Annotated in this window: 88 protein-coding genes and 2 tRNA genes; 13 read left to right on the top strand and 77 right to left on the bottom strand. The window is 61.0% G+C overall.

Annotated features, from left to right (window positions below):
- Window positions 1-419 precede the first annotated feature (419 nt).
- The 27 genes from I2F59_RS02370 to pyrR all read right to left on the bottom strand — a co-directional run bounded on the left by I2F59_RS02370 (window position 420) and on the right by pyrR (window position 27,464).
- On the bottom strand, window positions 420-2,666 hold the full coding sequence (locus tag I2F59_RS02370; RefSeq protein ID WP_195503121.1) for a polyribonucleotide nucleotidyltransferase: 2,247 nt from the start codon (window positions 2,664-2,666) through the stop codon (window positions 420-422).
- A gap of 149 nt (window positions 2,667-2,815) precedes the next feature.
- On the bottom strand, window positions 2,816-3,094 hold the full coding sequence (rpsO, locus tag I2F59_RS02365) for a 30S ribosomal protein S15 (RefSeq protein ID WP_035138510.1): 279 nt from the start codon (window positions 3,092-3,094) through the stop codon (window positions 2,816-2,818).
- A gap of 138 nt (window positions 3,095-3,232) precedes the next feature.
- Window positions 3,233-3,982 carry a DNA repair protein RecO gene (recO, locus tag I2F59_RS02360; RefSeq protein WP_138112644.1) on the bottom strand — a complete coding sequence of 250 codons (750 nt, stop codon included), beginning with the start codon at window positions 3,980-3,982 and terminating at the stop codon, window positions 3,233-3,235.
- 15 nt (window positions 3,983-3,997) lie between these two features.
- Window positions 3,998-5,065, bottom strand: coding sequence for a GTPase Era (gene era / locus I2F59_RS02355; protein ID WP_175406045.1), 1,068 nt, complete (start codon window positions 5,063-5,065; stop codon window positions 3,998-4,000).
- A gap of 12 nt (window positions 5,066-5,077) precedes the next feature.
- Window positions 5,078-5,455, bottom strand: a complete 378-nt coding sequence (locus tag I2F59_RS02350; protein ID WP_099431794.1) for a diacylglycerol kinase family protein — start codon at window positions 5,453-5,455, stop codon at window positions 5,078-5,080.
- A 9-nt stretch (window positions 5,456-5,464) separates the two neighbouring features.
- Window positions 5,465-5,974, bottom strand: a complete 510-nt coding sequence (gene ybeY / locus I2F59_RS02345) for an rRNA maturation RNase YbeY (protein WP_117654802.1) — start codon at window positions 5,972-5,974, stop codon at window positions 5,465-5,467.
- Window positions 5,971-6,957 carry a PhoH family protein gene (locus I2F59_RS02340; RefSeq protein WP_138112646.1) on the bottom strand — a complete coding sequence of 329 codons (987 nt, stop codon included), beginning with the start codon at window positions 6,955-6,957 and terminating at the stop codon, window positions 5,971-5,973. The genes ybeY and I2F59_RS02340 overlap by 4 nt, the downstream gene beginning before the upstream one ends.
- Window positions 6,938-8,230 (bottom strand): MiaB/RimO family radical SAM methylthiotransferase, encoded by a 1,293-nt coding sequence (locus I2F59_RS02335; protein WP_138112648.1) that lies wholly within the window; start codon window positions 8,228-8,230, stop codon window positions 6,938-6,940. Before I2F59_RS02335 ends, I2F59_RS02340 begins: the two co-directional genes overlap by 20 nt.
- Window positions 8,231-8,239: 9 nt before the next feature.
- On the bottom strand, window positions 8,240-9,388 hold the full coding sequence (gene dnaJ, locus I2F59_RS02330) for a molecular chaperone DnaJ (protein WP_195503120.1): 1,149 nt from the start codon (window positions 9,386-9,388) through the stop codon (window positions 8,240-8,242).
- An 81-nt stretch (window positions 9,389-9,469) separates the two neighbouring features.
- Window positions 9,470-10,573, bottom strand: coding sequence for a DnaJ domain-containing protein (locus I2F59_RS02325; protein ID WP_192923879.1), 1,104 nt, complete (start codon window positions 10,571-10,573; stop codon window positions 9,470-9,472).
- Window positions 10,574-10,631: 58 nt separating this feature from the next.
- Window positions 10,632-11,864, bottom strand: coding sequence for a radical SAM family heme chaperone HemW (gene hemW / locus I2F59_RS02320; protein WP_161144702.1), 1,233 nt, complete (start codon window positions 11,862-11,864; stop codon window positions 10,632-10,634).
- Between the two features lie 2 nt (window positions 11,865-11,866).
- A complete protein-coding gene (gene dusB, locus I2F59_RS02315; protein WP_161144701.1) occupies window positions 11,867-12,910 on the bottom strand; it encodes a tRNA dihydrouridine synthase DusB in 1,044 nt (347 codons plus the stop codon).
- A gap of 4 nt (window positions 12,911-12,914) precedes the next feature.
- The gene (gene lepA, locus I2F59_RS02310) at window positions 12,915-14,726 is read right to left on the bottom strand and encodes a translation elongation factor 4 (RefSeq protein ID WP_055285150.1); all 1,812 of its coding nucleotides are present in this window, start codon (window positions 14,724-14,726) and stop codon (window positions 12,915-12,917) included.
- A gap of 96 nt (window positions 14,727-14,822) precedes the next feature.
- The gene (gene rpsT / locus I2F59_RS02305; RefSeq protein ID WP_022094714.1) at window positions 14,823-15,089 is read right to left on the bottom strand and encodes a 30S ribosomal protein S20; all 267 of its coding nucleotides are present in this window, start codon (window positions 15,087-15,089) and stop codon (window positions 14,823-14,825) included.
- A 133-nt stretch (window positions 15,090-15,222) separates the two neighbouring features.
- Entirely contained in the window at window positions 15,223-16,185 is a 963-nt protein-coding gene (holA, locus tag I2F59_RS02300; protein ID WP_161144700.1) for a DNA polymerase III subunit delta, read from the bottom strand.
- 78 nt (window positions 16,186-16,263) lie between these two features.
- A complete protein-coding gene (locus I2F59_RS02295) occupies window positions 16,264-18,567 on the bottom strand; it encodes a DNA internalization-related competence protein ComEC/Rec2 (RefSeq protein WP_195503119.1) in 2,304 nt (767 codons plus the stop codon).
- On the bottom strand, window positions 18,564-19,355 hold the full coding sequence (locus I2F59_RS02290; protein WP_229065283.1) for a helix-hairpin-helix domain-containing protein: 792 nt from the start codon (window positions 19,353-19,355) through the stop codon (window positions 18,564-18,566). Before I2F59_RS02290 ends, I2F59_RS02295 begins: the two co-directional genes overlap by 4 nt.
- A 135-nt stretch (window positions 19,356-19,490) precedes the next feature.
- Window positions 19,491-20,735: a tRNA uracil 4-sulfurtransferase ThiI gene (thiI, locus tag I2F59_RS02285; protein WP_118289040.1), complete on the bottom strand. Its 1,245-nt coding sequence runs from the start codon at window positions 20,733-20,735 to the stop codon at window positions 19,491-19,493.
- Window positions 20,736-21,017 (bottom strand): DNA-directed RNA polymerase subunit omega, encoded by a 282-nt coding sequence (locus I2F59_RS02280; protein ID WP_035138532.1) that lies wholly within the window; start codon window positions 21,015-21,017, stop codon window positions 20,736-20,738. It lies immediately after the preceding gene.
- 5 nt (window positions 21,018-21,022) lie between these two features.
- Complete coding sequence (gene gmk, locus I2F59_RS02275) at window positions 21,023-21,592, bottom strand: guanylate kinase (RefSeq protein WP_006236131.1); 570 nt, start codon at window positions 21,590-21,592, stop codon at window positions 21,023-21,025.
- The gene (gene mihF, locus I2F59_RS02270; RefSeq protein ID WP_006236130.1) at window positions 21,593-21,901 is read right to left on the bottom strand and encodes an integration host factor, actinobacterial type; all 309 of its coding nucleotides are present in this window, start codon (window positions 21,899-21,901) and stop codon (window positions 21,593-21,595) included.
- Between the two features lie 239 nt (window positions 21,902-22,140).
- Window positions 22,141-22,857, bottom strand: coding sequence for an orotidine-5'-phosphate decarboxylase (gene pyrF / locus I2F59_RS02265; RefSeq protein WP_035138533.1), 717 nt, complete (start codon window positions 22,855-22,857; stop codon window positions 22,141-22,143).
- Window positions 22,851-23,759, bottom strand: a complete 909-nt coding sequence (locus I2F59_RS02260; protein WP_006236128.1) for a dihydroorotate dehydrogenase — start codon at window positions 23,757-23,759, stop codon at window positions 22,851-22,853. The genes pyrF and I2F59_RS02260 overlap by 7 nt, the downstream gene beginning before the upstream one ends.
- Before the next feature lie 14 nt (window positions 23,760-23,773).
- On the bottom strand, window positions 23,774-24,541 hold the full coding sequence (locus I2F59_RS02255) for a dihydroorotate dehydrogenase electron transfer subunit (protein ID WP_161144713.1): 768 nt from the start codon (window positions 24,539-24,541) through the stop codon (window positions 23,774-23,776).
- 116 nt (window positions 24,542-24,657) lie between these two features.
- Complete coding sequence (locus I2F59_RS02250; protein ID WP_161144698.1) at window positions 24,658-25,947, bottom strand: dihydroorotase; 1,290 nt, start codon at window positions 25,945-25,947, stop codon at window positions 24,658-24,660.
- Window positions 25,931-26,875, bottom strand: a complete 945-nt coding sequence (locus I2F59_RS02245) for an aspartate carbamoyltransferase catalytic subunit (RefSeq protein ID WP_195503118.1) — start codon at window positions 26,873-26,875, stop codon at window positions 25,931-25,933. Before I2F59_RS02245 ends, I2F59_RS02250 begins: the two co-directional genes overlap by 17 nt.
- Before the next feature lie 4 nt (window positions 26,876-26,879).
- On the bottom strand, window positions 26,880-27,464 hold the full coding sequence (gene pyrR / locus I2F59_RS02240; RefSeq protein ID WP_161144696.1) for a bifunctional pyr operon transcriptional regulator/uracil phosphoribosyltransferase PyrR: 585 nt from the start codon (window positions 27,462-27,464) through the stop codon (window positions 26,880-26,882).
- A 451-nt stretch (window positions 27,465-27,915) separates the two neighbouring features.
- Here pyrR and rpmB point away from each other — a divergent pair, with 451 nt between their 5' ends.
- Window positions 27,916-28,104, top strand: a complete 189-nt coding sequence (rpmB, locus tag I2F59_RS02235) for a 50S ribosomal protein L28 (protein WP_022094725.1) — start codon at window positions 27,916-27,918, stop codon at window positions 28,102-28,104.
- 186 nt (window positions 28,105-28,290) lie between these two features.
- Here the strand turns inward: rpmB and I2F59_RS02230 are convergent, their stop codons facing one another.
- Window positions 28,291-29,067: a transposase gene (locus tag I2F59_RS02230; RefSeq protein ID WP_161144695.1), complete on the bottom strand. Its 777-nt coding sequence runs from the start codon at window positions 29,065-29,067 to the stop codon at window positions 28,291-28,293.
- 331 nt (window positions 29,068-29,398) lie between these two features.
- On the opposite strand from I2F59_RS02230, the gene adhE reads away from it, so the two are divergent.
- On the top strand, window positions 29,399-32,047 hold the full coding sequence (gene adhE / locus I2F59_RS02225) for a bifunctional acetaldehyde-CoA/alcohol dehydrogenase (RefSeq protein WP_117716641.1): 2,649 nt from the start codon (window positions 29,399-29,401) through the stop codon (window positions 32,045-32,047).
- Window positions 32,048-32,136: 89 nt separating this feature from the next.
- Window positions 32,137-32,901 carry an aminoglycoside phosphotransferase family protein gene (locus I2F59_RS02220; protein ID WP_006236119.1) on the top strand — a complete coding sequence of 255 codons (765 nt, stop codon included), beginning with the start codon at window positions 32,137-32,139 and terminating at the stop codon, window positions 32,899-32,901.
- A gap of 178 nt (window positions 32,902-33,079) precedes the next feature.
- Here I2F59_RS02220 and I2F59_RS02215 read toward each other — a convergent pair whose 3' ends face one another.
- The 26 genes from I2F59_RS02215 to rpsP form a co-directional block, all read right to left on the bottom strand.
- The gene (locus I2F59_RS02215) at window positions 33,080-34,801 is read right to left on the bottom strand and encodes a proline--tRNA ligase (RefSeq protein ID WP_229065282.1); all 1,722 of its coding nucleotides are present in this window, start codon (window positions 34,799-34,801) and stop codon (window positions 33,080-33,082) included.
- Window positions 34,802-35,884, bottom strand: coding sequence for a flavodoxin-dependent (E)-4-hydroxy-3-methylbut-2-enyl-diphosphate synthase (gene ispG / locus I2F59_RS02210; RefSeq protein WP_161144694.1), 1,083 nt, complete (start codon window positions 35,882-35,884; stop codon window positions 34,802-34,804).
- Between the two features lie 13 nt (window positions 35,885-35,897).
- Window positions 35,898-37,259, bottom strand: a complete 1,362-nt coding sequence (locus I2F59_RS02205) for a M50 family metallopeptidase (RefSeq protein ID WP_161144693.1) — start codon at window positions 37,257-37,259, stop codon at window positions 35,898-35,900.
- A 25-nt stretch (window positions 37,260-37,284) separates the two neighbouring features.
- The gene (gene dxr, locus I2F59_RS02200) at window positions 37,285-38,472 is read right to left on the bottom strand and encodes a 1-deoxy-D-xylulose-5-phosphate reductoisomerase (protein WP_161144692.1); all 1,188 of its coding nucleotides are present in this window, start codon (window positions 38,470-38,472) and stop codon (window positions 37,285-37,287) included.
- On the bottom strand, window positions 38,472-39,371 hold the full coding sequence (locus I2F59_RS02195) for a phosphatidate cytidylyltransferase (protein WP_271755755.1): 900 nt from the start codon (window positions 39,369-39,371) through the stop codon (window positions 38,472-38,474). The genes dxr and I2F59_RS02195 overlap by 1 nt, the downstream gene beginning before the upstream one ends.
- A 2-nt stretch (window positions 39,372-39,373) precedes the next feature.
- On the bottom strand, window positions 39,374-40,168 hold the full coding sequence (locus I2F59_RS02190; RefSeq protein ID WP_195503117.1) for an isoprenyl transferase: 795 nt from the start codon (window positions 40,166-40,168) through the stop codon (window positions 39,374-39,376).
- Window position 40,169: 1 nt separating this feature from the next.
- Complete coding sequence (frr, locus tag I2F59_RS02185; protein ID WP_006236112.1) at window positions 40,170-40,706, bottom strand: ribosome recycling factor; 537 nt, start codon at window positions 40,704-40,706, stop codon at window positions 40,170-40,172.
- A gap of 2 nt (window positions 40,707-40,708) precedes the next feature.
- Complete coding sequence (gene pyrH / locus I2F59_RS02180; protein ID WP_035138557.1) at window positions 40,709-41,431, bottom strand: UMP kinase; 723 nt, start codon at window positions 41,429-41,431, stop codon at window positions 40,709-40,711.
- Between the two features lie 118 nt (window positions 41,432-41,549).
- Complete coding sequence (tsf, locus tag I2F59_RS02175) at window positions 41,550-42,419, bottom strand: translation elongation factor Ts (RefSeq protein WP_022094736.1); 870 nt, start codon at window positions 42,417-42,419, stop codon at window positions 41,550-41,552.
- Window positions 42,420-42,464: 45 nt separating this feature from the next.
- Entirely contained in the window at window positions 42,465-43,193 is a 729-nt protein-coding gene (gene rpsB / locus I2F59_RS02170; protein ID WP_006236109.1) for a 30S ribosomal protein S2, read from the bottom strand.
- Window positions 43,194-43,412: 219 nt separating this feature from the next.
- Window positions 43,413-44,321, bottom strand: coding sequence for a tyrosine recombinase XerC (locus I2F59_RS02165; RefSeq protein WP_229065285.1), 909 nt, complete (start codon window positions 44,319-44,321; stop codon window positions 43,413-43,415).
- Window positions 44,322-44,329: 8 nt separating this feature from the next.
- Window positions 44,330-45,667, bottom strand: a complete 1,338-nt coding sequence (gene trmFO, locus I2F59_RS02160) for a methylenetetrahydrofolate--tRNA-(uracil(54)-C(5))-methyltransferase (FADH(2)-oxidizing) TrmFO (RefSeq protein ID WP_152068232.1) — start codon at window positions 45,665-45,667, stop codon at window positions 44,330-44,332.
- Window positions 45,668-45,681: 14 nt separating this feature from the next.
- A complete protein-coding gene (locus tag I2F59_RS02155; RefSeq protein ID WP_195503116.1) occupies window positions 45,682-46,617 on the bottom strand; it encodes a DNA-processing protein DprA in 936 nt (311 codons plus the stop codon).
- Window positions 46,614-48,137, bottom strand: coding sequence for a YifB family Mg chelatase-like AAA ATPase (locus I2F59_RS02150; protein WP_006236101.1), 1,524 nt, complete (start codon window positions 48,135-48,137; stop codon window positions 46,614-46,616). The genes I2F59_RS02155 and I2F59_RS02150 overlap by 4 nt, the downstream gene beginning before the upstream one ends.
- Window positions 48,137-48,622 (bottom strand): YraN family protein, encoded by a 486-nt coding sequence (locus tag I2F59_RS02145; protein ID WP_195503115.1) that lies wholly within the window; start codon window positions 48,620-48,622, stop codon window positions 48,137-48,139. The genes I2F59_RS02150 and I2F59_RS02145 overlap by 1 nt, the downstream gene beginning before the upstream one ends.
- A 189-nt stretch (window positions 48,623-48,811) precedes the next feature.
- Window positions 48,812-49,600: a ribonuclease HII gene (locus I2F59_RS02140; RefSeq protein ID WP_195503114.1), complete on the bottom strand. Its 789-nt coding sequence runs from the start codon at window positions 49,598-49,600 to the stop codon at window positions 48,812-48,814.
- A 93-nt stretch (window positions 49,601-49,693) separates the two neighbouring features.
- Window positions 49,694-50,035: a 50S ribosomal protein L19 gene (rplS, locus tag I2F59_RS02135; protein WP_006236098.1), complete on the bottom strand. Its 342-nt coding sequence runs from the start codon at window positions 50,033-50,035 to the stop codon at window positions 49,694-49,696.
- A 209-nt stretch (window positions 50,036-50,244) separates the two neighbouring features.
- Window positions 50,245-52,995 (bottom strand): pyruvate, phosphate dikinase, encoded by a 2,751-nt coding sequence (ppdK, locus tag I2F59_RS02130; protein ID WP_271755754.1) that lies wholly within the window; start codon window positions 52,993-52,995, stop codon window positions 50,245-50,247.
- A gap of 340 nt (window positions 52,996-53,335) precedes the next feature.
- Entirely contained in the window at window positions 53,336-54,211 is an 876-nt protein-coding gene (locus I2F59_RS02125; RefSeq protein WP_195503113.1) for a pyruvate, water dikinase regulatory protein, read from the bottom strand.
- A gap of 34 nt (window positions 54,212-54,245) precedes the next feature.
- Window positions 54,246-56,342, bottom strand: a complete 2,097-nt coding sequence (gene glyS, locus I2F59_RS02120; protein ID WP_195503112.1) for a glycine--tRNA ligase subunit beta — start codon at window positions 56,340-56,342, stop codon at window positions 54,246-54,248.
- A gap of 3 nt (window positions 56,343-56,345) precedes the next feature.
- Window positions 56,346-57,257, bottom strand: coding sequence for a glycine--tRNA ligase subunit alpha (locus I2F59_RS02115; RefSeq protein WP_006236091.1), 912 nt, complete (start codon window positions 57,255-57,257; stop codon window positions 56,346-56,348).
- 59 nt (window positions 57,258-57,316) lie between these two features.
- Window positions 57,317-57,832, bottom strand: a complete 516-nt coding sequence (gene lepB, locus I2F59_RS02110) for a signal peptidase I (protein ID WP_229065281.1) — start codon at window positions 57,830-57,832, stop codon at window positions 57,317-57,319.
- Between the two features lie 94 nt (window positions 57,833-57,926).
- Window positions 57,927-58,673 carry a tRNA (guanosine(37)-N1)-methyltransferase TrmD gene (gene trmD, locus I2F59_RS02105; RefSeq protein ID WP_148346244.1) on the bottom strand — a complete coding sequence of 249 codons (747 nt, stop codon included), beginning with the start codon at window positions 58,671-58,673 and terminating at the stop codon, window positions 57,927-57,929.
- Window positions 58,674-58,683: 10 nt separating this feature from the next.
- Window positions 58,684-59,205: a ribosome maturation factor RimM gene (rimM, locus tag I2F59_RS02100; protein ID WP_195503111.1), complete on the bottom strand. Its 522-nt coding sequence runs from the start codon at window positions 59,203-59,205 to the stop codon at window positions 58,684-58,686.
- 4 nt (window positions 59,206-59,209) lie between these two features.
- The gene (locus tag I2F59_RS02095) at window positions 59,210-59,455 is read right to left on the bottom strand and encodes a KH domain-containing protein (RefSeq protein ID WP_171021534.1); all 246 of its coding nucleotides are present in this window, start codon (window positions 59,453-59,455) and stop codon (window positions 59,210-59,212) included.
- Between the two features lie 42 nt (window positions 59,456-59,497).
- The gene (gene rpsP / locus I2F59_RS02090) at window positions 59,498-59,839 is read right to left on the bottom strand and encodes a 30S ribosomal protein S16 (RefSeq protein ID WP_022094749.1); all 342 of its coding nucleotides are present in this window, start codon (window positions 59,837-59,839) and stop codon (window positions 59,498-59,500) included.
- A gap of 201 nt (window positions 59,840-60,040) precedes the next feature.
- On the opposite strand from rpsP, the gene dinB reads away from it, so the two are divergent.
- Window positions 60,041-61,294, top strand: a complete 1,254-nt coding sequence (dinB, locus tag I2F59_RS02085) for a DNA polymerase IV (RefSeq protein ID WP_195503110.1) — start codon at window positions 60,041-60,043, stop codon at window positions 61,292-61,294.
- Between the two features lie 217 nt (window positions 61,295-61,511).
- Here dinB and I2F59_RS02080 read toward each other — a convergent pair whose 3' ends face one another.
- The 20 genes from I2F59_RS02080 to I2F59_RS01985 form a co-directional block, all read right to left on the bottom strand.
- A complete protein-coding gene (locus I2F59_RS02080; RefSeq protein ID WP_195503108.1) occupies window positions 61,512-62,261 on the bottom strand; it encodes a transposase in 750 nt (249 codons plus the stop codon).
- Between the two features lie 225 nt (window positions 62,262-62,486).
- A complete protein-coding gene (gene rsfS, locus I2F59_RS02075) occupies window positions 62,487-62,942 on the bottom strand; it encodes a ribosome silencing factor (protein WP_022094751.1) in 456 nt (151 codons plus the stop codon).
- 27 nt (window positions 62,943-62,969) lie between these two features.
- Entirely contained in the window at window positions 62,970-63,503 is a 534-nt protein-coding gene (gene yqeK, locus I2F59_RS02070) for a bis(5'-nucleosyl)-tetraphosphatase (symmetrical) YqeK (protein ID WP_172677985.1), read from the bottom strand.
- Between the two features lie 87 nt (window positions 63,504-63,590).
- A complete protein-coding gene (gene nadD / locus I2F59_RS02065; protein ID WP_022094753.1) occupies window positions 63,591-64,268 on the bottom strand; it encodes a nicotinate-nucleotide adenylyltransferase in 678 nt (225 codons plus the stop codon).
- A 3-nt stretch (window positions 64,269-64,271) separates the two neighbouring features.
- Entirely contained in the window at window positions 64,272-65,738 is a 1,467-nt protein-coding gene (gene obgE, locus I2F59_RS02060; protein ID WP_195503107.1) for a GTPase ObgE, read from the bottom strand.
- Window positions 65,739-65,823: 85 nt separating this feature from the next.
- Window positions 65,824-66,081, bottom strand: a complete 258-nt coding sequence (gene rpmA / locus I2F59_RS02055; protein ID WP_006236075.1) for a 50S ribosomal protein L27 — start codon at window positions 66,079-66,081, stop codon at window positions 65,824-65,826.
- Window positions 66,082-66,114: 33 nt separating this feature from the next.
- On the bottom strand, window positions 66,115-66,489 hold the full coding sequence (rplU, locus tag I2F59_RS02050; RefSeq protein ID WP_035138585.1) for a 50S ribosomal protein L21: 375 nt from the start codon (window positions 66,487-66,489) through the stop codon (window positions 66,115-66,117).
- A 67-nt stretch (window positions 66,490-66,556) separates the two neighbouring features.
- Window positions 66,557-67,369, bottom strand: coding sequence for a TIGR03936 family radical SAM-associated protein (locus I2F59_RS02045; protein ID WP_055285117.1), 813 nt, complete (start codon window positions 67,367-67,369; stop codon window positions 66,557-66,559).
- On the bottom strand, window positions 67,366-69,243 hold the full coding sequence (locus tag I2F59_RS02040; protein ID WP_118094270.1) for a TIGR03960 family B12-binding radical SAM protein: 1,878 nt from the start codon (window positions 69,241-69,243) through the stop codon (window positions 67,366-67,368). Before I2F59_RS02040 ends, I2F59_RS02045 begins: the two co-directional genes overlap by 4 nt.
- A gap of 10 nt (window positions 69,244-69,253) precedes the next feature.
- A complete protein-coding gene (locus tag I2F59_RS02035) occupies window positions 69,254-70,183 on the bottom strand; it encodes a YcjF family protein (protein ID WP_195503105.1) in 930 nt (309 codons plus the stop codon).
- Between the two features lie 18 nt (window positions 70,184-70,201).
- Complete coding sequence (locus tag I2F59_RS02030) at window positions 70,202-71,428, bottom strand: FtsW/RodA/SpoVE family cell cycle protein (RefSeq protein ID WP_022094759.1); 1,227 nt, start codon at window positions 71,426-71,428, stop codon at window positions 70,202-70,204.
- A 9-nt stretch (window positions 71,429-71,437) separates the two neighbouring features.
- Window positions 71,438-73,507, bottom strand: coding sequence for a penicillin-binding protein 2 (gene mrdA / locus I2F59_RS02025; protein ID WP_195503103.1), 2,070 nt, complete (start codon window positions 73,505-73,507; stop codon window positions 71,438-71,440).
- Between the two features lie 13 nt (window positions 73,508-73,520).
- Complete coding sequence (locus tag I2F59_RS02020; protein WP_138112715.1) at window positions 73,521-74,087, bottom strand: rod shape-determining protein MreD; 567 nt, start codon at window positions 74,085-74,087, stop codon at window positions 73,521-73,523.
- 11 nt (window positions 74,088-74,098) lie between these two features.
- Window positions 74,099-75,040, bottom strand: a complete 942-nt coding sequence (gene mreC, locus I2F59_RS02015) for a rod shape-determining protein MreC (protein ID WP_082421788.1) — start codon at window positions 75,038-75,040, stop codon at window positions 74,099-74,101.
- A 78-nt stretch (window positions 75,041-75,118) separates the two neighbouring features.
- Window positions 75,119-76,150, bottom strand: coding sequence for a rod shape-determining protein (gene mreB / locus I2F59_RS02010; RefSeq protein ID WP_006236061.1), 1,032 nt, complete (start codon window positions 76,148-76,150; stop codon window positions 75,119-75,121).
- Window positions 76,151-76,277: 127 nt separating this feature from the next.
- Window positions 76,278-77,582: a tetratricopeptide repeat protein gene (locus I2F59_RS02005; protein WP_229065279.1), complete on the bottom strand. Its 1,305-nt coding sequence runs from the start codon at window positions 77,580-77,582 to the stop codon at window positions 76,278-76,280.
- An 11-nt stretch (window positions 77,583-77,593) separates the two neighbouring features.
- Window positions 77,594-78,136 carry a peptidylprolyl isomerase gene (locus tag I2F59_RS02000; protein ID WP_006236059.1) on the bottom strand — a complete coding sequence of 181 codons (543 nt, stop codon included), beginning with the start codon at window positions 78,134-78,136 and terminating at the stop codon, window positions 77,594-77,596.
- 107 nt (window positions 78,137-78,243) lie between these two features.
- Window positions 78,244-79,386 (bottom strand): zinc ribbon domain-containing protein, encoded by a 1,143-nt coding sequence (locus I2F59_RS01995; protein WP_195444175.1) that lies wholly within the window; start codon window positions 79,384-79,386, stop codon window positions 78,244-78,246.
- 103 nt (window positions 79,387-79,489) lie between these two features.
- Complete coding sequence (locus I2F59_RS01990; RefSeq protein WP_195503101.1) at window positions 79,490-82,213, bottom strand: HAD-IC family P-type ATPase; 2,724 nt, start codon at window positions 82,211-82,213, stop codon at window positions 79,490-79,492.
- A gap of 76 nt (window positions 82,214-82,289) precedes the next feature.
- Window positions 82,290-82,366, bottom strand: a tRNA-Arg gene (locus tag I2F59_RS01985).
- A gap of 204 nt (window positions 82,367-82,570) precedes the next feature.
- Between I2F59_RS01985 and aroF the strand changes: the two genes are divergently transcribed.
- The 8 genes from aroF (at window position 82,571) to aroQ (ending at window position 91,018) form a co-directional block, all read left to right on the top strand.
- Window positions 82,571-83,593: a 3-deoxy-7-phosphoheptulonate synthase gene (gene aroF, locus I2F59_RS01980; RefSeq protein WP_195503099.1), complete on the top strand. Its 1,023-nt coding sequence runs from the start codon at window positions 82,571-82,573 to the stop codon at window positions 83,591-83,593.
- Window positions 83,594-83,596: 3 nt separating this feature from the next.
- Entirely contained in the window at window positions 83,597-84,511 is a 915-nt protein-coding gene (locus I2F59_RS01975; RefSeq protein ID WP_195503097.1) for a prephenate dehydrogenase, read from the top strand.
- 36 nt (window positions 84,512-84,547) lie between these two features.
- Window positions 84,548-85,654 (top strand): 3-dehydroquinate synthase, encoded by a 1,107-nt coding sequence (gene aroB / locus I2F59_RS01970; protein WP_195503095.1) that lies wholly within the window; start codon window positions 84,548-84,550, stop codon window positions 85,652-85,654.
- Window positions 85,648-86,967, top strand: coding sequence for a 3-phosphoshikimate 1-carboxyvinyltransferase (gene aroA, locus I2F59_RS01965; RefSeq protein WP_195503093.1), 1,320 nt, complete (start codon window positions 85,648-85,650; stop codon window positions 86,965-86,967). The genes aroB and aroA overlap by 7 nt, the downstream gene beginning before the upstream one ends.
- A gap of 1 nt (window position 86,968) precedes the next feature.
- Window positions 86,969-88,066 carry a chorismate synthase gene (gene aroC / locus I2F59_RS01960; protein WP_195503091.1) on the top strand — a complete coding sequence of 366 codons (1,098 nt, stop codon included), beginning with the start codon at window positions 86,969-86,971 and terminating at the stop codon, window positions 88,064-88,066.
- Window positions 88,067-88,119: 53 nt separating this feature from the next.
- Window positions 88,120-89,265: a prephenate dehydratase gene (gene pheA / locus I2F59_RS01955; RefSeq protein WP_195503089.1), complete on the top strand. Its 1,146-nt coding sequence runs from the start codon at window positions 88,120-88,122 to the stop codon at window positions 89,263-89,265.
- On the top strand, window positions 89,266-90,516 hold the full coding sequence (locus I2F59_RS01950) for a shikimate kinase (RefSeq protein ID WP_195503087.1): 1,251 nt from the start codon (window positions 89,266-89,268) through the stop codon (window positions 90,514-90,516). It begins immediately after the preceding gene.
- Between the two features lie 64 nt (window positions 90,517-90,580).
- Window positions 90,581-91,018 carry a type II 3-dehydroquinate dehydratase gene (gene aroQ, locus I2F59_RS01945; protein WP_195503086.1) on the top strand — a complete coding sequence of 146 codons (438 nt, stop codon included), beginning with the start codon at window positions 90,581-90,583 and terminating at the stop codon, window positions 91,016-91,018.
- Between the two features lie 104 nt (window positions 91,019-91,122).
- Here the strand turns inward: aroQ and I2F59_RS01940 are convergent.
- From I2F59_RS01940 to I2F59_RS01930, 3 genes are all read right to left on the bottom strand, one after another.
- A tRNA-Arg gene (locus I2F59_RS01940) sits at window positions 91,123-91,199 on the bottom strand.
- Window positions 91,200-91,253: 54 nt separating this feature from the next.
- Window positions 91,254-92,021, bottom strand: coding sequence for an ABC transporter ATP-binding protein (locus tag I2F59_RS01935; RefSeq protein WP_006236046.1), 768 nt, complete (start codon window positions 92,019-92,021; stop codon window positions 91,254-91,256).
- 11 nt (window positions 92,022-92,032) lie between these two features.
- A complete protein-coding gene (locus tag I2F59_RS01930) occupies window positions 92,033-92,878 on the bottom strand; it encodes an ABC transporter permease (protein WP_022094778.1) in 846 nt (281 codons plus the stop codon).
- A 160-nt stretch (window positions 92,879-93,038) separates the two neighbouring features.
- Here I2F59_RS01930 and I2F59_RS01925 point away from each other — a divergent pair, with 160 nt between their 5' ends.
- Window positions 93,039-94,007 carry a glycosyltransferase family 2 protein gene (locus tag I2F59_RS01925; RefSeq protein WP_195503085.1) on the top strand — a complete coding sequence of 323 codons (969 nt, stop codon included), beginning with the start codon at window positions 93,039-93,041 and terminating at the stop codon, window positions 94,005-94,007.
- The last annotated feature ends 137 nt before the right edge of the window (window positions 94,008-94,144 follow it).

The raw sequence follows: 94,144 nt of genomic DNA, 5'->3' as shown, positions 1-94,144 counted from the left end.
TCTACAGTCCTGCTCACGACGGAGGCCACATTAAGTGGCCTCCTGTTCGTGCGGAACTCGCGATAAACTTAGCCCGTGCCGGGGCCGCTGAGCCCTGACCTGCCAATATAAGATAGGTTTATTTTGGTAGGTTTTATCAGGGGAAATACTGCTGTGTCTATCTACTGATCTGAAATCTGACTACTGAATAGACTGTCTAACTAAATAGCGAGCGGCACTAACCAGCCCTTTTGCTTGCGCCCGGGAGGGCCGCATATGAAGTTTATCGCGAGTTCCGCACGCAAAGGAAAGCACTTAATGTGCTTTCCGTCTTGCGCAGGACTGTAGAGCAGGAAACTTCATATGCGGCCCTCCCGGGCGCAAGCAAAAGGGCGGCCCCTGTCCGGAGTCGCCCTTGTTGAGCTGCTTATGTGCGGCTGTTACTCGGCGTCGTGGTGACGGCGAGGCTTTCGGCCTCCGTTGTCGCCGGGACGGCGCGGACGGTCGCTGCGCTCGGAGCGCTCGCGACGCGGACGCTCACGGCGCTGGAAGTGCTCGCCGTCGCCCTCAGAGGCACCCTCGGCACGAGCCGGGGCCTCGGGCTTGTCCAGACGATCGAGCGAGATCTTGCCGCGATCGTCGACCTCGATGACGACGACCTTGACCTCGTCGCCCACGTTGAGGACATCCTCGACCTTCTCCACGCGGCCCTTGGCGACGCGGGAGATATGCAGCAGGCCGTCCTTGCCGGGCAGCAGGTTGACGAAGGCGCCGAAGGGCTGGATGGAGACCACGCGACCGGTGTACTCCTCGCCCGGCTCGGGAACCTTGATGATGAGCTTGATGCGCTCGACAGCTTGGTCCACGGACTCGCCGGTGCCGCCGACAAAGACGGTGCCGTCCTCCTGGATGTCAACCGAAGCGCCGGTCTCGTCCTGGATGCCGCGAATGACCTTACCGCCGGAACCGATGACGTCGCGGATCTTGTCGGTCGGAACCTGGATGGAGACGATACGCGGAGCGGTGCTGCGCGTGGTGTGACGCGGCTCGGGGATCACATCGAGCATCTTCTGCAGAATGAAGGCGCGACCCTCCTTGGCCTGCTGCAGGGCGCGGGCCAGGATGTCGAAGGTGAGGCCGGTGGCCTTGTTGTCCATCTGCAGGGCGGTGATGCCCTCGGTGGTGCCGGTGACCTTAAAGTCCATGTCGCCCAGGAAGTCCTCGAGACCCTGGATGTCGGACAGAACCACGGTCTTGCCCTCCTCCTGGATCAGGCCCATGGCGATACCGGAGACCGGGCGCTTAATGGGCACGCCGCCGTCCATAAGGGCGAGCGTGGAGCCGCAAGTCGAAGCCATCGAAGAGGAGCCGTTGGACTCCATGACCTCGGAGACGACGCGGATGGCGTAGGGGAACTCGTTCTCGTCGGGAAGCACCGGAAGCAGAGCGCGCTCGGCCAGGTTGCCGTGACCGATCTCGCGGCGCTTGGGGCTGCCCATGCGGCCGGTCTCGCCGGTGCAGAACGGCGGGAAGTTGTAGTGGTGCATGTAGCGCTTGCCCTCGGTGGGCTCGATGGTATCCAGACGCTGGCCCTCGTTGAGCATGCCGAGCGACAGGACGGAAAGCACCTGGGTCTGGCCGCGCTGGAACAGGCCGGAGCCGTGAACGAGCGGCAGGTAGTTGTCCTTCACCATGATGGGACGGATCTCGTCGGCGGCACGGCCGTCGACGCGCTCGCCGGTCTCGACGACCATGGTGCGCATGGCCTTCTTCTCGAGCTTCTTGAGCGCCACGGGGATCTCGCGCTCCCAAGCGGCCTGCTCCTCCTCGGTGAACTCGGCGCGGATGGACTCCTTCAGAGCCTCGACCTTACCGATACGGGAGAGCTTGTCGGCGTCGCGAAGGGCGGCTGCCATCTCGTCGTAGTGGGCGAAGATGCGCTCCTGGACCTCCTCGACGGGCTGGTCGAGCGGGTACTCCTTCTTGACGATGGGGCCGTTGACCTGCTCCCACTCGGCGACGAACTCGTCCTGAGCCTGGCAGAAAGCAGCAAGGGCCGCCTGGCCAAACTTCATGGCAGCGAGCATGTCGTCCTCGGAGATCTCCTCGGCGCCGGCCTCAACCATCGAAATGAAGTCGGCAGAGCCGCCCAGCTCCAGGTCCAGATCGGAGTTCTCGCGCTCCTCGTAGGTGGGGTTGACGATAAACTCGCCGGTCTCCACGTTACGGCCGATGCGCACGCAGGCAAGCGGGCCCTCGAAGGGCACGCCGCCGAGCGTCATGGCCAGGGAAGCACCCATGATGTTGATGACGTCGAAGGGATTGACCTGGTCGGCGACGAGCGAGGTGGCGACGATGTGCACCTCGTTGCGGAAACCATCCGGGAAGCTCGGGCGAATCGGACGGTCGATCATACGCGCGGTGAGCGTGGCCTTCTCGCTGGGACGGCCCTCACGCTTGAGGTAACCACCCGGGATGCGGCCGGCGGCGTACATCTTCTCGTTGAAGTCGACGGTCAGCGGGAAGAAGTCGTAGTTCTTGCGCTCCTTGGAGACGACCACGGTGTCGAGCATCGTGGTGTCGCCCTGCTTGACCAGGCAGGCGCCGGTGGCCTGCTTGGCAAGCTCGCCCGACTCAAAGGTGTAGGTCTTGCCGTACAGCTCAAAGGTCTTGGATACGAGTGTCATTGTTCTCCTTAACCCCGCAGACCCCTTGTCTGCGGGCTTCTCATGTGACGCGGGCCCCCTGCCCCCGCCACGCTTCAGAGCGTGATTGTTCGCGCCCTTACACAAAAAGAGCGCCCCGCTGCGCAGGACGCTCTTAGCATGTACAAATCCTACTGGATGTTGTCGCGGATGCCCAGAGCCTTGATGAGCTCACGGTACTCGACGATGTCGTTCTTCTTGATGTAGGAGAGAAGACGACGACGACGGCCGACGAGCATGAGCAGGCCACGACGGGTGTGGAAGTCCTTCTGGTGGGACTTCATGTGCTCGGTCAGCTCCTTGATGCGCTCGGACAGGATGGCGACCTGAACCTTGGGGTTGCCGGTGTCGACCGGGGTGTTACCGAACTGGGCAGTCAGCTCCGCCTTGCGCTCTTTGGAAACAGTCATTGTTTCACCTTTCGTTTTGCGTCGCCCACGGGCGACTCGATTCGCCTCGGACTGGGAAGCCGCCGGTGGAGCGAACAACCAAGGTCGAGGTACCAACAGGTCGGTATGTTACCACAAGCAGCCCGCGCCTGCGCATCATCACCGACCCAACATGAATTCCATCGCGCGGAGGCGCTGATCGGTGTGCGTCGCAGCCCAAACATGCGAAAGCCCGAGCAGGAATGCCGCCGTATGCGGGTCGATTCGCTCGGCCATGAGCGCATCGAAGGTCATGGACATGAGGGCGCGCAGCCATGCGGTCTCACCGGTCGACACCAGTTCGGCACCTGGAACGCTCGACGCGCACGACCCGCACATGAGACCGCCCGCCTGGGCTGAAAAATACGACAGCATGGGGTCTCCGCACAGCACACAGGCCGAAAAATCGGGACGATAGCCAACGTGCGATAGCAGCTTAAAGACATATGCCGCCACAAGTAGGTCCATATGCGCCGTGTCAAGCCCGCTGCCCACCAGGGCAAGCGCTCGCTGCGTGATGGCAAAGGTAAACGGGTCCTCGGCGTCCTCGAACGAGCACACGCGCGCAACCTCGGCGATCGCGCTTGCGGCGCAGGTCGTCTCGTAATCGGGCGCAGCGCCGAGCGGCGCCTCCATAAGCTCGGCCTGGGAAACCACGTCGAGTGACCGTCCATGTGCGAGCAGCATATCGACCGTACAGAACAGCTCGCAGCGCGCAGCCAGGCGTCCGCCGGGTTTGCGGGCGCCCTTTGCCACGGCACGAACCTGCCGCCCCCGCTCGTCAAGCATCGTCAAGATCAGGTCGGTCTCTTTGAGCTTAGTCTTATCGAGCACGACCACTTTCGTGCGATATGTCCGGGAGCCTGCCATGCGCGCCGCGCGTCCTTAGTCCTCGGCGTTATAGCCAAAGCGGCGAATCTGGGCCTCGTCGTCACGCCAGCCGGCCTTGACCTTCACGTCCAGCTCCAAAAAGACCTGCGTGCCAAAGATGCGCTCAAGATCGCGACGGGCGTCGATACCGATATGCTTGATCATCTCGCCGCCCTTGCCGATGATGATGCCCTTTTGGCCCTCGCGCTCGACGTAAATGGTGGCGTGCACGCGCAGCACCTTCTTGGTCTGCTCAAGCGCATCGCAGATCACGCCAACGGAGTGCGGAATCTCATCACGGGTGCGGCGCAAGACCTTCTCGCGCACAAACTCGGCAACGAGCGTCTCATCGGAAGCGTCGGTACCCATGTCCTCGGGGAACCAACGCGGACCCTCGGGCAAAAAGTGCGCAACGGTCTCGATAAAGGCATCGACGTTGAAGTTCTTGACCGACGACGTCACGATCTCATCGTCATATTCCATGAGCTCGTGGGCAGCCTTAAGCTGCTCCATGACCTGTGCGGGGTCGGCCTCATCGGCCTTAGTGAGCACCAGAACCTTCTTGGAACGGGCGCATCTGACGCGCTCGGCAACCCAAGCGTCTCCCCTGCCGATAGGTTTGGTGGCATCAATCAAAAACGCGACGACGTCAACATCGTTCAGCTCGAACAACGCACTCTTGTTGAGCTCGGAACCCAGACCGTCCTTGGGCTTGTGGATACCCGGGGTATCGACAAAGACCAGCTGGTAGCCGGGACGGTTAACGACGGCGCGCATGCGGCGGCGGGTCGTCTGGGCCACCGGCGAGGTGATGGCGACCTTTTTGCCATAGCAGGCATTAAGCAGCGTGGACTTGCCAGCGTTGGGACGACCGACCAGGGCCACAAAGCCGCTGCGGAAACCGGGCTCCACGTCGCCAAAGCCCGCGAGGTTGTCGTCCTCGTCGCACAGGGCGTCGAGTTCCTCGTCGCTCATACCCTCAAACGGGTCGAACTCCTCGACATCCTCGAGCTCCTCGGTATCCACCGCGTCCAGGGACTCGTCGTCCAAAATCTCATCGGTAGGCTGCATATTGTCGGACATGGGAATCCCTTTCTAAATAAAGCCGAGCGCGTGGGCAAATACCAGCAAGCCCACAATCGCGGCGGTGATGGAAAGAACGTATACGGAGGCGGCGGCGATGTCCTTCGCACGCTTGGCCAGCGGATGGAGCTCCTGGGTCGCCAGGTCGACGATGGCCTCCATGGCGGTATTGCAAAGCTCGCCGTGGATCACCAGGCCGCAACAGATGATAATCGTGGCCCACTCGGCAATGTCGAGCCCCACGATGCAGCCTGCAATGACGGTGCACACGCCCGCCACGAGCATGACCTTAATGTTGCGCTCGGTCTTGACGGCGGTGACGAAGCCCTCCATAGCGTAAGAAAACGACTTTAAGAAGGACGGATGGTCCTTGTTCGATCCGGGAATCATAGACGGCTCCTAGTCGTGGGCGTGGTTGGTGATGGGGCCGACGTGGACTAGCTTGGGGTCCTCGCCGCGCTCGAGCGCCAAATCGCGCAGGATGGCGTCCTCGCGGGCCTCCATGACCTCGGCCTCGTCGTCCTCGATGTGGTCATAGCCCAGCAGGTGCAGCATGCCGTGAACGAGCATCAGACGGCACTCGTCAGCGGGGCTATTGCCAAAACCGGGGGCCTGACGGGCAATAACCTGCGGGGCCAAGATAATATCGCCGAGCTCGAGCGTCTCATCGGCGGGAATGTCATCGTCAAAGGCCGAATCGCACTCAAACGAGAGTACATCGGTGGTGCGATCGATACCGCGCCACTCGTGGTTGAGCTCGTGCATCTCGTCCTCGTCGACATACGAAAGGGAAATCTCGACTTCACGCTCAACGCCCTCGGCGGCAAGCACGACCTCGCAGATGTGCTCCACCTCCTGCGCATCGAGCAGCGTATCGAGCTCGGCATCGTTGCTGATCAATACACTCAACGGGACTCCTTTCGGTCGCGCGGGCGCTGCTCGCGCACGTCATCATAAGTGTCGTATGCCTCGACGATACGTCCCACCAAGGCATGGCGCACCACGTCGGCGCGCTCGAGGTGCGAAAATGCGACATCGTCGACACGGCCCAAAATCTGCTCAACGTCGGCAAGACCGCCACGACGACCCACCAGGTCGCGCTGGCTCAGGTCGCCGGTAATCACAAACTTGGAGTTAAAGCCCAAGCGCGTCAGGAACATCTTCATCTGCTCAGGCGTGGTATTTTGCGCCTCGTCGAGCACCACGAAGGCATCGCTCAGCGTGCGGCCGCGCATGTAGGCAAGCGGGGCGATCTCGATCACGCCACGCTCCATAAGCTCATCGGTGCGCTCGCGATCCATCATGTCAAAAAGGGCGTCGTAGAGCGGACGCATGTAGGGATCGATCTTTTCCTCGAGGGTGCCGGGCAAAAAGCCCAAGTTCTCCCCCGCCTCGACAACCGGACGCGTCAAGATCAGCCGGCCCACCTCGTGGCGCTTGAGCGCGGCAACGGCGAGCGCCATGGCCAGATAGGTCTTACCGGTGCCGGCAGGACCCAGGCCAAACGTGATGGTATGCGTGCGGATGGCATCCACATAGCGCTTTTGGCCCAGCGTCTTGGGGCGAATGGCACGGCCGCGATACGAAAGCAGCACGTCATCGCGAAGCGACGTAGCCTCGTGCTCACCGTCGCGCAAGACGGCCAGGCAGCGAGAGACATCGTCGGCAGACAGTGTGCGCCCGGCGGCCGCCTCGCGAAAAGCATGCTCGAAAAAGCGCGCCACGAGCTCAACCTCATCCGGGTCACCGCCCACGGCGATGCTGTCACCACGGGCAACCACGTGGGCGCGAACCAGGCCCTCGAGCGTGCGCAGAACGCCGTCACCAGCGCCCAGCACACGAGAGGGGTCAATTCCCTCGGGAACGGTAAGTCTAATCTTCGAGGCTTCCATGAACCTCCCTGCGTGCATGGACCAAGCCGGAATCATCGACTCCGATGATAGCAACATCGAGCAGGCACGGGGCCGTGAGTCCACGGGTATCGTCAAGGCGGGCATGATGGAAGGAGCCGAGCGTCAGGTTGTCGCCATACTCGAGCACGGCACGCTCGACGGAGCCCACGCGGCGACGGGCGTCGGCAACGGCGAGCTCCTGGGCCGCCGCGCGCATGCGACGGCTGCGCTCAGCCATGACCTCGGGCGCCACCTGGTCGGGCATATCGGCCGCCAAGGTGCCGGGGCGCTTGCTGTAGCGGAACACGTGCATACGCGAGAAGCCCACGCGACGGCAGAGCGCCAGCGACTCCTCAAACTCCTCGTCCGTCTCGCCGGGAAAACCGACGATGACATCGCACGAAAGCGAAGCCTGCGGCAAAATCTCGCGAATCATACGCACCGTGCCCTCGAAGGACTCAGCGCTATAGGGACGGCCCATACGATGCAGGGTCGCCGTGCAACCGGACTGCACGGGCAGGTGCAAAAACGGGGCGATACGCTGCGGATAGCGAGCCATGACCTTCAGCAGGCGCTCGGAGATATCCATGGGTTCCACCGAAGAAATGCGCACATGGGGAATCGAGGTGCGCTCCATGATGGTCTCGAGCAGCTCGTCGATCTCCACGTGTTCGTCGGTCGCGCTCTTGCCGTCGTAGGCACCGAGGTTCACGCCCGTCAGCACGACCTCGGGCACGCCGGCCTCCTGGGCCTCGAGCACCTGCTCGAGCACAGACTCGACAGGCACGGAGCGCTCGGGGCCGCGCGCCTTCCACACGATGCAGTAGGTGCAGCGGTGATTGCAGCCGTCTTGGATCTTTACGCCCAAGCGGGAGCGCCCAAGCGCATCGACCACATCGCTATCGCTGCAAGCGGCGACGCTGTCGGATTCAACGCCTAGCACTTCGCAAACGCGGTCGGCAACATCGATCTTGGACGGCTCGGCAATCACGCGGTCCGAAAGCTCCAGCAGCTCCTCGGGATGCAAATTGACAACGCATCCGGTCACGATCACATAGGGTTCGTTTGGATGGGCCAGAGCATGGCGAACGGCCTTACGGGTCTTGGCCTCGGCCTCGCCCGTAACGGCACAGGTGTTAATGACGATCAGCTCTGCATCCTGGGGCTCCACCATCGCAAAGCCCAGGCGCATAAGATCGGCAGTGATACGGTCGGATTCAACCCGGTTGACACGGCAACCGAGGTTGACGACGGAAATATGGGGTGCGAGCACGCGGGCTCCTTAATCGAGGATGTCATCGAGAGCACTCTTGATACGGTCGGTCACCGACTTCTTACCAGAAGCAACGTCATCGCCCATCTCATCGGCAAAAGCACGGAGCAGCTCGCGCTGCTTATTGGAAAGATTGGTGGGAACGACCACGCGCAGTTGCACGATCAGGCGGCCACGCGAACCGCCACCGCCAATGCGCGGCATGCCGTAATTATTGACGCTCACGGTATCACCGTACTGGGCGCCGGCGGGAACCGTCACCTTAACGACCTCGTCGGGCATAATGCCCTCGACCTCGATCTCGCAGCCAAGCGCAGCCTGCGCAATCGAGATATCACTCAGCAGGTACAGGTCGTCACCGTTGCGCTTAAAGCGCTCATGGTCGGCAACGCGCACGTTGACAATCAGGTCGCCCGAAGGCTCGCCGCGAAGGCCGGCCTCGCCAAAGCCGCTCACACGCAGCTGGCGACCGGTCGAAACGCCGGCGGGAATATCGATGTCAATCTTTTCATGCGAAGGCGTGCGGCCCTGACCGTCGCAGGTCTCGCAGGGATGGTCGATAACCGTGCCCTCGCCATGGCAGTCAGGGCAAGGCGAGGAAGACTGAACCTGGCCCAGGAACGAACGCTGAACCGTCGTGACGTAGCCCGTACCGTGGCAGCGGCCGCACTGCTTTTCCTGTGCGCCCTCTGCCCTACCGGTGCCATTGCAGTCCTCGCAAGGAGCAAGGCGGTCATAGCTGATCGTCTTTTTGCAGCCGAGTGCCGCCTCCTCGAGCGTCACCGAAAGGGAGATGGCCATATCGCGACCCCGGCGGCGCTCGCGACGGCTGCGGGCGCCACCGCCGGCACCGCCGCCAAAGAACGACGAGAACAAGTCGTCCATGCCCATGCCACCAAAGATATCGTTGATATCGACGTAGCCTGAACCACCAGGGCCGTCGGCAGTGCCGTAACGGTCGTAGTTAGCACGCTTCTGCTCATCGGAAAGAACGGAATATGCCTCGTTAAGCTCTTTAAACTTGGCCTCGGCCTCGGGGTCGTCCGAAACGTCCGGGTGTACGGTACGGGCCTTCTTTAGAAACGCGCGCTTAATCGTCCGCGCGTCGGCATCCCTGTCGACGCCAAGTACCTCGTAGTAATCCCTATTTTCCGACACGACCGAATCCTTCCGACTTTCATTATTGTCACAGTGCGTCCTATACCCAAGCAAGGCCGGCCGCAAACAGAGGGTTTGATGTTATTGCATTTGGTACGGCGAAAGCATGGCCCGTTGCGAGCAGCTCGCGAACCAAACCGACACGAGCGCGAACATGAAGCCGTTGGCAAAACCGTTGGCAAACTGCATCGCACCGCGCTTCCACCACAGCAAGCTGCGATGAAGCACGCCGTCCGAAAGCACCATGAACAGGCCCATGGTAAACGGAATAAAGCACATCACGGCAAAGGCAGAGAACACGCCCGAGATGGCCGAGAGTACCAAAAACGGCGCCACGATGCCCATCAGGTAAAAACCGGTACGAGCTTTGCCTTCCAAGCGCTCGGCCTCAACATGGGCGCGGCCCACCAGGTCGCCGCCCGCGGCACCGTTGGTGCCAGCATGACCCATGCCGCTAATGCGGACCTCGTCGCCATCGTGCGTGCCGGCAGGAAACTCAATCGTCTGCTCGGAGGTTACGCGAGTACGACCGCTGCCACCGCAATCAGGGCAGGGGTCTGCCACGACCTTACCGGAACCGCCGCACTCGGGGCAGACCGACTGGAACGTGCCCGCACCAAACAGGAAGGACAGGTCGACGTCGATGTGGCCGCGGCCGCCACAGCTTGGGCAGGTATGGGCATGCTCGGAGGAGACAGAACCCGAGCCGCCGCAGTGACCACAGGTATCGAAGCGCGTATAGCGGACGGTCTTGCGGGCACCGCCCTTGGCCTCCTTGGCGTCCAGTTTGATATCGACGACCACGTTGGCGCCGTTCTCGGGATTGTAGGCAGCCTGGCCGCGACGCTGCTGGCCCCAGGCGCCACCAAAGGGAAAGCCGCCCTCAAAGGGATTGCCATAGCCCGTGTTGCCGGCGTAGCCGCCACCATAGGGCGAAGCTGTAGGAGCACCGGCAAAGGGATTGCTAGAACGCATGGCGTCGTAGCGCGCACGTTTTTGCTCATCCGAAAGCACGGCGTAGGCCTCGGAAACCTCTTTAAACTTTTCCTCGGCATCCGGCTCTTTGTTGACGTCCGGATGGAGCTTGCGGGCCTTTTGCTGGAAGGCCTTCTGTATATCACGCGAGGTAGCGTCCTTGGAGACACCCAGAATCTCGTAATAATCTTTTTCGTTCATCGTCGCCATGCGCGGCAACCTCCTGCTCACAGCAGCGTATATATTCCGGTAATTCTACCCGAGCGGCCTAAGCTAGATCCCAAAACAGCTCGAACAGAACATTTCCATCGAGCCAGCCCAGGTGTGTCGGTGCTAAACGAGCTCGAACATGGCCCGCGACGACATCTGCCGAAGTGAAGGGTCCCTCATGGACCCCGAGCGTCTCGGGCACCCAAGTGGCAAGACCTAATTCGAGCGCGCGATCGCAAGCGGCTGTCAGCCCATCGGCCGGGATGACACGAGCCGCGCGAACCAACAGGTCGGACGCGACACCGCGCGTCATGCGACAAGCAAGCATCAGGTCTTCGGCCGCAGCCTCGCGCTGCGAGAGATATTCGGCCTCGAACGCCGTCGCGTCATCGTCACGTTGCACCAGACGCACGCGGTACGCATCGCCTCGAGAAGATACACCGGGGAACAAACCTGCAAGACGGTCGAAATCCTCGGCGTCGAGCATGCCCGCGGCAGAACGACCCAGGCCCAGGTAGCCCCGTCCGGTCCAGTAGGCAATGTTATGGGCGCACTCATGGCCGTCGAGCGCGTAACTCGCCACCTCATACGGGTGATAGCCGGCGGCACCCAGGAGCTCGCGTGCCACGTCCATGCATGCGGCCTGAAAATCCTCATCAGGCTCGAGCGACTCGTCACGGCACGCCATGCGATAAAGGGGCGTCCCCTCCTCGAGCGTGAGCGGGTAGACCGACACATGATGCGGAGCCGCCGCCAGCACGCCAACGAGCGTGCGATTCCAACTCGTTGCGGTTTGCCCGGGAAGTCCGCACATAAGGTCGCACGACACATCAAGCCCAGCGTTCTTGACCGTCGCGATGGCGGCGAGCGCCCGATCGGCATCGTGAATACGGCCGATGGCAGTAAGTTCGATGTTATCGAGCGTTTGCACGCCCAGAGAGACGCGTGTGACACCAACCTTGACAAGTGCAGTAGCAAGCTCGGCGGTCAGCGACTCGGGATTGGCCTCGCAGGTAAACTCAACGGGGGCGCACCACGCACGAATACGCCGCGCCAGCTCCACCAGGCGCTCCCCCGCCAGCGACGGCGTACCGCCGCCAACATAGACGGTGCGGGTCTGGTCAAGGGCACCAGCCTTGCCAAAAGCATCGAGGCGCGCGAACAACTGCTCAAAATAGGCATCGAGCGCAGCGCTCAGGTCGCACGGAGCAAAACTGCGCGAGTCGAAGTCGCAGTAGCGGCACTTTTGGGCACAGAACGGCACGTGCACGTACAGCGCGGTAACGGCCACCCTTAAGCCTCCAGCGGATGAGCAGGCACCGACTTGCCAGCGGCAAGGGCGGCCTCGCAGGCCACCGCATCATGCTCGATCTCATCGACCAGCACCATAAACTCCTCATACGTGGAGCAGCGCACCACATGGGCACGCCAAGCGGCGGCATGGGGCATGCCTTTTAAGTACCAGCTTGCGTACGTACGGGCACGCGACATAAGCGGCAGGAGCTCATGTGTCAGCGTTAGGTGCTCACGCAGGGCGTCCAGGCGCTCGACGGAGCTGCGAACCGGCACCGGTATGCCATCGAGCGCAAGGGCGCGAGCATCGCCAAACACCCACGGGTTCCCGTAGATACCGCGCGCGATAAACACCGCGCTGGCGCCCGAGTTGCGCAGATGCTCCGCGGCATCCTCGGCGGTAAACACGTCGCCCGAACCGATCACGGGAATCTCAACGGCGTCGGCAACCTCATCGACGACCGACCAATCGGCCTGGCCCGTATAGAGCTGCGTGGCGCAGCGGCCATGCACCGCCACCGCGGCGGCACCGGCGCCTTCGAGCATCTGGGCAAACGTCGCGGCATTACGGTCCTCGGCATAAAAGCCTTTGCGAATCTTGACGGTCACGGGTACATGCGCCGCGCCCACCGCCGCCTCGACGATCTTCTCGGCCAAATCGGGCGTGCGCATGAGCGCCGAGCCCTCGCCCTTGGTAACGACCTTGCGGGCGGGGCATGCCATATTGATATCGATGAGCGACAGGCGATCGCCAACGCGCTCCTCGACGGCGGCGACGGCACTCGCAAACTGATCGGGCTTGGAGCCAAAGAGCTGCACACAAATCTGCTGCTCCTCGTCGGCCGGCAGCACCAGGCGCCACGTTTTGTTGCTGGCATAGGCAAGGCCTGCCACGCTCACCATCTCGCTGTAGGCAAGGTTGGCACCGCGGCGGCGGCACATGATGCGGTAGGCAGGGTCGGTCACGCCCGCCATGGGAGCCATAAGGAACGGTTGCTCGGCATAGGCGCCCAGCAACCGCTCGCTGTATTCGGAAAGCGCCATAGGCCTACTCGTCCACCTTGAGAATCGCCATAAAGGCCTCCTGCGGGACCTCGACCGAGCCGATGGCTTTCATGCGCTTCTTGCCCTCTTTCTGCTTCTCGAGCAGTTTGCGCTTACGCGAAATATCGCCGCCGTAGCACTTGGCAAGCACGTCCTTGCGACGCGCCTTGACGGTGGAGCGGGCAATGATCTTGTTGCCGATAGCACCCTGGATGGGCACCTCAAACAGCTGACGCGGGATGATCTCCTTGAGCTTGTCGCACAGACCGCGGGCCAGGCCATAGGCCTTGTCCTTGTGCACGATAAACGACAGCGCGTCCACCTCATCGCCCGAAAGCAAGATATCGAGCTTCACAAGCTCGGAAGGACGATACTCGTTGAACTCGTAGTCGAGCGAGGCATAGCCCTTAGTGCGGCTCTTGAGCTGATCAAAGAAGTCCAAGATGAGCTCGGCAAGCGGCATATCAAAGCGCATCTCGACCGATTTGCTCGTCAGGTGGATCATGTCGGTCGTAACGCCGCGGTGCTCGATGGCGAGCTGCATGACGGCGCCCGTGTACTCAGGCGGGCAGATGATCTTTGCCTTGAGGTAGGGTTCCTCGATACGCTCGATGCGCGTGGCCTCGGGAAGGTCCTGCGGGCTGCGGACATCGATCATCTCGCCGTCGGTCTTGTAGACGTGATAGTCGACCGAGGGACTCGTGGCAATGAGGTCCAAGTTGAACTCGCGCTCCAGGCGTTCCTTAACGACTTCCATGTGCAGCAGGCCCAGGAAGCCCACGCGGAAGCCAAAGCCGAGCGCCACCGAGGTCTCGGGCTCCCATACCAACGACGGGTCGTTGACGTGCAGCTTATCGAGCGCGTCACGCAGGTTCTCGTAGTCCTTGTTATCGATCGGGAACAGGCCCGTATAGACCATGGGCTTGGCCTCGCGGTAGCCGGGAAGCGGCTCGGGGCAGGGATTCGACGCCCACGTGAGGGTATCGCCCACGCGCACGGCCTCGGGGTCCTTCAGGCCCGTGACCACGTAGCCCACCTCGCCGACCGTCAGCGCATCGACCGGAGTCTCGGCGGGACGCTTGACGCCCACGCCATCGACCAAAAAGTCACCCTTTGCCTGCATCATGCGCAGGGTATCGCCCTTTTTGATGGAACCGTCAAAGATGCGCACCGTGGCGACGACACCACGATACTCGTCGAAGTACGAATCCAGGATGAGTGCCTTGAGCGGCGCGTTCGCATCGCCCTTGGGCGGAGAGATCAAAAAGACAATGGACTCCAGCAGATCGTGGATGCCCTCTCCGGTCTTGCCCGAGACACACACGGCATCATCGGCAGGGATCGCCAAGTCATCCTCGATCTCGGTCTTGACCTCATCGGGATGGGCCGAGGGCAGGTCGATCTTGTTGATGGCCGGCACAATGTCCAGATTGGCGTTCATGGCGAGCGTCGCATTGGAGACGGTCTGCGCCTCGACACCCTGGGTGGCATCGACGACGAGCACCGCGCCCTCGCAGGCGGCCAGCGAACGCGAGACCTCATAGGTAAAGTCCACGTGGCCCGGCGTATCGATGAGGTTGAACTGATACGTCTCGCCGTCGTCGGCGTCATAGGACACGCGGACGGCGTTGGACTTGATCGTGATGCCGCGCTCGCGCTCGATATCCATGGTGTCGAGCAGCTGCGACTCCATGTCGCGCTCGTCGACGGTATGGGTGAGCTCGAGGATACGGTCACTGATCGTGGACTTGCCATGGTCGATGTGCGCAACAATTGAGAAGTTGCGGATGTGGGAAATGTCAATTGAAGTATTCATGCGGACTATCTTACCCGAGCGATACAAAAAATGGAGCCTGTTCCATAAAACAGGCTCCATTTATGCGCGTAATCTGTGTGGTGTGAAATTTACAACTTAGGCGTTGATGCTGTTCACGAGCTTGGCAAGACCGGACTTGCGGTTGGAAGCCTGGTTCTTGTGGATAACATGCTTGGCGGCAGCCATGTCGAGACGCTTGGTGACGGTCTTGAGGGCAGCCTGGGCCTTCTCGGCGTCGCCCTCGGCGACGGCGGACTGGACGTGCTTGGTCAGCGTCTTGAGCTCGGACTTGACAGCCTTGTTACGCATGCGAGCTGCCTCATTGGTGCGGATACGCTTCTTCTGAGACTTGATGTTTGCCACTTCTGGAGTTCCTTTCGAGTTCCTTGCAAAAAATGTATGACACCTCTGAGACACGGTGAGGTCATGCAAGCGCCTACTATAGCACGCTCTCCCTCAAAGGGATAGAACGAATTTGTCAAATAGGCAGGTATCATCACGATTTTCTCAAGATGTTCGTAATCCAGAGCAAAAGCGCGGTCTGAGAATCGGCCGAACCCTTCAGTGCGAGCTCCACATCGACCGCGCCCTCGAGCGCGGCAACGAGCTCTGCCATCGAAAAGCGACGTGCCCAGGTCAGGTGATTCTTGACCTGCCAGGACTGGAGCTTAAGTGTTGCGGCCAGCTCACGACCCTGTCCGCGCGCATCGAGCGCCTTGGCAACGATAAGCTCGCGGATGCGGCCGCACAGCAATGTGTAAGTCCACACGTAGCTCTTGGCGGGCAGTAGATTGAAGAGCTCGAGCGAGCGTCGCATGTCACGGGCCGAGACCGCATTGAGAAAGTCCCAGGGTTGAACCTCGGCCGTACGTACAATCCAGCGCTCAACGTCGGCAAGCTCAATCTGGGGCACCTCGACCATCTGGGCAAGCTTAGCCAAGTCGTTATCGAGCATGCGAGTGTTTTCACCCGAACGCGAGACGAGTTCCTCGGCGGCCGCCGTCGTGATCGACTTGCCGTGCTGCGTCGCCATCTGCTGCACGCGGCGCGGTAGCTCCCAGCGCTTGGTGCCGGAGCAATCGATCACAGCCTTCTTGTCGATCTTGGCGATCGCCTTATACAGGCGCGTGTTCTTGGCAAGCGAGTCGGCGATGATGAGGCAGACCGTTGTGGGACTGGGACTCGCCAGATACTCGACGAGCGGCTCCGAGACCGACTTGGCGAGCTTTGAGCAGCCATCAAGGATTACCAGGCGAAACTCGCTGCCCATGGGAAAGGTGTTGAGCGATCCGATAATCGACTCGATATCGGGGTCTTTGGTCATATCGCGCTCGTCGAGGTTGAACTCGACCATGCCCGACTTTTCCAGACGCGCTTTCATACGCGAGACGGCGTGATCGCGCTTGACTCCGTCGGTACCGACGATCAGATATGCCGGCAGCAGACCGGTTTCGGACATTGCGCTCCCCTCCCGCAGGCCTTCGTATTCGCTCCGTGCCATTCTAGCCCAGGGGCCCACCACACGCCAACGACGTCGTCACGGTCGCTGGCATCGCATCGCAAAGCCATTCGCAGTCGGCGTGACGGTAATGTCGCCGTGTTCGATAGTGCACGCGAACACGCCGCCCGCTTCCTTAACGGCATCGATGCAGGCATCGGACGGATGGCCGTATCGATTCCCCTCGCCCGCACTCGCGAGGGAAAGCTCGGGCTTCAGGACGTCCAGCAACTCATCATCGACTGAAACCTTAGAGCCGTGATGCCCAAGTTTAAGTACGTCGATATCCCCCACCTCCTGCACGAATTCCCGTTCTTGGTCGATCTCGGCATCACCGGTGAGGAGCATACGCAGGCCCTTGCCTTCCTGAACATATGAGAGCAGCAGGACAAGCGAGCCCTCATTTCCCTCGCCATCCACGGACTCGAATGGCCACATCACGCGGGCGCAAAATGAGCCGATATCGACCGTATCCCCACGGCGCACCTGCCGATACTCCACGCCAGGTCGGTTCAATACCTCGGCAGGAGCATCCTCCAGCGCATCCGCCGCCACGGCAATCGTACCGACCGAAAACTGTTCGAGCACGGCAGGCAGACCACCCCAGTGATCCTCATCCCAATGCGTCACAAAGACGGCATCGATATGGTGCACGTTATTGCGAACCAACGCCGCCACCACGCGCTCGTCGAGCCCGCAGTCGACGAGTGCCACTGCACCGCCCTGGCGGATAAGAATCGCATCGGCCTGGCCCACATCGAGCACCGTCACAGAAGGCGGAGCGAATCGATCCCAGTAGACGTACGGAATCGCAGCCAGGAACACCAGACATGCAAGCCCCACCGCCACAGGACGTGCACGGGGACGCGGCCACCAGACCAGCAGCACCGCCAGCAAACACGGCACTAGATAAATCCACATGCTATCGGGCGGCACGCTCACGGATGCACCCGGCACGGCGGCAAACAGCTGCTCGAAGAACAGCACGCAACGGGAGGCAATCATGGGCACAACGAGCGCCCAAGTCCGCAACGGTGCCACGAGCGAAAAGGGAACCAGCACGATCGACACGGCAAGCAGTACGCTCACCACCGGACCGATGACCGCATTTGCCAGCGGAGCAATGAGCGAGAACGTACCGAAGGCAGGAATGGTAATGGGAAGTGTCGCCAGTTGCGAGCACAGCGTGACGGAAAGCATGCTGGCAACGTCTGATGGCACACCCAGCTCACCCAAAGCGTAGGTCGCATAGGGGCAAAAGCACAGAATGGCTAAGACGCTGGCACATGAAAGCTGAAAGCCCATCTCGAACAGAACCGTCGGCCGCAGCAGCACAAAGATGGACATGGTTACGAAGAGCGCCGATGCGCCATGCTGGCGCCGCCCCGCGCCGTTTACGACAAGCGTCGCGAACACCATGCAGCACGCGCGCACGGCCGAGGGAGACGCGCCCGTAAAGGCAGCGTAGCCCACAAGCGTTATCGCCAATATCGCCCGTTGAAGACCGCGTGAGCACCGAGTCTTTTGCAATACACCCTCGATTACAAACCCCACGATTGCCAAGTGGCTGCCCGAGACGGCGATAAGATGCGCCGTTCCCGTCACCGAAAACCAGTCGCCCGCCGGCTGGGCGCGCAGCTCGGCCGAACGACCGCAGACGACACCGGCTATAAGTGCACGCGCCGGGTCGGTCGCAGGCGCGATGGACGCAAGCAGCCCATTTCGCATCCGAAGAAGCGGCCCCGGAGAGTCCTCATCGACCGACAAAATCCGAACGACTTTAACCTTGCGCACCTCGCCTCGGAGCACGCGCGATCGTCCATACGCATCGTTCTCAAAACGTGAAACGCGACCGATAACACGCACGTGCGCCCCGACCTTGAGCTCGAGGTCGCACGATAGGCGAACCATTGCCAAGTTCTTACCGTCCGCGCGTGCCTCGCAGGTATAGGAATACACGTCGTCGTTTATGGATGGGTCACCCTGCACGACAAACTCAAGGCTGCTTGCCGCTCGACCGTCGAGCGCCTTCGAGGCGCTTAGCACGCCCACAGCCCACCACGCCGAGACGACCGCTCCCGCCACGAGACCGACGGACGCGGCATACAGCCACCGCTTCCAAGGGGCAAGCCGCGCACAAGATTGAGCCAGCACAACGAATACCGCCGCCGTAACGGGAATGGCCCATAGCGGCCCGACCGCCGAAGCCCGCTCCCACAGCAGCGCATCGGCGGCCACGTTGAGCACCAAGGCGCAGCTCATGCACATGCCGGCACACAGGGCCATCGTCCACGGCATCAGAGGCCGCGGAGGCATCACATGCTCGCGCTCGGTCGCACTCATACGCAGATGGAATCTTTGATTTTGGCAAGCTTCTTCTCGCCGATTCCCGACACACGCATCAGATCGTCAACCGAGGCAAAAGCACCGTTCTTTGTCCGCTCATCGATAATCGACTGGGCCATGGAGGGACCGATGCCAGAGAGCGTCTGCAGCTCTGCCGCGCTTGCCGTATTGATATTTACTAGGCCTGTTGCGCCACTCACGCCCGATGATGCGGAAGCCCCACCATCAACACCAACTTCCGCAATGGACGCCTGCTGCTCCCCTACCGTTGGAACGTGAATCTTCTGTCCATCGACGACCTTAGATGCCCGATTGAGCCCCGTAACGTCTGCCTCGGGCGCCAGCCCGCCGGCGGCATCAATCGCCTGAGCCACCCGCGCGCCGTCCTTGAGACGATATACACCGGGCGACACAACGGCGCCATCAACATCGACATAAACCTCTGCCGCGGCAGACGCCTTAGGCGAAGAGCCTTCGGATGTCTTTCCGCTCGAGGCATCGCCGGATCCCGGCTCCACTAACGAACCCGAACCATCAGTGTGCTCAAACGACACACTGCCGGCACCGCCGCCAAGGTTCGCCATCGCCAGTCCACTCGCCATCGCAATGACGACCAGTATCGCCATCACCACTGCCTTATGACCGAGCAGCTTGTCCGCCAAGCGGTCCATCCGTTTGACCCGTTCGTGTTGTTCGCGCTGCGCCATAGCAAAACCTCCCAACAACATCGTGTCAGGAAAAGAGCCCTGCAACAGCCATTCTCCAAAACCGGTTTTCGCGGTCAAACCAAAAGCCGACCAAAACCTTGCGAAATAATGTCCATTTATTCAGGCACACGTCAGCAAATGAGCACTTAGTCGCAAAATGCCCAGATAGCAAAAGACCGACGATGCAAGCGCATCGTCGGTCTATGCACAAATTTACTCGTGATCTTGGTAAATCTCACGCGGAGCAAGCTCCGAATGTTTACGTTTTAAGGTCTTAGGGGCCTTATACGTGTTGCTCTCGAAGTCGATGTACTCGGTCTGCTTGAGCAGGCGCTCGATCATCTCCTCGTGATCGAACAGCTCCCAGGCCTCATGCACGGCATCGAGTTTAGCGTGCGTCTCGGGACGGCGCGGCATAAACAGCGTGCAGCAGTCGGGAGCGGCCTCAGTCGAGATATCGAACGTACCGATCTCCTCGGCGCGCGCGATGATCTCCTGCTTGTCCGAACCGATGAGAGGACGGAACACGGGGATCTTCACGGCCTCGTTGACGGCCATGATGTTCTCAAGCGTTTGGGAGGCAACCTGCCCAAGCGATTCACCCGTAACGATGGCCTTGGCGCCCTCGATGTGTGCAATGCGCTCGGCAACCGAATACATAATGCGGCGATACATGATCACGCGCAGGTTGCTGGGACAGGTGACCGAAATCTCACGCTGGCAGTCGCCAAACGGCACCACGTACAGGCGGCCGATCTGGACACCCGGCTCAAGCGCACGGATGATGTCCTGCACCAAATACTCGCTCGTATCGGGCGTCTGCGGACGACCGGAGAAATGTACCGGCACGCACACCGCACCGCGACGCGCGAGCATCCAAGTCGCCACCGGAGAATCGATACCCGACGACAGCAGCGTCACGACCTTGCCGGCAGAACCCACCGGCAGACCGCCCACGCCGCGCTCGGAGCGCGCGTACACATAAACGCTACCCTGAACCACCAGTACGTGCACCATGGCATCGGGGTCGTGCATTTGAACCTTTTTATCGGGGAAGGCCTCACACAGCACCTCGCCCACCTGACGATTGATGTCAATCGAGGTGAGCTCATAGTCGGTATTGGAGCGCTTGGCATGCACCTTAAACGAATCGAAGGAACCAAACTCGCGCAGCGCCTTGACGGCGGCGGCACAGTACTCCTGAGGGTCGCGATTGGTGTGATACGCCAAAGACACGCGAGCAACGCCGGGAACGGTGCGAATGACACGCGCCGCATCGTCGGCCTGATGCTCGTTAAAGGTCACGAGGATATAACCGGAAATTCGAGACACGGCATTCACGGAAAAGGCGGCCAAGGCCGCCTTGATGTTATCCATGAGGATATGCTCAAAATGTGCGCGGTTCTTACCCTTCAGTCCAACCTCGTGATAGTGGACCAGGCAGACGCGAGCCGCCATTTAGGCTTCAGCAACCTTGTGGCCGAGCGCCTTCTCGTAACGGGCCTCGTCGTAAGAGATGTCGCCGTCGACAATCTCGTCCATAGCCATCGAGATGGTATCGGCACCGGAAAGCCCGATGGTGATGTCATCGACATCCTGGACGGCAAGCACGCGGTTGTGCTGGCCACGCAGCATGCTGTTAATGTCGCAGGCGCGCTTGGAGGCAAGCGAAGCAAGCAGGAAGCGGTTGTGATCGGTCTTCTCCAGAAGATCGTCAATGCAAGGCTTTACAACGGACACGGACCTCAGATCCTTTCATGCATATCGAGAACGCGAACGAGCTCATCGGTCGCGCGGTCGAGATCGTCATTAACCACGACGTCGTCGTAGCGGTCGGCAAGGGCAAGCTCATCGGCGGCGTTTGCCATACGCAGCTCAATCGTCTCGGGCGTCTCGGTACCGCGACCGACTAGACGCTCGCGAAGCACCTCGAGCGAAGGCGGCTTGATAAAGATCAGCACGGCCTCGGGGAAACGCTCCTTCACCTGCAGGGCACCCTGGACATCGATCTCCAGAATCAGAGACGCGCCCGAGGCGAGCTTGGATGTGACCTCGCTCACCAACGTGCCGTAGCAGTTACCGTGGACCTCGGCCCACTCAACAAACTCACCGTTTGCCACGCGGCGGTCGAACTCCTCACGCGTCAGAAAAAAGTAGTTGACGCCGTCGACCTCACCTTTGCGTGGTGCTCGCGTGGTAGCCGAAACCGTCAGGCCCAGGTTCGAGCGGCGCTCGCGCACACGAGTGACGAGCGTACCCTTGCCTGCGCCTGACGGTCCAGAAATCACAAAGAGCTTGGAATCCTGAGCGCTCACTTATTTGGTCAGCTGCTCGAGGAGCTGCTCGCGCTGACGGACGCCGAGGCCCTGGACGCGACGGGTAGCGGAGATACCGAGCTCCTCCATGATCTTGGCGGCCTTGGCCTTGCCATAACCAGGGAGAGACTCGATGAGGGTGGAAACCTTCATGCGGGAAGCGATGGGGTCATCGGAGTTGAGCACGGACTCGAGGGACTTCTCGCCCTTCTTGATCTGCTCGCGAAGCTCAGCGCGGGCGTGACGTGCGGCAGCAGCCTTCTCAAGAGCCTGCTTGCGCTGCTCATCGGTAAGCTGAGGGAGTGCCATTCGTACCTCCAAAAAGTTGGGTTATATCTGATTCAATAATTGGCATTTTAGCACGTAGAACGTACAAAATGCCCAATCGCGGCTCCATAGGTTAGACGATACCCGCAAAAAGTGCAATATACTGCGCCCAAAGTTAAGCCCCTGACCTGCGATTCCACACAAAGGATGGGAAAGTTTACGCAGGCACAGGGGCTATTTTGTGCTAATGAGACCCAAAAGTGGTGACTTAGGGGAATCTTTTAGGCGACGTTTTCGACCAGCTCAGCGACAATAGCGTCAAAGGCGGCAACCGGATCGTCGGCGCCGGTGATGGGACGGCCCACCACAATGTGGCTTGCGCCCCGCTCGATAGCCTGGGAAGGCGTCGCCACGCGGGACTGGTCACCAAGGGCGGCACCCACCGGACGCACGCCCGGAGTCACGATCAGGGCATCGGGACCCAGCAGCTCACGCATGTCGTGAGCCTCCATCGGCGAGCACACGATACCGTCGATGCCGTTGGCCTGAGCGAGCTTTGCCAGGCGGGCGGCCTCCTCGGCCACGGGCGACTCGACGCCGATCTCGCTCAAGGCATCCTGGTTCATGCTCGTGAGCACGGTGATGGCGACGAGCTTGGCGCGGTCCTCGCGCGCCTCCTCGGCGCCCTCGCGGCAGGCAGCGAGCATGGCGCCCGAACCCAAGCCGTGGACCGAAAGCAGATCGGCACCGGCAAGCGAGGCCGAGCGGGCGGCACCGCGAACCTGATGCGGAATGTCATGGAACTTAAGGTCAAGGAAGACCTTAAAGCCCAGGTCCTTGAACGTCTTGACGATCTCAGGACCCTCGGCGTAATAGAGCGTCATGCCAACCTTGAGCCAGGCGGCATGGCCCGAAAGCTCGTGGGCGAGCTCGAGCGCACGCTCACGGTCGCAGTCGAGAGCGACGATCACGCGGTCGCGGGCATCGGTCTCTAGCATTCGAAAGCACCTACCAGTTCGTTGATGTCCTTCACGCCCTGGGACTCGGCCCAGGCCTCGAGCTCATGCGCGATCTTGAGCGAAGCGCACGGATCGACGAAGTTGGCCATACCGACCGACACGCAGGTGGCGCCGGCCAGGATAAACTCGGCCGCATCCTCACCGGTCATGACACCGCCGACACCGTTGATGGGGATATCGACGGCCTGGGCAACCTCCCAGACCATGCGCACGGCGATGTGATGACACAGCGGGCCCGAAAGGCCGCCCTTGGGCTTGGCCACGCGGGACTTGCGGGTATGGACGTCGATGGCCATGCCCTGGATGGAGTTGATGACCGAAAGGCCGTCGGCGCCGGCAGCCTCGAGGGCCTTGGCGATCTCGGCGACGTTGACCGGCGCCATCTTCACGAACAGAGGCTTATCGGTCACCTTGCGGCAGGCAGCCATAACGGAAGAGGCGCCCTCGGGCGTGGAGCCCATGGCGGCACCGCCGGCGGCGATATTGGGGCAGCTCACGTTGATCTCGTAGCCGGCAGCCCAGGGGCACAGCTCGACATACATCTCGAGTGCGCGGACAAACTCGTCAACGGAGTGGCCGGCAACCTGACAGATGACCTGGCAGCCGTCCTTGGAAAGCTGCTCGAGCCACGGACCGGACTCGCGGGCAAAGGCGGCCACGCCGGGGTTCTGAAGGCCCACGGAGTTGATCATACCGCCGGGGATCTCGGCCATGCGGGGCGCGGGGTTGCCGGGCCAGGGCTCGGCAGCGCAACCCTTGGTGGTGATGGCGCCCAGCTGGGAAACATCAAAGAAGTTCTGGAACTGCCAACCGTAGCCAAAGGTACCGGCTGCGGTGTTGATGGGGTTCTGCATCTTGACGCCGCCGAAATCGACGGCCATGTTCACGGTACCCACTAGAAGACCACCACCTTGGAAGCATCGAACACGGGGCCGCACATGCAAGCACCCTTCATACCGTCGACCGTCTCGACATTGCAGGTGTTGCAGGCGCCAAAGCCGCAGCTCATCATGCGCTCGAGCGACACCTCGCAGTACGCACCGGCCTCGGCGGCAGCGGCGGCGACCTTCTTCATCATGACGGCGGGGCCGCAGCTGGCGACGTAGTCGTAGCCGCCCTCGCCGAGCAGCTCGGCGGCAGGATCGGTGCAAAAACCGTGCATGCCGAGCGTGCCATCATCGGTGCACACGTTAACCGTGGCGCCCAGCGCGCGGAACTCATCGACACCCACGGCCTTGGAAGCGGTGCCAAAGCCCAGGCAAACGTCGACATCCACGCCCTGCTCGGCAAGCATGCCGGCGAGGCACAGCACGGGCGGAACGCCGATGCCGCCCGCCACGAGCAGCGCCTTCCTGGTGCCCTCGGGAACAAGCCAGCCGCGGCCGCCAGGGCCCAACAGGTTGGACTTGGAGCCGGGGGCCATCTGCGACAGACGACGGGTGTCGTCGCCCACGACGGCGTACCACAGCTCGACGGTGCCGGCCTGGGCGTCGGCGCGATAGAAGCTCAGAGGCACGCGAAGCAGCGAGGACGCATCGCCGGGCACGGCGATGTTCACAAACTGACCGGGCTTGAGCGCACTTGCAAGCTTGGGGGCCGAGATGACGAGCGAGAAGATGCCGTCGGCGATCTCCTGGTTCGAGACGACCTCGAAGTCGTGCATGCGTGCAGTGGAAGGTGTGGGCATAGACGCTCCAATCCCCCATGCGGTTGCATGGTCCAAACGAACAGAAAGCGCGGCACCGCAAGGGCGCCGCGCACAAAAGCGATAAGGCTATGCTAGCAGATGCAGCCGTCGGCGAGCGTCTGCTTACCGCCGACAAACACATCGGTGGCACGACCGGTAAGCGTGCGGCCGGCGAAACCGGAGTTCTCGGCGCGCGACTCGTAGCCGTCCTCGCCGACCGTCCAGGTGGCGGACGCGTCGAAGACAGTCAGGTCGGCAACGGAGCCCGCCTTGACCTGAACCTGGTCGAGGCCCAGGATCTCACGCGGCTTGATGGCCATGAGCTCGACCATGCGGCCCATGCTCATCTTGCCCGTGTTGACCAGCTCGGTGAGCACGAGCGACAGCGAGGTCTCGAGACCGATCATGCCAAAGGGCGCAAGCTCGAACTCGCGAGCCTTCTCCCACGGGGTGTGGGGAGCGTGATCGGTGACGATAACGTCGACGGTACCGTCGATGACGCCCTGACGGATGGCCTCGGCGTCCTCGTCGGTGCGCAGCGGCGGATTGACCTTGAGCGAGGTGTTGTAGGTCTCGTCCAGGTCGTTCTCGGTCAGGAACATGTGGTGCGGGGTGGCCTCGCAGGTCACCTGAACGCCAGCGGCCTTACCGGCACGCACGAGCTCGAGACCGTGAGCGGTGGAGATGTGCTGGATGTGCAGCTTGGCACCGGTCAGCTTGGCGATCTCGATGTCGCGGGCGATCTGGAGCTCCTCGCCGGCAGCCGGCCAACCCTCGAGGGCCAGACGGGTCGAGACCTTGCCCTCGTTGATCTGGCCGTGGCCGACCAGGTCCTCGTCCTGGCAGTGGCTCATGAAGACCTTGCCGAACATCTTGCCGTAGTCCATGCAGCGACGGAGCATGCCCGCGCCCTGCACGCCGCGACCGTCATCGGTGAAGGCGACGGCGCCGTGGGCGACCATATCGCCCATCTCGGACATGGCCTCGCCCTTAAGACCGCGGGTCATGGCGCCCGACGGATAGACGCGGCAGTGGCCGACCTCGGCAGCACGGGACTTGACGAACTCCACGACGGTGCCGTTATCGGTGACGGGATCGGTGTTGGGCATGGAGCACACGCCGGTAAAGCCGCCCTTGGCAGCTGCGCGGGTACCGCTCTCGATGTCCTCTTTGACCTCGTAGCCGGGCTCGCGCAGATGCACGTGCATATCCACCAGACCGGGGACGAGGTACTTGCCGGAAAGGTCGCGGACCTCGGCTCCCTCGACGGCGAGATTCTCGCCGACCTCGGCGATCTTGTCGCCGTCAATCAGGACGTCAACGACACCGTCAAGCTCGACGGACGGGTCGACGACGTGGGCATTCTTAAGAAGCAAGGCCATTATCGGCACCTCCAAGCAGCAGATACAGGATAGCCATACGCACGCAGATACCGGCGTAGACCTGCTCCAGGATGACGGAGCGTTGCGGGTGGTCGGCCATATAGGAGTCGAACTCGACGCCGCGGTTGATGGGGCCCGGGTGGCAGATGATCGCATCGGGCTTCATGAGCTTCTCGCGGTCCTTGGTCAGGCCGAAGAGCCTGTGGTACTCGCGAATGGTCGGGAACGGGGCACCCTCGAGGCGCTCCTGCTGCACGCGCAGCATGTAGACGACGTCCAGCTCGGGCAGGACGGAATCGAGGTCGCTCGTCACGTGGTCGCAGCCAAGGACCTCGGGTGCCGGCGGCAGCAGCGTGCCGGGGGCGACGGCGTAGGTCTCGCAGCCCATGATCTTAAGGGCGGGGATCAGCGAGCCGCAGACACGGGAGTGGGAGATGTCGCCGACGACGGCGACCTTCAGACCGTGGAAGTCACCCTTGTGCTCCCAGATGGTGTACAGGTCGAGCAGGGCCTGCGTGGGGTGGTTATGCTTGCCATCGCCGGCGCAGATAACGCTCGCGGGCGAGTTCTGCGTGACGATGTAGGGCGCGCCGGCGTGCTTGTCGCGCACGACGATGCAGTCGATCTTGTAGGCGTTGAGGGTCTCGACGGTATCGACGAGGCTCTCGCCCTTGACCGTGGAGGTCGAGGAGCCGCCAAAGTTGAGGCTGTCGGCCGAAAGACGCTTCTCGGCGAGCTCGAAGGAGCTGCGGGTACGCGTCGAGGGCTCGTTGAACATGTTGACGATGGTCTTGCCCTTGAGCGTGGGGACCTTCTTGATCGCACGCTCGTTGACCTCGGAGAACGCCTTGGCGGTCTCGAGGATGAGCTTGATATCCTCTTCGGAGTACTCGGTAATGTCGATCAGGTGCTTATGGTTGAACGCCACGGTACTACTCACCTCCCAGCGGCGCGGAGCCCACGTGGGAACCCGGCGCGACGTCGTTAATCTCGACAGCGGTGTGGCCGTCGACTTCCTTCATATATAGGTGCACGTTCTCCTCATGCGACGAGGGAACGTTCTTGCCGACAAAGTCCGGCGAGATGGGGAGCTCGCGGTGGCCGCGGTCAACGAGGACTGCCAGCTCAATGCGGCTCGGACGGCCCAGGTCCATAACGGCGTCGAGAGCGGCGCGGATGGTACGACCCGTATACAGGATGTCGTCCACCAGCACGACGCGCTTGCCGTCGACGCTGAAGGGAATGTTGGTAGCGTGGATCGCGGGAGCGAAATTGGTCGCATAGTCATCGCGGTAGAAGCTGATGTCCAGGCTGCCGAGCGGAACGTCGACGCCCTCGATCTCCTTGATCTCCTCGACGAGCTTCTTTGCCAGAAGGTCGCCGCGCGTGACGATGCCGACCAGAGCGAGGTCTTCACAGCCCTCGTTGCGCTCGAGAATCTCGTGCGCGATGCGGGTCATCGCTCGGTTGACGGCGGTCTCGTCCATGATGACCGCCTTGGGGGAAGTCGTGCCCATCGATCTCCTTCCTCACATGTCTTGACTGCTGACACAGTCAAAAAAATAGATGCCCGACCGCTCAAAGCGGACCAGACACCCACAGGAAGGGCTGCTCTTTGGCAGCAATGTAATTCCATGTGGGTATCTCGTACCCCTTTAATGGTCAAGGGATAGTGTAGCCAACCTCGAGCTTAATTGCGAGCATAAATACAGAGCAATCCGTAAACGGAGCCCAATGCTCCATAAACCTATATATATTTGTGGGACGAGCTTGAAAACGCACGCACGAGCTGGCATAATCCCCTCTGCTGCACGCAAATCGGATCTACGTCCAGGGCCGTGGCGTGAGCACTATCGCCAAAAGAGGAATATCTCTGTGTAGATTACGCACAGGGAGCTGCTTCTGTGCTATAGTTCAGGCTTGTTTGTTAACGCGACATGTTCGTTTGTCGCCCAAGGAGGGTCAGTTATGTCCAAAGTTTGCGAAGTTTGCGGTAAGCACCCCGTTGCCGGTCGCTCCATCAGCCACTCTCACCGCGTCACCAACCGTAAGTTCCGCCCCAACATCCAGCGCGTCTACGTCGTCGTCGATGGTCACCGTCGCAAGATGAACGTTTGCTCCACCTGCCTCAAGTCTGGCAAGGTTGCGCGCTCCTAAATAAGGTCTTACCAACAAGTACCTCGGACTCTCCGGGTCAAAGACCTCGCGTTCATATAGAACTTACCAAAGGCGCCCTCCCCTACGGAGGGCGCCTTTTTGCACTCATTGGGGACAGACTTACATGAGTGTTTTCACGCATTGGGGACAGACGTAACGCATGCCAGCAGCGGTTCGGCCCCTGCCTCACGCCGCCTCGTTCCAGCCCGCGGTGGCCTTGGTTACGCTTGTAGCGCCGATGCCGGTGATACGGGCAATTTGCTTGACCGTGAGATGTGCCCGCCTAAGCCTCAGCAGACACGCATCACGATCGGGGCGTGGCAGGGCCTTGAGCAGCGCAGGATCTATGCTCGGAAGGACTTCGCGCGCAACGGAAAGAGCATCCTCATCGAGGATCCGTCGGCGTGGAAGAATCTCAACTGACCAGATCCGCCCGGCAACTTCCTTAAGATGCTCACAATAGCGACGAGACCCCCCGACAATATCGAGCATAGGGGCCGCGTCACAGATGTCAAAGGGATCGTAGCCCAGCTGGTATGCCCTAAAGCTTGACCAGCGGTATGCTTCGAGAGAGTCGATCGCACCTTTCACAGGATTGAGATGGATATAATCGAGTAGCTGCACCGCCTGTGTGTCCGACTCAACCGCAACACGCGAATAGCGATTGTCAAACAGATGGCCCGTTCTTCCCGTTTTCCCATTGAAATACTTAGCATACGCCGTCAGTGCGCACTGCATTGCCTTTGAAAGGTTGTCATATGGGTCATCAACCATCAAATGGAAGTGGTTGTCCATAAGGCACCAAGCCAACACTGCCACTTTATGGCGTGCAAACCTGTCCGAGATGTCCGATAAGAAACGATATCGGTCAGAGTCATCTTCAAAAATAATCTGTTTGGAGTTGCCACGGTCAAAGACGTGGTAATAGCCGGTGAGCGAAACGGCGCGGGCGCATCGGGGCATAATCTCTCCTTTCAAAAACTGAACAGGCAACACCTAAAAGGAGAGAAGGAACGCGAAATGCTGAGCCTGTGATCTATTTATATCCAATGAGCGGCAAAAAGGCCCAGAACGGCAAAATGGCAAAACGATGTCTGTCCCAAATGAGTGAAAGCACTCATGTAAGCCTGTCCCCAATGAGCGGGGCGGTGGAGCAGGCAAGTAGTTTTAGTTAAAACGTTTCAGTTTATTGAAGCGTTTTAGTTTGTCTTTTACGGGAATCTGACCGTTCACCGATTTATTTCTTGCTATCATGCATCTTGTAGGGTAAATCTCCGATCGCAAGGAGACACAAATGGTGAAAAAGTCACCGGAAAACACTACTCCCGCAATTGTGGACAACGTAGAGGCGCTTGAGGCTAAGCTCGCTCAGATGCGAGAGGCCCAGGCGCTTTTTGCTACGTACACGCAGGAGCAGGTCGACAAGATCTTCTATGAGGCCGCCATGGCCGCCAACAAGGCTCGTATCCCGTTGGCGAAGATGGCCATCGAGGAGACCGGCCGCGGCGTTCTTGAGGACAAGGTCATCAAGAACCACTACGCCGCAGAGTACATCTACAACGCTTACAAGAACACCAAGACCTGTGGTGTCCTGGAGCGCGACGAGGCTTACGGCATCACCAAGATCGCCGAGCCCATCGGCATCGTGGGCGCCGTCATCCCGACGACCAACCCCACCTCCACCGCGATCTTCAAGACGCTGATCAGCCTGAAGACCCGCAACGCCATCATCATCTCCCCGCACCCGGCTGCCGCCAAGTGCACCATCGCCGCCGCCAAGCTCGTGCTTGACGCCGCCGTCAAGGCCGGCGCCCCCGAGGGCATCATCGGCTGGGTCGATGTCCCCTCCATCGAGCTGACCAACATGGTCATGCGCGACGTCGACATCATCCTCGCCACCGGTGGCCCGGGCATGGTCAAGGCCGCCTACTCCTCGGGCAAGCCCGCCCTGGGCGTTGGCGCCGGTAACACCCCGGTCGTCATCGACGACACCGCTGACGTGCTGCTCGCCGTCAACTCCATCATCCACTCCAAGACCTTCGACAACGGCATGATCTGCGCTTCCGAGCAGTCCGTGACCGTCATCGACACCATCTATGACCAGGTTAAGGCCGAGTTCCAGAAGCGCGGCTGCTACTTCGTCAAGCAGGGTGCCGAGATGGAGGCCCTGCGTGCCGCCATGTTCAAGAACGGCGCCCTCGATCACCGCATCCCCGGCATGGCTGCCGCCAAGATCGCCGAGCTCGCCGGCATCGAGGTTCCTGCCAAGACCAAGATCCTGATCGCCGAGGTCACCTCCACCGACCCCGCCAAGGAGGAGTTCTCCCACGAGAAGCTCTCCCCGGTCCTGGCCATGTATCACGCCAAGGACTTCCAGGAGGCCGTCGACAAGGCCGAGCACCTGGTGCTCGCCGGTGGCCCGGGCCACACCGCCTCTCTGTACGTGCACCCTGCCCAGGCCGAGAAGATCAGCCTGTTCGAGCACGTCATGAAGGCCTGCCGTATCGTCATCAACACCCCGTCCTCGCACGGCGGCATCGGTGACCTGTACAACTTTGGCATGAAGCCGTCTCTGACCCTGGGCTGCGGCTCCTGGGGCGGCAACTCCGTCTCCGAGAACGTTGGGGTGAAGCACTTGATCAACGTTAAGACTGTGGCCGAGCGCCGTGAGAACATGCTGTGGTTCCGCGCTCCCGAGAAGGTCTACTTCAAGAAGGGTTCCACGCCCGTCGCCCTCGACGAGCTTGGCAACGTCATGGGCAAGAAGCGCGCCTTCATCGTCACCGACCAGTTCCTCTTCAAGAATGGCAACACCCGCGCCATCGAGGCCAAGCTCGACGAGATGGGCATCGCCCACGACTGCTTCTACGACGTCGAGCCCGATCCGTCGCTGCAGTGCGCACGTCGCGGCGCCAAGCAGATGGCTCTCTTTGAGCCGGACGTCATCATCGCCGTCGGCGGTGGCTCCGCTATGGACGCCGGCAAGATCATGTGGATGATGTACGAGCACCCCGAGTGCAAGTTTGAGGACATGGCCATGGACTTCATGGACATCCGCAAGCGTATCTTCACCTTCCCCGAGATGGGCAAGAAGGCCTACTTCGTCGCCGTCCCGACCTCTTCGGGTACCGGCTCCGAGTGCACGCCGTTCGCCATCATCACCGACAAGGAGACCGGCATCAAGTGGCCGCTCGCCGACTACGCGCTGCTCCCCAACATGGCTATCGTCGACGCCGACAACTGCATGACCGCCCCGCGCGGCCTGACCGCTGCCTCCGGCATCGACGTCATGACCCACGCCATCGAGTCCTACGTCTCCATCATGGCTTCCGACTACACCAAGGGCCTCTCCGAGCGCGCTGCCAAGCTCGTCTTTGAGAACCTGCCCTCCAGCTTCACGAACGGCGCCAAGGACCCGCACGCCCGCGAGGAGATGCACAACGCCTCCTGCATGGCCGGTATGGCCTTCGCCAACGCCTTCCTGGGCCTCAACCACTCCATGGCTCACAAGCTCGGCGCTTTCCATCACCTGCCCCACGGCATCGCTAACGCCGTCATCCTGACCCGCGTCATGCGCTACAACGCCGCCGAGGCTCCCGTCAAGATGGGTACCTTCTCCCAGTATCCTTACCCCAACGCGCTGCACAACTACGCCGAGATGGCCAAGTACTGCGGCATCGAGGGCAAGGACGACAAGGAGGTCTTCGAGAACTTCATCACGAAGCTCGAGGAGCTCAAGGACTTCATCGGTGTCAAGAAGACCATCGCCGACTACGGTGTTGACGAGCAGTACTTCCTCGACACCCTCGACGAGATGACCGAGCAGGCATTCAACGACCAGTGCACCGGCGCTAACCCGCGCTACCCGCTCATGAGCGAGATCAAGGAGCTCTACCTGGACGCCTACTACGGCCGCGAGCCCCAGGACTACGCCGTCTGCTAGTTTTTAGCACGGTTTTTTGCGGCGGGGGTGCACGGGTGTTTCACACACCCCCGCCGTCGCTTCTATCGCATCGTTGAAAGGATGCAACCATGCTGCTACCCGATTCCAAGACCGAGCTCGTCCGCCGTGGCAACAAGGTCGTTTACGACCTGGGCGACAAGATCGTCAAGGTCTTTAACGAGACCAAGCCTGTCTCCGACGTGTTCAACGAGGCTTTGAATCTTGCCCGCATCAATGAGTGCGGCATCCGCAGCCCCAAGGCTCTCGAGGTTTCCCAGCTCGAGAACGCCAACGGCTGGGCGCTCGTGACCGAGAAGGTTCCGGGCACCACCCTTGCCGAGAAGATGACTGCCGAGCCCCAGCGCTTTGGTGAGTACCTCGAGATGTTCGTCGACCTCCAGATCGAGATCCACGGCTACACCTCCCCGCTGCTCAACCGTCAGCGCGACAAGTTCGCCCGCATGATCGACAGCCTTGATCAGCTCAATGCCACCACGCGCTACAACCTTCAGGAGCGTCTGGACGGCATGACCAAGGAGTTCAAGGTCTGCCACGGCGACTTCAACCCCTCCAACGTCATCGTCGGCGACGACGGCCAGCTCTATGTGTGCGACTGGGCACACGCCACCCAGGGCTCCCCTGCTGCCGACGTTGCCACCACCTACCTGCTCTTTGCCCTCAACAGCAAGGACCAGGCCGAGGCCTACCTGGAGCTCTACTGCGACCGTGCCGACATGCCCATGCAGGTCGTGCGTCAGTGGACGAGCATCGTCGCCGCTTCCGAGCTCGCTCGTAAGCGCAACGTGAACGATGAGTTCCTGAAGAACTGGATCGACGTCGTCGATTATCAGTAATATCTGAGCGATTTATTTCGCATCGGAGGCACAATGGAAAACCCCGCAGCTCGCATGGGCTGTGGGGTTTTCCTTTTAGATATCGAGGATGCTACAAGATAATAGGACAGCCCCGCATCTCCCCGATTGGAGATATGCGGGGCCGTCCCACATATCGAACTACAAGCGAAATCGTCGATTAACGGCGGGCTGCCTTAACAAGCTCGGCAACCTTGGCAACGACCTCGTCGATCGCCACGTCCTCGCGCTCGCCCGTAGCACGGTCCTTGAGCTCAACGGTGCCATTCTTAAGGCCGCGCTTGCCCAGAACCACCTGATACGGGAAGCCCATGAGGTCGTTATCGGCAAACTTAAAGCCCGGACGCTCATCGCGATCGTCGACGACGACCTCGATACCCTCGGCACACAGGCCATCAACAATCTGCTCGCAGACGGTAGCGCACTCTTCCTTCTTGGGATCAAGCGGAATCACCGCGACCTCGTACGGGGCAACGGAGACCGGCCAGACGATACCGTGCTCGTCGTTGTGCTGCTCCACGACGGCAGCAAGCGAGCGGGACACGCCCACGCCGTAGCAACCCATGATGAGCGGCTTCTCCTTGCCGTCCTCATCCATAAAGGTGGCACCCATGGCCTCGGAGTACTTGGTGCCCAGCTGGAAGACCTGAGAGACCTCGATGCCGCGGGCAGCGGAGAGCGGCTTGCCGCAGTGCGGGCAGGGGTCGCCGGCGACAACGGTGACCAGATCGGCCCACTCATCGACGGTAAAGTCGCGCTCGGGGCAGGCACCGGTAAAGTGATAATCGACCTCGTTGGCACCGCAGGCCCACTGTTTGGACTCGCGCAGGCTCTCGTCGCAGACCAGACGAATGCCATCGGGCAGGTTAACCGGTCCGATAAAGCCCTTGTGCAGGCCGTTCGCCTGAAGCTCCTCGTCGGTCATCATGCGATAACCCTTGCCAAAGACGTGCTCGGCCTTGCAATCGTTGAGCTCGTGATCGCCCGGAACAATGGCCACGACCGGCTTGCCCTCGGCGTCGATGAGTGCCAGCGACTTGCGCGTGCCATTCTCGGGGAAACCGAAGAACTTGGCGACGGCCTCGATGGTGCCCATGCCCGGAGTCTCGACCTTGGTGAGTGTACCGTCGCCAGGACCCTCGGTCACAACAACCTTGGTGCTTGCGGCCTCGTCATCGGCAGCGAAGCCGCAATCGTCGCAGTAGACGAGCGAAGCCTCGCCAGCCTCGGCCAAAGCCATGTACTCGACGGAAGTATCGCCACCGATCTCACCGGAGTCGGCAACAACGGGCAGGGCCTTGATATAGCAGCGCTCGCAGATGTTAGCGTAGGCCTGCTTCATCTTGTCATACTCCTCCTGCAGGCTCTCCTGCGTGGCGGAGAAGCTGTAGGCGTCCTTCATGATGAACTCGCGACCGCGCATCAGGCCAAAGCGGGGGCGGAACTCGTCGCGGAACTTATCCTGGATGTGGTAGAGGTTAACGGGTAGCTGCTTGTAGGAGCGCAGCTCATTGCGCACCAGGGCCGTGACGGTCTCCTCGTGCGTGGGGCCCAGGACGAACTCGCGACCGTGACGGTCGTCAAAGCGCACAAGCTCCTTGCCATAGGCGTCGATGCGGCCGGACTCACGCCACAACTCGGCATCGACCATGATAGGCATCATAAGCTCCTGGGCGCCGGCGGCGTCCATCTCGTCGCGCACGATGTTCTCGATCTTGCGAATCGAGCGCCAAGCAAGCGGCAGGTAGGAATATAGACCGGCGGCCTCCTTACGGATCATGCCGGCACGGAGCAGCAGACGGTGGCTGGCGAGCTCAGCGTCCGCCGGATCCTCTTTAAGCGTCGGCGCATAAAGCTTAGACATATACATTGCTCGGGTCATTTATTTCTCCTCAATAAGCTTGTCGACCTCGGCCATAAGCGCGTCGACAATTTGGTCCTCAGCTACTTTACCAATGATCTGGCCATGCGAAAAGAGCAAGGCCTGACCACGTCCGCAAGCAACGCCCAGATCGGCATCAGATGCCTCGCCGGGGCCATTAACGGCACATCCCATCACAGCGATCGAAAGCGGCGCGGAGTAGTTCTTAAGCCGCTCGGTAACCTCCTCGGCAATGGGAATAAGGTTAACCTGGCAGCGGGCGCATGTGGGGCACGAGACAATCTCGGGGCCACGGCGACGCAGGCCCAACGACTGCAGAATACCCCAGGCAACCGGCGGCTCCTCAACCGGATCGGCTGTGAGCGACACACGCATGGTGTCGCCAATGCCTTCGGAAAGCAAGATACCCAAGCCTACAGAGCTCTTGATGGTGCCCTGGAGCTTGGTCCCCGCCTCCGTCACGCCCAGGTGAAGCGGAACGTGGGGAATCTCACGCGACAGGGCTCGATAGGTATCAAGCGTCGTTTGCACGCTATGGGCCTTGGCCGAAAGCACAATGTTCGTAAAACCGCGGTCCTCAAAGTGCTTGACGAAGCGCTCGCTCGACATCACGAGCTTTTCGGGCTGCGTGAGGTCGTCGCGCTCGGCGATATCCTGCTCGAGCGAACCGGCATTGACGCCGATACGAATCGCGCACCCAGCGGCGCCCGCGGCATCGATCACGGCATCGACCTTAGCCCAATCGCCGATATTGCCGGGATTGATGCGAAGCTTGGCGGCACCAGCCTCGACGGCGCCGATGGCGAGCTTATGGTTAAAGTGAATATCGGCGACGATCGGCACCGGAGACTCGGCACAGATGGTGCAGAAACCCTCAAGCGCGGCCTCGGTGGGCACGCTCACACGCACGATATCGCAGCCAGCCTGCGCCAACGCGCACACTTGCGCAAGCGTTGCCTGGGCGTCAGCGGTATCGGTGCAGGTCATGGATTGGACCACCACCGGCGCGCCGCCACCGATCTGCACACCGCCCACATGCACGGGGCGCGTCAACTCGCGAGGCAAAGGATGGGATAAAGACAATCCAAACACTCCCCTACAGGATAAATCGAAGGACGTCGGAACGAAGCATATAGACAAACAGCAGCGCAAAGAGCGCGATGCCCACATAGCTCACAATCGTCTGGACCTTGAGCGGAAGCTCGCGGCCAGCAAACTTTTGAATGATCTCGATGACCAGCTTGCCGCCATCGAGTGGTGGGATGGGCAGCAGGTTCATAAAGCCAAGCGAGAACGAAATGAGGGCGGCAAACGAAAGGAACGTGGCAGGGCCGGCAGCAGCAGCCTGTGAGGACATAACGCTAATGCCCACGATCGAAGAAGACTGATCGAGAATCTCCATCGTATGCTGCGGCTGGAGCAGGCGCATCACGCCCTCCGCTGTCTGCACGACATAGGAGAACGAAAGGCGAGCCGACGTGATGGGGTCTAAACGGACCACCTGCGTAGAGGCATACACACCTAGGCGCTCGTCCTCTTTGAGCGCAACCGAGGTCGAATGCTGCTTGCCGTCGCGCTCATACTCAATGGCGATATCGTCCTTACCGGCGGCCTTGCCGATGGCATCGTAAACGTCCATCCAGGTAGAGCACGATACTCCGTCAACCGAAAGTATCGCGTCGCCGCCCTCGATACCCGCCTTGGCGGCAATAGACCCCTCGTCAACCTGACCGATCACGTTGGTATCCATCGGCACGGTGACACCCGCAATAGAGTAGATGCTCATAAGCAGCAAAAAGCCCGTCAGGATATTGACGAGAATGCCCGCGAGCAGCATAAAGGCGCGCTTGAGAAAACCCTGGCCCAGATAGGTATGCGAACGCTCTTGCGCAAGGAACTCGGCTTCGCCGCACGGCAGCTCCCACACATCGCCCTCGGTAGTCGCATGCTCTCGATCGAACCGGCGGCCGTCAAAGGTGGTGTAACCCGCCGCGTCTCGCGGCAGCGTCTGATACTTGGTGGGATAGTAGCTCGGCGAGGGCTTCTCCCCTTCCTCATACCAAGGCGCGATAGAGCCCCAACCCAAGAGCAAGGCGCATGCCTCGAGCACAACCTCCTCGGATAGCTCGAGCTCGACAGCAAGGTCGGCCACGGTCACGCGACCATGACGATAGATAGCCGCGAGCACGCGATCGGCGCAGGAGACATCGGTCGGATCCATACCGCAGATGGCAGCGTAGCCACCCAGCAGCAGCGGGGTCACGCCAAACTTGGTTCCAATGCGACGCGACGTGTAATGGATGTCAAAGCGGCACGGCAGGCCCAAAAAGAACTCGGTCACACGGACGCCGCAGGCACGCGCCGCCAAAAAGTGGCCGCCCTCGTGCAAAAACACGAGGACGGAAAGCATCAGCAGGCCCCAAAAGACCGATGAGAGAACGCTCAGAACAGTATCCATAAAACGAAAAAGCAATCCTTATGGGTTAGGAACGGGTTGCGGCGAGCACCTGCGCAGCCTTTTCACGCGCCCACGCATCGATGTCGCGAAGCTGCTCAAACGAATCGACCGCCTGCATATCGTGGGCATCCATGCAGGATTCCACAATGCGATCGATATCGGTAAAGCTGCAGCCATCGTGCAGGAAGGCATCGACGGCGACCTCGTTGGCGGCATTGAGCACGCACGGCATGGTGCCACCCGTCTTGCCGGCACGTTCGGCCAGTGCCAGACAGCGGAAGGTATCCATGTCGGCAGCATCAAACGTGAGCTGCCCCAGCTCGCGGAAATCGATACGAGGCGCCGGGGTATCCCAACGCTCGGGATACGAGAACGCGAACTGGATGGGAATACGCATGTCGGAAGCACCGAGATGCGCCATCACGGAGCCGTCGGCAAACTCGACCATAGAGTGAATCTTGGACTGACACTGCACGACCACGTTAATGAAATCGAGGTCGCAGTTAAACAGATGCATGGCCTCAATGCGCTCCAGGCCCTTGTTCATGAGGGTGGCGGAGTCGATGGTGATCTTGGCACCCATGGCCCACGTGGGATGTGCGAGGGCATCGGCACGCGTCACGCGATCTAGCTCGTCGCGCGTGCGGCCAAAGAACGGACCGCCCGAGCAGGTGAGCCAAATACAATGAGCCTCGCGCGGGTTCTCCCCCAGATAGCACTGGTAGATGGCGGAGTGCTCAGAGTCGACTGGAATAAGCTGGCCCGGTTGCGCCAACGGCATAAGCAAGTCGCCGCCGACGACGAGGGACTCCTTGTTGGCAAGGGCAAGACGCTTATTCGAGGTCAAGGCCGCATGGCTCGCCTCGAGACCGGCGGCGCCCACAATAGCGACGAGCACGCAGTCGACATCGTCGCGACGCGCGAGCTCGCAAACCGCCTGCGCGCCAACGCCGAGCTTCGTTCCCTCGGGCAACTCCTGCAGCACGGCGTCATCGCCATGAGCGACATCGGCCACGGCAACCGCCGGAACCGAGAACTCGCGGGCAGCGGCAACGAGCTCGGAGGTACTGGAGTTAACGGACAGCGCCGTCACCTGCAGGCGATCGGCATGCTGGCGGCACACATCGAGCGCCTGGGTGCCGATAGAGCCCGTACAACCCAGGATGGCAACACGGAGACGTCCATCGGGGCCATACGTCGTCTGGAAGGACATTACAGCACGCCTCCGATCATCAAAAGCAGCTGCGCGGTAATGCAGCCAAAGATAAGCGAATCGCTACGATCGAGCATGCCGCCGTGGCCCGGGATAAGGTTGCCGGAATCCTTGACGCCCACACCGCGCTTGATGCGCGACTCGATAAGGTCGCCGATAACGCCCAGGACGGACACGACCACGCCGCACAGCAGCGCATAGGGCAGGCTGAGCTTGTAGAAATGCGTCGCCCACAGGATGAGCCAAATCAAAACCGAGCCCAGGATGCCGCCGACAAACCCCTCCCAGCTCTTTTTGGGAGAAATCTTGGGAACCATCTTGTGTTTACCGATACGGCTGCCCACGATGTAGGCAAACGAATCGGAGACCCAAAGGGACGCACAAACGCCCACCGAAAGCAGGGCGCCGGCAAAACCGGGCACGGCATCGCGCAGCAGCACGATAGCCGACAGCATAAAGCCAGTGTAGATGGGACCCATGAGCGTCACGGCCACATCAGAGATGCGGGTACGCGGCGACCAGACATACCAAATGCCCACAGCGAGCATCAGGGCAAAAAGCAGGGCATTCAGCAACATCGAATCGCCCAACGCCGACAGCGGAAAGAGTACGGCGGCAGCGATACCCATGCGCTCGTTAGCCATCTTGCCATCGAGCCTCGTCATACGGAAAAACTCATAGCAGCACAGACCGCTCATGACAGAAACAAAGATGGCCGTGGGCACAATACCCAAAACCAAGCACAGGATAAAGACAACGGCGTAGACGATACCGGCGGCGGCACGGGTAATAAAGCCCGCCAGCCACGAACCGGTGCCGCTCTTCGCTGCAGGCGCTCCCGCAGTGGCAGCTTTGCGCGCAGGCGTCTTGGGAGCAGATGCCTTGGGACGATCGGACACGATTAAGCCTCCTCGGTCTTGCTCAGTCCACCAAACCTACGGTCACGGACCTGATAGGCCAAAATGGCGTCGACAAGGCCCCAACGATCAAAGTCGGGCCAATAGGTATCGGTGACGTAGAACTCGGAATAAGCCACCTGCCACAGCAGATAGTTCGAAAGGCGCAGCTCACCAGAGGTGCGAATCACAAGCTCAGGATCGGGAAGACCGGCGGTATAGAGGTGCGAGGCAACCATATCATCGTCGATAGCGGCAGGATCGATCTTGCCGGCGACGGCATCGAGCGCAATCTGACGGACAGCGCGGGTAATCTCGGCACGCGCGCCGTAGTTGACGGCAAGCGCCAGCGTCATACCGGTGTGATCGGCGCACTCGGCAAGACCGCGTTCAAAAACGTCGCGGGTCTTCTTGGGCAGCGCGGAAATGTCACCCAAAAAGACAACGCGCACGTTTTCGCGCTTCAGAAGCGGCAGCTCGTCGATAAACGTCTTGGCAAACAGATGCATCAAGACGTTGACCTCATGCTGCGGGCGGTTCCAGTTTTCGGTAGAAAACGCATAGGCCGAAAGCACGTCGACGCCCAGGCGCACGCAGGCGGTAATGATCTCGCGCAGCGAGACGATACCCGCCTTGTGGCCCTCGGTGCGTGCAAGACCGCGCGACGTGGCCCAACGACCGTTGCCGTCCATGATGCACGAGATATGGTGCGGAATGTTATTGAGGTCAAGGTCGGAAAAACCGACGCCCGCAGGGGCGTCGGCAAAGTACTCGACCAGTTTATGCTCGTCGTATTGCACCTTAGATCTCCATGACCTCGGCTTCTTTTTCCTTCAGAAGCTCCTCGACCTTGGCGACATACTCATCGGTGTGCTTCTGGACCTTAGCCTGCTCGCGACGGACATCGTCCTCGGTGAGCTCCTCATCGCGCTCGAGCTTGTTGTTGAAGTCGCGACGGATGTTACGGATAGACACCTTGGCCTGCTCGGCGTACTCGCGGCACTCCTTGACGAGCTCGCGACGGCGCTCCTCGGTGGGAGCCGGGAACGGCAGACGAACGACGGTGCCATCGGAGTTGGGGGTAATACCCAGATCGGAAGCGCCGATGGCCTTGACGATAGCGTTGATGAGCGCCTTGTCCCACGGCTCGATGAGCAGCATGTGGGCCTCGGGGGTCTTGACGGCGGCAACCTGCGTGACCGGCGTGGGAACACCGTAATAATCGACGGTGATGTCGGACAGAATGTTGGCATTGGCGCGGCCGGTACGGACCTTGGAGAAGTTATGCTTGAGGGACTCGAGCGACTTGTCCATATGGGCGGTGATGTTCTCTGCCATGCTTAATCCTCCTGATAGACGAGCGTGCCGACGGGCTCACCCGAAAGCGCGCGCTTGACGGTGTCCTCGCCATCGATGTTGAGGACCAAAATCGGCATACGGTTGTCCTGGCACAGTGCCGTAGCCGTGGAATCCATAACCTGCAGACCGCGGACGAGAACCTCGTGATAGGTAATCTTGTCAAAACGGACGGCGTCGGCGCACTTGACGGGATCCTTATCGTAGATGCCGTCAACCTTGGTGGCTTTAATCAGAATCTCGGCGCCGATCTCGCACGCACGAAGAGCCGCGGCGGTGTCGGTCGTAAAGTACGGATTGCCCGAACCGGCGGCAAAAATAACGACGTTGCCCTTGGAAAGATGGTTGATGGCGCGACGGCGAATATAGGGCTCGCAGATCTCGTTCATCTGGATAGCGCTCATCACGCGGCAGGGAACATCGTTATGCTCGAAGGCATCCTGCAGGGCGAGCGCGTTCATAACGGTTGCCAGCATGCCCATGTAGTCGGCCTGAGCACGCTCCATGCCACCGGCAGCGCCTGCCATGCCGCGGAAAATATTGCCGCCGCCGACAACGACGCCGACCTCATGGCCAACGGCGAGCAGCTCCTTGACCTGCTTAGCAAGATGGTCGGTAACCTTGGGGTCGATGCCATATTGGCCGTCGCCCATCAGCGCTTCGCCGGAAAGCTTAAGAAGCACGCGTTTATATCGGATGTCGGACAAAGCGATCCTCCTTTAGATTGAACTCTCAACATTCTATCAAAGGCTCTAAGAAGAGCCATGAAAAAGCAGGCTGTGAGTAAAACCCACAGCCTGCTCATTACCAGCTACAAGAGCTTATTTACTCGCCACGGACCAGACGGTCAAAGGCAACGACGGTAATGGTGTCGCCGAGCTCCTTGGAGACCTGCTCAGCGTACTTCTTGATGGTGAGGGAGCTGTCCTTAATGAACTCCTGCTCGGTGAGCACGGACTGCTTGTAGAACTTCTCCAGACGGCCGACAGCCATCTTCTCCTGGATAGCCTCGGGCTTACCGGACTCGGCAGCCTGAGCCATGTAGATCTGCTTCTCGTGCTCGACGGTCTCGGCCGGAACCTGATCGCGGGTAGCGCAGATCGGGGCGACGGCGGCAACCTGAAGGGCAACGTCGTGAGCGAAGGTCTTGAAGGATTCAGCCTGAGCGGTCTCAGCCTTCTCGAAGGCGAACTCGACGAGGACGCCGATCTTACCACCCATGTGGATGTAAGAAGCGAGCGCGCCGTTCTCAGCCTTGCGGGCAGCGAAGCGGGAGATCTTCATGTTCTCGCCCATGATGTGAATCATCTCGGTGAGCTCGGAGGAAACGGTCTCCTCGCCCATCGGCTTCTCGAGCAGAGCGTCGACGTCAGCAGGCTCGGTGGTAGCGACAACCTCAGCGACCTTAGAAGCAAAGCCGGTGAACTTGGCGTTAGAGCCAACGAAGTCGGTCTCGCAGGAGAGCTCGAGTAGAGCGCCGGTCTTGCCATCCTCGGAGACGAACGCGGCGACAGCGCCCTCGTTGGTCTCACGGCCAGCCTTCTTGGCAGCCTTGGCAAGGCCGTTCTTACGCAGAACGTCGACAGCGGCGTCCATGTCGCCGTCAGCCTCGACGAGAGCCTTCTTGCACTCCATCATCGGGGAGTCGGTCATCTCGCGGAGCTGCTTGACCATAGCGGCGGTAATCTGGGCCATTGTGGTTCCTTTCAAAGAGATGAAAAAGAATTAACTAAGACTGATTTACTCGGCCTTGGGCTCAGCGGCCATCTCGGCCTCGGAGACCTGCTCCTTGCCGGAGCCAGCGAGGCAGGCGTCAGCCATGAGCTCGCACATAAGGGTGACAGCGGAGATAGCGTCATCGTTGCAGGGGATGCCGTACTCGACCTCGTCGGGATCGGAGTTGGTGTCGATCAGGGCGACGACGGGGATGTTCAGGCGCTGGGCCTCCTTGATGGCGTTCTCCTCGCGCTTGGTGTCGATGACGAAGAGAGCCTGGGGCAGACCCTTCATGTCGCGGGCGCCACCGAGGTTAGTCTGGAGCTTAGTGAGCTCCTTGCCGAGCACAGCCTGCTCCTTCTTGGGGAGCACTGCCATGCGGCCGTCCTCGACCATGGCCTCGAGCTCCTCCATGCGGTTGATGCGGGAGCGGATGGTGACGAAGTTGGTCAGCATACCGCCGAGCCAACGCTGGTTGATGTAAGGCATGTTGGCGCGCTCAGCAGCGTTCTTGACGGCCTCCTGAGCCTGCTTCTTGGTGCCGACGAACAGCACGTTGCCACCCTTGGCGACGTTCTTGACGAAGGTGTAGGCCTGGTCGGCGTCGAGGATGGTCTGCTTGAGGTCAAGGATATAGATGCCGTTGCGCTCACCGAAGATGAACGGCTTCATCTTGGGGTTCCAGCGACGGGTCTGATGACCGAAGTGGCAGCCGGCCTCGAGCAGGGTGCGGATATTAATCTTGGTAGCCATGTTAAACCTCCTGTGGTTTGCCTCCGCGCGGGGTCATCCTCCAAAACCAACCCGGACATGTGCTACCAAAGCCCGGGCACCACGGTATGAAGTAGCCGCGCGTGCGTGATAAAAACATGTTGCCGTGAAGCAACCCGATGAATGATAGCAGGAATGCCTCTTCCTGCCAACCCGCAATCAAAACCACACACCTGAGTGCGACGCGGGACGTCCCAGCCACTATTCGCCGCGGGGATGGGCTTGAGCCACAGCCCGCTTAAGCCGATCGGGTGTGAGATGCGTGTAGATCTGCGTCGTGGACAGGCTCGCATGACCTAACAGCTCTTGAACCGAGCGCAGGTCCGCACCGCCCTCGAGCAAGTCGGTCGCAAAGGTATGGCGCATCGCATGCGGGGCGATGTCGGCCGGAATGCCGGCGAGCGTCGCCAGCGTATGGAACCGCCGCCTGAGCATCGCGGCGCTCATGCGATTGCCGCGCGCCGATATAAGCAGCGGATGCGGCCCGGTAGCGGGGTCACGGCGCTTTGCCTGAGCGAGCAACTCCGGCCTCCCCTCCTCAATATAGAGACGCGTCGCCTCGAGTGCGCGACGATACAGAGGGACGATACGCTCCTTGCTCCCCTTGCCCCAAAGTCGCAGCGTTCGCTCGGACCAACCAATAGACTCCACGTTGAGCGCCGCGAGCTCCGAGATTCGCGCGCCGGAGGCATAGAGCAACTCAAGCATCGCCGCATCGCGCAGTCCCGCGGGCGTCGAGGTATCAGGCGTCTTGAGCAGCGCCTCAACCTGCTGGGTCGTAAGGACGCCCGGCAGGTCACGTGGCAGCTTGGGCGATGCGATCGCCGAGACCGCATCGCCCTCGACAATCCCCTCGGCAGCCATCCAGCGATAGAGAGATCGAATAGCCGACAGGTGCGCCGCAAGCGTTCGGGGAGCCACCTGCTCACGCGAAAGCTCGGCAAGATAGCGACGAATGGTGCGCACGTCGGCAGCGAAAGCATCAATATTCTCGCGCTCGCACCAGACAGCAAAGCGCTCTAGCCTCGAGCCATAGGCCGTCACCGTGTTGGGAGAAAGTCCCTCAACACGTGCGATATAGGCGATAAACGAGTCGACGGTGTCGTACAGGTCAAAGGCTATGACCGGTCGCCTCCAAACAAGTCGGAACGCGTGGCCAAGTAGGCATCGAGGGCCTCGAGCGCACGGTCCGCATAGGCCTGGTAGCGGTCGCGCTTGCTGCGGCGCTTACCATCCTCGAGTGGCGGCACCAGGCCAAAGTTGACATGCATGGGCTGATAGCCCACGGTGGCAGGATCGGTCGCATAGCCCACGAGCGCACCCAGGGCGCCCACACGCGGCAACTCGACGCCCGCGGCACCGATAGCCTCGGCATAGGTGTTGAGCGCCGCGAGCAGACCTGTCGCCACGGCTTCCATGTACCCCTCGGTGCCGGTGATCTGACCGGCCAGGCGCACACCGGTACCGGGCACGGCAAAGGTGCCATCGAGCACATGCGGGGCGTCGACAAAGGTATTGCGGTGCATGACACCGTAGCGGAAGAACTCAGCGTTCTCCAGGCCCGGCACCATATGGAAGACGCGCTTCTGCTCGCCAAAGGTCAAGTTGGTCTGGAAGCCCACCAGGTTATAGGCGGTCTTCTCCTTGTTCTCGGCACGCAGCTGAATCGCCGCCCAGGGGCGACGTCCGGTACGTGGGTCGGTGAGGCCGACGGGCTTCATGGCGCCAAAGCGAATGGCGTCCTTGCCGGTGCGCGCAACTTCCTCGGCAGGCTGGCAAGCCTGGAACAGATCGCCGCCCTCAAAGTCTTTGAGCACCACGCGGTCGGCCGTGGTAAGCGCCTCGATAAAGGCCTCGTACTCCTCCTTATTGAGCGGAGCGTTGAGATAGTCGCCGCCCCCCTGCTCCTCGTAGCGCGACTGCGAGAACAGCACGTCCATATCGAGCGTGGAGGCATCGACGATCGGCGCCGCCGCATCAAAGAATGCCAGGGCATCGCCACCGACGAGCTTCATAACCTCTTCGCTCAGCGCCGGTGAACACAGCGGGCCCGCGGCAATGACCACGTGACCCTCGGGAATCTGCGTGACCTCGCCGTGCACGACCTCGATATTGGGACGAGCGGCAACCTCGGCCTCGACAAGCTCGGAAAACTTGACGCGGTCGACCGCCAGGGCACCGCCGGCGGGAACAGCCGCGCGATGGGCGCAATCGAGCAGGACTGAACCCATGCGCTCAAGCTCGGCCTTCAGCAAACCAGCCGCGGAATCCGGACGGGTCGACTTAAACGAATTCGAGCAGACGAGCTCTGCCAGGTGATCGGTATGGTGAGCCGGGGAGCTCACCTGGGGGCGCATCTCGCACAGCTTTACGGCAAAACCGCGATCTGCCAGCTGGATCGCGCACTCCGAACCCGCCAGACCGCCACCGATAACTGTCACCTGATCGAACTGCATCTGCAAACACCTTTCTAATTGACACGTTTTCCATTGTGACCGAAGGGTGTCTGGGCGTGAAGGGCAAACTTGGAGGGCGCATACCTTCCATCCATCATGCGCTCGATAAGACCCTCGAGTTCAAGCGAACCCAAGAGTTTGAGTACGCCGACAGCATCGAGCGAGACGAGCGCCGCGATGTCGTCGACCTTGAGCGGAGAGGCGATGAGCGCATGCATCACGGTCTGCTGCGTTGGATCCAGGTCGGCAATGCCGGGAGCATCGGGGCGCGAGTAGCGCAGGGTTCCGTAGATGCGTGAGATAGCCATCTCAATAGATTCCTCGTCGACGATGCAGCAGGCACCGTTCGCAATGAGGTAATTCGTGCCACGCGACTCGGGCGATAGGATCGACCCCGGCACGGCAAGAAGTTCGCGCCCCAAATCCATAGCAGCCTCGGCTGTGGAAAACGTCCCAGAAGGCATACCCGCCTCGGATACAAAGAGGGCTTGCGACAGGGCCGCGATTACGCGATTGCGGCGCGGAAAGGCGAACTTGCGCGGACCCATGCCCCACGGAGAGATCGACACGACCGCGCCACCCGTATCAAGCGTGCGCGTAATCAGCCCCGCGCTCGAACGCGGGTAGACCACGTCGGCGCCCGTCCCCAGCACCACAACGTGTATGCCGCCGGCGTTGACCGCAGCCCAACCCGAGGCCTGGTCACAACCGACCGCACCGCCCGAAACTACCGTCACTCCCGCCTCAACCGCCACCTTCGCCGCAAGCTCTGCCACGGCAAGACCATACGGCGAGGCCTTTCGCGCACCGATGATGGAGAGCGCGGGCGTCGAAAGCGCCTCGGGGTTGCCGCGCACATAGAGCGTCTGAGGTACATCAGAAAGCTCCAAAACGGTCTCGGGATACAACGCGTCACCTGGATGCAGCTCGAAGGTCCCCTCAACTATCATTGGTCCCTCCTTCCCTGGTACATCGCCGCCTCGAGCACGTGGTCCTGCGTCACCTGCTCGCTCTCGGCGACATCTGCGATCGTGCGCGCAATGCGAACAAGGCGCACGATGCCACGCCCTGTGAGATGCGTGCGCTTCGACAGGCCGAGCACACACTTCTCCGCCGCATCATCGAGCTCAAAGGTCGAAACGACGCCGTCAATGGACCGCGTCTCGTCATCCTCGGCCTCGGCATCCGCATCGTCCATACGGGATTCGCGCCAAGCGCGAAAGGCGCGACCGCGCACAACGTAGTCACGTAACTCAGCCGACGACATACCCTCCGCACCCTCGATAATCACTTGGGGGTCGGGACGGGTCACATCGATCATCATGTCGATACGGTCGGCCAAAGGACCGCGCAGTTTAGACCGATAGCGCTCGACCATCGCCGCCGAACAGCGACACGGCACCTCGCGATCGCCCAAAAAGCCGCAGGGGCAGGGATTGCTCGCAGCCAGCAGCTGAAAGCGCGACGGGAAGGTAAAAGCCCCGTCGACGCGTACGATCCTCACGTAGCCGCGCTCGATGGGCTGACGCAGCGTCTGCAGCACGCCAGTGGGAAACTCGGCAAGCTCGTCCAAAAAGAGCACGCCGCCATGAGCCAGGCTAATTTCGCCCGGATGTACTGGACGTCCGCCGCCGATGAGGCCCGCTGTCGAAATGCTGTGATGGGGGCTTCGAAACGGCCGATGCCCCGCAAGCAGTCCATCGATGTTCTCGCCCAAGACCGAATGGATGCACAGTGCCTCCTGCTGATCCTCAACGGAAAGCTCGGGCAGGATGCCGGTCATACGGCGTGCGAGCATCGTCTTGCCCGAACCGGGCGAGCCGATCATGAGCAAGCCGAGTTCTCCTGCCGCCGCAAGCGCCATGCCGCGTTTAGCGACTTCCTGCCCCAGTACGTCAGCATAGTCGAGCTCAGGCTCAAAGGTCGCCTCGACGCCCTCAGAATCCAGGTAGTGCCGCGCGGCATCGCCCATACCATGAGCAAGCTGAGACAAATGATCGATAAATCCGCAGTCAACGCCAGCAAGCGGCACATGCTGGTCGGACCTGCCGGCGATAAAAGACAGCCCCATGTCGCGAGCCAGCAGCTGAAACGCCACCTCGCCCTTGACAGGAAGCACCGTGCCGTCCAAGCCGAGCTCGCCGGCGATAAGACAACGATCGAGGTTGTCGCGGGGAATCTGACCATCGGCCGCTAGAACCGCGATGGCGATGGGCAGATCAAAGCCGCTACCGGTCTTGCGAATATCGCCGGGCGCCAGATTGACCGTAATGCCCGAGCGCGGGATCTCGAACCCGGCGGAGCGCATCGCACAGCGAATACGACCACGTGACTCCATCACCTCCATACTCGGAATGCCGAGCATCTGGATGCCCGGAACGCCGCCAGCAAGCGAGACCTCGACCGTGACGGGAATCGCCTCGACGCCGCGGATGCAGGCCGCGTGAACGGCAAACGTCTCGAACGCCATCACGACACCTGCCAATCGAACGCGTTGTACTGGTGCTCGATCTCGGCGATATGCCCGTCGCGAATGGTGACACCCACGGCATCAAAGCGAATCGCCTTGAGCGGATAATGCTCCATGAGATAGCAACTTGCGATGCGGCGGTAGCGGCGTTGCTTTTGGGCGTCCACGGCCTCCTCGGGAAAGACCCGCGTGTTGCAATCCAGTGCGACACGTCTGGTCTTGACCTCGGCCATCACCACGACATCGTCGAGCTCATCGAGCAACACCAGGTCGGCCTCGCCCTCGGTGCAACGATAACCCTGCTCCAGCAAGGTGTAGCCGCGCTCGTTAAAGTAGTCGATGGTGATCAGCTCGCCCAGCATACCCAGTTCGCGGGGACTGAGTCCCTTGATAAACTCGGGCGTCATCGCCCCGGAGTCGAGCTCGCCGTTTTCCCAACGCTCCTTGAGCTGCTGTGTCTTGCTCTTTTTGCTTGCGGCACTCATGGGGTCTCCTTTCCCGCACGCTGCAGTGCCCCGATGATGAGGGCACCTTTCATGCGGGTAAGTACCGGAAGCAAACCAAAAGCTGACCAAATGCTGTCAAAAAACGGGCCGTACGCAGCAATGGTGTTGCATACGGCCCGCTACCAGCAGGTTTATAAAACGCCAGAGGTCCCTGTCTCCACAATTGACCTAGAAAAGGCGCTCAGTCTGCAGAAAGTTTCCGCAAAAGCTCACACGATGCAGCGGAGAAAGACCATGTTTGCGAATGGCCTCGATGTGCTCGGGGCTCGCATAGCCCTTCGATTCGGCCAGATGGTACTCGGGATACTCGGCATCGTACTCGACCATCATCTCGTCACGTGTCACCTTGGCCATGATGGACGCCGCGGCGATGCAGGCGATTTTGGCATCGCCCTTCACCACGTCGCGCTCGTTGGGAACGGCGCCCAAGGGGTTACCGTCCATAAGCACGCAATCGGGCTCGAGCCCCGTATCGGCCACGGCGCCCGCGACGGCAGCGCGGATGGCGCGGGCCATGCCCATATCATCGATATCCGCAGGCGCGATATGGCAAAAACCGATTGCCGTCGCCACCTCGGCAATCTTCACTGAGAGCAACTCGCGGCGCGCGGGCGTGAGCTTTTTGGAATCGTTGATACCCCAGACGCGCGGCTCCATAGGAAGACAAACGGCGCATACCGTCAAAGGACCGGCCACCGATCCGCGACCCACCTCGTCGACACCAACGACCACCCCATCGCCGCCAAGCTCATGCATAAGCTCGTACATATCATTGACGCGCTCGCGCTCGGCAAGTTCCTTGGCATGGCGCTTAAGAGCACGCTCGCAAGCCTTGATCACCTGCTGGCGCGGGTCCTCGCGATAATGCTCCACGAGGGCGGGGATCTCCTCAAACGTTGCGCTCGCCAGCTCTCCGGCAACCTGCGATGCCGAAACCGAGCTCGTCATATTGGCCATACCAGGCCCTCCTTGCATGCAAATCAGATAAAAAGAAGGGCCACCCGAAGGTGACCCTTGTGTCCAAACGAGTGGACAGACGCTGCGATCTTCTTAGCGCTTCTCGGGGATGCGAGCAGCCTTACCCACCTTGTCGCGGAGGTAGTACAGCTTGGCGCGACGGACGCGACCATGACGAACGACCTCGAGCTTGGCGATCTTGGGGCTGTGAAGCGGGAAGGTACGCTCAACACCGACACCGAAGGACATCTTGCGGACGGTGAAGGTCTCGCGGGCACCGGCGCCGGCCATGCGGATGACGTCGCCCTGGAAGACCTGGATACGCTCGCGGTCGCCTTCCTTAATGCGGTAGTGAACCTTAACGTTGTCGGCGACGCGAACCTGAGGAATGTCCTCGCGGATCTGCTGACGCTCGATTGCGCGGATGTAATCCATGTGCAATTCCTTACTCTTCTAGAGGTGCCGTACCACCTTGGCCGGCACGTAGTTGAACAAACGTATTCGAGTATACACGCGCGGGTTTCTGCTGCAAGAACAATTTTTTACGCAGACAAAAAGACAAAACCCGAACATGATAACCGCCCGTCTCACGAATGAGACGGGCGGCATGAAGGGGGCTACGCTAGGCGTCTAAACCCAAAACGTTAGGCGGAACGCTTAGCCTCGAGCTTGGCCTGAGCGGCAGCCAGGCGTGCGAGGGGCACGCGGTAGGGCGAACAGGACACATAGTCCACGTCGGCCACGTTAAACAGGCCCTTGATGGACTTGGGATCGCCGCCGTGCTCACCGCACACGCCAAAGTGCATGTCGGGGTTGGTGGCGCGGCCCTTCTCGACAGCCATGCGCACCAGCTCGAGTACTGCCGTATCGATGGTCTCGAAGGGGTTGTCCTTTAAGATCTTCTTGTGCATGTACAGCGGGATGAACTTGGCCTCGGCATCGTCGCGAGAGAAGCCGAAGGTCGTCTGGGTAAGGTCGTTGGTGCCAAAGCAAAAGAAGTCGGCGTGATGGGCGATCTCGTCAGCGACCATGCACGCGCGTGGCAGCTCGAGCATCGTGCCCACGGGAATGTTGAGCTCGACGCCCTCTTCGTCGGAAACCTCTGCGATCACGCGCTCGATAACCTCGCGGGTCTGGACATGCTCGGCCGTGATGGAAACGAGCGGAACCATGATCTCGGGGCGCGGGTCGACGCCTTCCTTGATAAGGCGGGCAGCAGCCGTGGCCACAGCGCGGACCTGCATGAGCGGCAGATCGCCAAAGACGACGGACAGGCGCACGCCGCGCAGGCCGAGCATCGGGTTGGACTCAACCATGCCGTCGATACGACGCAGGCGGGCGCGCAGGACGGCAAGCTCTTCCTCGCTGGCGCCAGCGGCTTCCTTCTTGGTGATGGCGACCTCGAGCTCGCGAGGATTATCCAGGAACTCATGAAGCGGCGGATCGAGCAGGCGGACGACCACATCGCGACCGGACATGGTCTTGAACATCGCCAGGAAGTCCTCGGTCTGAACCTTGAGCAGGTCGGCCAGGGCCTGCTGCTTCACGGCCTCATCGTCAGACAGGATAAAGCTCTGGATGATGTTCTTGCGGTCGCCCAGGAACATGTGCTCGGTGCGGCACAGGCCGATGGCCTCGGCGCCAAACTCGAGTGCGAGCGTGGCATCCTCGGGGTTGTCGGCGTTGACGCGCACATGGTTGGCGTGGCCGCCGGTCTCGTCCAGACGAATCTCGTCGGCCCAGGACAGGATAGTGCCCAGATCGCCGGTGAGCTCGGCCGAGACCAGATCAACGGCGCCGTCGACGACGATACCCTGGGTACCGTCGATGGAGATGACGTCGCCCTCGTGCAGCACGCGGTCACTGCCCTCGATGCGCACGACCTTCTCGGCGGCGTCGATATGGAAGCGCTCAACGCCGCAGACGCAGGGCGTACCCATGCCGCGGGCGATAACGGCGGCATGGCTCGTCTTGCCACCGTGGCTGGTCAGAATGCCCTCGGCGGCGACCATGCCCTTCAGGTCGTCGGGGTTGGTCTCCCAACGAACCAGAATGACCTTGTGGCCCTCGTTGGCGCGCGCGACGGCGTCGTCGCTCGAGAACACGACCTCGCCCACGGCGGCCCCGGGGCTGGCATTAAGACCGCTGGCGAGAGCCTCGTACTTCTTGGAGGCGTCGAACTGTGGGTGCAGGAGCTGGTCGAGCTGCGCGGGATCGATGCGGCTCACAGCCTCATCGCGGGTGATCAGACCCTCCTCGACCATCTCGATGGCGATGCGCAGGGCGGCGGTGGCAGTTCGCTTGCCCACGCGGGTCTGGAGCATCCAGAGCTTGCCCTGCTCGATGGTGAACTCAATGTCGCACATGTCGCGATAGTGATCCTCGAGCGTCAGGAAGACGCGCTCGAGCTCCTCGCCCGCGGACTCAAGGCCCGGGGTGGTCTTGAGGTCGGCGATGGGCTCGGTGTTGCGGATACCGGCGACGACGTTCTCGCCTTGGGCATTAACCAAAAAGTCACCGTAGAACTCCTTGGTGCCGTCGGCCGGATTGCGCGTGAAGGCAACGCCGGTCGCAGATGTCTCGCCCTTGTTGCCAAAGGCCATGGCCTGCACGTTGACGGCGGTGCCGAGTTCGTCGGAAATGCCATGCTGCTTGCGGTAGATGCAGGCGCGCTCATTCATCCAGCTGCCAAAGACGGCCTGGATGGCAAGGCGTAGCTGAAGCTCCGGGTCGTGCGGGAAGACGGGCTTGCCATCGGCGACCTCGAGCTCGGGATACAGGGCGGCATCGACGTTCTCGGAGAAGATGCCCTTAAAGGTCTCGACAAGTTCCTGCAGGTCCTCGGCCGAAAGCTCGGAATCGACGCGAACGCCGGCGACCAGACGGGCCTGGGTCAGGGCGTTCTCGAACAGGTCGGCGTCAACGCCCATGACGACGTTGGAAAACATCTGGATAAAGCGGCGGTAGCTATCCCAAGCAAAGCGCGGGTTTTGCGTCTGGGCAATGAGACCCTGAACGGAGTCGTCGTTGAGACCCAAGTTGAGGACCGTGTCCATCATGCCGGGCATGGAAAACGGAGCGCCCGAGCGAACCGACACGAGCAGCGGATCGGAGGCGTCACCGAGCTTCTTGCCGCAGCGGGCCTCGAGGTCCGCCTCGGCGGCAACGATCTCATCGAGCGCGCCTTCGGGCCAGACGTTGCCGGCACCGGAGTACTCGACACAGGTCTGGCAGGTAATGGTAAAACCACCGGGAACCGGCAGGCCGATGCGGCTCATCTCGGCAAGGTTTGCGCCCTTGCCGCCAAGCACGAAGTTCATGGACTTGTCGCCCTCGGTGACACAGGTGCCCTGGGCGTCGGTTCCAAAACGGTAAACCCTCTTGCAATCGCTCACGATACTTCCCCTTCCATGCGCTCTCGCGCACGACCGTGGTAACGAATCGACCCGCCGGATGCGGGCCGTGAGGGTACTATACGGCGGGCATTGAGCGGGCTTGCGCAGAGGACGCGGGGGTTGGTAAACGTGGTAAATATGGCGGTAAACGGTAGGTAAAGGTGGTTACCTTATGAAGATACCAATGCAGCAAACTTGCAGGTCAAATGCTAGTTTCTTGCTAAATCGCTTTACCATAAGTAGCTAATTTGGGACGGGCTTATTTAGCTGCCCCCGCAGGCAATCGACCAAAATGGTCGCGACTTCAGCCGGGGTAGCTAAAAACCCCGTCCCAAATTAGCTACTTTTGCTGGGCTCGACGGGCGGCGCGGCGGGCACGGACTTCTTGGATTTCCTCCAAGTGGCTAATGATCTCGGAGGCGCTTTCCTCGATGGCCTTGCCGTCGGTACGCACCACAAAGCAGCCTAGACGCTTCATGAGGGCGCGAGCTTCCTCGAGCTCGCTGTGCACGCTCTCGGGCTCGGCATAGGAGCCGGCAACGGCACGAGCGTAGTCATCGCCCAAGCGGCTATCGCGAATTTCGGAAATCACATCGACGGTCGAAATCAGGCCGAACAGGCGCATCGGGTCGACCTCGTAAATCGACTTGGGCGGCTCCATGCCATGCGCCAGTGGGACATTGGCGACCTTGTAGCCCTGATAGGCCAAATACATCGACAGCGGCGTCTTGGACGTGCGCGATACGCCCAGCAGCACGATATCGGCACCCGACAGATCGTCGCAGCCGCGCCCGTCATCGTGCTCAACGAAATACTCCATGGCCTCGATACGATGGAAATAACGGTCATCGGTCTTGTGAATCACGCCCGCAACGCCCTTGGGCGGCACACCGATGAGCGACGACAGCACGGCGAGCGTCGGGCCGATCAGGTCGACCGAACGGATATGCAGCATGCCCAGGTAATCGAGTGCACGGGCGCGAAGCGCCGGATCGACAATGGTGTGGAACACGGCAATATCGCGATGATCGGCATCGACGCGCGGACCCACAAACGACTTGACCTGCTCCACGGAAGTCACCTTGGGCAGACGTAAAACGCGAAAAGCCCCTTCATCAAATTGCCCGGACGCCGCAAGCACCACCTCACAAGCGGTATCGCCGAGCGAGTCGGAGATAACGATAACGGTGGGACGAACGGTGACCGGGCAATCCATGCGGGGCTCCTTTTGCGCTTATGCGCAGGCTAGCTTACTTTTTGCGAGCAAGCTCACCGATGTTTGCGATGCCGGAGAAAACGGCCTCGAAGCGGTTGAGCAGCTTAAGGCGATTATCGCGGAGCTGCTCGTCCTTGTCCATGACCATGACCTCATCGAAGAAACGGTCGATGGGCGCGCGCAGGGCGGCGAGGGCGGCAAATGCGGCCGGGTAGTCCTCGGCAGCAAGGGCAGCATCGACAGCAGTCTGAGCAGCCTCGGAAGCATCGGCAAGCGCGAGCTCGGCCTCGCCCATCAGGCTGCGGTCGTACTCCGCGCCCAGCTCGGACTTGGAGATATGCGCGGCACGGGCATAGGCCGTAGCCAGGTTGTCAAAGGTCTCGGCATCGTTCTTGCGGGCCTCGTCGAGGGCGGCGCAGCGGGCGAAGAAGACGGACGGGGCGATGATGTGCACCGCAGAGACGGCGGCAACGGTATCGGCCGGGATCTTTTCGTCGCGGGCCATGCTCACCAGGCGGCCATGGAAGAAGTCGCGAACCTGCTGGGCGACCTCGGCGGCGTCGAACTCAATGCCCTGCTCGCTATAGAGCTCGAGGGCGAAGTCGATGAGCGATGTGGGGTCGATCGGCAGACGGTCGCGCAGGATGTTGATGATGCCGATAGCGGCACGACGTAGCGCGTAGGGGTCGGAGGAGCCGGTCGGGGGCTCGCCAATGGCAAAGATACCGGCGATGGTATCGAGCTTGTCGGCGCAGGCCACGATGCAGCCAGCGGTGCCCTCGGGCAGCTCGTCACCGGCAAAGCGGGGACGATAATGATCGCGAATGGCGTGGGCGACCTCGTCGTTCTCCCCCATCGCGGTGGCGTAGTAACCGCCCATCACGCCCTGCTGGCTCGTGAACTCGACGACGGCGTTGGATACCAAGTCGGCCTTGCACAGGTGCGCGGCGCGAGCGGCATCGGCGGCCAGGTGGGCGCCCAGATGGGCCTCGCGAGCGATGGCAAGCGCGAGTTGCTCAATGCGCTCGGACTTGGCGAGCACGCTACCGAGCTTCTCCTGGAAGGCGACCTTGGCCAGACGCTCGCGGAACTCGTCGAGGGAGATCTTCAGGTCCTCCTCGTAGAAGAACTTGGCATCGTCCAGACGGGCGCGCACAACGCGCTCGTTGCCGTCGATCACGCGCTCGGCGTTCTCGGGCTTGCTATTGGAGACGACCACGAACTCACGCGTGAGCTTACCCTCGCCGTCATAGATCGGGAAGTAGCGCTGGTTGGTGAGCATGGACTCGCAGATGATCTCGTGCGGGACCTTGAGGAACTCCTCATCGAAGGTACCGACGAGCACCGTCGGCCACTCGCAGAGGTTGATGACCTCCTCAAAGACCTTCTTGGGCGTATCGACATGGCAGCCGGGACGGGCAGCCTCGACCTCGGCGATACCGGCAAGGATGGCCTCGCGACGGCGCTCGGCAGAAAGCACGCCGGCGTCCTCGAGCACCTGCTCGTAGACGGCGGGGCTGGCGACCACATGGTCACCGGGGCCAAGCACGCGATGACCACGCGTGGTGTTGCCACTCGTCACGTCGGCAAACGACACGGGCACAACGTCCTCGCCCAGAAGGCAGCAGATCCAGCGGACCGGACGCACGAACGTCGCGTGCTCGTGGCCCCAGCGCTGAGAGCGGTAGTTGGGCCACTGCAGGCCAGCGATAGTCTTCTCGCACAGGGCCGTCAGGATCGGGGTGGCCGGGGCGGAAGGGATGTTCTTCTCGGCAAAGACGTACTCACGGCCGTCGGTGTCCTCGCGACGGACCAGATCCTCGGCAGCCACACCGCACTTGCGGGCGAAGCCCTGGGCGGCCTTGGTGGCGTTACCGTCGGCATCGAAGGCGATGTTGACCGCGGGGCCGCGCTTGACCTCGTGAACCTCGTCGGTCGCGGTGGCGACGTCGGCAACGAGCGCAGCCAGGCGGCGCGGGCTCGAGATCACGCGGACCTCGCCGTGGGCCAGACCGGCCTCGTCGAGACCCTTGGCGATCATGGTGCCAAGCTGCTTGACGGCATTGTTCAGCGGTGCGGAGGGCATTTCTTCCGTACCGATCTCAAACAGGAAATCCTTAGCGTCTGCCATGGCTTACGCCACCTCGCCTTCCTGATCGGCATTCTCGTTGACTCCGGCGACCTCGGCCATGTAGGCCTCGCAGCACGCCTTGGCGACGGCGCGGACGCGCAGGATGTAGTTGGCACGCTCGACCGCGGACAGAGCGCCGCGAGCATCGAGCAGGTTGAAAGCGTGGCTGCACTTCATGACGCAGTCATATGCCGGCAGCGGCAGCTTGCGCTCCAGGCAGGAATGGCACTCGGCCTCGTAGTCGTCAAACTTCTGACGCATCATCTCGACGTTGGCGACCTCAAAGTTATAGGCACTGAACTCGCGCTCGTTCTCGAGGAACACGTCGCCATAGGTCATGGGCGTGCCGTCGGGCAGGTAGCTCCACACCAGGTCGTAGACCGAGTTAACGCCCTGGGCGTACATGGCGATACGCTCCAGGCCGTAGGTGATCTCGACGGGCACGGGGTCGACCTCGATGCCGCCCACCTGCTGGAAGTACGTAAACTGCGTGACCTCCATGCCATTGAGCCAGACCTCCCAGCCAAGGCCCCAGGCGCCGAGCGTCGGGCTCTCCCAGTCGTCCTCGACAAAGCGGACGTCATGGTCGTTGGGGTCCAGACCGATAGCGGCAAGAGACCCCAGGTAGAGCTCCTGGGCGTTAACCGGAGAAGGCTTGATGAGCACCTGGAACTGATAGTAGTGCTGCATGCGGTTGGGGTTCTCGCCGTAGCGGCCGTCGGCGGGACGGCGGCAGGGCTGCGCATAGCAGGTGCGCCACTCGGCGGGACCGAGCGAGCGCAGCGTGGTCGCGGTGTGGAAGGTACCGGCACCGACCTCGGAGTCATAGGGCTGCATAATGACGCAGCCCTGCTCGCCCCAGTACTGCTGGAGGCGCAGGATGATGTCTTGGAAGGAAAGCGATGAAGCGTTCATGCCTCTAATATCCCCTCGTCGAAACGATTACACGGTTAGGTACTGTACTATAGCGGTTTTTAGTCGATAGCGCCGATGCGGTTGAGCGGCCAGTAGCGCACAAGCGCCACAGCGATCAAATCAGAGCGATCGACGGGACCAAAGTAGCGTGAGTCGGCAGAGTTTTCGCGGTTGTCGCCCATCACCCACACGCACCCATCGGGAACGGTGTAGGGATAGCTTACCTGAGCACCGGGCGCTTGGACCGAAAGTGGCCAGCTCATGCCCGTCGTATAGTCCTCGTCGAGCGCTTGGCCGTCAACGACCACCTTGCCATCCTGCAGGTCGACCGTCTGGCCGGCCGTGGCAATAACACGCTTGACAAGAACATCATGCTCGGAGGTGCCATCGGGGTTGTGAAACACCACGATATCGCCTTGGCTGACAGGCTGACCGAGCTCGAGGCTCACCTTTTGTGCCAGGATCTGGTCGCCAATCTCGATCGTGGACTCCATGGAGCCGGTGGGCACCACAAAGGGCTCGACCACAAACGAGCGAATCAAGAAGGTGGCGGCGAGCGCGATTAGAATGACCAAAACCCATTCCAAGGCGCCACGCAAAGTGAAAACGGACCTCTCGCCAAAATCATGTTCAAGATGAACTCGTTGGCGGCCTTTATTGTCCTCCATGTTATTCACCTCTTCCAGAAAGCAAATCCTGCGCGTATGCACGCTCCTCGGGCGTAAGCCGTGCCGTCTCGATCAGATCGGGACGCCAGCGGCAGGTGCGCTCGATGGCGTTCTTGCGACGCCAGGCATCGACCTTGGCGTGATCGCCGCTCACAAGCACCGGCGGCACGCCCTCGCCGTTGAACTCGGCGGGGCGGGTGTACTGCGCGTACTCGAGCAGTCCTCCGTCCTCGGCGGTCGAGAACGACTCGTCGACGTTGCTCATCTCGTCGCCCAGGGCACCGGGAATCAGGCGTACGACGGCATCGGCAACGACCATAGCGGGAAGCTCGCCGCCCGTGAGCACATAGTCGCCGATCGACAGACGCTCATCGGCATACGCATACGCGCGCTCGTCGACGCCCTCGTAGCGGCTGCACACAAACAGCAGGCGCTCACTTTTGAGCAGGCGCTCGGCCACATGCTGCGTAAAGGGCTCGCCACAGGGGGTAAAGAACACCACAGTGGGCTTGGGACCCTCTGCGCTAATGGCCTCGATGGCCTCTGCGATAGGCTCGACCTTCATGAGCATGCCCTGCCCGCCGCCGTACGGCTCGTCATCGACGGTACGATGGCGGTCGTGCGTCCAGTCGCGCAGGTTATACGCCTTAAAATCAAAAAGGCCGGCCTTGCGGGCGCGGCCCAAAATCGACGTGGACATGACGGGCTCAAACATCTCGGGAAAGACCGAAAGGGTCTCAATCAGCATGTTGTCCTCCCTACTTGTCCATATCGATCAGGCCGTCCATCACGTGGACGGAAATTGTTCCTGCATCGGGAAGATCGAGCACGACCTGCTCGATCACGGGAATCAGTACCTCGCCGTACCGATCACCCTCGACAACCCAAACATCGTTAGCGGGCGTCGACATGATCTCGACGATCGTGCCGAGCGAGCCGAAGCGCTCGTCGACCACCTCGCGACCCATCAGGTCGGTATAGGCAGCGTCGAGCGAATCGAGCTCAAAATCGTCACGATTTGCCAGCACATAGCATCCCGTGATGCCCTCGGCGGCCGTCAAGTCGTCAATGCCCTCAAACGAGACCAGATCGCCATCGCCCGTATCGGTGAGGGACACGACCGTGCAAAAGCGGTCGCGCTTGAGCGCCGGCGGCGTCAGGGCGACGCGCATACCCGGCTCTAATACAGAAGGAAGCCCCCGCAGCGGCTGCGCGAGGACCTCCCCCTTCCTTCCGTGCGGCTTGACCACACGGGCGATGTTTTTGTACTGGGACCTCAAGGTCCTAGCCCAGAACCTCTACCTCGACAGCAGTGTCGAGGCGAGCGGCCAGTGCACGGGCGAGCGTGCGAATGGCCTTGATGGTACGGCCACGACGGCCGATGACCTTAGCGACGTCATCCTCGGCGACCGAAACCTCAATCGTAGAGGCGTCGTCACCATCGATGACCTCAAGGCTCACGGAATCCGGGTCGTCGACGATCTGAACAACGAGATATTCGACGAGATCGGCGATGCGATCTGAGAGCATTGCCTCACCCTCGAGCTGTGCAGCGTCAACCTCAGGCACGATTTACTCCTCGGCGCCCTCAGCGGCCTCAGCGGCAGCCTTAGCGGCCTCGGCCTCTTTGGCGAGCTGCTTCTTGGACTTCTTGACGACGGTCTCGGTCTTCTCGCCCTCGTTGGCGGCCTTGACCAGAGCGGCGACGGCGTCGGTGAGCTGAGCGCCCTTGGACTGCCAGTCGGCGATCTTCTCGAGGTCGAGGTTGATGGTCTTGGGGGCGGTCATCGGGTTGTAGCGGCCAACCTCCTCGATGATACGACCGTCACGCGGGGCGCGGGAATCGGCGACGACGACACGGTAGTACGGACGCTTCTTAGCGCCGTGACGAGCAAGGCGAATCTTGACTGCCAAAGGAAACTCCTCCAACCAAGCAGCTTTAGGCTGCAACTACAAACAAACAGTTGAACATAATACGCCATCGACGCGGGCAGGTGAAGTCCGTGAGACCAACTTCTTCGGTGTAGTCGAGGGCAAATCCATATCTTAGACAAGAATTCGGGATTTGCAAGCACATACACGCACCCCACATGAGCTGCGCGGTATACTCATGACATGGAAAGACGCGAACATACATACGGTTATGAGGATGCCATGGGCGTCACGCCGCCTCCCTGGACGGGTCCGGCGGTGGGACTCATGGACCTCGATGCGTTTTTTGCGAGCGTGGAGATGCTCGATCATCCCGAGTGGCGCGGCAAGCCACTCATCGTGGGTGGCGATGCCGATTCGCGTGGCGTCGTGTCCACGTGTTCGTATGAGGCACGTCGCTTTGGCGTGCACTCTGCCATGGCCTCGGCCGAGGCGCGGCGCCTGTGCCCGCAAGCCATTTGGACGCACGGGCACTTTGATCGCTACCGCGAGGTGAGCGCGCAGGTCATGACGATTCTCGCCGACGAGACCCCGCGCGTTGAGCGCGTATCCATCGACGAAGCCTTTATCGATATCACACCGGGTCGCTTTGCGCCCGAAGACCCGCTGCTGGTTGCGCGGCGTATAAGCGACCGCGTGGCAGGGCTGGGAGTGACCTGCTCCATTGGCGTGGGCTGCAACAAAACGGTCGCAAAGATCGCAAGCGAGCGGGATAAGCCGTTTGGACTGACCATCGTGCGCCCCGGAACCGAGCAGCGCTTTTTGGCCGCGTTGCCGGTATCTGCCATGAGCGGCATCGGGCGCTCGGCCGAGGAGCGACTGCGCCGCATGCGCATCTACACCCTCGGTGAGCTATCACGTGCACCAGAATCCACCTTGGCATCTATTTTTGGCGTCAACGGCGAGCGCATGCGCCAGCGTGCACTGGGACTCGAAATCTCCGAAGTCACGAGTCTCGATGAAGAGCGCGAGGTCAAGTCGGTCAGCAATGAACGCACCTTTGCGAAAGATTTGACTGAGCGTGGGGATATTGAGGCGGCGATTGCGCTGTTGGGAGAGTCAGTGGGACGCCGTCTGCGCCGTCAGGGGCTGACGGGTGCCACGGTAACGCTCAAGCTTAAGTATTCATATGGCAGCGGGCGTACGGCACAGCGCCGGCTGCCTCATCCGACCGACGATGAGAACATCTTCGTGGCGGTTGCACTCGAACTGCTCGACAACATCTGGCAGGAAGGCATGCATGTTCGCTTAGCGGGCATCGGCATGAGCGACTTCGACCACCAAGGCGGCATCCAGACCGACCTGTTCTGCGAAGTCGACGACCGCGGAGCCCAATCCAGCGACCGCCGCGACCTCTCCGTCGCCATCGACGCCGTCCGAGACAAATTCGGCGACACCGCCCTTTCCTTCGGCCGCCAATCCCGCTTCAATAACTAGTCTTTTTTGGACGGGGGTTGCTGCCTTCCGTCCGACACGGCATTGGTAGTCAATTTGGGACGGGGCTATTTTAGCTACCCCTATATATCGGTTGAGATTCATTCGGCCTAATTCATTCACCGTCAGCCAAAGGGTAGCTAAAAAAGCCCCGTCCCAAATTGACTACCCCGGATGTCCGGTTTGGCGGCCGCAGCAAAATTATCCCGCCTAAAATGAGCTACTTTTCAACTTTAACTTTTTGAATCGTGCAATGGCCGATACCCGTGAGGCGCACGATCTGCTTGATCGAAAAGCCCTCGCTTTTGAGCTTACGGATACAGTCATCACGCACGCCCTTGGGCAGAGCGTTGAGATAGTGAGGCTCGTATGGTTTGAGCAACGCCTGCGCAAACTCAAGCACGTCAGTATCACTCACATGAGCGCCATAACGGAAGCAATAGCCATTGGGCTCGCCCGAGGTGCTAAATGCAAAAAATCTCTGGGAATTCCCGAGCAACCCGAGCACGCAATCAGTCTTACAAATTCCCGGATAGCCCATATACTCGCTAAAGCTGCTCCAGCGATAGAGCGAAGCAGTGCCAATTCTGGCTTTCGCAGGGTTATCGTGAATGTAACGAACGCAGTTGAGCAGCTGATCATCATCGAGAATCGGCACACTCTTAAATCGATCCTGGAAAACAGGACCTCTCCTGCCTGTCTTAGAATTGAAATACATGGCATACGCCGTCGTAATCGAATGCATACAATCGCTCAGGTGAGCATGCCCGTCATCTAGCAACAAGTGAATGTGATTATCCATAAGGCACCATGCGATAACATCCACTTTGAACTTCTGGCATTTCGAAGCTATCAGTCGAATCAGATAGAGTCGATCGTCAGCATCCTCAAATATCAGCTGACCACCACAGCCCTTTTGGACGACATGGTAATAGCCGTAAACAGAGATTTCCCGCGCGGTCCGAGTCATACGCATCTCCTCCTCTACAGATAACAAATACGTTACCCGAGTCGGAAAGCTAAATATCACGCAATGAACCGCAACTCGCTTCTATCGGCGAACGGTAGGTAGTAGCTAAAAAAGCCCCGTCCCAAATTAGCTACTTTGGGCAAAAAGAAAGCCGGGCAGGCGCGGAAAACCGCAACTGCCCGGCGATATGCGTGAGGATAGCTAAACCCCGTCTCAAATGAGCTACTAGAGGAGGTTGAGGGGGAGCTGGGGGGCGTCTCCCCAGAGCTTTTCTAGGCGGTAGAAGTCGCGGGCTTCGGGAGTGAAGACGTGGACGACAACCGAACCGTAGTCCATGAGCATCCAGGTCTTCTGCTCGCGGCCCTCGATGGAGAACGGATGCTCGCCGCAAGCCTCGGCAACCTTCTCCTCGATCTCGTCGACGATAGAATCGACCTGGCGGTTGTTGGTACCGGTGGCAAGCACAAAGTAGTCGCATACGTCGGAAAGCTCGGTCAGGTCGAGCACCTGAACGTCCTCGCCCTTCTTGTCGTAGGCGGCCTGCGCGGCGGCGCGGGCGACATCCTCGGCGGCGACACCGCTCGCGGACAGCGAGGCGGCAGTGCGGTCGGACGTGGCGGCGAAGCTCTTGTGCTCCACACCTTCAAGAATCTGCTCGTCGGTCATGGTCTCGTCGGCCATGGAATACCTCTTTCTAGTCAGCCCGAGCTAGCGCAGCTGGGCGTAATGGTTGTAAATCGAAATAGCCGTGGGATAAAGATAGCGCCCGGACTGGATCACATAGACCAGACCCTGCGCAAAACAGGAGAAGAACAACTCGTCGAGTGAGGACTTCCCCACCATCTTGCGCAGCGCATGGGCATAATCGCCGTGGCGGTTGGGTTCGATGGCATCGGCCACAAAGACCACCATATCGAGCGGCGTCATGTCGCAGTCACCCACGGTGTGACGGTCGACAGCCTGGAAAACGGCCGGCGACAGTTCGGGAAAAAGCTGCGGAAGTTCATAGGCGGCAACAGGGCCATGCAAAAGCGGCGTCGCGGCGGAAGGAGAGCCGGCAATCTTAATGCCGTAATGCAGAGCGCGCGTGACCAGCTCGTCGTCGGAGAGCACTTTGTCCCAGTCATGGATCAGGCCGGCGGCAGCGGCATCAAAGCGGTCAACGCCGTAGACCTCGGCCAGATGAAGTGCGGTCTCGGCAACACCCAGCGAATGCACATAGCGCTTGCGCTTATCCTTCATGCGAACATCGAGCAGCTCTTGAATGCGCTTGAGCAGCGCGCGCTCATCGCCCTCAAACTGATCCTCTACCGACAACGTAGACCCCCATCACTCAAAATCTTCTTGGCCCAAATCGGCATATAGCCTGCGTTTGCGAATGTAGCCGAGCACGGACTCGCTCGTAAGATAGCGCACGCTCATACCGCGGGCAACACGCTTGCGAATGTTCGTCGAGCTGATCGCCAGCGCCGGAATCTGAATATAGCGCACGTCGAACGGCAGCCCCGACTCTTTGATTCGGGCACGCGCCGTATCGATATCAAAGCCCGGTCGCGTCGCCGCAATAAAGGTAGCAAGCTCAGCGATTCGTTCGGCATCATGCCAAGTCACAATATCGATAATCGCGTCGGCGCCCGTAATAAAGTAGAGCTTTACCTGCGACGGGTAAAAGTCGCGAAGGGCATGAAGCGTATCGGCCGTATAGGTTACACCCGGACGGTCGATCTCGAACCGGCTCGCCAAAAAGGCCGGGTTCGCGGCGGTGGCGAGGACCGTCATGGCATAACGGTCCTCGGCAGGCGTCACCGGCTTGTCAAGCTTAAAGGCAGGAGAGCCCGCCGGCATAAAGAGCACAGCGTCCAAGTCGAGCGACTCGCGCGCCTGCTCGGCAGTCACCAGGTGCCCGTAATGGATGGGATCAAAGGTGCCACCCATAATGCCGAGCCTAAACTCCTGCCCGTCCTCTAGAGGAAGCTCGGGCAGACCGATTCCACCGCGCAGCGACATGGCTTACTCGCCCTCCGAGGTCTCGGCATCGCCCGCGGCATCCGCCGCATCGACAACCTCGACTCCCTCATCCGCAGCATCGGCCACGTCAATGGCTTCAACGGCAACGTCCTCGCCAGCATCCTCGAGCTCCTCGTACTCCGAGAAGTCCTCGGCGCCCTCAAAGTCAAAGGCGCGCTGGCAAATGCGGACCTCGTCGCCCGCACGGCAACCGGCCTTCTCGAGCGCGTCGTCAACACCCATACGCGCAAACTTATGCTGCAGGTAAATGACGGCTTCCTCGTTTTCCCAGTCGGTCTGGATGACCATGCGCTCGATGGCACGACCGACCACGCGGAAGGCACCGGGCTCTTCCTGAACAATGCGGAAACGCTTCTCACGCTGCAGGCGACGGCGCTCCCACTCATCGTCGCGCAGAACGACCGGCTCATCCGAGACAGCCAACTCGGCGCGCAGCTTAGCCACCTGCTCGCCCACGGCAAGCATCAGCGTGTTGAGGCCGGCGCCCGTCACGGCAGACACGGCAAAGAACATATGTCCATCGTCGAGCGCTGCGCGCTTGAGGTCGGCAATCTTGTCGGCCGTGCCCGGCGCATCGCACTTGTTGGCAACGACGATCTGCGGACGCTCCGAAAGCTCGGCGCCATACTGCTCGAGCTCGCGGTTGATGATGTGGTAATCCTCGACCGGATCGCGATCCTCAAAACCACCCGTCATGTCGACGACGTGCATGATCAGGGCCGTACGCTCAATGTGGCGCAGGAACTGGTGACCCAGGCCCTTACCCTCGCTCGCGCCTTCGATAAGACCGGGGACGTCGGCAACGACGTAAGAATATTCACCGGCACGCACCATGCCGAGGTTCGGCACGAGCGTGGTAAACGGGTAGTCAGCAATCTTGGGACGGGCGGCACTCATGCGCGCGATGAGCGATGACTTACCCACGGAGGGAAAGCCCACGAGCGCGGCATCGGCCATAAGCTTCATCTCGAGCTCGATCCAGTGCTCCTCGGCCGGTTCGCCCAACTGGGCAAAGGCCGGAGCGCGACGCACCGACGTCACAAAGTGCGTGTTGCCCAGACCGCCGGCACCGCCGGGCGCCACGACGACGCGCTCGCCGTCGTGCACCAGGTCGGCAATCTCAAACATCGGGGTCTGCGTCTCGGGATCGAGCTCGCGCGCCACGGTACCCATAGGGACCTTGAGAATCAGGTCCTCGCCGCTCTTGCCGTTACGACGGGCACCCTGCCCGTGCGTGCCGCGCTCGGCGCGAAAGTGATGCTTAAAGCGGTAATCGATCAGCGAAGACAGCTGAGCATCGGCCTGGATGACGACATTGCCGCCACGACCGCCGTCGCCGCCATCGGGGCCGCCCTTGGGGACAAATGCCTCGCGCCTAAACGACATGCATCCGGCTCCGCCGTCGCCGCCGCACACGTTAATGCGGCTGATATCGGTGAACTGTGACAACAGAATCGCCTCCTACAAAAAAGAGGGAGACCCTTGAATCCTAAAACTCAAGTGCCTCCCACATATGTGCTCTATGAAGGGTGAATTACGCGTTCGCGAGCGGGCGTACGCTGACCCTGTGCTTGATACCCTTGTGGAACTCAACGGTACCGTCGACCAGCGCGAACAGCGTGTCGTCCTTACCACGGCCAACGTTCTCACCCGGGTGGATGTGCGTGCCGTGCTGACGGACGAGAATCGTGCCCGTGGTTACCGTCTGGCCGGCATAGCGCTTCGTGCCAAGGCGCTGACCGCGGGAGTCACGGCCATTACGGGAGGAACCGAGTCCTTTTTTGTGTGCCATTGTGTATACCTACTCTTTCGTTACGAGTGTAATCTACTCGGCGACGGGAGCCTCGGCAACAGCCTCAGCCTCTGCCTTGACAGCCTTCTTGGCGCGGGAGGTAGCCTGAACCTTCACGATCTTCAGCTTGGTGAGCTGCTGACGGTGACCCTTCAGACGACGATAGCGCTTGCGCTTGTGGAACTTGAAGACCAGCTGCTTCTCGCCCTTGAACTGCTCAACGATCTGAGCGGTAACCTTGGCCTTGGCCAGCTTGTCGGGATCGGTGACGATCTTCTTACCATCGTTGAGGAAGATAACCGGCAGGGTGACCTTGTCGCCCTCATTGCCCTCGATCTTCTCGACGGTGATGACATCGTCGGTGGCGACCTTGTACTGCTTGCCGCCCGTGTTAACGATTGCGTACATGTTTACTTGCCCTTCATGCATCAGTTAGTGCAACAGCCGAATATAGTAGCAGGCGAAAATACCCCCGTCAACGAGTATGTGGAGCAAATCCACAAGTTCGCACAGGTATGGGGCTGACGAGTCGGCCCTCGTCGTCCTCGCATGCTTGATTCTGACGCTCGACATCGTAGGAGCAGATGGTCACGAGGTCTTGCATACCGGTGGAAACAATAGGTGCATCCACGCCCGGGGTCAAGCCCTGCAACAAAACATCAGCAGCAGAAAGCAAAATTTCCGGACGCATGGAGCCCTCGTTGTCGGCATGGGTGTCGAGCATGAGCACCAAATGGTCCGGGCGCTCCCCCGCCGTGAGCTCATAGCCCACGAGCGTGTGATCCAAATCCAAGCGCTTGCTCTTTTTGCCGCGCGCGTAGTCGATGCCGTGGCCCGCGCGCAGCGTGTCGATCGCACGACGCACCTCGTCGGCGCTTACGGGCGCCTCGGGATCCAAGTGCAGGTCGATGCGATACGACAGGCGCGTGAGCTGCGCCGTCAACGCCGGCGTGCGCACGTCGATGTACGCCGCCTCGATGGGCGCCAGATCGGCCGGAGACGCCGCAGCCAGGCGCCCAAACGCCTCGTCGAGCGCCACGAACTCGGTCATAAACAGGTCATACCACTCGCAGGTCGACGACGTACCCACCGGCAGCGCCGAAGAGAAGCCCACGCGCATGTGCGGAGAGAAGCCCTGCGTGACGGCATAGGGAAGTCCCGCACGGCGCACGATGCGCTCAATGGTATGGATTACTTCGAGATGGCCCAGGTACTTAAGGCGATCGCGCTTGCCATAGCGAACACGAAGTCTAAAGAGCGAGGGGTTGTCGGTCAGGCGCTCACTCATGCGCGATCACCCATCAATACATTCTTGGCGTGGAGCGTGGGGCAGATCCCGCAGCCGGTGCACGACGTGCGGGTACAGTCGGGAGTCGTGACGCCCTCGAGCGAGCGACGGTACTCGCGCTCGAGGAAGCCGCGCGTGCAGCCGGGGCTCACGTGCTCCCACGGCAGGCGCCAGTCCAACTCGTAGGGCAGGTGCACGAGCTCATTGAGGTCGATGCCGTTTTTGGCAGCAGCTTCCTTCCAGTTATCGAGCGAGAAATGCTCTACCCAGGCGTCAAAGCGAGAGCCCGAGCGCCAAGCATCGATGATGACGGGCGTCATGTCACGACCGGCGCGGGAAAGCGCGGCCTCGATGAGCGAGGTCTCGGCATCGTGGTAATGCACGCGGACGGCACGGTTGCGAACGCTCGTGATAAGCAGCTTCTGGCGACGCTTGACGTCGTCGTAGTCGAGCTGCGGGCACCACTGGAACGGCGTGGCAGCCTTGGGGATAAAGACCGAAACCGAGATCGACACCGAAATCGAGCCGCGACGAGCCTTGGGCACCACGGAACGACCGAGCTCCAGCACGTGATCGGCCAGATTGGCGATGGCCACGATGTCCTCGTCGCGCTCGCCGGGAAGGCCCATCATAAAGTAGAGCTTCATGCGGTTCCAACCGGCCTCGAAGGCCGCCTTGGCCGCACGGTCCAGGTCCTCCTCGGTCACGTTCTTGTTAATGATGTCGCGCATGCGCTGGCTGCCGGCCTCGGGCGCGAACGTTAGTCCGCCCTTCTTTTCGCCGGCGACCGACTCGGCCATATCCACGCCAAACGAATCCAGGCGCTGCGACGGAATAGACACGCGAATACCCGTATCCTCCAGGCGACGGTTGAGCCTGCCGAGCACGTCGCGAATGCAGGAGTGGTCGGTCGTGGAGAGCGAGGTCAGCGACACCTCGTCATAGCCAGTCTTTTCCAGGCCCTGAATCACCGACGAGACGATCTGGTCGGCCGAGCGCTCGCGCACCGGGCGATACGTCATGCCGGCCTGGCAAAAACGACAGCCGCGGGCGCAGCCGCGCAGGATCTCGATAGACAAGCGGTCGTGAACCAGCTGCGCATAGGGCACGCACGACTGCGACAGCGGATTCGTGGCGCCGAAATCCTCGACGACGCGCTTGTAGACCACGGTCGGCGCATCCTTGCCCTCACGTGGCACGGTGTAGCCATGCGGCGAGCAGGGCTCGTCATGACGAACCTCATAGAGTGACGGCACGTAGTTGCCGGCAATGGATGCAAGCTGCTCAACAATCTGCGCGCGCGGGACTCCTTCGTCACGCAGGCGGCGATGCAGCTGGCAGGTCTCGAGCAGCGATTCCTCGCCCTCACCGATGAGGATGGCATCGAAGAAGGCCGCGTACGGCTCGGGGTTGTACACCGAGGGGCCGCCGGCGATGATGATGGGGTCGTCTTCACCTCGGTCGGCCGCTAACAGCGGAATGCCAGCGAGGTCGAGAGCCTCGAGGAAGTTCGTCACCGCCATCTCGTGCGGCACATGCAGGCCGACGATATCAAACGAAGCGACCGGCGCTGCACCCTCGAGCGACAGCAGCGGAATGCCCGCCTCGCGCATGGCGTCACCCATATCGGGCCACGGCACATAGCCGCGCTCGCAGGAGATGCCCTCGGCCTGGTTAAGGATGTTGTAGAGGATGGCGATGCCCTGGTTGGGCAGACCAACCTCGTACACATCCGGGTAGATCAGGCAGCAACGGTAGTCGGCATCGGCCTTGGAAAGCGTGCCCCACTCGTGATCGATATAGCGGCTCGGCTTCTCGACCTTGGCGAGCAACGGCTCAATTAAATGAAAACAATCTTGGTACGGAACGCGCAACGGAAAACCCCTAAGCAGCGAGATCTGATGCGTCCTGGTAGGACGCCATAGGACGGGTAGCGCCCGCGACCGTGGTCACAAGATCGCGAACGCGGGAAAACGTGGCAGTGACCACCTCATTGGCACGGCTGTAGTCGACATCGCGCTCGTAGAGCGAAACGAGCGCGCGGCCCATGCCATAGGTGCCCGCGGCAGCAGTGAGCGCCTTGACGGCAAACCCAATATGCGGCGTCTGCTTGACGAGCGCGCGGGTGACCGCGCGGATCACAAGACCGCCGGCAAGCACGCCCGCGACCTCGTAGCCACGCTCGGGTTTAATGCCGCGTCCAAAGACGGCAGCGAGCTCAAAGAGCATGCCCACCTGCGCCAGCGCCATAACAGGATAATCGGCGCCCGGCAAAAACACCAGTGCACCGGTCGCCATATTGGTGAGCGCGCACGAGGTGATGATACGGTTGGCCGCCGCGATGCGCATGAAGGCAAAGTTCGCCGCAAAAGCCGTTTCCTTGTCGGTGCGATCGAGAATCCAGCGGGCAAGCGTCTCGAGCAGATACGTCTTATCGATTGCCGCTACCACGCCGAGCATGGGCGTGGACTCCTCGATAAACGGCACCTCCACAGCAGACTCGGCAAGCACGCACACGGGCGCGCCGGCGATCACGAGCTCCTGCACGGCACTCTCCAAGCGGTCGGAACCACACGAGAGCACCAGCACCACATCGGTATCGGTCTTTGGAGCAATTCGCTCCTCCCCCAGACGCTCGACGCGCACAATGCCCGAGGTCGTCTGCGGCACAAAGGCGTCACGCACCGTCTCGGCCAGAAAGCGCGAGGCGGACGAATCCAGATAGACCGAGACGCGCACCAGCGTATCGGAATCCTTCTTAACGGACGCGCCCATCTTAAAAGCGCGGGTCAGCTTATCTACGGGAATTTTCATAGCAAACCCCTCCAGCGGTTACGCGGCGCCCGAACGATGCCGCCATATGGATTGTACGATACCCACCGTCAGCAGCTGAATCATCATCGAAGACGAACCGAAGCTAATAAACGGTAGCGGAATACCGGTAATCGGCATCATGCCGATGCACATGCCGATGTTTTCGAAAGTCTGGAACGCCCACATGCCAACGATGCCCACACACGAAAGACGCAAAAACAGCGACTCGCACTTAAAGGCGACGCGAATCGTCGAAAAGATCAGCAGCACGTAGAGGCACAGGAGCAAAAAGGAACCGCAAAAGCCAAAGGTCTCGGACAGGAAGGCGAAGACGAAGTCGGTGTGGAACTCAGGCAGAAAGCCGCCGGCCGACTGCGTCGCATGGCCCAAACCCTTACCAAAGAAGCCGCCCGAGCCAACGGCGATAAGCGACTGCTGCAGGTTGTAGGCATCGTCCGAATCGGCATTATCGGGGTCGATAAAGACCGTCAGACGGTTCATCTGATACTGCTTGATGAGCACATCGTGGCCGAGCAACGAATCAAAGACCGAATCAAGCGCCAGGACGAGGGCCACCAGGCCCACGAGCAGGGCCAGGGTCGACAGCACCCATTCGCGGCGTGCACCGCTCATGCAGATGACGATGGCGCCCGAAACCAGCACGACCAGGCCCGAGCCCAGGTCACCCATGGCAACGACGGCCAAAAACGGAATGGACAGCATGCCGCAGAGCTTGACGTAGTCGCGAACGGTATCGATGCGACCGTTATACTGCGAGCCAAGCGTAGCAATAAAGAAGATGGTGATGAGCTTGGCAAGCTCAACCGGCTGGAACGTCAAGCCGATACCGGGAATCTTGATCCAGCCCGTCATGCCCAGACCGCCCGTATAGGACAGACCCGGAATCTTGGGCGAGAAGATCACGATCAGGTCGATGACGAGCAACGCCGTCGAGAAATTGGAAATACCGCGCAGGTCGGTTCGCCAGACGAGCACCGCCAGCACCGCTCCGATGCCAATTCCCAGCAAATGGCGCGAGAACGAAGCATCGGCCTTAAACTGCGAAGCCGACCAGATAATGATGGCACCGTAGGCGACGAGCGCCACAGTAGCCACGAGCACACCGATATGCACCTTTTGGCGAAACGTGCCGCGCGAGGCCGAAAGTTGCTTGTTGACGCGGTCCAGGCTGCTGCGAGAGCCGGTCTTGGTTGAACGGAACAGATCCGCCGGAGAAAAATCCATCGCAACCTCCTATCGAACCGAAGAATCGCCCGAGGCCGAAGAGGTATCGGGTTCGTCATAAATCACGCCGAGCACGTCGCGCACGACATGCATCGCGGTATCTGAGCCACCGCCGCCCTGCTCCAGGACGGTAGCGATGACATACTTGGGATCATCGGCCGGTGCATAGGCGCAGAACCACGCGTATTCGTCCTCGCCACTTTTCTCGCCCGTGCCCGACTTGCCGTATACCTGCGGCGTCAGGGTGCCAAAGTGCGCCGCCAGGGACGTCGATGCCGTGTAAATCACGTCGTGCATGCCGTTGCGAACAAGAGCCAAATCCGAATCGCTGTTGATCTTGGCCTCCAGGCGCTTCTTCTTGCCCTTGCCATTGTACTTATAGGCATCGCCGTCGCCATCGCGCGACACGGCAGACAAAAATACGTGAGGCACGTACTGTTTGCCGCCGTTGGCAAGACCCATATAGGCGCACGCCATCTGCAGGGGCGTCACCAGGATGTCGCCCTGGCCGATAGCAATGTTGGTCATATCGCCGGCATTCCACTTGCGGTCCTCGGCAGAGGCGTCGGTGAAGTATGACTCTTTCCACTCGGCATCGGGAATACGACCCGCGCCCTCACTCGGCAGATCGATACCGCAGGTCTTGCCTAGGCCCCAGCGACGAAAGACCTCCTGCAGGCCCTCGGGATGTTGCTCGTCATAAAAGAACGCCTTACCCATGTCGTAGAAGACGGGGTCGCACGAGTTGGCGATACCCGACTGCAGCGTCATGGTGCCGTGGCCAGACGTCAGCCAGCAGCGCTTGCCCCAAGCCTTGCCCAGACCCGTCCAATAACCCGTGCAGTTGGTTGTCTGCGTTGAAGTGTAGGTTCCAAACTCAAGACCGGCCAGTGCCGAGAGCGGCTTGATGGTCGAGGCCGACATGTACTGTCCGCTAATGGCGCGGTTGAGCAGCGGGTGCGAACCCTTGTCATCATTGAGCTCGGTCCACACGTCATTTGAGACGCCGCCGATAAAGACGGACGGATCGAACTTGGGCTGGCTCGCCATGCCCAGGATCTCGCCATTGTTGGGATCGAGACACACCACAGCGCCGTTGCCGGCATTGCTGTAGCCAGTGGTCTTGGCAAGCTCGATAGCGCTCGCCAGCGCCGTCTCACAGGCCTGTTGGATCTTAAGGTCGAGCGTGAGCTTAATGTCGGAGCCGGCCTTCGCGGGCACGGCGCCGGCCTGACCGGTCACATTGCCCGAGGCATCGACCTTGACGGTCTGCTCGCCACGAATACCCTGCAGCAGGTTTTCGTAGTAGCTCTCAACGCCCGCCTGGCCCACGATATCGCCCGACTGGTACGTAATCTTGCCAGCAGAAGCATCATCATCGCCAGAGGTTTTCTTATTCTGGGCCTCGAGCTGCTCGGAGGTAATGGTGCCGGTATAGCCCAAGATATGGCATGCCGTCTCGCCGTATGGATACTGGCGCTCGGTACGCTCGGCAATCTTGACGCCCGGGAACTCGCCGGCGTGTTCCTTGATATAGGCAACCGTGGAGCGACGGACGTCCGTCGCGATGGTATGCAGGCTCTGAGCGCCCTCTGTATTGTCCTGAATATTGCGAAGGACCGCCACATAAGGCATTCCAAGCACGTTGGCAAGATGGCGAACCAGAACCTCATCCTCGGCAAGGTCGCGGTAGGCCACGACAGCAAGTGAGGGACGGTTCTGGACAAGCGCCACGCCATTGCGGTCGAGGATGCGGCCGCGCACAGCGGGTGTGGTAACGGTGCGAGTCTGATTACTATTGGCCTGCTTCTCGTAATAGTCCGACGAGACCATCTGCATGCCCCACAGCTTGACGGCAAGTGCCGCAAACATCGCGCCCACACCCGTGGTGAGGATGGAAAAGCGGCCCTTAAAGGCGGTCGCCGCGGTATTGCCCTCGCCCTCGGTGGCGCGCGGGGTCGTTCCATGCTGCGTATCGTAGGTAAAACGGGAATCGCCGCGACGCATGATGACCAGTGCGACCACGATGGCCACAACTAGCACGATACCGGCGATAATAACCGTCAACTGGGAAGACATCTACGGGCCTCCCCTATTTGAGCTTGCGGGTCTTGGGCTTAAAGCGCATACCCGTCTGGCGTCCGCCACGTGCGGAGAATCCATAGCCGGACTGTGGCACGACGCCGGACATCAAAAACGGAATGGCAACCAGACCCGTCAGGATCGAGGACGGCAGCGCATGGCCGAAGATCGCCACGACAAAGCTCGTCTCCAAACCCATAAACAGCAAGATGATGCTGTAGATCACATTAATGACGAGCGCGAAGGCGCCCACAGTGACGCCGCGCGCACTTGGGGTACCGCCCGTCTGACCGACGGCGCTGTGCACCAGGGCAAAAGAACCCACGGTCAGCAGGAGCGACATAATGCCCACCGGCACGGCAGCGGACAGGTCATAAAACAAGCCGCTGCAAAAACCGCACACGACGGCACGGGTCGGGTCGCCCGAGAACACACTCAGGCACACCAAGATAATCATGAAGTTGACGCGACCACCCGCAATGGAGATCTGCGGTGCCAGGCCTGCCTGCAGCAGCACGCACACGATGGCGGCGATCACAAACGTGCGGGAGCTCATCCCCTGCTCGTGTAGATCCATGGACATGCCCCCTATTCGCTCGAGCCAGAATCGGTCGTCTCGGACGTGTCGGAACTGTCATCCGAGCTCTCGTCCTTCGTCTTGGTTGCAGCATCGCGCGACGTTCCCTGCGGCGTGCTGTTGGCCGTGCTCACGTCCTCATCCGAGGCCGACTGTTCATCGGTCAGCGAGGTAATGACCAGCACTTCCTCGTTGTTCTCGGCCGTGGTCTGAGCGCGCACCACAATGGTGTAGTACACGTCGTTTGCCGATTTCTCAACCGACGAGACGGTGCCGAGCGGTAGACCCTTGGGGAACACGCCACCGATGCCCGAGGTCACGATGATGTCGCCAACCTTAACATCGGAGTCGACGCTCACGTACTCAAGACGCAGCGTGCCGTCAGCCTGACCCTGCAGCATACCCTGGGCGCGCGTGTCCTGCACCATGGCGGACACGCCCGAGTTCTCGTCGCCAATCAGGCGCACGGTAGAGGTCTTGGCCGATACCTCGATAATCTGGCCGATAACACCGGCAGAACTCGTCACGGGCATGTTGATGGTAAGGCCGTCGGCAGAGCCCTTGTCGATGGTAACGGTCGAGGTCCAGGCATCGCCAGAGGCACCAACGATACGAGCAGCGGTCGATTTGAGGTTATAGGTCGACTGCAGGCCGACCAGCCCCTCCAGACGCTCGGCGGTCTTTTGAGCCTCGGAGAGCTCAGCAACCTTAGAGGTCAGTTCCTCGTTTTGCTTCTTGAGCTCGTCGAGCGTGTCCTGCGACGCCGTAAGGTTAGAGAACACGTTGCCGATCGCATTGAAGGGAGCCGCCACGGCCGAGCCCACAAAGCGCACCGGCGAGGTAATCGTCGTTACGCCCGAACGCACGGCATGAATCGGCCCTGCCTCGCCCTCGCGGATGTAAAACGTGAGCAGCAACACCGAAATCAGGCTGAAAACAATCAACGGGCGCATACCCGTTGATTGTCGCTTGGTATTCAGATTTGTGGAGAAACCCGAAGATCGTGCCAAATGGAATCCACCTTTTGGAAATTAAGCATTGGTCTGGACGAAGCCGCCATCAAACGCATTGGCCTCGAGCACGCGGGCACAGCCGTTAACGACGTTATCGAGCGCCGTGGGGCTGACGTTGACCGAAACACCGGTCTCATCGCGCAGGCGCACGTCGAGACCGCGCAGCAGCGCGCCGCCACCAGTCAGCAAAATGCCGTAGTACATAAGGTCCGAGGCAAGATCGGGAGGCGTAGCGTCGAGTGCGTCCTTGACGGCCTTGGCCATCTCGTCGAGCGGCTTGTTGAGCGCGCGACGAATCTCCTCGCTCTCGATGCGCACGGTCTTGGGCAGACCGGTGATCACGTCGCGGCCGTTGACCTCGACGTCGAGCTCGTCCTTGAGCGGCACGGCGGAACCGACCTTGATCTTGATGTCCTCTGCCGTACGCTCGCCGATGGCCAGGTTGTAGGCATCGCGAACGTGCGTGAGGATGGCCTGATCGAACTCGTCACCGGCAATACGGATGGACTGCGAGACGACGATGCCGCCCATAGCGATAACGGCGACCTCGGTAGTACCGCCACCGATGTCGATGACCATGGAGCCGGTGGGCTCCTCGACGGGCAGGTCGGCGCCGATAGCGGCAGCCATGGGCTCCTCGATCAGGTAGGCCTGGCGAGCACCGGCCTGGATCGTGGCCTCAAAGACAGCACGCTTCTCGACCGACGTGACACCGGAGGGAACGCAGACGACAACGCGCGGACGCGGGGTCCACGGATAGCGCTTCTCGGAAGCCTTGTCGATAAAGTAGCGAAGCATGGCCTCGGTAACATCGAAGTCGGCGATGACGCCGTCCTTCAGGGGACGAACGGCCACGATGTTGCCGGGCGTACGGCCGAGCATGCGCTTTGCCTCGATACCGACCGCCAGGATGCGCTCGTCGTTCTTGTCGATGGCGACAACAGAGGGCTCGCGAATGACAATGCCCTTGCCGCGCACGGAGACAAGCGTATTTGCGGTGCCGAGGTCGATGGCAAGATCGCCCGCATAGCTACCGAAGAACATATCCATCAAAGAAAACAACGCAACTCCTGATGTGTTGGATGATTGCTGGAAAACTACTAGCTCATGATACTAGCGCAAGCCCGGCACCTCACTTGCGGTGAAGCGCCGGGCAAAGCTAAATCCCATAAGGTCACTACTGGTTGTCAGCAGCCGAGAAATCCATATCGAGCGAGGAAACGGCCCAGCCGATATGATTGTCGGAGCGCACGAATTTGACGGTGTACTCCTGCTCGCCGCCCTTGGACAGCGAAGCCTTGACCTTGGCAGTCGTCTCGGTCATGGACTGATCCATGCCCTCGACGGACACGGTGGCGCCCTGCGGAATCGAGGAGATGATCATCGACTTGGCGTCCTCGGACAGGCTCGAGGCCAGGCAAGACTCGGCCTTTGCGGTGTCACCGTCGCCGGCAGCCTGGAACAGATCGGTGATAACCGACTCCTGCGAGGGGAAGCCAAAGCCGCGCGTGTAGGCAAAGCCCAGACCGCCCGCAGCAATCAAAATGAGCAGAAGCAGCACGATGAAGACTTTGAGACCCGTGTGGCGATGGCGACGACGGACCTTGGCCTGCTTACGATCCTGACGGTCCTGCTGGACCATCTCGGACTCTGACAGTGTAAAGAAGCCGGTGTCCGAGGGATCGGGCATAAACTGACCGGTCGCGCCCGTAGGATCGAGCGGATCGACGGCAGGAGCGTCCATCGCAGGCGCCGGAGCCGTGGCCATAGCCGTCTGGGCAGACAGCGCGGCAAGCGAATCGTGCACGCGGGCAAGCTCATCGGCCTGCTCGGAGGTAAGCTGGTAGATGCCATCGGCAGTAGCGGCGTTAAAGGCGTCGAGTGCGTCGGAGGGACGGCCGGCGGCAGAAAGCGCCTGACCCATGCCGGCGTTGAGCGCGCGCGTGTCGTCACGGGGACCGGCAAAGTCGATAGCCGTACGGTAGGTCTCCACGGCATCCGCCGGACGGCCGAGCTTAATGAAGCAACGACCGAGCTCGCCGAGTGCGGCGGCAGGAGCCGGATTGGCGCCGTCGATGGCAGCCTGACGGAAGGCAGTACCTGCATTGGCATAATCGCCCGACTGGAACAGCGCATTGCCCAGGCCCAGATAGGCCTTGAACGGCGTGGCATAGGAAGCATCCTGCGTAGCAGCAGAGAACGCCTGGGCGGCCGTCGTGTAGTCGCCCACGGCGGCGAGCGCCTTGCCGCGGTTGGTGAGCAGCGCGCCGCGCTTGCCGTAGGTGCCGTCGTTGAGGGCGGCAGCATAAGCCTCGGCGGCCTCGGCATACATGCCCAGGTGCATCAAGGCGTTGCCACGAAGGTGATCGGCCTCGCCCATAATCTCATCGGGAGTCTTTGCCGCCCCAAGCATCTGGGCTGCAGCGGAAAAATCACCCGCGCGGTAAGCGGCGCGGCCCTGTTGGATCAGCTGGCTATTCAAGGAAGTCCCCTTTACTCGTGAACGATCTCGACATGGACGATCTCGTCGCCGGCACGCAGCTGCGAAATCACATCGAGACCCTCGACCGTGGTACCAAAGACGGTGTAACCGGAATCGAGGTTATGCTGGGCGCCCAGGCAGAAGTAGAACTGCGAACCCGCGGAATCGGGGTCCATGGAGCGTGCCATGGCAAGGGCACCATCGACATGGCTGTTGCGCGGATTGGTGGCAAACTCGCCCTTGATGCAGTAGCCGGGGCCACCGGTACCGGGCATGCCGTCGGGGCCCTCAAGACCAGCGGCGACGTCGGCGCCGGACATATCGCGGGTATTGGGGTCGCCGCCCTGGATGACAAAACCGGGCACATAGCGATGGAACTTAAGGCCATCATAGAAGCCCATCGTAGAAAGCTCGCAGAAGTTCGCGACATGAATGGGAGCGCCCTCGCCGTCAAACTTGACCTTGATGGTACCCTTCGACGTCTCGATAACGGCGCACTCGTCGCCGGCAAGCTGATACTCGGGCGTGTAGAGCTCTTTCTTAAAACCAAACATGTGGTTCCTTCCTCGTGCGTTTAAAGCATATTTGTAAGAATTGTAGCAATAAGCATGCGCTTACATCAATTGCGCACGTAGGTTATGCCGACTATGGCGAACTAATTTTAGGAACGCTGCTGCGGCTTCCAGGAGCCCACGTTGGCGTCGTACTGATTCAGCGCGCTGTTGCCGCTTTGAGCGATGGGCGCCAGGATCTCGCTTTGGTGAGAACTCATCGACTCGCCATCGGGAATGGCCAGCGAGATGTCCCAACTCTGGCAGATCACGTCGACGCGCTCGTACATCCACTCGGCAAGCTGCTTTAAGTGGGCGATGTCATCCGCATAGACCGTATCGTCCTGGTACTTAAGGTTGTTGAGCTCATCTTGCGTCTTTTTGATCTGGTCGCGCAGGGCGTAGGCACTCTGCGACAGCTCCTGACGGGTGGACAGCGGCGTTCGGAGATAGCCGTTGTTAAAGGAATCGATGACCTCGCCGATCTGGTCCTCGTCACCGTAGGACACGATGGTCTGATACAGACCGTCGAGCCTGGTATAGAGCTGATCATCGGTCAGCACGGTTTCTTCCTGGACCACCTCGGCAGAATCGTCTTGCTTGGTATCGTCCTCAGTCGCCTCGCCCTTTTGGCGCGTGGGGAAGGTGGTTTGTGCAGCTTGGCCAAACTGGTCGTAGAAGCCAGGCATGACACCCATGGGATCGGTCGTCACGAACCAATAGGCACCGCCGCAAACGACGGCAAGTACCGCGATGACGATGAGCGGCTTGGGGATATGACGCTTGTGCTTGTGATAGGCGTCCTCGTCGGGATGCACTTTGCGCTTGGGTTTTTGAGCATCGTCGTGCAGGGAAACGGGCGTGGGAATATCGACCTTGGGGATACCGAAATCCTTATCGAAAGCCGGCAGCACGCAGGTCTCGTTAGGATCGGCGGCGTCCGAAAGAACCGCGGCAGCTGAGGCGGGCGCATGCGGCACCTCGGTATCGATCTGCTCTTGCGTTAGGCGCGGAAAGCCCGCCGTGCGGCCCGCTGCCAGGTCGGATGCGGCCGCGTCCTCGGAGAGGATACCCGGAGCGGGGCGTCCGCATTTGGGACACGTACGATCGTGCGGAGAAAGACGGGCACCGCAGCCCTCGCAGAACACGAACTCGGTGTGCTCGGGGCCATCGCCCGGACCCACATAGGCGTTGCAGTAGGGGCAGAACGAGGCGCCGTCCTCGATAGTCTTAAGGCAATGCGGACAGATCACGGCATCCTCTTTTCGAAGCAATTCAAACAATCGAGGTTAGAGCATAACATCGCCACGGCCCCACAGGAGCAAGGCACCAATTCAACATCGCCAGGGCGCGTAGTTACTTCTTCTTTTTGCTTGGCATCGAGACTTTGATGCCTTGGGCGGACTTGGTCACGCGAGAGCGCTTGGCTCCGGTACTCCTCTTTTTCTTGGGCTGGGCCTGGGCCACGCCCTCGAGTGCACGGGCCTCGGCCTCGCGAGCGGTGCGATCTTCGCGGCGCTGCGCCATGTCGGCGGCGACGCGCTTGGCAAAACGCTCGGCCGTCGAACCCGTCGAGCTCACCTTGCCGCCACCGCGACCCAGGTGGACGCGCACACCACGGCCAAAACCAGTTGCGGCATGACGACGACGCGGCTTGAGCGAATCCATCATCGTGGCGAGCTTAAAGAACACCGAGCAGGTAAAGACCACGATAACAGCCAAGATAACCATCTGGCCCATCGACAGGTTGGCAATAGACAGCAGCTCCGGGAATCCGATAACGCCCACCAGGATGCCGGCGACTACAAACACAAAGAGCACCACACGTAAGGGCGTGAGAGGCTGCGAGATGCGCCAGATTAGGCTGACGCTCGCCGCGCACGACGTAAGCAGGCACATCGTAGACAGCGTGAGCTGGCTAAAGCCAAACACGCGCGCCACAAAGATATCGAGCGCCGCAGCCAAAATGACCGCAATCGACGCCGGCAGTGCACGCTTGAGTACGTTCGTCAAAAACGCACCCTTCACACGAGCATTGTTGGGCTCCAGGCCCAACACAAAGCCCGGCGCGCCGATGCAGAAGAAGTTAATGAGCGTCATCTGGATGGGCTCGAAGGGGTACGGCGGCAGCGCGATACACAGCGCCGCCAGGCCCATCGAGAACAGCGTCTTGGTCAGGAACAGTGAGGCCGAACGCTGCAGGTTGTTGATGGAGCGACGGCCCTCGGCCACCACGGCGGGCATAGAGGCAAAGTCGTTGTCGACGAGTACGATCTCGGCCACGTTGCGCGCGGCATCGGAGCCAGCCGCCATGGCGACGGAGCAGTCGGCCTCCTTGAGCGCCAGCACGTCGTTGACGCCGTCGCCCGTCATGGCCACGGTGTGCTCGCGGCGCTTGAGCGCCTGCACGAGCTCGCGCTTCTGCTGCGGGGTCACACGACCAAAGACATGGTAGCGGTCCACTGCGGCATCGAGCTTGGCCGGCGTATCGAGCGTCGTGGCGTCCACATAAGCGTCCGCCCCCGGCACGCCCACCACGCGCGCGATCGACGACACCGTACGCGGGTCGTCGCCACTGATCACGTTGAGGGTCACGCCCTGCTCGTTAAAGTAGCCGATGGTTTCGGCCGCCGAAGTACGGATCTCGTCGCGGATGGTCACAAAGCCCACGGGCTCGGCCTCGCCCACCATATCGCCATCGGGCGAAAAGCCGTCCACGCGCGCTACCACGAGCACGCGGCAGGTATCGGCAAGCTCGGCGACACGGTTCTCGACCTGCGAAAACACACGATCGGAGAGCACAAACTGCGCCGCACCCATCACATAGGAGCCCTGCGCAAACGACGCGCCGCTCCACTTTTTGGAGGACGAGAACGGAATGACCGACAGCGGCTCAGACACCTCGACCGGGCGATCGGCGTAATAGTTGAGCAGCGCCTGGCAGGTCTCGTTGGCATCGGCCGAAGTCGCACGCGCGACGTTAGCCAGCGCAAAATCGAGCACCGTGGTATCGACGGGAACGGCCGCCTCGTCCGAGCCGGCGTCTAGGCTCACGCCCTCAACCGGCAGCGGATACGTGCCCTCGACCTCCATGCGGCCCGACGTGATGGTGCCCGTCTTGTCCAGGCACAGTACATCGACGCGAGCGAGCGTCTCGATGCAGTAGAGCTGCTGCGCCAGCACCTTGCGGCGGGCCAGGCGCACCGTGGCGATGGCAAGCACCGACGAGGTCAGCAGCACCAGGCCCTGCGGGATCATGCCCAGCAGGGCGCCCACCGTGGACAGCAGCGCCGACGAAGGCACATGACCAGCCAACAGCTCGGAGAAGCACCACGAAAGCGCGCTATCGCCCGGGGTTCCCGCGGCATCCCACAGCTCGCTCACACTCGAGGCAAACAACGCCAAACCGAGCGGGATCATGATGATGCTCGCAAAGCGCACGATGGCGTTAAGCGCGTTCATGATCTCGGAATTGACCTTTTTGACGTACTTGGCCTCGTTATTAATTTTGGCCACGTAGTTGTCGGCGCCGACATGGATCACGCGGGCGCGCAGCAGGCCCGAGTCGATAAAGCTGCCGCTCATGAGCTCGGAACCGGGCTGCTTCTTAATAAGGTCGCTCTCGCCCGTCAGCAGGCTCTCGTTCACGAGCGCCTCGCCCGATACCACCACGGCGTCGGCCGGAATCTGGTCGCCGCGCCCCAGGCGGATGATGTCGTCGAGCACGATCTGGTCCAGGTCGAGCTCCACCTCGGCGCCGTCGCGCACCGCGATGGCCTTCTTGGAGGTCAGCAGTGTGAGCTTATCGACCATCTTCTTGGAACGCATGGACTGGATGACGCCAATAGCGGTATTAAGGAACACCACGAACAGGAACGTCAGATTCTTAAACGAACCGGTCAAAATGACCAGGAACGCCAAGATCACGTTGATCAAATTGAACAACGTGCAGAGGTTCTCGATGATGAGCTCTTTGACCGACTTGGTCTTGAGCTCCATGTTGCGGTTGATCTTACCGGCGGCGATGCGCTCCTCGACCTCGGCGGTCGAGAGTCCACGCTCGATATCCGTTGCTGCCATACCACGTCCCATCACGTCGCGTCGGTATAAGAAAAACCGCCCGGACCATGCGAGGTTCGGACGGTCTTACGTTCGATGGTGCCCCATGTTGGATTCGAACCAACGGCCTTCTGCTCCGGAGGCAGACGCTCTAATCCCCTGAGCTAATAGGGCCAACGTTTGGCATTATACCCAAGTGCACCACGGGCTATCAAAATAAAAGAAAAAGCTTTGCAATTCCGAGGAAGACGCAGCGCAACGGCCCACTTTAGAAGGCAAAAGCGAGTCAGATAGTATAAACTCTCATGCACCATATATACACGGCTCGCGATGCGGGCCGTTTTTGCAAAAGTTATCCATCGAGGTGAGAGGCACACCATGATTGCAATTTTAAAGCAGAGCGCCAGCGACGAGGCCGTCGGCCATATCGTCAGCTGGATTGAGAAAAAAGGCCTGAAGACCGACGTCTCGCGCGGCGAGAACGAGACGATCATCGGCCTGGTGGGCGATACGACCAAGATCGACCCGTTCCTGCTCGAGTCCATGGATGTCGTCGAGCGCGTGCAGCGCGTCTCGGAGCCGTTCAAGCGCGCCAACCGCAAGTTCCACCCCGAGGACTCCGTCATCGACTGCGGCCACGGCGTCAAGATCGGCGGCGACCAGTTCCAGGTCATCGCCGGTCCCTGCTCCGTCGAGGGCGAGAACCTCATCCGCATCGCACGTCGCGTAAAGGCCGCCGGCGCCACGATGCTGCGCGGCGGTGCCTACAAGCCCCGCACCTCCCCCTACGCCTACCAGGGCATGGGCCCTGCCGGCCTCGACCTGCTGTGCGAGGCGTCTGCCGAGCTCGACATGCCGATCGTCACCGAGATCATGGACCCACGCGACGTGCAGGTCTTCCTGGACAAGAAGATCGACGTCATGCAGATCGGCGCCCGCAACGCCCAGAACTTCCCTCTGCTCAAAGAGGTCGGCAAGACCAAGACTCCGGTCTTGCTTAAGCGCGGCATGTCCGGCACGATCGATGAGCTGCTCATGGCCGCCGAGTACATCATGAGCGAGGGCAACGACAACGTCATCCTGTGCGAGCGCGGCATCCGCACCTTCGAGACCCGCACCCGCAATACCTTCGACCTCAACGCCGTGCCGGTGCTGCACCACCTGTCGCACCTGCCCGTCGTCGCCGACCCCAGCCACGCCACCGGCTACACCCGCTACGTCGAGCCCATGGCGCTCGCCGCGACCGCCTGCGGTGCCAACGGCCTGGAGATCGAGGTCCACGACGAGCCGAGCCGCGCCTGGTCCGACGGCGCCCAGGCCCTCACCCCCGATCAGTTCGACGACACCATGCGCCGCATCCGAGCCATCCGCGAGGTTGTCTGCCAAGAGACCATGGAGTAGCCCATGGGTACGGTGAGAAACGCGCGCGTTAACCAGGGCGGCCCCAAGTGCGCCGGCATCGTCGGCCTTGGCCTCATCGGCGGTAGCTTTGCCCGCGGCTATGCACAGGCGGGCGTCCGCGTGCTGGCCTGGGACCCCGATGACGATGTCATGACGGCCGCCAGCATGGGCACTGTCGCCGGAGAGCTCAACGACAAGACACTCGGCGAATGCGACATCATCGTCCTGGCCTGCTACCCCGAGGCCTGCATCGAGTGGCTCGAGACGCACGCCAAGGCGCTCGCCGACGCCACCGACACCGACGCCATCATGGGCCCCGTGGTAATCGACACGGTGGGCGTCAAGGGCATCGTGTGCGAACGCGCCTTTGAGCTTGCCCGCGAGCACGGCTTTTACTTTGTGGGCGCGCACCCCATGGCGGGCACGCAGTACTCGGGCTATGCGCACTCCCGCGCCGGCCTGTTCCAGGGCGCTCCGCTCGTGCTCGTGCCGCCCGCGGTGGACGACGCGCTCAAGCTGGAACTTTTGGGCCAGGTGCGCGAGATGGTGCGCCCCTTGGGCTTTGGCAAGTTCAGCGTGACCAGCGCCGCCGAGCACGACCGCGTCATCGCCTTCACGAGCCAGCTTGCGCACGTGGTGTCCAACGCCTACGTCAAGAGCCCGACCGCCCAGGTCCACCACGGCTTTTCGGCCGGTAGCTACCGCGATCTCACCCGCGTGGCGCACCTCAACCCGCAAATGTGGTCCGAGCTCATGATCGACGACGCCGACGCGCTCGCCTACGAGATCGACCATCTGATCGAATCGCTCGGCGCCTACAGCCGTGCGCTCAAGGACCGCGACCAGCGCTATCTGGAGAATCTCCTTGCCGAGGGCGACCGCATTAAGCGCGCGCTCGACGACGAGACCTCCCACTAGACCACCTATCACGCCAGGTCGAAAGGACCGAAGCTTATGGCGATTACCATCGATATCGACACTGCACGCCCCTACCAGGTGCATGTTGGCACGTTTTTGCTGGAGCAGGCGGGACCGCTCGTGCGCGCCACTGCCGGCGGCACCAAGGCCGTCATCGTGACGGACACCAACGTGGGCCCGCTCTACCAAATGCCTGTCAAACAGAGCCTGGAAGCGTCAGGCTACGAGGTAAGCATCTACACCTTCGAGGCCGGCGAAGCACACAAGCGCGCCGAGACCTACATCAACATCTTGGAGTTTGTGGCCGAGCACGAGCTTTCGCGCTCCGACGTGATCGTGGCGCTCGGCGGCGGCGTCGTGGGCGACGTGGCCGGCTTTGTGGCCGCCACCTACATGCGTGGCTGCAAGTTTGTGCAGATCCCCACGAGCCTGCTCGCCATGGTGGACTCGTCGGTGGGCGGCAAGACGGCCATCGACCTGGCCGCCGGCAAAAATCTCGCCGGTGCCTTTTGGCAGCCGAGCGTGGTTATCGCCGACGTGGGATGCCTTGCCACCCTAACGCCTGAGCAGTTCGCCGACGGCTGCGGCGAGGTCGTCAAGCACGCCGTGATCGCCGACCCCGAGCTCTTCGCCGAGTTGGAGAAAACCCCGCTCACGCTGGAGCTGCTCAACCGCGATGTGGCCCGCGTAGCACTCATCATCGCCCGCAATATCGACATCAAACGCGCCGTGGTCGTCGCCGACGAGCGCGAAACCAACCAGCGAAAGCTCCTCAACTTTGGACACAGCGCCGGACATGCCGTCGAGGCCTGCGAGAACTTTGAGCTGGGGCACGGCAACTGCGTTTCGATCGGCATGGGCATCATCACGCGCGCCGCGGCCTTGCACGGCATTTGCGACGCCGAACTTCCCGCTCGCATCGAGGAGCTCTGCGCGCGCCACGGCCTCAAGACCCGCTGCAGGCTTTCGGCCGACGCCGTCTTTGCCGAGGCACTCCACGACAAAAAGCGCGCCGGTGACACTATCGACCTGGTAATTCCGCACGACATTGGCCGTTGCAGCATCGACCGCACGCCGCTTTCCACTTTCCACGAACTCATTGCCGAGGGCCTCGGCCAGAAGGGAGACGCATCCGCATGCTAGCCCGCATCACCCCGTCCCCGCTCAAGGGCACCGTTCCCGCCATCGCATCCAAGTCGATGGCGCACCGCTTGATTATCTGCGCTGCGCTTGCCAACGGCGAGACACACGTCACCTGTAACACCACCTGCGCCGACATCGAGGCCACGGTGCGTTGCCTTACGGCCCTGGGCGCTCGCATCGAAACCGTCGAGGACGGCTTCCAGGTCCACCCCACTATGAAGAGTATTGAGTTTGGCCTGCTCAAGGCCCTTGCCGGCGGCACGCTCGACTGCGGCGAAAGCGGCTCCACGCTGCGCTTTATACTGCCCGTCGCCTGCGCGCTGGGCGCAGAGGCCACCTTTGTGGGCCAGGGTCGTCTGGGCGCCCGCCCGCTGTCCCCGCTCTCGGACGAGATCATCGCCGCCGGCTGCGACCTACAGGGTCTGGGCGGTTTTCCGCTCAAGACGAGCGGACGCATGCGCCCGGGCACCTTTGTGCTGCCGGGAAACGTGAGCTCACAGTACATCTCGGGCCTACTGCTGGCAGCACCGCTGCTGGCCCAGCCCTCCTGCGTACAGGTGACCGGCCTGATCGAGAGCCGCCCGTACATTAACCTGACGATCCAGGCAATGAAGGCCTTTGGCGTCGAGGTCAACGTCGAGCGTATTCCGGCCAAGGACGGCCAGCCCGAGGTCACGAACTTCCGCGTAAGAAGCGGCTCGTACCGCACGCCCGGCAGCGTAGCCGTCGAGGGCGACTGGTCCAACGCCGCCTTTTGGCTGTGCGCCGGCGCCATCGGCTCCGACCCCATCACCGTGGAGGGTGTGTCGCTGAGCTCCGCACAGGGCGACCGCAACGTGCTTGCTGCGCTTTCGCGCTTTGGCGCCCGCATCGTGCGCTCCACCAACGCCGCCACCGTGCAGTCCGACAAGCTCGCCGGCTTTGAGATGAGTGCCCACGACATTCCCGACCTGGTACCCGTTATCTCGGCCGTGGCCTCGCTGGCACAGGGCCGCACCTTTATCCGCGATTGCGCCCGTCTGCGTATCAAAGAATCCGACCGCCTGGTCACCACCACCCGCGAGCTCACCGCGCTGGGCGCGCAGGTGCGCATTGCCGGCGATGACCTCATCATCAAGGGTGTCGATGCCTTTACCGGCGGCGAGGTCGATTCGCACAACGACCATCGCATCGCCATGATGGCCGCCATCGCCGCAAGCCGTGCCACCGGCGAGGTCGTGATCCACGGCGCCGAGGCCGTCAACAAGTCCTATCCCGATTTCTTCGACCACTACCGCCTGCTGGGCGGCAAGGTCACACTCGAGGAGGAATAGCATGTCCTCGACCTTTGGCAACGTCTTGCACTTAAGCATCTTCGGCCAGTCGCACTCCCCCGCTATCGGCTGCTCGCTCGATGGCATTCCGGCGGGCATCGCCGTGGACCAGGAGAAGCTGCAGGCCTTCCTCGACCGTCGCGCTCCCGGTCGCGACGAGACCGCGACCAAACGCCGCGAGGCCGACGCCGCCCACATCATCGCCGGTGTTGTCGATGGACATACCACCGGCGCGCCCATCGCCGCGATTATCGAGAACACCAACACGCGCTCCAAGGATTACTCCGAGCTGCGCCGCAAGCCCCGCCCTGGGCACGCAGACTTTCCGGCGCGTGTGAAGTACCACAACATGCACGACGTCGCCGGCGGCGGGCACTTCTCCGGCCGTCTGACGGCCCCTCTATGCATCGCCGGCGGGATCGCGCTGCAGGCGCTCGAGGCCCGCGGCATTCAGGTCATGGCGCACGTCGCGCAGATCGGCGGCATCTCCGACCTGCCGATGGACGATATGGTCTATCGTGAGGCCGACCGCAAGGCGATCCTTACGAACGATCTGCCGTGCATTGACGCCGCCGCAGCCGGCCGCATGCGCGAGGAGATCCTGGCCGCGCGCGACGAACTCGACAGCATCGGCGGCATCGTGGAGTGCGGCATTTACGGGCTTCCCGCGGGCATCGGTGACCCCATGTTCGACGGCATCGAGAACCGCATCGCGCAAATCGCGTTTGGCATTCCCGCCGTAAAGGGCGTGGAGTTTGGCATGGGCTTTGCCGTGGCCGCCATGCGCGGCAGCGAGAACAACGATCCGTATCGCATCGACGCCGAGACCGGAAAGATCGAGGTCGAATCCAACAACGCCGGCGGCATCCTGGGCGGTATTTCGACCGGCGCGCCCGTCATGTGGCGTATGGCCGTAAAGCCGACGCCCTCCATTGGCCGCGAGCAGCAGACCGTGGACATGGACGCCATGGAAAATGCCGAGCTCTCGGTCCACGGCCGCCACGATCCCTGCATCGTCCCCCGAGCCGTCCCCGTAGCCGAAGCAGCCGCCGCCCTCGCCATCTGGGACGCTCTCCTCGAGGACGCCGCCCAGCTCTAACCCGACTCACCTGGGTTGCCCGTCAACTCTGCCATTACGTGAAAGGGACCTCCATGGACCTTGCTGACATCCGCCAGGCCATCGATGGCATCGACACCACGCTCCTCAACAGCTTTGTCGAGCGTATGGACATTGCCACCGAGGTCGCCAAGTCAAAAATCGAGATGGGCAAGGCTGTCTTCGACCCCGCCCGTGAGCGCTCCAAGCTCAACAATCTCGCCAGCCGCGCGCCCGAGCGCTACGAGGCGCAGACCATCACCCTGTTCCGCCTCCTCATGAGCATGAGCAAGGCCGAGCAGCAGCGCTACATCAACGAGCTCAAGGGCATCACCGTCTCGCAAAAGGCACACGCCACGGCTGCAGCCTCCGACACGCCCTTCCCTCAAACGGCCACCGTTGCCTGCCAGGGCGTGGAAGGTGCCTATAGTCAGATAGCCGCGTGCAAGCTCTTCGACGTGCCGGATATTGCGTTCTTCGAGACCTTCGAGGGCGTCATGCGCGCCGTACGCGACGGGTTCTGCGAGTTTGGCGTGCTGCCCATCGAGAACTCCACCGCCGGCTCGGTCAACGCCGTCTACGACCTGCTCGCCCAGTTCGACTTCCACATCGTGCGCTCGCTTCGCCTCAAGATCGACCACAACTTGCTCGTCAAGCCCGGCACCAAGCTCGCGGACATACGCGAGGTCTACAGCCACGGTCAGGCCATCGCGCAGTGCGCTAGCTTTATCGAGTCCCACGACCTGCACGCCACCATGTACCCTAACACGGCCATGTCGGCCGAGATGGTCGCCAGCTCCGAGCGTACCGATGTCGCCGCTATCGCCTCGCGCAGCTGTGCCGCGCTGTATGGTATGGAGGTGTTGGAATCCAACATCCAGGACTCGGACAACAACTACACGCGCTTTGTCGTCATCAGCCGCGAGCCGCGCGTCTACCCCGGCGCCAACCGCACCTCGCTCATGATCACCACGGCCAACGAGCCGGGCGCCCTCTACCGCGTGCTCGAGCGCTTCTACGCGCTCAACATCAACCTCATCAAACTCGAGAGCCGTCCCATCCCCGGGCACGACTTTGAGTTTATGTTCTACTTTGACCTGGACTGCCCCTTTGGCAGCAAGGCACTCGACGACCTGCTCGATTCCATCGACGACGTGTGCGAGAGCTTTACCTACTTTGGCAGCTACACGGAGGTGCTCTAGATGACCGATACCGCCGCAACCCGTCCCTATGGCGTGCTGGGCCGCGTGCTGGGCCACAGCTACACCCCGACCATCTACAAGGAGCTGGCGGGGCTTGAGTACGTGCGTTTTGAGCGCGAGCCCGAGGACCTCGCGGCCTTTATGAGGGGCGACGAGTGGGAGGGCACCAACGTGACCATCCCCTACAAGCGCGCCGTCATGGAGTACCTGGACGAGCTGAGCCCGCTGGCCGAGCGCATGGGCAACGTTAACACCATCACACGCCTGCCCGACGGCCGCCTGCGCGGTGACAACACTGACTATTTCGGTTTTCAGTGCCTAGTCGAGGAATTGGGCGTAGAGGTTGCCGGCAAGAAGGTCCTCGTCCTCGGTGCCACCGGTGGTGCCGGCACCACGGCAAGTATGGTGCTGGGAGACCTGGGCGCCATCGTCGTACCCGTGGGTCGCACGAGCGAGGTCAACTACGGCAACATCGCGCAGCAGTCCGACGCCGCCCTGCTCGTCAACTGCACGCCTGCCGGCATGTTCCCCCACTGCCCCGACGCGCCCTGCACACTCGAAGGGCTCGATGCGCTCGAAGGCGTTATCGACATTGTCTACAACCCCGCCCGCACGGGACTCATGCTCGAGGCCGAGCGCCGCGGCATCCCCTGCATCGGCGGCCTGCTCATGCTCGTGGCCCAGGCAGCGCAAGCCGTCGAGCGCTATACCGGCCAGGTCACCCCGCGCGAGCGCATCCTGGACGTAACGGAGCGCCTGTCGCGCCGCGAACAGAACATAGCGCTGATCGGCATGCCGGGTTCGGGCAAAACCCGCGTGGGTGAGCAGATCGCAATGCTGACGGGTCGCGAGCACATCGATCTGGACCGCGCCCTCGAGGAGCGCCTGGGCATGCCCTGTGCCGACTTTATCGTCGAGCGCGGCGAGGCCGCCTTCCGCGAGCAAGAGACAGCGGAGCTGGCCGACATTTCCAAGCGCAGCGGCCTGGTGCTCTCCACCGGCGGCGGCGTGGTCACACGCGACGAGAACTACCCGCTGCTGTACCAGAATAGCCAGATCGTGATGCTCAACCGCAAGCTCGACGAGCTCGCCCACAAGGGCCGCCCCATCACCGCGCGCGACGGCATCGATAAGCTGGCTGAACAGCGCATGCCGCGCTACCGCGCCTGGGCCGGCTACATCATCGACTCACGCGACTGCGCTGCCAACACCGCCCAAGCCCTCCTCGAGACCCTCCCACCCGCTCTCTAACCTAAGCCACCACAAAGGGGACAGACACCTTTGTGGTGGCTTTCCAACCGCAAAGGAAGCAACCATGAAAGCACTCGTCATCAACGGCCCCAACCTCAACATGCTCGGCATTCGCGAGCCGGGCATCTATGGTAGCGACAACTACGACCGCTTAGTGCAGATCTGCCAGGAAGCGGGAACCGCACAGGGCTTCAGCGAGGTCGAGGTCTTCCAGTCCAACCACGAGGGCAGCATCGTCGACAAGATCCAGGAGGCTTACGGCAAGGTCGACGGCATCGTCATCAACCCGGCAGCCTACACGCACACCAGCGTGGCAATCCTTGACGCCCTCAAGGCCGTCGCCATCCCTGCCGTCGAGGTGCACATCAGCGCCGTAGAGACGCGCGAGGACTTCCGCCAGGTGAGCTATGCACGCCTAGCCTGCTTCGCCACCATCACCGGCGAAGGCCTCCAGGGCTACGCCCACGCGCTGGAGCTGCTGAAAGAGCATCTGGAAAAGTAAAATGCCAACCCCAACAAACAGCAGCGGCTTGTTCGCGCTCGGCTTCAGCAGCATACAAGATGAAAAAAGCCCAGACCACCAAGCGGTCCGGGCTTAATAAACGATGGTGCTCCATGGCGGATTCGAACCGTCGACCTTGGGATTAGAAGTCCCCTGCTCTATCCAACTGAGCTAATGGAGCAAATAACCACACGCCCAAGCAAGCGCAAGCCTGTCGGGCGCAAGTAATTATAACCTAGTTGAACTGCTCGCGATACGCCTTGCAGACCTCATCGACCGGGCCGTCCATGCGAAGGTCACCCTTCTCAATCCAAACGGCACGCTGGCAGATGCGCTCAACCTGCTCCATGGAGTGCGAAACGAACAGAACCGTCACGTCACCGCTCTGGATAAAGTGCTGAATGCGAGCCTCACACTTCTGCTGGAAGAACACATCACCGACGGACAGCGTCTCGTCAACGATAAGAATATCGGGCTCGGTAATCGTCGCGATTGCAAAGGCGATACGCGCCACCATGCCCGAGGAGAAGTTCTTAAGCGGCATATCGACAAAGTTCTGAAGCTCAGCGAACTCAATAATGCCGTCAAAGTTGGCGTCGATGAACTCCTTGGTATAGCCGAGCAGGGCGCCGTTCAGATAGATGTTCTCGCGGGCGGTCAACTCGGGGTCAAAACCGGCACCAAGCTCAATCAGCGGCGCAATGTTACCGTGCACCTTAACGCTGCCCTCGCTAGGCTCAAGCACACCGGCGATAATCTTGAGCATCGTAGACTTACCGGAACCATTGGTGCCGACCAGACCCACAACCTCGCCGCGATGAATATCAAACGAGATGTGCTTAAGCGCCCTAAACTCCTCAAAGAACAGCTCGTGCTTGGCAAGCTTAATGAAGTACTCCTTGAGGTTGGTCAGCGACTCGGACGCCATGTTAAAGATCATGGTGACGTCGTCGACCTCGACAGCCAGAGGCTGCTCGCTGTAATCAACAACAGATTCAGTCATCACAGCACTCCTTAGATGTAGAGGATAAATTTGCGCTCGGACTTATGGAACACGGTATAGCCAATAATAAGCGCAAGAACCGCCCAAGCGACGCACATACCAAACGTCATAAGCGAGGGCGTAGTCTGGAACAGGAAGATATCGCGCATAAACTGCAGGTAGTTGAACATGGGGTTCGCATACATCAAGATACGCACGAGATGCGGCATTTGCGCAATATAGTCAGTCGTCCAGAAGATGGGCGTAATGTAAGTCCACGCCGTAATGACGACGCTCCACAGATGCATAACGTCGCGGAAGAAGACCGTAAGGGCAGAGAGCATCATGCCCAGGCCCATGCAGAAGCACATAAGCAGCAGCAGGCAAACCGGCAACAGAATCAGGTGCCAAGAAGGCATAACGCGGAACCACAGCATGACGATGGCGACGGCGACCAGCGAGAAGGCAAAGTTGACCAGCGAGAAGAGCACCTTCTGCACCGGGAAAACCCAGCGGTGCACCTTAACCTTCTTGAGCAGAGGGGCAGCGCCCACGATCGACGTCAGGGCCTGGTTAGTAGACTCAGACATGACGGCAAAGGTGATGTTACCCACGATCAAGTACAGCGGGTACATCTCGGGCGTCATTGAGCCATTGCGGCCCTGGCCAAAAATCGTCGAGAACACGATGGCCATGACGATCATCATCAGCAGCGGGTTGAGCACCGACCATGCGACGCCCAGAACGCTACGGCGATACTTGATCTTAAAATCCTTGGTAACCAGCTGACGAAGGATAAACGCGTCCTTCTCAAATTCGTTCTTAGCAAACGTCGCAGGCAGACTGCGAGTTTCTTGTTGCTTTGTCTGATCCGACACGGATGCAACTCCTTTACTCGTAATCGTTGACAAACGAACAGTATAGACCCGACGGCCATGCAAACGATTCGCGCAACAAAACTGGAGAACTAACCCACATCTTAGGATGCCAGGCCCAAACGGCTATACTTTCTAGGATTGAATGTATAAGGAGCATTAAGTGAATTCTGAATCCATCGCCGTCATCATCCCTTGCTACAACGAAGCGCTCACGATCGGCAAAGTCATCGACGACTTTCACCGCGAGCTTCCGCAGGCGACGGTCTATGTCTATGACAACAACTCGTCGGACGATACCTCACGCATTGCCACCGAGCACGGCGCCACAGTCCGCTTTGAGCCCCGTCAGGGAAAGGGCAACGTGTGCCGCCAGATGTTTCGCGATATCGACGCCGATTGCTACCTGATGGTCGACGGAGACGACACCTACCCCGCCGAGGCGGCCAAAGCCCTCTGCGAGCCCATCCTTAACGGCACGGCCGACATGACCGTAGGCGATCGCCTTTCCAACGGCACCTACGCCGAGGAGAACAAGCGTGCCTTCCACGGCTTTGGCAATAATCTGGTCCGCGCCATGATCAAGTGGATCTATGGCTACAGCTTCGATGACGTCATGACAGGCTACCGCGCCATGAGCCGCCCGTTCGTTAAAACCTTCCCAGTGCTTTCCGAGGGCTTCCAGATCGAAACCGAGCTCTCGATCCACGCCGTCGACCACCGCTGGCGCATCAAAGATGTGCCCATCGAGTACCGCGACCGTCCGGAAGGTTCCGAGTCCAAGCTCAATACCGTAAGCGACGGCATTAAAGTCGTTGCGATGATTGGCACGCTGTTCAAGGACTACCGCCCTCTGAAGTTCTTCAGCCTCGTCGCGCTTCTGTTTGCGGTGATCGGCCTCGCCTTGGGCACGCCCATCGTTGTCGAGTATTTCCAGACCGGCATCGTTCCGCGCTTCCCCACCGCCATGCTCGCCGCGTCGTTTATGTTCCTGTGCGGTCTGAGCCTTGCGACCGGCTTCATCCTCGATTCCGTGGCAAAGGTCGAAAAAAAGCAGTGGGAGGTCAACGTGTACAGCAAATACGCCTACGATGACCAGCCCGGCAGGTCCGCCACCACGCCAAGCGAGTGAAAGATCTTCCGCAAAATACTATTGGCACCACTGCGCAGATAGCCATCAACAAGAAAAGCCGGTAGTGTCGAGAAAGTTGGTGTAAGGGCCCTTGCGGCCCCTGTGTCCGATATCCGGAATCAGTTGATATCCTAGGC

Source organism: Collinsella aerofaciens (assembly GCF_015556945.1).
GTDB lineage: Bacteria > Actinomycetota > Coriobacteriia > Coriobacteriales > Coriobacteriaceae > Collinsella > Collinsella aerofaciens_AO.
The sequence above is the reverse complement of the archived record's forward strand: the minus strand, read 5'-3'. Positions and strand labels throughout refer to the sequence as shown.

Bases quoted from the DNA above. Each gene is read 5' to 3' on its own strand.
- rpmA (WP_006236075.1), bottom strand. From the start codon at position 66,081: ATGGCACACAAAAAAGGACTCGGTTCCTCCCGTAATGGCCGTGACTCC.
- I2F59_RS02325 (WP_192923879.1), bottom strand. From the start codon at position 10,573: ATGGCGACGATGAACGAAAAAGATTATTACGAGATTCTGGGTGTCTCC.
- rplU (WP_035138585.1), bottom strand. From the start codon at position 66,489: ATGTACGCAATCGTTAACACGGGCGGCAAGCAGTACAAGGTCGCCACC.
- glyS (WP_195503112.1), bottom strand. From the start codon at position 56,342: ATGGCAGACGCTAAGGATTTCCTGTTTGAGATCGGTACGGAAGAAATG.
- I2F59_RS02145 (WP_195503115.1), bottom strand. From the start codon at position 48,622: ATGAGTGCCGCAAGCAAAAAGAGCAAGACACAGCAGCTCAAGGAGCGT.
- I2F59_RS02155 (WP_195503116.1), bottom strand. From the start codon at position 46,617: ATGATAGTTGAGGGGACCTTCGAGCTGCATCCAGGTGACGCGTTGTAT.
- I2F59_RS02205 (WP_161144693.1), bottom strand. From the start codon at position 37,259: ATGGATACTGTTCTGAGCGTTCTCTCATCGGTCTTTTGGGGCCTGCTG.
- dusB (WP_161144701.1), bottom strand. From the start codon at position 12,910: ATGGCGCTTTCCGAATACAGCGAGCGGTTGCTGGGCGCCTATGCCGAG.
- I2F59_RS02350 (WP_099431794.1), bottom strand. From the start codon at position 5,455: ATGATTCCCGGATCGAACAAGGACCATCCGTCCTTCTTAAAGTCGTTT.
- trmFO (WP_152068232.1), bottom strand. From the start codon at position 45,667: ATGCAGTTCGATCAGGTGACAGTTATCGGTGGCGGTCTGGCGGGTTCG.
- nadD (WP_022094753.1), bottom strand. From the start codon at position 64,268: ATGTCGCTGCGCGGTGGAATCGGTCTGCCCGAGCTTCCTCTAGAGGAC.
- I2F59_RS02000 (WP_006236059.1), bottom strand. From the start codon at position 78,136: ATGTTTGGTTTTAAGAAAGAGCTCTACACGCCCGAGTATCAGCTTGCC.
- I2F59_RS02250 (WP_161144698.1), bottom strand. From the start codon at position 25,947: ATGGCCTTGCTTCTTAAGAATGCCCACGTCGTCGACCCGTCCGTCGAG.
- aroA (WP_195503093.1), top strand. From the start codon at position 85,648: ATGCTAGCCCGCATCACCCCGTCCCCGCTCAAGGGCACCGTTCCCGCC.
- holA (WP_161144700.1), bottom strand. From the start codon at position 16,185: ATGTCCGAAACCGGTCTGCTGCCGGCATATCTGATCGTCGGTACCGAC.
- adhE (WP_117716641.1), top strand. From the start codon at position 29,399: ATGGTGAAAAAGTCACCGGAAAACACTACTCCCGCAATTGTGGACAAC.
- aroF (WP_195503099.1), top strand. From the start codon at position 82,571: ATGATTGCAATTTTAAAGCAGAGCGCCAGCGACGAGGCCGTCGGCCAT.
- trmD (WP_148346244.1), bottom strand. From the start codon at position 58,673: ATGCTGATTGAGACCCTTTCGGTCTTTCCCGAGATGTTTGAGCCCGTC.
- I2F59_RS01950 (WP_195503087.1), top strand. From the start codon at position 89,266: ATGACCGATACCGCCGCAACCCGTCCCTATGGCGTGCTGGGCCGCGTG.
- thiI (WP_118289040.1), bottom strand. From the start codon at position 20,735: ATGGCGGCTCGCGTCTGCCTGGTCCACTATCACGAGGTTGGACTGAAG.
- mihF (WP_006236130.1), bottom strand. From the start codon at position 21,901: ATGGCACTCCCTCAGCTTACCGATGAGCAGCGCAAGCAGGCTCTTGAG.
- I2F59_RS01935 (WP_006236046.1), bottom strand. From the start codon at position 92,021: ATGACTGAATCTGTTGTTGATTACAGCGAGCAGCCTCTGGCTGTCGAG.
- I2F59_RS02115 (WP_006236091.1), bottom strand. From the start codon at position 57,257: ATGAACGCTTCATCGCTTTCCTTCCAAGACATCATCCTGCGCCTCCAG.
- recO (WP_138112644.1), bottom strand. From the start codon at position 3,982: ATGGCAGGCTCCCGGACATATCGCACGAAAGTGGTCGTGCTCGATAAG.
- rplS (WP_006236098.1), bottom strand. From the start codon at position 50,035: ATGGATTACATCCGCGCAATCGAGCGTCAGCAGATCCGCGAGGACATT.
- I2F59_RS02215 (WP_229065282.1), bottom strand. From the start codon at position 34,801: ATGACCCGAGCAATGTATATGTCTAAGCTTTATGCGCCGACGCTTAAA.
- frr (WP_006236112.1), bottom strand. From the start codon at position 40,706: ATGGCAGAGAACATCACCGCCCATATGGACAAGTCGCTCGAGTCCCTC.
- I2F59_RS02340 (WP_138112646.1), bottom strand. From the start codon at position 6,957: ATGGAAGCCTCGAAGATTAGACTTACCGTTCCCGAGGGAATTGACCCC.
- I2F59_RS01990 (WP_195503101.1), bottom strand. From the start codon at position 82,213: ATGGCAGCAACGGATATCGAGCGTGGACTCTCGACCGCCGAGGTCGAG.
- pheA (WP_195503089.1), top strand. From the start codon at position 88,120: ATGGACCTTGCTGACATCCGCCAGGCCATCGATGGCATCGACACCACG.
- pyrR (WP_161144696.1), bottom strand. From the start codon at position 27,464: ATGGGCACGACTTCCCCCAAGGCGGTCATCATGGACGAGACCGCCGTC.
- era (WP_175406045.1), bottom strand. From the start codon at position 5,065: ATGTCCGACAATATGCAGCCTACCGATGAGATTTTGGACGACGAGTCC.
- I2F59_RS02140 (WP_195503114.1), bottom strand. From the start codon at position 49,600: ATGGCCAATATGACGAGCTCGGTTTCGGCATCGCAGGTTGCCGGAGAG.
- mreB (WP_006236061.1), bottom strand. From the start codon at position 76,150: ATGGATATGTTCTTCGGTAGCTATGCGGGCGATCTTGCCATCGACCTC.
- dinB (WP_195503110.1), top strand. From the start codon at position 60,041: ATGGAAAGACGCGAACATACATACGGTTATGAGGATGCCATGGGCGTC.
- I2F59_RS02150 (WP_006236101.1), bottom strand. From the start codon at position 48,137: ATGGCGTTCGAGACGTTTGCCGTTCACGCGGCCTGCATCCGCGGCGTC.
- I2F59_RS02255 (WP_161144713.1), bottom strand. From the start codon at position 24,541: ATGCACGACTTCGAGGTCGTCTCGAACCAGGAGATCGCCGACGGCATC.
- I2F59_RS01975 (WP_195503097.1), top strand. From the start codon at position 83,597: ATGGGTACGGTGAGAAACGCGCGCGTTAACCAGGGCGGCCCCAAGTGC.
- I2F59_RS02230 (WP_161144695.1), bottom strand. From the start codon at position 29,067: ATGCCCCGATGCGCCCGCGCCGTTTCGCTCACCGGCTATTACCACGTC.
- aroQ (WP_195503086.1), top strand. From the start codon at position 90,581: ATGAAAGCACTCGTCATCAACGGCCCCAACCTCAACATGCTCGGCATT.
- I2F59_RS02370 (WP_195503121.1), bottom strand. From the start codon at position 2,666: ATGACACTCGTATCCAAGACCTTTGAGCTGTACGGCAAGACCTACACC.
- rsfS (WP_022094751.1), bottom strand. From the start codon at position 62,942: ATGGCCGACGAGACCATGACCGACGAGCAGATTCTTGAAGGTGTGGAG.
- aroB (WP_195503095.1), top strand. From the start codon at position 84,548: ATGGCGATTACCATCGATATCGACACTGCACGCCCCTACCAGGTGCAT.
- rpsO (WP_035138510.1), bottom strand. From the start codon at position 3,094: ATGACTGTTTCCAAAGAGCGCAAGGCGGAGCTGACTGCCCAGTTCGGT.
- tsf (WP_022094736.1), bottom strand. From the start codon at position 42,419: ATGGCCCAGATTACCGCCGCTATGGTCAAGCAGCTCCGCGAGATGACC.
- yqeK (WP_172677985.1), bottom strand. From the start codon at position 63,503: ATGAAGGATAAGCGCAAGCGCTATGTGCATTCGCTGGGTGTTGCCGAG.
- dxr (WP_161144692.1), bottom strand. From the start codon at position 38,472: ATGTCCTTCCAGACGACGTATGGCCCCGATGGACGTCTCCGTGTTGCC.
- I2F59_RS02035 (WP_195503105.1), bottom strand. From the start codon at position 70,183: ATGAAAATTCCCGTAGATAAGCTGACCCGCGCTTTTAAGATGGGCGCG.
- I2F59_RS02020 (WP_138112715.1), bottom strand. From the start codon at position 74,087: ATGGATCTACACGAGCAGGGGATGAGCTCCCGCACGTTTGTGATCGCC.
- mrdA (WP_195503103.1), bottom strand. From the start codon at position 73,507: ATGTCTTCCCAGTTGACGGTTATTATCGCCGGTATCGTGCTAGTTGTG.
- I2F59_RS02295 (WP_195503119.1), bottom strand. From the start codon at position 18,567: ATGAGTGCGACCGAGCGCGAGCATGTGATGCCTCCGCGGCCTCTGATG.
- I2F59_RS02080 (WP_195503108.1), bottom strand. From the start codon at position 62,261: ATGACTCGGACCGCGCGGGAAATCTCTGTTTACGGCTATTACCATGTC.
- I2F59_RS02030 (WP_022094759.1), bottom strand. From the start codon at position 71,428: ATGGATTTTTCTCCGGCGGATCTGTTCCGTTCAACCAAGACCGGCTCT.
- I2F59_RS02260 (WP_006236128.1), bottom strand. From the start codon at position 23,759: ATGGCCGTCGATTTCGGCGGCGTCAAGATGCAGAACCCCATCAACACC.
- mreC (WP_082421788.1), bottom strand. From the start codon at position 75,040: ATGCGCCCGTTGATTGTTTTCAGCCTGATTTCGGTGTTGCTGCTCACG.
- lepA (WP_055285150.1), bottom strand. From the start codon at position 14,726: ATGAATACTTCAATTGACATTTCCCACATCCGCAACTTCTCAATTGTT.
- rpmB (WP_022094725.1), top strand. From the start codon at position 27,916: ATGTCCAAAGTTTGCGAAGTTTGCGGTAAGCACCCCGTTGCCGGTCGC.
- aroC (WP_195503091.1), top strand. From the start codon at position 86,969: ATGTCCTCGACCTTTGGCAACGTCTTGCACTTAAGCATCTTCGGCCAG.
- pyrF (WP_035138533.1), bottom strand. From the start codon at position 22,857: ATGCTAGAGACCGATGCCCGCGACCGCGTGATCGTCGCTCTCGACTGC.
- I2F59_RS02220 (WP_006236119.1), top strand. From the start codon at position 32,137: ATGCTGCTACCCGATTCCAAGACCGAGCTCGTCCGCCGTGGCAACAAG.
- I2F59_RS02125 (WP_195503113.1), bottom strand. From the start codon at position 54,211: ATGGATTGCCCGGTCACCGTTCGTCCCACCGTTATCGTTATCTCCGAC.
- I2F59_RS02045 (WP_055285117.1), bottom strand. From the start codon at position 67,369: ATGAGTGAGCGCCTGACCGACAACCCCTCGCTCTTTAGACTTCGTGTT.
- I2F59_RS02095 (WP_171021534.1), bottom strand. From the start codon at position 59,455: ATGCTCTCAGATCGCATCGCCGATCTCGTCGAATATCTCGTTGTTCAG.
- rpsB (WP_006236109.1), bottom strand. From the start codon at position 43,193: ATGGCTACCAAGATTAATATCCGCACCCTGCTCGAGGCCGGCTGCCAC.